This window comes from Streptomyces sp. NPDC101227, from assembly GCF_044767545.1.
In the GTDB taxonomy this organism is placed as follows: domain Bacteria; phylum Actinomycetota; class Actinomycetes; order Streptomycetales; family Streptomycetaceae; genus Streptomyces.
This window is the reverse complement of the sequence record NZ_JBIWOD010000013.1, coordinates 115,343-230,685: the sequence shown is the minus strand read 5'-3', so window position 1 is coordinate 230,685 and position 115,343 is coordinate 115,343. Positions and strand designations below refer to the sequence as shown.

The following is a 115,343-nucleotide window of genomic DNA, read 5'->3' as shown; positions in this document are numbered from 1 at the left end:
GCACATCGTGGTGGTCAGGCCGCTGCGCGCCCTCGCCGGATGTGCGCAGCGGCTCGCCGACGGCGACCGTCGCACGGTGCTGTACCCAGTCCACCACGACGAGTGCGGCTCGGTTACCCGCAGCCTGGAACTGCTCCGGCAGGCGCTCGCGGATCGAGGCCGTGGCGATGGCGCCAACCCGGCCTCTGCCTCTGCCCAGTCGTCACGGTGCGAAAGTGCGCCGGGGTCGCAAAGGATCAACTGACGTGCTCTTCCTCTATGTTGTGCTGCTGCTGAGCTGTACGGCCCTGCTGGTCTCCGGCGTGCTGGAACAGCGACGTCACTACGCCGCCCTGGCACAGATCCCCACTCGGGTGCTGGTCAACGGCATTCGCGGCAAGAGTTCCATCACCCGGCTGTGCGCGGGGGCGCTGCGCGGCGGCGACCTGGTCACCGTTGCCAAGACCACCGGCACCGCGGCCCGGTTCATCCATCCGGACGCCACCGAGGAACCGGTGTACCGCAAGTTCGGCATCGCCAACGTCGTGGAGCAGATAGGCATCGTCCGGCGCGCGGCGGCGTACCGGCCGGACGCGCTGGTGATCGAGTGCATGGCGGTGATGCCCGCACTCCAGGAAGTCAACCAGGAGAAGCTGATCCGCTCCACGATCGGTGTGCTGTGCAATGTCCGCGAGGACCACCTCGAGGAGATGGGTCCCACGCTGGACGATGTGGCCCGCTCGCTCTGCCGGTCGATGCCGGTCGGCGGGATCTGCGTCACCGCCGAGCGGGAGCGGCTGGGCATCCTCAAGGAGGAGGCCGACAAGCGGAGTTGCCGCCTGATCGCGGTCGATCCGGAGTCGGTCACCGACGAGGAACTGCGCGGGTTCAGCTGGTTCACCTTCAAGGAGAACGTTGCCATCGCGCTGGCGGTGGCGGAACTGCTCGGCGTGGACCGGCACACCGCGCTGCGCGGCATGTGGGACGCGCCGCCCGACCCCGGCGTGCTCTCCGTCGACCGCTACCGCACGCCGGACGGCAAGCGGCTGCGCTTCGCCAATGTCTTCGCGGCCAACGACCCCGAGTCGACACTGATGAACATCCGTCAGCTGGAGGAGCTCGGCGCGATCCGCCGCCCGCTCAACGTGGTCATCAACTGCCGCCCGGACCGGGTGGAACGCAACGGGCAGATGGGAGCGATCGTCCCCGATCTGAACCCGGAGACCGTCTTCCTGATCGGGCACCCCACCAAGAGCGCCCGCGACGGCATCCCCCTGGGCTGGTCATCGGGGCGCGTGGTGGACCTGGGCGGCGAACGGCGTGACGCGGGCGAGCTGACCCACGCCCTTCTCGCCGAACTGGGCCCGGACTCCTCGCTGGTGGCCATAGGCAACATCCACGGCCAGGGCGAACTGTTCCTTGAGCACCTCGGCGAGCTGGACGCGGACGACACCGGCGAACCACCCGCCCTCGCGCACCCGCCCGAGCCGGAGCCGTACAGCTGGGTGGCGCCGCTGAACGGCCCGGAGCCCGATCCGCATCTCCCCAACCTCGCCTCCGCCGGCCACCACGCCCCGAACGACCCGACAAGGAACCCCTCATGATCCCCGTCACCGTCACGCCGGAGACAGCCGCACTGGGGATCGCCCTCGGACTGGTCTTCTCACTGGTGTGCTATCTGACCACCAACCTCTCTCCCGGCGGCATGATCACCCCCGGTTGGCTGGCGCTGACCCTCGTCACCGACGCGGGCCGGGCCGCACTGATGATCGGCGTCACGGCGCTCACCTACTTCGCCACCAAGGTCCTGCAGCGCCAGGTGATCCTCTACGGGAAGCGGCTGTTCGCCGCCGTGGTCCTGTGTGCGGTGGTGCTGCAGGCCACGGTGATGCTCGCGCTCCAGCACGAGTTCCCGCTCCTGTACACCACACAGACCCTGGGCTTCATCGTGCCCGGCCTGATCGCCTATCAGCTGATCCGCCAGCCGCTGGCGGCCACCGCGATCTCCACCACCGCGGTGACCCTCGGCACGTATGTGGTGCTCGTCGCCGGACTGCTGCTGGGGGCACTGCCCGCCGGCTGACCAGGCCGGACCGTACGAGTCCGCCACCGCCCGCCCGTCCGCCCGTCCGCCCGTCCGTACGTCGAGGAGGTCACCATGAGCACCGACCCCACCCCGCGCCGCGGCCCCAGCCGTCGTCAGGTCCTGAGCGGTGTCGCCGGCCTGGCCGTCACCGCCGGAGCGATCGGCGCATACGCACGGCACCACTTCCAACAGGAGCGTGCCGGCAAGCCGCACGATGACTTCGCGGTGCCGACCGGCGGCTACCGCTTCGAGCGCCACCGGACGCCCGCCCGTACGGTGGTCCGTGCCGCCGACGGCCGCGTGCTGGCCACCTTCACCGACGGCGCGCGCACCGCACTGCTGACCGGCCCGACCCGCACCTGGAGCGAGCCGCGCACCACCAGCGCGGTGGTGCACAGCAACGCCTGGGTACGGCTGCTGCCCGACGGCTGGCGGCAGGGCCACGAGCACACCCGGTGGTTCCACGAATGGTTCCCCAAGGTCCTCGGCGACCGGCGCCCCGACGTCATCGGCACGGCCTTCCAGTACGGCGACGCGGCACCCGACCGCCGCGACGCATCCGGCCTGCGCTACGCGGGCAATGCCGCCTTCGGGCCACGAGTGGCCGGGCAGTCGCCGTCGTCGTTCCACTACCGCGACGAGAAGTCGGACTTCTACGACTACCTCGGCATCCCCTGGACCTTCCCGGACGGCACCCGCAAGGACCCGGAGAAGGAGCGCTACGGCGACGTCGACTGCTCCGGCTTCATGCGCCTGGTCTGGGGATACCGCATGGGATACCCCCTGCACGCCACCAACACCCGGGGCGCCGGGCTGCCCCGCCGGGCCTACGCCATCGCCGGCCTCGCCCCCGGCGTACTGCTGATCCCCGACACCGGCCGAAGGCCCACCGACATCGGCCTGCTGCAACCCGGGGACCTGGTCTTCTTCGCCATCGACATCGGCAGGCCACACGGCATCGACCACTGCGGCATCTACCTGGGGCCGGACGACAACGGGCATCCGCGCTTCTATTCCAGCCGCTCGAAGGCCAATGGCCCCACCATGGGCGACCTCGCCGGCCGCGCGACCCTCGACGGTGACGGCTTCTACGCCCAGGGACTGCGTATGGCCCGCCGACTGTGAAACCGCCGGCCCGCACCCTCCCGCCCGACGCCCCCCGATCGCCCACAGCCCGACGCTCCTGAGAGGCCCCGTCATGGCCACCGCCCCCGTCACCCGGGACGCCACGGACCGCTCCCACCCCACCGGAGCCGGCCGGCTGGCCGCCGTGCGTCAACAGGCCCTCGGTCACTGGGAGTTGTGGACCCTACTGCTGATCCTGGCCATGGCAACGGTGCTCTACACCTGGGGCATCGACCATGCCGGGGTGCACCCCTATTACAGCGCGGCCGTGCGGTCGATGGCGGCGAACTGGCACGCCTTCGTCTACGGCGCGCTGGACCCCGGCGGCTCGATCACCCTGGACAAGATCCCCGGTGCGCTGTGGCCGCAGGCCCTTTCCGTGAAGCTCTTCGGGCCGTACGACTGGGCGGCGGCACTGCCCCAGGCACTGGAGGGCGTGCTGGCCGTCTGGGCGCTGCACCGGATCGTGCGTGCCTGGGCCGGCGCACCGGCCGGGCTGCTCGCCGCGCTGGTCCTCACCCTCACCCCGATCACCGTCGCGCTGAACCGCCACACCATCCCGGACACCCTGCTCGTCCTGCTGCTGGTCCTCGCGGCCGGATCGCTGCAGAAGGCGATCAGCACCGGGAGGCTGCTGCCGCTCCTCCTCTGCGGGACATGGGTGGGACTCGCCTTCCAGGCGAAGATGCTCCAGGCCTGGCTGGTCCTTCCGGTCTTCGCCGCCGTGTACCAACTGGCCGCTCCCGGCTCGCGGTGGGACCGGGTACGGCGGCTGTTGCTGGCCGGCGGCACCGCACTCGTCGTCTCCTGCTCCTGGCTGCTGCTGGTGTGGGCCACGCCCGCCGCGAACCGCCCCTACGCCGACGGGACCACCAACAACAACCCCTTCACCCTCGTCTTCGGGTACAACGGGCTGAGCCGCTTCGGCCAGGACCCGCATGCGCTGGGTGCCGTCGCCGGCACCGCCGCCAGCCGCACCACCGGCAACACCGGCTGGAGCATGCTGGTCAACCACACCGTGGGCCCACAGATCGCCTGGCTGCTGCCGGTCACCGTACTGGCCCTGGTGCTGGGCCTGTTGTGGCGTACGGGGCAGCCGCGCACGGACGGGCCGCGCGCGGGGTACCTGCTCTGGGGCGGCTGGCTGGCGGTACACGTCGTGGTGTTCAGCACCTCCAACGGCAACCACGGCTACTACACCGCCGTACTCGCCCCGGCCCTGGCCGCGCTGACCGGCGGCGGAGTGGCACTTTTCCGGGCCGAATACCGCGCCGGCGGCCCGCGCAGGCCGGCGCTGCCCGTCGCGATCGGGCTGACGGCACTGTGGGCCGTGGTCATTGACGCGCCGCACGGCAGGTTCGCGCCCTGGCTGCTGCCGGTGGTGCTGATGCTCGGCCTGTGCGGGACCGTCGGCCTGTGGTCCTGCGGGCCGCGCAGCACGCGCCGGGCGGTGCGCAGCGCCCTGGCGGCGGGCTTGGCGTCCGCGCTGCTCGCCCCCGCCGTCTGGGCCACCTCCAGCCTGGACCCGCGGTACGGCGGCTCCCAGATGTCGCCGATGGCCGGACCGGTCGGCCCCGGCTACCTCGACATGCGCCACCACCACCGGCACAGGCCCCGCCCCACCTCCCTGAACACCCCCTCCACACGGGACGCCGCGCTGCTGAACTACCTCACCGCGCACCGGTCCCGCGAGAAGTACCTCCTCGCCACCCAGGCCGCCTACGGCGCCGAGCCCCTGCTGCGCGCCACCTCCCAACCCGTGCTGGTCATGGGCGGCTTCACCGGCCTGACCCCGTATCCGACCGCCCAGCAACTGCCCACCCTGGTCTCGGCCCGCCAACTCCGCTACGCCCTGCTGACCAGTCGCCGCCCGTCCACACCGGCAACGGCCTGGGTGAAGCGGAATTGCACCCGCGTCCCGTCGCGCGCCTACGGCCGAATATCGGACGGCAGCTTCACCCTCTACGACTGCGCCCCGTGAGGGGGCGAAGCCGCGGCATGCCTCAGGCCCGGGTGGGCTCCACCCGGGCCTGAGGACCGACAGCTGCTACGAGCGCTAGCCGGCCTTGTGTACGACCATCGCTGACCCGCCGCCTCGGCGCTTCGGTTCGGCGACCGCCTGGGTGCGCCCGTCGGAGAGGAACTCCAGGGCGGCCACGGCGCCGATCTCCGGGGAGGGCGTGAAGGCCTTCGGGGCCACGACGAAGTGCTGGCCGAGCCCGTCCAGTGCCTTGCGCTCGGGGGACTCGAGGAACGCCGGCTCGGCCTCGGTGTCCGTACGGTTGCGCTGCGAGATCCGTGGTGCGGAGACCGCCTGGGGCAACGTCATGCCCAGGTCCACGCGGTTGACCAGGGTCTGCAGCACGGTCGTGATGATCGTGGCGCCGCCCGGTGAGCCGACGGCGATCAGCGGGTGACCGTTCTTCAGAACGATCGTGGGGGACATGCTGCTGCGCGGACGCTTGCCGGGACCGGGCAGGTTCGGGTCGGGCACGCCCTTGGAGACCGGAGTGAAGCTGAAGTCGGTCAGCTCGTTGTTGAGCAGGAAGCCGCGTCCGGGCACGGTGATGGCGGAACCGCCGGTCTGCTCGATGGTGAGGGTGTAGGAGACCACGTTCCCCCAGCGGTCCGAGGCCACCAGGTGCGTGGTCGAGGGGCCTTCGTACTGCTCCTGGGTGCCGGTGCCCTTCGTGCAACCGTTACCGGGTCGGCGCGGATCCGCGGGGGCGACGGGGCTGGTGAGGGTGGAGGTGGGGCTGATCAGGCAGGCCCGGTCCTTGGCGAACGTCTTCGACAGCAGCTGTTTGGTGGGGACGTCGGAGGACTCCGGGTCACCCACCCACCGGTTGCGGTCGGCGAAGGCGATACGGCTGGCTTCGAGGTAGTGGTGCAGCGCCTGGACCCGGTCGGCCGCGGACAGGTGGAAGTTCTCCAGGATGTTGAGCGCCTCGCCGACGGTGGTGCCACCCGACGAGGAGGGCGCCATCGAGTAGACGTCGAGGCCGCGGTAGGTGGTGTGGGTGGGCTCCCGGCGCAGCGCGGTGTACTTGGCGAGGTCGCCGGCTTCCATGAGGCCGGGGCGTACCTTCGCATCGGAGCCGGGTGCGACGGGCGGGTGCTGCACCGTTTGGACGACATCGCGCCCGATCCCGCCCCGGTAGAGCGAGTCCATCCCCTCGCGAGCGAGCTGCCGGTAGGTACGGGCGAGGTCGGGGTTGCGGAAGCGCGTTCCGACGACCGGGAGTTGACCGTGCGGCAGGAAGAGCTTCGCGGTGGAGGAGATGTTCCGGAAGCGCTTCTCGTTCATTTCGGTCTGGGCGCGGAATTCGTCGTTGACCACGAAGCCGTCGTCGGCGATCCGGGTGGCGGGACGCAAGGCCTTGGCCGGCGAGATCGTTCCCCAGTCGTGCAGCGCCTTCCGCCAGGTCGCCGGAGTGCCCGGTATGCCCACGGACAGGCCGGAGTTGACGGCGTCGTCGAAGGGGAGGGGCTTGCCGGTCGACGGGTCGATGAAGGCATCGGACTGCATACGGTCGGGGGCGGTCTCGCGGCCGTCGATGGTGCTGACCTTGCCGGTGCGGGCGTTGTAGTACGTGAAGTAGCCGCCGCCCCCGATACCCGCCGAGTACGGCTCGACGACTCCCAGGGCCGCGGCGGTGGCGACGGCGGCATCGACGGCGTTACCGCCGCGGCGCAGCACTTCGATGCCGGCCTTGGAGGCGTAGGGATTGACGCTGGAGACCGCGCCGCCGCTGCCGGTGGCGACGGATTCCTTGGCGGGTGGCTTGAGTCCGGATTCCGACGCGGCCGCGGCGGCTGGGGCCGAGGTGCCGGTGCCTGGCTGGGCGCGGGCGTTGAGGGAGAAGACCAGAGGGACGGCGATCGCCACTACGGAAGTGGCGGCGACCACGGTGCGGCGGACAGGCATGAATGCCTCCTGGTAGCACTACAGGAGCTGCGACTGCGGAAACTTTCGCAGGAGGCCATCGCCACGGCAACGGACGGTGGCATTAATTGCGCTACATCTGAGGTTCCCGCTCAGTAGCGTACGGCGCAGACGCAACCTCGTTGAACTCCTGGCCGCCACCTGCGGAGTTACACTCCTCGGCGGTTTCTGGCCGCGGTGCACCGACACCGCCACGGGCCCCGCCGGTCAGCCCGAAGCGGTGGTTGTCGGGGGACACAACGACACCACTCGAGATGGATCCGGAGCCCCAACGTCCGCCTCCATGCTGCGGCTTGTCGCGGCAGCGGCTCTCAGTAGCCGCGGCGCACCCGGGCCGCCTTGCGGGCCTCGGCGAGCTTACGGGCCTCGCCGGCCTTGCGGGATTTGCTGCCGGTGCCACGGGAGGCGTCCTTGCTGGTGCCCAGGCCGCGGAAGGGGGTATTGGTGTTCTTGGCCGGGCGCGCGCCGGGCCCGCCGTCGAGCGGGGTGCCGGAGGGGGCCTTGGCTCCGGTGATCCGGCTCAGCTCCGCCTCACCCGAGCGCACCTTGGTGATCGTCGGCTTGATGCCGGCCCCCGCTATCAGCCGGCTCATCTCGCCGCGCTGGCTCGACAGCACCAGCGTGACGACGCGGCCGGACTCGCCGGCCCGGGCAGTGCGGCCCGCGCGGTGCAAATAGTCCTTGGGATCGGTGGGCGGGTCGACATTGACCACCAGATCGAGGTCGTCGACGTGCAGACCACGGGCCGCGACGTTGGTCGCCACCAGGACGGTGATCTGGCCGTTCTTGAACTGCGCAAGGGTCCGTGTGCGCTGCGGCTGCGATTTGCCGCTGTGCAGGGCCGCGGCGTGCACTCCGCTGGCCCGCAGATGCCGGGTGAGCTGGTCGACCGCGTGCTTGGTGTCCAGGAACAGCAGTACGCGGCCGTCGCGGGCGGCGATCTCCGTCGCGACGGCGTACCGGTCGGGGCCGTGGACGACCAGCACGTGGTGGTCCATCGTCGTGACCGCGCCCGCGGACGGGTCGACCGAGTGGACGACGGGGTCGTGGAGGTAGCGGCGGACCAGCTGATCCACGTCGTGGTCCAGGGTGGCCGAGAACAGCATCCGCTGGCCGTCGCGGTGCACCTGGTCGAGCACCTCGGTGACCTGCGGCAAGAAGCCCATGTCACACATCTGATCGGCCTCGTCGAGGACGGTGATCCGTACCCGTCCCAGATGGCAGGCCCTGCGCTCGATGAGGTCGTGCAGGCGGCCGGGGGTGGCGACGACGACCTCGGCCCCGTCGCGCAGCGCGGCGGCCTGCCGGCCGATCGACATGCCGCCGACGACCGTGGCCACCCGCAGCCGGAGCGCGTCGGCATACGGGGCGAGCGCCTCGGCCACCTGTTGAGCCAGCTCCCGGGTAGGCGCCAGGATCAGGGCGAGGGGGTGCTTCGGCTCCGCGCGCCGCCCGGCCGTCCGCGCGAGCAGCGGCAGGCCGAAGGCGAGCGTCTTGCCCGACCCCGTGCGCCCGCGACCCAGGACGTCGCGCCCCGCGAGAGCGTTGGGCAGCGTGGCTGCCTGGATGGGGAAGGGCTCGCGCACGCCGAGCTCGGTGAGCTTTCGCAGCAGCTCGGCAGGCAGTTCCAGGTCGGCGAACGAGCCGACCGGGGACACCCTCGGGGTGGGGGTCTGTGGCCGGGTGAGATTGCCGTGCGAGGTGCCGAGGCGGTCCGGGGGGTTCATGAAGAGCCTTCCGCAGGGGAACGTACCGAGGAAGGCCCGGCAGGAACGAGCAGCCGACGAACAAGGGGAACCGCACGGACGGAGTCGTCGGCTGTCACGGCCGTCCAAACGTTTGAGGCTAACACGAAGTGACAGTCCGACCCTGCACTGTGGTGCCGATCGCTCGGCCTTGCCGGTGCCGGCACATCATCCGGCCTGGTCACCACCTTGATCGCTGAGATCACTGAGATCGCTGAGATCACTGAGACCGCTGACTCTGACCGTCCCACCGCTCGTTCCGATGTCTTCACCTGCGCGGGGGCGAACGGCATCATGATCCGCCGTGCTCCAGCGCCCGGTCCTCGGCAGGCTGCGCTACCCGAGCGCCGTTTCGGTGCGGGCGGCGAGGTCCAGCACGGTGCGGGAGCTGAGGGACCAGGCGTGGGCGGTGGGACGGTGCAGGGTCTGGACGAGCAGGACCGAACCGTGGGGGAGTGGTTCGATCGTCAGCCGTCGTGCCACCTGCCAGCTGTGGTTCCGGTCGGTACCGGCCGTGGCGGGAGTCAGCGCTTGGGCCATGCTGACCAGCTCGGTGTCCCTGTTCAGGCGGTTTGTGGTCGCGGGGTCTCCTTCGAAGCGGGCGGGGGCGGAGCCACCGGCCGCGTTCAGTTCGATGCGTGAGGGCACCGGTGGCGCCAGGGGCACCGCGTAGAGGAGATGGCTCAGTCCGAGGCTTCGACGGATTCCCGAGCGTCCGCTCAGGACCGAAGCGCGCAGTTCGAAGGGTCTGGGCGCCTGGGCGTCGATGTAGATGAAGCAGTGGGTTGGCGCGGGCATTCCGCTGAACCGCTCGCGCGGCGAAAGCAGACTCCCGGCCGGCACGCCGGTGCTCTCGGCCGGCAAGGTGACGGCCAACGGCCTCTCTGCAAGTCCGAGTTCGTCATGCAGTGCTGCGGCCGTGTCGGCGGCAACCTTCTCCGGATTTGCGTTTCGGCCGGTCCAGATCGCGGCGGGCATTGCGCTCTCCTCGCTTCGTCAGGAAAGTCCGGCGGCTTCCTGGCGGACTTGGGCTGCCTGCTGCTCTTCCCCCACGGCCGTCAGCAGTTCGCTCAGGCGCCCCAGTGCGGCCCTTCGCTCCGCTTGAAAACGCCCCGTTCGGACCCGCGTGAGCTCCCGCCAGAGTTCGGCGGCCTCCCTGGCCTTCGGCAGCGCATCCGCGTGCCGCCCCTGGGCGGCCAGCTCGTCGCGGCTGCTGTCCAACTGCTGGGCCCGACGCAGCAAGGTCTGCGTGCGATCTTCGACCGGTACCGGCGCGGCGGCCTCCTCTCGGGCGACCCTCCGCCTGCGTACGGCCACGCTGAGATATCCCACCAGGGCGATCAGCGCTCCGGTGATGACGGCGGAAACCAGCTTGTGCAAGAGATCATTCACAGGGACACCCGTTCAATCAATGAGCACGCGCACCTACGGATACGCGGGAAGGACGCAGCGGCACGACCGGCTGTTCGGCACCTTGCCTGCCCACTGTCGTGGGAGGCGCTGAAATGGCGATGAAATCTCGTGCACGTTCCGGAGCCGATGGAAGGTTCATCGGCTCCGGAAGGTTCATCGAAGACGGCCGCGCCGATCGGCCGGACCAACAGGCGCGACCCCCGGCTGCGAGACCCCGCAACCGTTCCAGCGCTGCCCGTCGGCGACGCGCCCCCCCGACGCGAGGCCGCTTCACGGGGAGATCAGGCGTCGTACCAGGTGACTCCGTCACCGCCGTCGTGGCCGATGGTCTGCGTCATGACATTGCCGTCCTGCCAGTACTTGGGGTGCTGGTTCAGGAAGCCGGGGACGGACTGGATCGAGGTGGCGTCGCACGCCAGGTCTGTACGGATGCAGAAGCGCTGCACCGGGACGCCGTCGAACTTCGCCGGGCCGGCGCCCGTGGAAGTGAATCCCAAGGCGCTCCAACCCTGCGGAACCCGGGCCCAGATGCCGGTGTCGGGCTGCATGGGGTCGGCGTACAGCATGCCGTTCACCTGCGAGCGGGGTATGTCGGTGCGGCCGGCCGCTATCGTCTGGAGGACCTGGTCGGCCACCTGCGCGCCTTGGGAGTAGCCGACGATCGTGAAGCGGGCGCCCGGATCGCGTTGGTAGGTGGCCTCGGCGGCGGCCAGCAGATTGCGGTACCCCTCGCGCACGCTCGCGTCGTAGCTCGGTGCGTTGACGTCCGGAGCGTTGTGGCCGTTGAGCCACGGTCCGGCGCTCGCCGGATAACAGACCGGCACCGGTATACCACCGTTGAGGTGCTTGTTGGCGAACGTATACGTGGAGGTGCAGTCGGGCGCGTCCGCCGCCGAGCCGGTGCCGCCGACCTCCAGGTAGTAGTGATGCACGGAATCGGCGTGGGCAACGGTGGGTGCCACGGCGCCGGCAGCCACCAGGGCTGCCGCCGCGCCGGCCGCGCCGATCGCCTTCTTCCATCTGCTGGACAAGGTCATGTGCTCTGCTTCTCCTCGAGCTGAGGTGGGACACAACTGCTGTGTGCGGACCTGACGTTAGCCACAGCCGTTGGAATGACGATGAAACGAAGGAATGCGTTGCCGGCGCCGTCACCGAACGGTCAACGGACGGTTCGCCCTTGGCCGACCGCTGCTGACATCTACGGCGGCTGGGGCGGCGGCGGCCATCGGGGATCCTCTCAGGACCGGCTCATCCTCATGAGCACCTGCCGTCCGCTCTCAGGCGCTCAACGAGTGCGCAGAAGACGAAGTGGTTCGGGATTTCGGTCTCCGCTGGTCCCAGCTTGTGCCAATTCCCGTCGATGTTGAGCCTGATGCTCCCGTTCTTCCTCTCGATCTGCTGCACCTGCGGCCACCGCGCGGACAGCTCTCCCGATCCGACCTCCTCCAGGGTCAGCCAGACGTCACCGAAGGTGAGTCGCTCTCCCCGGTCGAGCGCGGCCCATGCCCGGGGGAGCTGGGCTTGGGTGACGGCCCGTCGGATCTCGGCCTCCCATTCCTCCACGTTGCTGTCCTCCGGCCTGCCGCCGTGCAGCACGATCGGCTTCCCCGCGATGTCGGTGAGTGTGTAGGCGCGAGGGCTTCCGGCGCGGGGCGAGCCGTGCGGGTGTCGGGGTGTTTCCTGGAACACAGCGGTGGTGTCATAGCGGACGACATGAATCCGCCCCTTGACGGCAACGGTCATCCCGTGGTCGTACAGGTCCAGTCGCGCGTCCGCGCGCGCCTTCCTCGCGGAAGGCCGGCCGTACCGGGCGAAAGCCAGCAGGCCCCGGACCAGCCGTACCGGGCCGGTCCCTGCGTGAGCCCTGTGCGCGGTTGCCGCGTAGGTGGCACGCCGCTTGCCGATGTGCGCGCGGCCGGCCGCCGCGGAGATCCTCGCCAGCAGCAGTTCCTCACCGCGCGTACGCGGCATCGGCCGGGTCATGGCGCGGTCGGCGTGAGGCCGAGGCCGGCGTCGCATCCGCGCAGGATCATCTGGTGCGTCTGCCTCAGCAGCCGGCCCGGCGGCACCCCCAGGTCGTCGGCCAGATGGCGGCGGGTGCGGTCGAACAGCGCCAACGCGTCGGCCTGTCGGCCGCTGCGGTACAGCGCACGCATCAGCATCGCGGCGACCGGTTCGTTCAGAGGCTGCGCCACGGCCAGGGCTCGCAGCTCGGCGATCGCCTCGGAGTGCCGGCCCAACTGCAGCTGCCAGTCCAGCTTCCGCTGTACGAGGGCGATCCTGCGCTCGGTGAGCCGCAACCGCTCCAGCTCGGCGAACGGCCCGGGCAGGCCTGCCAGAGGCTCCCCGCGGAACAGCTCCAGCGCCTGGGCGCAGACCCGGACCGCCTCGGCCAGTTCGCCGGCCCGCTCGGCCGTCCCGGCGGCGGTGACCAGTTCCTCCATACGCGCCACGTCCACCTCGACCGCGCCGGGAAGCAGCCGGTAGCCGCACCGATCGCGCTGGATCACCGAATCCGCGCTGTTCTCCAAGCGCAGGACCTTCCGCAGTCGGTAGATGTACACCGGCACCACCTTCGTGATCGGCGGCTCCATCCCCCACACTCCGTCGAGCAGTTCCTGCTGGCTGACCGTCCGGTCCGGGCACAGCGCCAGCGCCGCCAGCACCGCCTGCTGGCGGAGATGTCCCAGGTCCACGGGCTGCCCCTCACACCATGCCTGCAGTGGCCCGAGCACGGAGATCCGCACCCGCGGTTCGCCCGCCCGGCGGATGACGGTTCGCGGCACCGGCCTTGCCGCCTCGCGGGGGCCCCGGCCCGGAACGACCAAGCCGCAGTCGAAGGCGTGGACGATGGCGGCGGCTCGGTCGCGCAGCTCGAGTTTGGCGAGGATCCCGGTGAGGTGTCCGTCCACCGCGTCCTCGGGGAGGGCGAGGGCGCAGGCGATCTCGGCGTCCGTCAGGCCACAGCCGACGGCGAAGAGCACCTCGCGCTCCTGTCGCGTGAGCGTGGTGACGGTCGGTTGGCCGATGGTCGCGGTCGTCGACATCGCGGGCTCTCCTGACATCCGGTGGTCGGTCGGGTGGATGCCGTCGACGCTGGCCCCGGTACCGTGCAACGGACAGGCCAGCAGACCGGCCGTATCCGGCCGGTGGCCGCGCTAGAGTCCCTCACCTGGGGAAATCGACGTGCCGGGGGAAGGCCGTGACCTGTGACCAGTGAGTTCAGCGCGTTGTTGAAACGGCTGCGGCGCGAGGCGGAAATGACTCAGGAGGCCTTGGCGGAGCGCGCCGGAGTGGGCGTCCGCACCATCCGCGGGCTGGAGACCGGCGAGCGCGCCGACCCCAGGGTGACCACGGTGCGGCTACTGGCCGACGCGCTCGGGCTGAGCCCCGAGGAGCGCGAGGGGCTGCTGGCGTCCGCCGTCCGCCGGACCGGGGACGACAGCCGACCGGAGGACTCAACCGTCCCGACCGCCCCCGCTGAGCCGGCCGCGGACGCCCCGCCGGGGTCTATGCACGCCACCCTGGCCGACGTGACCGAGCGGCTCGCGCAGGCGGTGGCCGCCCGCTGGCGGCGCGAGGAGGAGCAGCGGCAGGTCCACGATCCCTACCCGCTGCCGGTGCGCTGGCAGCCGGTCGCCGAGGAGCTGACCGATCACTGGGCCAACATCCGCCGACTCCCTGCTGGGGGGACGCACGGCCCACTGGACCTGAGCGGGCAACTGGACGAGATCGTGGGTGTGTACGGGCGGATACCGTCCGGGCGGCTGGTGGTGCTGGGCCGCTCGGGCTCCGGCAAGACGATCCTCGCCGTGCGCTTCGTCCTGGACCACCTGAAGTCGAGGGGCCACAGTGATGCCGTACCGGTGATCTTCAGCATCGGCTCGTGGGACCCGACCGCGATGACGTTCCGGGACTGGCTGGCCTCGCAACTGACGCGCGATCACCCCGGTCTCGCCGTCCCAGGACCCGGCGGGTCGAGTCTGGCCGCCACACTGGTCGAGACCGGCCGGGTACTCCCCGTGCTGGATGGCTTCGACGAAATCGCCGACGGTCTGCGCCGTCCCGCGCTGGAAGCGCTCAACGCCACCACCCTTCCCCTGCTGCTGACGAGCCGTCCGTCCGAGTACGCCAGCGCGGTGGCGGAGACCGACGTACTCACTTCCGCCGCCGCGGTGGAACTTACCGATCTCACCCTGAGCGATCTGACCGACTACCTGCCGCGCACCACGCGCAAGGCCCGCGGCGGGGCGATATCGGCGACCGCCTGGGATCCCGTGCTGAGTGAACTGCACGAGCGGCCGCACAGCCAGGCCGGTGCCAACCTCGCCGCCGTGCTGACCACTCCGCTGATGGTCACGCTCGCCCGCGCCGTCTACAGCGACACCCCCGACAACGACCCGGCCTCGCTCCTGGACACCCGGCGATTCGGCCGACCCCAGGAGCTGGAGGACCACCTTCTCGACAACTTCACTGCCACCGTCTACCGCCCTCGGCCCGAGCACCGCCCCGGCAGCGGGCCGCGCCGCGCCTTCGACCCGGAACGCGCCCAGTACTGGCTCGGCTACCTGGCCCACCACCTGACCCGGCTCGACACCCCCGACCTGGAGTGGTGGCGGCTCGGTCACGGGTTGCGCCGCACCACGCGCACACTGTCGACCGCGCTGGTGATCTGTCTGACCATCGGGCTCGTCGACGGTGTCGTCGGCACCCTCTTCGACTCCTTCGCCTTCCAGCTCGCGGACGGACTGGTGGCGGGGCCCCTCTCCGGGCTCCTGTTCGCGATCGCGTACTGGATCCTGGTCGCGGCCAAGGACGCGGCCGTGGAGCCGTCCGCCGTGCGCATGAAGATCTTCGGCAGGGAAGGGAAGACCAGGCGGAGATCCCTCCGCCGACTGGTGATCGGATTGCTCTGCGGGTTCCTGTTCGGCGCCGGCTACGGCTTCGTACGCGCAGCGCTCAACGGCGTCCTGTTCCACATCAACATCCAGACCGTAGTGGCCGCCGGCTTCGGCGACGGCATCATCTACGGCCTGATGTTCGCGCTGGGAGCCGGACCCGCCCTCGGCCTCCTGACCCTCTTCGAAACCGCTCTCGACGTCCGGTCCGCCGTCAATCCGGTCAGCCTCCTGCGCACGAACTGCCGGACGGTCGTCACCCAACTCCTCGTCTGGGCTCCCACGTTCGGACTCATGGTCGGCTTCGGATCCATGCTGGTGATCCTGCCGATGTCGGCGATCCTGGGCCCGGTCGTCTGGAATCTCACGGCCGCGCTCAAGCTCGGCGTCATCAGCGGGCTCGGCGGCGCCCTCGGCTACGCGTTCAGTCTGACCGCCTGGGGTCAGTGGACGGTCTTCGCGCGCATCTGGCTGCCGCTGACCGGCCGACTGCCGTGGTCCGTCGTCACCTTCCTCGAAGACGCCTACCAGCGCGGCGTGCTCCGCCAAGCCGGCGCGGTCTACCAGTTCCGCCACGCCCGCCTGCAACAGCACCTCGCCGGCGCTTACCGGGCGACGCGGAGTCGATCGGGGTCGCGCGGAACGTGCGCCTCCTAGGCTCTGTCCGATGGGCCAACGTCGGGATAGCCGGCTTGCCGCCCTGCCGTTCCGGCCCGGGCAACCCTCGCGAGCGGCGGGCGGTCTTGCTAGTTGCCGAGGTCGGGGCAGTGCCCTTGCCGATGCGCCGGCGTATGGGTGGAAGCCGACTTGGCGAGTGGCTGAGTGAGGGTGGAGATGACCGAACTGAACACCACGGTGACGTGGGTTGACGTACGCGAGAGGCTGCCTCGGAGCGGGATCCCGGTGGCGGCGGCGATCACGGGCCGGTATCCAGCTGATGGCGCCGCTGAGTCCGATACGGCGTTGGGTGAGGAATTTTGGCTGGTGAGGCCGATGTACTTCACGACCCTGCACTGGAGTGAGGACGGGACGGAGCACAGAGACTGCTTCGTCGACTCCGACGGGGTCGTCCGTCTGTCTTACGGCCTTGCCAGTGAGGAAACCGTGACGCACTGGGCTGCGCTGCCTACCCTGCCGGGCGCGATGGCGTACGTCGTTCTCGGGGAAGATGTGGAGCCGGCGCTCCAGAACGCGTGGGGCGCTGGTCCCACAACCTGACAGCGCTCAGCCCGGTGGCGTAGCGGGCCCGGGCGGCCTCGTCGAGGCGGGGGGGGGCGTCACCGAGCAAGCCCGGTTTGCCTATCCCAGCTGGTTGGCCCAGTCCTTCGGAACTCGTCCCGCGGGCCCGGGGGTGGGCTGATCGGCCGGGTGGCTCTCCGGGGGAGCCAGGGCCGGGCCCGAGGCGTACACCTCCGAGGTGTCGTAGTTGTAGAACCAGGCTTCGCCCGGTTCGAAGCTGCGGATCACCGGGTGCCGGGTGTCCCGGGCGTGGGCCGTCGCGTGCTTGGCGGGTGAGTCGTCGCAACAACCGATGTGGCCGCACTGTGCGCAGCGTCGCAGGTGGAACCACCAGCCGCCACTGGCGTCGCACTCGGCGCAGCCATTTCCGGTGGGTGGGACCGAGGGGTCAATCCCGGGCAGTGAACTCATGACGGCTCCTGTGGGGAAAGGGGGTCGGCGGAGGCCAGCGGAAGGCGCACCTGGAAACGGGTGTCGCCGGGGACGGAATGGAACCGCAGGTCCCCCTTGTGTTTGTTGACGATGATGCGCCACGAGATGTCCAAGCCGAGACCCGTACCCTCACCCATCGGTTTGGTGGTGAAGAAGGGGTCGAAGATGCGGTCGCGGATTTCCGCGGGGACACCGGGGCCGGTGTCGCAGAATTCGACGAGCAGAAGGTCGCCGTCCCGCGCGGTGCGTACGGTCAACGTGCCGCCGGTGTCCGTACTGTTCATCGCCGAGACGGCGTTGTCGATCAGATTCGTCCACACCTGGTTGAGGTCGCTGGGGTAGGCCGGGATCTTCGGCAGGCCGCGGTCGTAGTCCTTGACGACGGTGATGTGGGGGCCGATTTTCGCGGAAAGCATCAGCAGGGTGCTGTCCAGCAGTTCATGGACGTTGGTGACCTGATGGGGCGCTCGATCGAGTTGCGAGTACTGCTTGGCCGCGGTGACGAGCGCCGAGACGCGGGTGGTCGACTCCTCGATCTCGTTCATCAACAGCTCGGTTTCGACGGTGTAGTTGAGCCAGCGCACGGCACCTTCGAGGGTGTCGTCATCCAAGGCCGCGGCGACCCGGGACAGCCAGTCGGTGTCGAGGCCGGCTTGTACGAAGGTCGGCGCGAGCTGCCAGCCGTCCGCGATGCCATGGTCGTCGAGCCAGTCGGAGAGGGCGTCCTCCCGGTCCGAGGCTTCCAGCGGGCTCAGGTCGGTGGCCTTGGCGACGCGCTCGGCGGTCCGTTCTTGGATGTCGATGAGCGTCTTCAGGGTGTCACCCTGGTACGGGCGGGCCGCGATGATGCCGAGCTTGTGGCGCATTCCGGCCACACGTTCGCGGAGTGCGGAGGTGGCGCGCACGGCCGCGGCGGCCGGGTTGTTCAGCTCGTGGGTCAGCCCGGCGGACAGTGACCCGAGAGCCAGGAGCCGTTCTCGCTGGCCGACCGCCTCCTGGGCGCTTTTGACGCCGAAGAAGAGGCCTTCCAGCAGGTGCACGGCCATGGGAAACCACTCACGCATGATCGCGGCGAAGGTCTCCGCGGGCAGCACGAAGAAGCGCGAGGGCTCGATGACACGCAGGGAGCTGTTGTAGACCTGCTCCAGGCGGTCTCCCAGGTAGGCCTGGAAGGCTCCCGCATAGACTCCGCGGCTGGAGCTCCGGTTGGTCTCCACGTCGTAGTCGCCGATCCGGCGCGAGAGAACGAGGGTCCCTTCGAGCAGCACGTAGAAACACGTGGCCGGGTCGCCTTCTCCGTACACGGGGCCGGGTTCGAACTCCTCCACACGGCCTTCGCGGCAGAGGAGGGAGAGCTGGTCGGGGGCAAGCTTCTCGAACAGGAACAGCGTGCCGAGTTCCTGCTGACTGCACGGCATCGGCCGGCCGTTCATGACTGCTCCAGATATCGGTGGACGAGCATGACCGCCATGGCTCCCTCCCCCACCGCGGAAGCGACACGCTTGGCGGACTCGGCGCGCGCGTCTCCGGCCACGAACACGCCCGGGACGTTGGTTTCCAAGTGGTAGGGCGACCGGTCCAACTCCCAGTCGGGCGGCGGGCGCCCGTCCGCGGTCAGATCGGGGCCGGTCAGGATGAACCCGCGGGAGTCCCGGAGCACCATGCCCTCCAGCCAGTCGGTCAGCGGGGCCGCGCCGATGAAGACGAACATCCACTGGGCGTCGACGAGTTCGGTGTGGCCGGTCGCCGTGTCGCGCAGGGTGATCTGTTCCAGGTGGCGCGAGCCGTGGGCGGCGTCCACGACCGTGTGGGCGCGCACGGAAATCGTGGGCGTCTCATCGACCTGCTGGAGAAGGTAGTGCGACATCGAGGTGGACAAGGACCGCTCACGCGCCAGTACGGTGACCGACTTGGCGCTCCGGGCCAGGTATATCGCGGCCTGACCGGCGGAGTTCGCGCCACCGACGATGTACACGTCCTGCCCTTGGCATGCGGCCGCTTCGGTCAGGGCCGAGCCGTAGAACACTCCGCAGCCGGTCAACTCGGACACGCGGGGAGCGTCCAGTTGCCGGTACGACACGCCTGTCGCGAGAATCACGGAGTGCGCGGCGACGGCGGAGCCGTCCGAGAAGCGGACGACGCGCGACGAACCGTTGACCTCCAGCCCGGTGACCTCGCAGGTGGTCAGCAGCTCGGCACCGAACTTCAATGCCTGACGCCGAGCCCGGTCGGTGAGCTGTGCCCCGGACACGCCATCCGGGAAGCCGAGGTAGTTCTCGATGCGCGAGCTCTGGCCCGCCTGGCCCCCGGTTGCGGAGCGTTCCACGAGGACGGTCCGCAGGCCCTCGGAGGCCCCGTATACCGCCGCACCCAAACCGGCTGGTCCGCCGCCGATGATGACCAGGTCGTAGAAGTCGGTCGTCGGCGTCGTCGCGAGGCCGACCCGGGCGGCGAGCTCCCGGTCCTCGGGCTCGATGAGGGCCGTGCCGTCCGGGGCGATCACCAGCGGGAGCCGCAGGCCCTCCTGTCCCGCGGCGCTCAGCAGCCGTAGGCCTTCCGGATCCTCGGACGAGTACCAGCGGTAGGGCACCTGGTTGCGGGCCAGGAACTCCCGTACGGCCGTCGACCGCGCCGACCAGCGGTGTCCGACGACTTTGGTGACGGTCACCGGCCGGTGGTCGCCGGCCCGCCAGGCCAGCAGGAGATCGTCGAGGACGGGGTAGAGCTTCTCCTCCGGCGGTTCCCAGGGCTTGAGGAGGTAGTGGTCCAGGTCGACGATGTTGATCGCGTCGATGGCCGCGTCGGTGTCCGCGTACGCGGTCAGCAGCACCCGCCGGGCGCCGGGGTGGATGTCGAGAGCCCGCTCGAGGAACTCCAGGCCGTTCATCTTCGGCATCCGGTAGTCGGCCACGATCACTGCGACGGGGGCGCCGCGCAGCTTCAGCTCACGCAGGGCGGCAAGGGCGGACTCGCCGGACTCCGCACGTACGATGCGGTACAACTCGCCGTAGCGACGTCGCAGATCGCGGGCGACCGCACGCGACACGCCCGGATCGTCGTCCACGGTCAGGATGACGGTCCGCGCTGGACCGGCGGCCTGATCCATAGGGCATCCCGTTCCCAGTCGATCGCCCTTCCGCACCCGTCTTCACGTGCCTGTCCGGCACATCAGTGCGCCCGTAATGTCCATCCTATGGGCGATTATCCTGGCTTTCCATGTCGGTCGATGAGTCGAGGGCCCCGCCTGCGTCTCGCCGGGTTGGTCATCGTCACTTCGGCGGCCGCCGCTCGGCCGTGCAAAAGTCATCGACGTCCACGATGGCCTGAGCGAAGGCCCCGGGTGCCTCTTGGAGCACATTGTGACCGATGCCCTTCAGCGTGCGGTGCGCATATTGACCACCGAATTTCCCGCGATAGGACGAGCCGCCACCCGCGGGCGTGAAGGGATCGGCGGCGTGTCGACGAATCCGGCAGCGATGAGGTTCACCCGGATCGGCGCCGGCCCGAGCGCCAGATTGGCGGTGAGGGCGGACATCGCGGCCGTGCGGGCGGACACGACGGTCAGCCGACGCCGGGCCGCCGGCCGCCGGTGCCGCTCATGAACAGCAGCGTGCCTCCGGCGCGTACCTTGTCGCGGCAGTCGAGGGCGACGCCGAGAGTCAGGGTGAGCCGCTGCCCGAACTCACGGCGGGCGGCGTCGAGATCCATGAAGCAACACCGCCGGTCAGGGCCGTGCCGTGGTCAGGGACCCGTTCTCTGCCCGTCGTCATCTCTACCTCCGGACTTCGCTCTGTGCTCCCATCGTGGCGCTGCAGGCCACCGATCACCGGACGGCCGCTGAGCAGGGGATGCCCGGGTCCGGCCAAGGCGGGGCAGTTTCACCGCACACCCCTTGACACCCCTCGACCAGCAAGCAGACACAAGACGCCGCATCCCTCCCGCACCTCGATCGAAAACCGTGCCTGACCAGCAAGAACCAACCGATCCCAGTCGATTGAAAGACGGTTCTCAAGCCCCCCGGCCCGTTTGCGAGCCGCTCCGAACGCGCCGATCCTGAAGGAGAGGCATGCCGACCGATCGTGTGAACCGAGCGCAAGGGCTGGGGAGCTTGCGGCCACCGCGGCCTGAGCAGGGAGCGGGTTCCAGATGAGGCTTGTCGTCGATCTCAACCGGTGCCAGGGATACGCGCAGTGTGTCTTTCTCGCTCCGGACGTCTTCTCCCTGCACGGGGACGAAGCGCTGCTGTTCTCGCCTCGCTTCGACGAGGCACAAAGCGACCGGGTGGAAAAGGCCGCCGCCGCCTGCCCGGTACAGGCCATCCTCGTCGACTACTCCGATGAGCCGACGAAGAGGGTGGAGCCCCATGTCGGCTGACACGGACGTCGAGGTCCTGCGGCGGGAGGGCCGCATTGTCGTCGTCGGTTCCTCGTTGGCCGGTCTGCGTGCGGCGGAGACCTTGCGCGACAAGGGCTTCACCGGATCTCTCACCATGATCGGAGACGAGCCGTACGAACCCTACGACCGGCCGCCGCTGTCCAAACAGGCGCTGCTCGGGCGGGCACGGCCCGAGGACACGGCGCTGCCGCGGCGGCGCGACATCGATGCCGAATGGCGGCTGGGGGTCGCCGCCGAGGGCCTGGACCGGAACGCCAAGCGGGTCCGTCTGGTGAACGGCGACACCGTCCCCTACGACCGCCTGCTGATCACCACCGGGACCAGGGCGCGGCCCTGGTTCCACCCGGAAGAGGCCGCGCTCGACGGGGTTTTCGTACTGCGCACCCGCGACGACTCCGCGCGCCTGATCCGGAAGCTGACCGGCCGCCCGTCCCGGGTGCTGGTGATCGGCGCCGGTTTCACGGGCTCCGAGGTCGCCTCCGCCTGCCGGGAGTTGGGCCTCGAGGTCACGGTCGCCGAACGCGCCCCGGCACCGCTGGTGGGCGCCCTTGGCGGAGTGATCGGCGCGGTCGCGGACCGGCTGCAGCGCGGTAAAGGAGTCGACCTGCGCTGCTGCGTCAGCGTCACCGCCCTTGAAGGCGACTATTGCGGACGGCTCAGGCGCGCCCATCTGTCCGACGGTACGGCGATCGACGTGGAGGTCGCGGTCGTCTCGCTCGGCTCCCTCCGCAACACCGAATGGCTCGCCGGCTCGGGGGTGGCCGCGGGTCCCCGGGGGATCGCGTGCGACGCCGGGTGCCGGGTGTTCGACGTCAACGGCATCGTCACCGACGACATCTACGCCGCCGGCGATGTCGCACGCAGCCCCCACCCGCTGTTCGACTACCAGTTCCTGTCACTGGAGCACTGGGGCAACGCGGTCGAACAGGCCGGGATCGCCGCCCACAACATGATTTGCGCAGGTCCCGAGCGCCGTCCGCACCTGTGGATGCCGATGTTCTGGTCCTCCCAGTTCGGTGTGAACATCAAGTCGGTGGGAGTGCCCTCGCTGGGCGACCAACTGGTCGTCGCCCAGGGGACGCTCGCCGAGCAGCGGTTCGTCGCGGTGTACGGGTACCGCGGCCGCGTCATCGCCGCGGCGTCCTTCGACGGAGCCAAGTGGCTGGCGTTCTATCAGCAGCAGATCGAGTCCGGCGCGCCGTTCCCGCCGGAGTACCACTCGGTCGACCGTCGCATCGAAAAGCTGCAGCCGGTCGACCCGGCCTTCCCCGACCCCCACCTGCCCACCCACGGGCCCACCGTCACGCTGACGGGTCACTCACCGAGCGAGCGGCGCGTCGAGTTCGTTCCGTCGCACGCCTGATCACCGGCCCTGTACCGCCCGGAGTCCCGAGGAGACGCCATGACGCCCGGCACTATCTCCGCGCAGATCACCGACTACGCCCATCGAGCCGATCCGTACCCGCTCTACGCGGAACTGCGCAAGACGCCGGTCAGGCGGGAGGACGACGGCACCTATCTGGTCAGCACGTACTACGAGGTGCGGAACCTGGCCAACGACCCGCGGCTGAGCAACGACACGCGCAACCGCCCACCCGGCCAGGCCCGCCCCGGGCAACCGCCCGAAGAGAGCGGCCTGCCGCCCAGCTTCATCTTCACCGACCCGCCGGTGCACGACCGGCTGCGCGACACCATCAACCGCCCGTTCGGTCCCCCGCACAGCCCCAGATTCCTCGACGGCCTGCGCGGAGAGCTGGCCAAGGTCGTCACCGAGCTGCTCGACGCCTTCGAAGGCAAGGACCAGGTCGACATCGTCGAGGACTTCTCCTACCCCCTTCCCGTCACGGCCATCTGCAAAGTCCTCGGCGTGCCGCGCGAGGACGAACCGCGCTTCCACGTCTGGGCCGACGCCCTGGCGTCCGGAGTCGATCCTCAGCCCGGCGGCGACAACGGCGTGGAAAAGGCGCAGCAGGCTCGCCAGGACCTGGGCGCCTACCTGACCGATCTGATCGAGACCAAACGCCGCCACCCCGGACCGGGGATACTCAGTGCGCTCGCCCCCACCATGACACCGATAGACCTGGAGGCCACCGCGGTGCTGCTCCTGGTCGCCGGCCACGAGACCACCGTCAACGCGATCACCAATACGACCCTCACCCTGCTGCGCCACCCCGACGTCCTCGAGCGGTTCCAGAAGGACCCGGAACTGGCCGTCCCGCTCATCGAGGAAGTGCTGCGGTACGAGCCCCCGGTCCAGTTCGTCCCGTGGACCACCGCCCTGGCCGACATCGAGGTCGCCGGCACCATGATCCCCAAGGGCTCGCCGGTCTGGCTCATGCTGGCCGCGGCCAACCGCGACCCCAAACGCTTCGAGGACCCCGACCGATTCGACCCCGACCGCAAGGACAACGAGCACCTGGGTTTCTACACCGGCATCCACTACTGCTTCGGCGCCCCGCTCGCCCGTATAGAACTCCATGTGGCGGTGCCCGAACTGTTCCGCCGGGTCAAGTTCTCCGGCCTGCTCGAGGACCCGCCCCCGTACCGCGCCAACGCGGTGCTGCGCGGCCCCCGTCACCTTCCCGTGGCGATCGAGGGGCTCACAGCCTGAGCGCCACGTCACTGACCTGGGCCCTCCCGGAGAGCCGGGCGGGGCCTTGGTGATGGCGTCGCCTCACCGCTCCCACAGCTGCCGGAGCCACCATCCCCGCATGACACCGTTCTTGGCGTAAGCCCCCACCTGAACCCCAGGATTTGGCCGTAGGCCGCTGTTTCCCACGGGTCGAACGTCTCATCCGGTGGGTAGCCGTCTCGGTGGTGTGAGGGCTTTCGGTCCGAGGACGCGCTGGTCCGCATGCTGCTCGTCGTTGACCCGTATCTCGATGTACCGGTTGCCGGAGAACACGCGGTAGGTGTTGTCGTCCTCCGGCAGCGGCATGACGGCGTCGATCCGGTGGGTGAAGCGCGGTAGGTCGGCGAAGCTGGTCCAGTTGGTGAGTGGCCTTGGGTCCTGGGTGCGTCGGTCGGTGTGTTGTCCGTCGTCGACCTGTATCTCGATGTACTGGTTGCCGGAGAACACCCAGTACCGGTTCCGGGCGTCCGGGACCTGCATGACGGCGTCGATCCGGTGGGTGAAGCGCGGTAGGTCGGCCATGCTCGTCCAGTTGGTGAGTGGCCTTGGGTCCTGGGTGCGTCGGTCGGCGTGTTGTCCGTCGTCCACCTGTATCTCGATGTACTGGTCGCCGGAGAACACCCAGTACCGGTTCCGGACATCCGGCACGGGCATCACCGCGTCGATCCCGTGCGCGAAGCCCGGCAGGTCTGCCATGCTCGTCCAGTTGGCCAGTGGCTTGGGGCCGAGGATCCGCCGTTGCGTGTGTTGTCCGCCGGTGATCCGTTCGAGGATGTAGTTGGAGCCGGAGAACACCCAGTATTGGTTCTTGTCGTCCGGTGCGCGCATGACGGCGTCCGCAGACGCGTGCGGTGCGGTGCGGGCTTCACCAGTCGCCGGACGTGGGGCAGGCGGGCGGGTGACCAGGTAGCCGGCGATGGCGGCCACGGCAAGCAGCGCGGTGGCGGACACGGCTGCCGCCTTCAGCCGGCGGCGGGGCCGGCGTGGGGTGCTGGGGCCGGGGAGGGTGTGCCGGAGGGTTGCGCCGTCCCGGTTGCCGAGCCGGCGCAGGCTGTTGGCCGCGTCGGTGGAGCTGGGCCGGTCCCCGGGGTTCTTGCGCAGGAGGTCTTCGATGAGCGGGGCCAGCGGTCCGGCGGCGTCAGGGATGTGCGGTTCCTCGTGAGCGACGGCCTGCAGGACGGCGGCGGAGGACGGCCGGTCGAACGGGGAGACGCCGGTGGCCAGCAGGCAGAGCGTGGTGCCCAGGGAGAAGAGGTCGCAGGCCGGTCCCGCGGGCTGGTTGAGCAGCCGTTCGGGCGCGATGAAGGCCGCGGAGCCCAGCAGGCTGCCGGTGGAGGTGGAGGTTTCGGCGTCGAGCAGGGCCGCGATTCCGAAGTCGCTGAGCACCGCGCTGCCGTCACCGCGGAGCAGGATGTTGGCCGGTTTGACGTCGCGGTGCAACGCGCCGACGGCGTGGACGGCATCGAGGGCAGCCAGCAGCTGCAGCCCGATCTCCGCTACCCGGGGAACGGGGAGGGGCCCGGCGGTGTCCAAGTGCTGGGCGAGTGAGGGGCCATCGACCAGCTCCATGACGATCCACAGCCGCTGCCCGTGCTCGACGAGGTCGTAGACGTCGACCACATGCGGATGGCTGACCCGCGCGATCGTGCGTGCCTCCCGCAACGCGCGGCTCACGTGTTCCTGCCGTGCCGGCCCGTCGTCGGCCAGGTGCAGCTCTTTCACCGCGACGGTGCGCTGCAACAGCTGATCGGTCGCGCGCCACACCGTTCCCATGCCGCCGCTGCCGAGCCGCTGGTCCAGAAGGTAGCGGCCGGCGATCAGCGGCTGATCGTTACTCGCAATCACCCGGTCAAGGTACGTGAACACTCCATAGGCCTTTGAAACCACCCTGCGTACGGCACAGCAGGGCCGGGTGAAGGTGACATGTTCAGAGCGGTCTCACGCATCCGGTATGACCATGGTGCAGCTTCGCTCGCGAACAGCGGGTGGGAGTCGCGCGTCTGTGGTCCAAGGAAAGACGTCCACCAACCGGTGGGAGATGCAGGTGCAAGGCCTGCCGGGCGCTCCACAAGGTCCCTACCTCAAAAGAGGTAGGGACCTGTTTCGTTGGTGCACGTACGTGAAGCAGTGGGCGCGGCACGGGAGCACGCGGCGGGCAGGTCGAGACCGAATGCGGTCCGGGACTCGTGCCAGGGCAGAGGGGACCACCCTGCCCGAAGTGTGCTTTCGGTGAGCCGCGCGAACGTGGTGCGGCGCCCTTCGCCGCCGCAGCCTGATCACGCATCACACATCACACGCTCCGCAACTCTTGACAATTGATCATGTTCCTGACAGCAGTGGCACTGCACCACTCCCACGAACGGCACCACACCCCAAAGGGGGGATCAGCGCATGACCAAGCCTGAGAGTGCGGGATTCGACTACGACGTCGTCATCAGCGGAGCGAGCCTCGCCGGCAGCGCCGCGGCGATCTTGCTCGCTCGACGCGGTGTCCGCGTCGCACTGCTGGAACGCCGCGCGGACCCCGAGGCGTACAAGGTGCTTTGCACCCACTCCCTCACGGCCAACGCCTACCCGGTGCTGGACGAACTCGGCCTCATCCCCGCTCTCGAGAAGGCGGGAGCCGTCCGCAACAAGGCCCGCTGGTACACCCGCTGGGGATGGATCGAGCCGAGGGCCGCGCCGGCGGGCCCCGAGCTACCGTACGGGTACAACATTCGGCGCAGCACTCTCGACCCGTTGATCAGGTCCCATGCGGCGGAGACCCCCGGCGTCGATCTGCTCCTCAATCACCAGGTGACCGGGCTGGTCAGGGAAGCCGGGCGAACCGTGGGGGTGCGCGCATCGACACCAGAGGGCGAGCGCGAGATCCGGGCCCGCCTGGTGGTCGGCGCCGATGGGAAGGACTCGGCCGTGGCGAAGTTCGCCGGGGTGCCTGCTCGGCTGTACGAGAACGCGCGATTCGGCTATCTAGCGCACTTCCGCAATCTTCCGCTGCCCGGCGGGATCAGTCACGTCTGGTTCCTCGAACCCGACATGGCGTACGCGTTCCCGAACGACGACGGGGTGACGGTCCTCGCCGTGCTCCCGGACAAGAAGCGGCTGCCGGCCTTCCGGGAAGACCTGGAGGGCAGCTTCCTCGAATGCGTCCGCGCCCTGCCCGAGGCACCGCCGATCGACTCCGCCGAGCGCATCACGAAGATCATCGGCACCGTCAACTACCCGCTTCACAGCCGCAAGCCGACCGCACCGGGCGTCGCGTTCATCGGCGACGCCGCCCTGACCAGCGATCCCCTGTGGGGAGTGGGATGCGGGTGGGCGCTGCAGTCCGCGCAATGGCTTGCAGAGGCGGTCGCCTCGGCCGCAACCGGCCGGGGCGACCTCGGCAGGGCGCTCGTGGTGTACGCACGCAGACACCGGCGCCGACTGCGCGGTTACCAGTACCTGGCCGCCGACTTCGCCACGGCCCGTCCGCTCAATCCCTTGGAGCGGCTGATGTATTCGGCGGCAGCGCGCGACGAGTCGGTGGCGCGGCACATGCATCTGTTTGCCTCCCGCCTGATCGGTCCGCTGCGCTTCTTGAACCCCGTGGCGCTGGCGAGGGCTTCGGCCGTCAACATCAAGCATCGCGGGGCGGCCACGTCCCGGAGAACGGACCGCAGCCGCTCACCTCTTCGGGAGGCGTCACAGCACACCAAGGATTCGAACGCTGCTTGAGTCTCACCCGGAGCGGCGGCCGCCGGCGACGTTGCCGACGGCGCGCCGAGGATTGGTAGGCGGTGCGCGGCCGCCTACCAGTCGACCCCAGCGGCGCTCCGGCCCCGCGGCGGACGAAAACACGTTGGCCGGCCGCCGCCGAGCTGCGACGATGCCCCTGTTCCCAGGCGGAGGTCATTTGTTCGTTTTCGTGTGTGCGGGGTGTGGCGCCAGGCTGACCACCCCGCTGTCCCAGGTCGCCCTGCCGGCCCACGCCCATCAGAAGTACGGGAACGGGATTCAGCTCCCGGTGCTCATGGAGTCGGGCACGTTCGCCGTGGACCCGGAGCCCTGGGGGCCGCCGTGGCGGAGGTGGGAGGACATCGATCCGGACGAGGCGGCGGCCCGCGGCATCTACGCGTCGGTATACGCCCTGTCCGACGGCGAGCCCGGCGCGATCGTCATCGCACCCGGAGATACCCGCGGCACCCTGCTGATCCCGGAGAAAGGCGGCGGCTACTGCTGCGGCCTCGACGGGGGCGACGGCCCCAACATGGCGTGCGAGGCATGCGGCCGGCCCGTGGCGAGCCGGATCGACGACTGCTCGCTCTGGCAGGCGGTGTGGCTCGTCCCGGGCGCCGTACGCCGCCTCCCCGTCGGTGGTGCCGACACTGCACCGCTCTCCTGGGCGGAGCTGACGGCGGACGGGAAGCGCACGCCCCCGTTCGAACCGATCGCCACGTGGGGATCGGAGGCGGGGGTGAACCACCGGTGGTCCTGGAGCCCGCGGTGGGAGGCGGCAGCCGGCCGGGCGCTCGCCCACCTGCTGGCGGCCTCGGAAGGCCGGCCGGTAACCGTCCCGGACGGCCTGATCGCGGAAGTGTTCCAACGCGCTCTCGACGCCCTTCTGCCCGCAGGTCCGCCGGCGCGGCGCGCCGTCCTGGCCGGACCGGGGCGGCCCGTGCCCGACGCGGACGCCGAGATCCTCCTCGTGCCGACCCATCCTCAGACGGGGGAGACCTGGATCCCGGCCGGCCCGGCCGCCTCGGCATACCAGGTGCCGCTGCCGTTCGGGGTGTGGCTGTGGCTGGCCTGCCCCGAGCCGTACCTGCCCGTACCCGCGTCGGGCGGCATGCCCGACGGCGTCCTCCGTGACGACCCGCCGGCGCCGCGCCCGAGTCACCTGTTCCGGGCCGACCCGGGAGCGTTCCAGCACACCCTGGTCCGGCTGCCGGCCGTCCGCAGCCCGTGGCTGCGCGAGATCCTCGAGAGCCTCACGCACCACATGCGCGCCCGCCTCTTCTAGCCAGTCGGCGGAAGGCGTCGTCCCTCGACTCCGAACTGTCCGGTGACCGTGCTGCCGCGATCGAACAGTGTCAGACAGTGGTGCCTCCCGGAGCGCGGCAACTGCCCACCTGGCCGACCACCGGCTCGCACGCGCGGGGGCCTCCGGATGGCGACCCGATGGATCGCCACGGACGATGGTGCACGAACCCCGGCGCGGCGGCAGATCTCCTGAATCCGCGCTGCCTACGCGGAGGGCACGACCGGCGGCCTCAGGAGGTGATCGCGTGCGTACTCCCCCCAAGGGTCACTCCGGCTCGCACCCGAAAATGCGACGGCCCTCGCTGAGAACCTGGCAGTCGCGGGTGGCCCTGGCAGTGATCGTGCTGGTCCTGCTCATGACCACGCTGCTGTTGGCTCAGATCGGCCTCGAGGACTTCGTCCATGATCTGACCTTCGCCGGCCGCCTCACCGGTGCCGTCCTTCTCGTGGTCTCGTTCACCACGCTCGTGGGCGCCGCCGCGGTCCTGGACCACTGCACCCGGCAGAGCTTCCCCTACTCCGGCCTGGTCGCGCTGATCGGCACCTTCGCGGCCTTGCTGACCAACGCCCTGCTCCTGGCGCAGACGGTCAAGGACGGCGAGTCCGCGATCTACCAAGCGCTGTTCAGCGCGCTCGCGGCGGGTTCGGCATTCGCCGTCGTCGCGGTGTGGCGGACGTCGGTCGTGATCCCCGCTCCGAAACGGGTGGCTGCCGCGCTGATCGTCTCCTCGGTCATCGCGGTCGGCAATTTCGGCTACCAGAACCTCTTTCAGCCGTACCAGCGACGGACCCAGCCTCTCATCACGGTGTCCATGGGTAAGCCGGTACTGAGCAAGAACCGCACGGCATTCGCCGTACCGGTCGACATCGCTATCCGGAACCACGGCGACGTGGGCTTCTACGTGCTCGGCACCGAGTTCCACGCCATGGGGAAAAGGGTGCCGCTGAGCCCGAAGGACCGGCTCCGCCGGCAGTGGCGAACCGATGCCGAGCAGTGGCCCAACTCCGCGGACTGGGACCCGCTTTCCCGCCGGGAGGTGCACCAGCCCGGCGAGTTGATCGAGGCAAAACCGTGGATGTCCTATGGAAGTTGGATTGAGTCGAACGACACCTACGCCACGCGAATGGTGGTGCAAATTCCCATGAACACGCCGTACGACCAGGTGGAGTTCTATGCCACCGCGAGCCTCGCGCGCAAGGACCAGCTCGTGCTGAAGTCACCGCTCGACTTCGTGGCGTACTCCTGGCGTAGGGGAAACGTCCCTGGATGGGTGAAGGAGCAACAGAAGATCGGTCTTGACTCGCTCATCTACCGGGCCCGGGTGCATGAGAACAATGCGCTTGACGAACGCACGAGGGACCCGCGTTTCGTCACCGTCTACTGGACGTTCGGCACGCACGGCGCGCGCGTGCAGGCAACCATTACGCGAAAAGGCGAGGAAAATCGCGAGCTCGGCGATGAGGAAAACCGCGAGGTGTCAAGCCGGTACGGCCTCGTCAACCTCGTCACCGGCCCGGTCGAGCGGACCCTGTGGGACGTCAAGAGGCAGCGGTAACGGGCACTGTCGTGTCGGGTTCGCCGGAACGCCGGTCCAGTCGCTCCAGCCAGGCCACCAGGGCGAGCGAGCTGTTCAGGCGATCCCAGGAGTGCGCGTCCCCCAGGCCGAGCTGGGCCTCCCGCACGGCCCGGCACAGCGTCTCGACGTCGAACATCTCCGCGATCAGCGGATGCCGGGCGGAGCGGCACAGGGCGATGAGTTCGTCGCCGTGGGTCCGCAGGCCGCGGGCATAGAGGTCGTCGAAGGGCACCTTGACCGTCCTGCCGCGGATCGGGGCCGGGAGCAGATGCGCCATGGCCGCACGGAGAACGGCCTTCGGACGGCCCGGCTGGAACGTGGCTGCGGCGGGCAAGCGGCTCATCGTGGCGACGACCTCGGGGTCGAGGAAGGGGTGCGAGAGGAAGAACCCGTCCCGACGTGCGCGCTGCCAGGACAGCAGGTCGGGAGCGGCGACGTAATTGGCTGCGTCGTAGAGCGACCGTTCCGGCCTGTGCCCGAACACGAACCGGCTCTCCGCGATGCCCGCGTCCCGATAGCCGTGAGCGCGCGCGAATCCGGCTCGCAGCCATCTGGGGCGGTTGAAGGTGCCGAGGCCGCCGAGCACCGTTCCGCCGCGGAGGAGCGCGGTGATCCGTTCGGCTGCCAGCGGAACGGCCGGCTGCACCACGTAGGCGCGGACGATGTCCCACAAGCCCCGCTCGCTTCCCGTGGCCCAGGCGCGCGCCTGCTCGGTCATCTGCCGGAGCGCTCCCGTGCGGGCCAGCCGGTGCAGGTGGAACGGGTTGGCGTCCGCGATCGGATCGGCTCCGCAGCCGGTCAGGAGCGCGTCACAGCCCAGTTCCGCGGCCGCGGCGTGCAGCCTGGCCCAGAACGGGGCGCGGAAGGCGTGCGCATGAGGCTCGTCGGCGTCTCCCGCGTGATGCTGGAAGTCGTCGAAGTCGGCCACGTCGTCGGCATCGACGATCACCGGGCGGGCCGCGGGTGCGTGACGGCGGATCTCCTCCAGCGCGATGTCGAGGTACGGCCGCTCCGCGGCCAGCTCCCCGTGGGAGAAACGCCCGGCGAGCAGGACCAGGTCCCCGGCGCCGCCCAGTTCCGCGGCCAGCAGGCGTGCGGCGAGCAGCGCGACGCTGGTGGAGTCGGTGCCGCCCGAGACATGGCATGCCGTCGTCGTAGCCATGCGGCGGCCGACAGCGTTCTCCAGCGCGCGGCGCAGCTCCTGCGCGGCCTCATCGAGGCAGGAGCCGTCTGCGGTCGGTTCGGGCGGGTCGTTGGCCCGATGGGCGCGGCGCAGCGTACGACTGCGCAGCTGCCCGGTGCGGGACAGCTCGACCACCTCGCCGCCGAGGACGCGGTGCACCCCGGCGAATGGGGTGAGGTCCCAGTGCGGTTGTGCCATGTTCCCGGTGAGGTAGCGGCAGAAGTAGCGGGGTTCCAGCTCCGTGACGCTTCCCGGGCAGCGCACCGAGGTGCTCACGGCACTCACGCGGCCACCGGACTCCTTGAAGAACAGCGGGATGCGTGCCTGCTCGTCGCGCGTGAGGAGGATGCGGTCGCGGTACACCAGAACAGCCGCGTAGTCGCCGGCGGGCACGGGCGCGGCGGCCCCCTGCCTGTCGGAGTCGTCGAGGAGGCCGCGCGCGCCCGCCGCCCGGTCGCGGGCCGAGCCGACCCAGCCGACGACGGCCGCGGTGCCGGCCCGCGTGGAGACCGTCGTCACGAGTCCCTGACGCGCCATGGCCTCGTTGGTCCGGAGCCTCGGTGCGCCCCCGGCCCAGTCGAGGCGGAGCGCATCCATGTCACTGTCCTCCGCAGTCGATCGAGAGCACCGGTGTGAAGGCGCGCCCCCGCGGATCCGCGTCGGGGATGCACAGGCCGCCCGAGGCCGTCCACGCGTGCAGGGCGAACGGGTGTTCATGCACACCGACGTGGAGTGTGGCTTTCAGGCCACACCGCCGCAGCAGCACAAAGGCCGTCACCGCCTCGGACTTGCAGTCGCCGTTGACGAGCCAGCTCCTCCTGCTGTGCGACTGCACTGCTCGTTTCAGCCGTCCGGCCTCCTCCGCGGAGGGGAGGTCCGCACGGGTATAAGCCGGGGCGGCCAAGGAAAGCAGCCGGAGGGCGCGCCCGAATCCAAGGGTCCGGATCAGCAGGTGCACTCCACCCAGCCAGAGCCCGACGTCGGCGTCCGCGTATTTCTTCCGGCGGCCCGTCGCGCACCCGGCACGCATGAGACCGGTGACAAGTTCGGCGTGTTCCTCAGGACTTCCCAAGGCGAATTTCTGGACTTCCGTCGTCGCCAATCCGAGAAAGCGCGTCCGCTTCCAGTCAGCGATCAGCGCTCCGTCGGACATCTGGATGACACGGCAATGCGGTGACAGGATCCTTGCCATGACTGCCAGGGCATCGGTGTCCTCTGCCACCGCGTATCCTCCAGGATTCCACCGTGAACGGTGTCAGTGCTGGTGTCCGTGACCGTCATAGAATCCGCCGCTGAAGCCGCGGATCAGACGGCCGTTACCGAAAAGAATGAGCCGATGCGGCCTATGACGCCGCAACAATCGGAGAAACATCTCCTACCTCCAGAAACGGCAGGACATCAATTCCAGGCTACTCTCACCCGAATGCCGCGCAACCGGACCGCCGACGTCCATCGGCAGTGAGCTGCTCGGCGTGGATGCCGGAGGGCGGCCGTCGGCCTCTCCGGACTGTCGGAGGCAACGGCTAGCGTGCGGGTGACGTCATACCTCGCCGGCAGCTGACGCGGAGGGGACACAGGATGGGTGCTTCGGAGTGGGACTACTACGCGCCGTATCAGGAAGATCTTGGCGCCGCGCTGGAGCAGTTGCGGCACCGAGTGTTCCTCGCCGGTGACTACTACTGGGTGCGCGGCGGCGACTGGCTTCCCGAGGAGGAGCGCCGTCCGCGACCCTCGACCCTGGACGAACTGTGGGCCGACGAGTGGACGCAGCACTCCGGCACCCACTCGATTCTCGACGTCTTCCACGTTCAACGCGAAGACGAGGAGCCCGAGATCTGTGCGGTACAGCCGGTGACCGTCGAAGAGGCCCGGAAGACCACCGGCACCGAACGGCTGACCCGCGAACACCTTCCAGCAATCAAAGACCTCGCTCGCGAGCGCGGGTACGGCCGTTGCGCAGTACTGCACGACGACCACGGAAGGCCACAGGAGATCTACTTCTGGGGTTGGTCCGGAGACTGAGCCGTCTACGTGCCGTGCCGCACCGCGGATGCGCCGGACCTCGCAGTACCTCTGCCGGAGCGGGACGCGACGGTCTACGGCACGGCGCCGCCGGAGAACGGCTCCTCGGTGCTTCATCTGAGACGCGCGCCTGTCAAGAGAATCCGTCGAATTTAGATAAGGCGCCACATTGAGCGGTGTGCCCGAACGCGGCGTCAGCGCGCCTCGTACTACGGGCTACTTGCGCCCGGACAACGAAATGCGGTCCCCGCGACCGTAAGAAGCATCGTTGTGCAGGCCTGCCGGACGAGACCACGGCGATCCCGGACGGGACACCGCCGGAAGGGAACGATCCACCGTGACAACCCAGCGCACCGCTCGCCTCACCGCCCTGCTTGCTCTGCCCGTCGCCCTCGCGCTATCGGGTGCCGCCGCCGCTCCGGCCGCCGCCGAGGACAAGGCGTACCAGATCAATTTGGAGCAGCTGAACGACTCGCAGGGCAAGGGCACGGCGATGCTCAGCCTCAACGGCAACCAGCTGACCGTGAAGATCGAGTCGGAAGGGCTCGTGCCGGGCCAGCCGCACGCACAGCACATCCACGGCTCTACCGACGGTCACGACTTCCAGTGCCCGGACGCGAGCGCCGACACGGACGGCGACGGGATCATCAACAACACCGAAGCCACGGTCCATTACGGCGATATCAACATCTCGCTCACCACCGACGGCGACACCGGCCCGGACAGCGGGCTCGCCGTCGACCGCATGCCCAAGGCGGATGCCCAGGGGAAACTCTCCTACGAGCGCACCATTCCCGTGTCCCAGGACGTGGTCGATCACATCAAGGACCTCCACGTGGTGCAGCACGGCATCGATCCGAACGGCAACAACAAGTACGACTTCGGCGCAGGCAAGAGCGAACTCGATCCCAAACTGCCTCAGGAGGCCACCGCGCCGGCGGTCTGCGGAGTCGTCGAGGGCGCGGCGGTCGGATCCATACCGGTGGGGGGCGTGGAGACGGGTGGCGCAACGGCCGAAAGCAACGAGATTCCCTGGGCGCTGGCGGGCGCCGGCGGGCTTGCCTTCGCGGCGATCGCCGGAGCACTGGTCCTGAACCGCAGAAGGCGCGCGACCGCCTCTGTCGAGCCGTCCGGCCGGAGTGCCGCATGAGGACCTGGGGCAGGCGCGAAGCCGTGTCCTGTGCCGCCGCCGCGGCGCTGGTGCTGCTCGGCGGATGCGGCGGTCAGACGACGGCCGCGCAGTCACCCCCCGTCCAACAGCAGCCCGCGCGGGGCGGCCAGGCCGCCCCGGGAACGGGATCTGAGAGTGGCCAGGGCGGTAAGCAGGACACGGGCGATACGGCACGCAAGGCGGCTCCACAGCGGATCTCCGTCCCTTCGCTCAACGTGTCCTCAAGTCTTGAGCCCTTGGGGCGGAAGAAGGACGGAACGATGGAAACGCCCGCCGACCCCGACAAGGCGGGCTGGTACACGCCTGGCCCGGCCCCCGGCGAAACAGGCCCGGCCGTCATCGCCGGTCATGTCACCTGGAACGGCAAACCGGGGGTGTTCCACCGGCTGTCCTCGTTGAAGACCGGTGACACGATCGAGGTGGCACGGACGGACGGGAAGTCCTCGAAGTTCACCGTCAGCCGCATCGCCCAGTACCCGAAGAACAAGTTCCCCACCATCGAGGTCTACAAGAACATCGACTATGCGGGGCTGCGCCTGATCACGTGCGGTGGTCAGTACGACGCATCGCAGCACTACTACCCGGACAACGTGGTGGTGTTCGCCAAGCTGGCCGAGACGGAATAGACCGCCACCGCTCCGCCGCCACCGATCCGTCGACGTACGGCCCGAAATATGGCGGCGAGGTCGAGAACGCCCGGCGGGCTGGTCGATCCCGGCCGGATGACCAGCGTCGTCCCGCCTGTCGACCGGTGCCCGCCGGACGTGCTCGACCGAGGTCAGGCTTGGACTTCCGCAAGATCCGGTACCGCTCGAGGCCGTCGGCAGCCTGCTGATCGCCCCACCTGGGACGAAGCCGCGGTATTCGATCACCGCATGCTGACAGCCGACGACGGCCGCTGACAACGGCAACTCGCCGCAGCCGTGGTGAAGCAAGCAATCAGCCGCCGCGCCGCTTGTGGTGGGGCCGGTCCGGGCCGACCGGGCCGGCGAGGTCGCCCACGGCCGCCCGTATGTGAGCCTGTTCGCGCCGGACGTTCCCGCCCGCACAACACCAGGAGAGCTGTCCGCCCGCCTCACGCGGATGCATGCCGAGGTCGTGCTCGTCGCACACCGGCCATGCCTGCCACAGACACTCGGCGACAGTCTCCTGTGCGGCGTCGGTGATGGCCGTCAGAGCGAGGACAGGGTGGTCCGCCGAGCCCGGATCCACGACGTTGCCGTGCCACTCACCGTTGGCCAGGGCCACGTAGACGTACTCGGCCACACCCTCGTCATACGAGGGCAGACCCATCAATTGCAGAGGTTCTTGGGCCGGCAAGGTCGCCGCAAGGTCCCGGTTGACAACGGCGAGAGCCTCGTCCCACAGCGGGTACTCGCCCAGCAAGACCCGCCGGGGCTCAGGGAGTTCGAAGAGACCACTCATGGAGACCATCCTGCACGACGGGGCAGACAGCGCTGAGCCCGCACCCTGCCGCAAGTCGCCAACTGGTCAGCCCCGTTGGCCACCCCGCAGGCGTCAGGCCGTGTACTGATAGGCCGGATAGGTGAGGTATCCGGCGTCGCCGCCCTGGTAGTACGTGGTCTCGTCCAGGGGGGCGACGGGGAGGCCGACGCGGAGGCGTTCGACGAGGTCCGGGTTGGCCAGGAAGCCGCGGCCGAAGCTGATCAGGTCGGCGCTCAGCCCCAGCCAGTGGTCGGCTTCCTCGCGGCCGGTCTGCTTGGGGCCCATCGGGAGGACCGGATTGACGATCAAGGTGCCGGGCCAGGCGCGGCGCAGACCCAAGAGCACCTCCTCGTCCGTGGTCGCTTCCAGGTGGACGTAGGCGAGTCCGATACGGGAAAGCTCTGTCAGCAACGCGGTGTTGAGGGCGAGTGCATCGGTCTCCTCGACGCCCCAGAAGACACCGCCCGGGGAGAGGCGGATGCCCGTCCTGGCCGCCCCGATCGCGTCTGCTGTCGCGGCCACGGTCTCCACGGCGAACCGGATCCGGCCCGCGATCGTGCCGCCGTAGCGGTCCGTGCGCAGGTTGGCGTTGGAGGAGAGGAACTGGGAGATCAAGTAGCCGTTGGCACCGTGGAGTTCGACTCCTTCGAAGCCCGCGTCGATCGCACGGCGGGCCGCTTCGGCGTACGCGTGGGCATGCTCGGGTACCTCGGCGGTGTCCAGTGCGCGGGGGAGAGGTGCGGGCTGCGGGCCGGTCGGGGTGAAGACGTCGCCCACCTCGGCGATCGCCGAGGGGCCAACGGGCTGGTGGCCTGTCGTGTCGGGGTGCGAGACCCGGCCGCCGTGCATGAGCTGGGCGAAGACCCGTCCGCCGTCATCGCGTGCCCGGGAACCGGGCATGGCGCTACGCTAAAACCTGACATCCATGTCAGAGGCAAGCGATGTGGCGTGGTTCACAGCGGGAGGCAGCCATGCGGATCGGCGAGCTCGCGGCGCGCACCGAAGCCAGCGTCCGGTCGCTGCGTTACTACGAGGAGCAGGGGCTGCTGACCAGCAGCCGTAGCGCCAGTGGGCAGCGGCATTACACGGAGGCCGAGGTGGAGCGGGTGCGACTCATCCAGCGCCTGTACGCGGCGGGCCTGTCCAGCCGTACGATTTCCGAGCTGCTGCCCTGCGTCGACGCGCCGAGCGAGGGCAATTCGGATGCCGCTCTCGAGCGGATGGCGCAGGAGCGCAACCGGCTGTCCGAGCACATCGACGAACTCATGCGAACCCGAAACGCCTTGGACGGCCTGATGGCCACGGCCCGGGCCCATCGCGAGAGCCTGCACACTCCGGCCGAAGCAACGACGTAGTGGTCGTCACCCGGTGTCGAGCGTGAGGACCGGCCATGCCTGTCCCAGTTATCCTGACCCGTCCTGAACAGGCCACGGAGGTACCCCATCATGAGCAGCACCACGGCGTCCTTGCCCGAGCGGATCGAGCTCTCGGGGGAGGGGCTCGTCCTCCGCGACTGGACGGAGGCGGACCTGACCGCGATGCCGGAGCTGTTCGACCACCCCGACATCGCGTACTGGACACCGATCGTCTCGCCCTTCGACGCAGCGGCTGCCCGTGCACGGCTGGACCGAGACCGGCAGCTGCGGCGAGAGGGCACGACCCTCCTTCTCGCCATAACCGTCGACGGCGGCGCACCGCTCGGCGAGATCATGCTGCGGCGCGCCCCCGAGGGCATGGAGATCGGCTACGCGGTCGGCCCGGCGCACCGCGGCCAGGGGCTGGCAGCGCGGGCGGTACGGGTGATGGCCACGTACGCGTTCGAGCAGCTGGGCGCGGAGCAGGTGATCCTGGAGTTGGAGGCCGAGAACGCCGCCAGCGTCGCCGTGGCCACGAAGGCGGGCTTCGAACTGCTCGACGTGCCGCTGATCACGGGTGAGGAGAAGGGGCGCCCCTACGTGCTACAGACGTGGGGTCTGAACCGCCCTTGATCTCCCCCCACCGTGACCGTGACCAGCAGGGATAAGTCGCCTTCAGGAAGATGCACGGCCGCGACTGCGGGCAGGTCGAGTTCGTCACCTCCGTACAGCCTCAGGCGTGTCCGGCGGATCCGTGGGACACGCCTGAGGGCTGACGAGGGTCAGGAAGTGAAGGCGGAGACCCGTACGTCCTTCCCGCACACGTTGAAGGAGCCCGGCGCTCCGCCGTCCTTGATCACCTTGACGGTGCGACCCACGTCCTTGGGCAGGGCGATCTCGACCTTGGTCGCCTGTACCGCGCAGATCTCCCGGCCCGACGGGCTGCCGTCGAAGTTCAGGTCGGTGTAGGCCACCGATGCCTGCGCCGTGCCGCCGGGCTTGACGTCGACGGCGTCCGTGCCGCCCTCGGTGTTGTCGGTCTCGACGGGGTCGGCCTTGCCCTGGTCGTCCTTGGCCGTCAGGGTGACGGCGCCGACGATCGTGCAGGGGGTCTTCGAGGTGTTGGTGACCGAGAGGGTGGCCTGCGCCGGCTTCTGCTGGCTGGCGTGACCGGGGGACTGGATGAACTGGAGCCGGGTGTTCTTCGTCGTGCACGCCGCAGTGGCACCGTCACCCTGGTCGCCGGCGTTGCCGCCCGTGGAGGCTCCGCCCGAGCCGGACTCCTTCGACGGCGACTCGGACGACGCGGTGGCGGACGACTCGTCGCCGGCCTTCTTGCTGTCATCGCTGTTGCCCCCACACCCCGTCAGAGCCAGAGCGGACAGAGCGAAGACGGCGGCAGTGGTGACGATACGGGCGCGCATGAGCTGGGTTCCTTCCCCCATCAACAGTGTGTTTACACGGGACACTACGGACCCGACCCCGAGAGCGGTTCAACTCAGTTCGGCTCCGTTCCCCGCAAATCACTCACGACCCGTCATCCAAACGTGATCATCTACGGCTGCCGGACCCTCGCGGTTGCCCCGTCACCATGCAAATGGGCCTGGCCCTGCCGCTCTTGGGCAGGGGCCGCCGGACGCGGGTCACCCGGAATACTCGTGCCAGTGGTTCAACGTGTATCCGGCCTGGGTGAGTTGTTCGCTGATCACGGTTCGGTTCGGCGCGGCCGCGGCCGGCCGTGACTTCCCCGATCCAGGCGTGGAATCCGGATCGGCTGCGCGGCCGGATGTCTCTCTGCCCCACCCCACCGAAACGCTGTCGAGGTGGTGGCCTGGCGCGTCACGCGGTTGCGCTGTCACAGCCCTGTAACAGACCCCCTTGCCGGGCGCGGGGGCCGGTTTAGATCTCTGACCTGCGGCAAGAGGCGCCGGACGGGAGTCTTATGGCTGATGCGTGGCAATCGCCCCAACTCCTTCCCCCACACCTGCCGGTTCTTCCGGCGCATGAGAGAAACGAGCGTTACGTGAGCGAGAACGTGAAGCACCCGGACGGCCCGAACAGCGCAAGGAACAAGCGGCGTCTCGCCTTCGGCCTGACCGGCGGATTGGCGGCACTGACCGTGGGAGCGACTGCGATGGCCTCCACGGGTGGGGCCGTTTCGGGCAAGGCCGGTACGGGCGGGGACTCTTCCGCCCGGTCCCTGAAGGTGATGAGCCTGAACACCTGGCATGGTGGCGCGAAGGTCTCGGACGGGGTCAACAAGATCGCCCGGCAGGTCAAGTCGTCCGGCGCCGACGTCGTCGCCCTGCAGGAATCCTCCAGCCCCGTCGCCAAGGAGATCGCGGGCAAACTGGGGTGGAAGTACTACACGGCCAGCGGCACGGACGTCGACGTGGTCAGCAAGACGCCGATCGAGAAGACCGACTCGTTCTCGAAGGAGTCCTCCGGCGCGAAAGCGATCGCCGCGAAGATCCGGGGCGTGTGGGTGTACTCGATCCACCTCGACTACACGAAGTACGGCCCGTACAACGCCTGCTTCGACAAGGACAGTTACCAGCAGATCTACGCGGACGAGGCGAGCCGCAAGGCCCAGGCCCAGGACATAGCGCAGTGGACCGGCTCGGCACCGGCGATCGTCGCGGGAGACTTCAACACGCCCTCTCACCTGGACTGGACCGAGGCGACCAAGGCCAAGCACTGCAACTCGGCGGTCGAATGGCCCGCGACCAAGGCCTTCGCGGACAAGGGGTTCAAGGACTCCTACCGTGAACTGCACCCGAGCCCCGCGAAGGTGCCCGGCAACACCTGGTCCCCCGTGACGAAGAAGAACAGTGACTACGACAACAAGCCGGAGCCGCAGGACCGCATCGACTTCATCCTGCACAAGGGCGGCTCGCTGAAGCCCGCCACGTCCACCACCTTCGGGGGCGGGACGGACTGGCCCTCCGACCACCTGGCCGTCCTCACCACCTTCCGCCTCTGAGCGACCGCGCCCGGTCAGCGACCTGGGCCCTATTTGTTGCGCAGCTGGGGGCCGATGCGGCGTGTGTCGGTCCGCAGCGGGGGAACCGCGATCTCGAAGTCCTGACCGCTACCTTGCGGCTGGTGTCCGGGCTGGGAGCTGGGGCGGGGCCGAGGTACACGGGACCCCGATCCGTAGTCAGCGCTCAAGATCAATCGCGCCGATGACCGTTGTGCCGACGGCCCCCGACGGCCCCCGACGCCCCCGACGGGCGCCGGGATACAACCAACTCGGCCATGGCTCGTTGATCACGACATGAAGAACGTCTTTATGCACCGGCGGTGGCACATCGCGGTCACGGTCGCCGTCCTGACGCTGGGAGCTGCAGGCTCGGGGAACGCGCAGGCGAGCCCGGCGACCTCTGGCTGCCCCACGGTGGAGATTTTCGCCACCGACAACCCCGCGATCATCACCGATCCGGCCGACCCCCGGCTCAAGGCCCGCCTCACGCGCTTCGACCACGAGGTCCGCAGGATCATCCACGCCAACGGCGCGAAGCCCGGCACCTCAACCCTCCTGGACGGTGTCTTCTGGTCCGCCGAGCTGAAGCGGGCGACCTACGAGCGCTCCCGCGAGTTCGACGTCAGCAGGGTCGGCCGAGACGGACTCCGTCACATCGCCGGCGTCATCGCCAAGCGATATCACCAGGAGTCGGTTCTCACCTTCCGCTGTCTGCCGAGGACGTCGCCGGATACCGACGCGGTCGAGATCCAGGCCCCCGGCGTCAGCTCGACCCGCCTGCACGACGCGCTGCTCGCTGACCCGCGGGCCCGCGACGAGCTCGGCGGTGGCTCGACCACCCTCGACGGGCAGCTCATCCTCGTCGCCCCCATCGCAGACCTGCCCCTGGCCCAGAAGTTCACGAAGGAACTCGGCGTCGACTGGAACAAAGCCCAGGTGCGCTATGGCGACGAAGAGTTCGTGAACTGAAGCCCCACGCACCGCTGTTGGCGCGACGCGGGCGGGAGAACGGACGCCCCAAGCCGAGCCGCTTTTCCCTCTCGGCGAACTCCAGCATCAGCGCGAACGATCACCAAGCCGCCGGCTCGCCGCCAGTTCCACTCACGCCGTTCTTGTCGAGCCCTGCTGCCCCGGTGGCGGGGAACGCGGTCACGTCGCACGCGCAGGAAGGGTGCGCAGGAATGCGCGGACGTGTCGTAGCCATGTCGCCCGGTCTGCCTCGTTCAGAACATGTGCGGCGCCGGGCAGTTCGACGAGCTCGGCACCCGTGATGCCGGCCGCCAGCCGGTAGGAGCTCTCGGGGAGGACCAGTCTGTCCCCGGTCGGCGCCACCACCAGTACGGGGACGGACAGGTGCGCGAGGTCTGCCCGGACGTCCACCCGGGACGCCAGGTCGAAGTGGTGCGCCGTCCCCGGCGGCATAACGGCCAGTGTCTGGGTCACGAGAGCGTCGACGTCGGTGGGCGCGATGCCTGCCAGGTCCGTCGCGGACATGCAGGACAGGCAGGCGAGCCGGGCCACGTCCCCCCACTGCTCGGCAGCTGCAAGGGACTTGATGAGCTGGGCCGCCAGCGTCAGGGCCGGGTCCGCGACGGGGAATCCGGCGGTGAGGACGAGTGCCCTGACCCGCGCGGGGTGACGGGTGGCGACCCGGACAGCCACAGCACTGCCCAGCGACTCGCCGAGCACGGTGAATGACTCCTGCCCTGCCGCGACGGCGGACGCGACCAGTTGGTCGGCGAGTTCATCCAGCTCCAGGGGCTTCTCGGCGACAGAGGTACCGCCGGCGCCCGGGTAGTGCGGGCCGACGAGGGTGTGATCACGGGCGAGGTCGTCGAGAACAAGACCGAAGTTGCCGTGAATACCACCTCCGGCGCCGTGGGCGAGCAGCAGCGCAGGGCCGCTGCCCTTCACGACGACATCGAGGCGGGGAGCGGGGAGCGCTTGTTCGGTGGTCATGCCGACGACGCTAAACTCTGACATCAGTGTCAGAGTCAAGTCGTGAAATCCGGAGGCGAACCACGTGCGTATGCAGGAGATGGTCAGACGCACCGGCGTTCATGAGCGTCTGCTGCGCTATTACGAACAGCAGGGGCTGCTGGCACCGGACCGGCTGCCGAGCGGCTACCGGGTCTACAGCGAGACGGATGTGGAAACGGTGCGCCGTATCCGGTGCTTGCTGGCCGCGGGACTCCCGACCTCCCTGATCGCCCAGGTCCTGCCCTGCATCAAGGTCGACGAGGATCGCATCATGCCCACCTGCCCGGACCTGGTCGCCCAGTTGCAGCAGGAACACGAGAGGATCAGCCGAACCATCGAGGAACTGCAGGCATCCCGCGCGATGCTCGGCACCGTCATCGCCGATGCGCCGCTCCGGAGCGGTGAGAAGGCGCGGTGAAGGCCCCGGCCCAGGCCGCGCTGATCCGCCGACAGCCGCAGCGAATCCCACGCGGCCTACCGGCGAATCATCGACGCCGGCCATCCCGCCGTCGCTGAGCAACTACGCGTCAATCTGGACCAGGCCCGCAAGTGCCGCCGCCTCGCGGCGGCGACCCTGGCTCCGCGAAATCCCGGGTCAAGGCAGTGGCGTCGCCGGAAGAGGTCAACAGCGCCCGATGGATGGCTCCGGAGCCAGAATCTCCCGTCACGCCCAGATCACGGCGCATCGCCTCTCTCATGGCATCTATCAGCGACCAAACAGCATGCTGTGCCTCAGCGGCCGAGCGTAGGGTTTCGCCCGGCCGTGGGTTCCCTTGCTCCAAGCGTTTGACCTGCCCGTAGACACTGGTCAGCGTCTCGTTCACCTCGTGAGCGGGACCGATCACAGTGTCGGGCGCGATCATCAGGGACGCGGACCAGCGATCGCGGTAGGTGTCCTTGGTCGCTTCCAGCCCGTGAATGTCCTCGTCGCTGGGCGTGCCATCTCGCATGACGTACAAGTGACGGCTGAGCGCAGTGCCGAACTGCCTTGCATCCCGATGCAGCTCCGAATAGCAGCTCCGCCGCAGCTCGCGACTCTCGCGCGCGTCCTGGAGAGCCTGGGCCATCTCCAACTCGCGCGTCTTGGCCCTGTCGGCACCCCGCTGGGTGAGCAGCGCACCCCCGAGCGTTCCCGCCACACCAGCTACCGCAATCAGCACCGCCCCAACGTCCACCGAATCACCCTAGACCGTGCTTCTGGTGAGCTGCTCCAGGGCGATGGCTTGCCAGGGGCGGCGCAATGGCGACTCCCCCGAAGTCGGGCTGGGCGCCGTACTCCCGCCTCGACGTCCGACACGTACAGGCCGTGCGTGAGCTCGCGGAAAGGTCACTCGCGGGGGATCGCCCGGGCCTGGTGCTGGTCCGCGGCGTCGGTGCGCGGGTGGTGCGGCGATCCGGTCGGGTGTCTGGTGTGGGCGATGACCTCTGCCCGGTAGGCGGCTCTTGCCCGATCGTCGATGCCGAACGCCAGGTCGTTCAGACGCAGCATGCGGTCGACGGCGTCGTGGACGGATCGGGGGAACATGGACGTTGCCGCCAACAGCACGCCGAGTGGTCGGGGAACGACGGTACGGGCGCGGGGGCGACGGATCACGGCGGCGACCGCATCGGCCACCTGCTCCGCTCGGAGCGGGGTCAGCAGCCGGGGGCGGAGACCGGTTCCGGCGGCGGTGTCCGCCAGGTAGGGCAGAACGGTGCTGATGGCAACGCCGCAGGCGCGGACCTCAAGGCGCAGGGCTGCCGATAGGGCTTCCACTGCGGCCTTGGTGGCGCTGTAAAAGGCGAGGCCGGGGAGGGGCTTGAGCGCACACACGCTGGAAATGTTCACGATGTGCCCGTAGCCCTGCGCCCGCATCACGTTCAAAGCCGCGCGGCAGCCATGCAGGGTGCCGGCCACGTTGACCTGCCAGGTGTGCTCCAGGAGTGCGGATTCCTGCGCTTCCAGCAGCCCTTGTGGGAGGACACCCGCTTTGTTGACCCACACATCGATCCGTCCGCACTGAGCTGCGGACCCGGCGAGACGGTCGACGGCGGACCGTGAGCGCACGTCCGCGCATACACCGACCGGCCGGCCGGGCAGCTCGCCGGTGGCCTCGGCGACCCGCTCTCGGTCGATGTCGGCGAGGACGAGACGGTAGCCGTCCGCAGCCAGCCGGACCGCGATTGCCCGGCCGATACCCCGTCCGGCTCCGGTCACCACCGCCACCCGCGTTCCGGTGGGGTGCCGGCCCCGGTTCATCGCGCTCCCTCGGGTGGCCGGTCGCGAGAGGCCCGGGGCGACTTGCCGGTGGCCGCGGGGTGATGCACGTTGGATGCTCGTCGCCGATCGAGCACCACACCCGGATCATGTGGCGCGGCCCCAACCCCATCCCCAGCCCCATCCGTTCCGTTGTCGGTGCCTCGACGGGTGGCTCCGACCACCTCGGGGACGGCGGGGACGCCGTTCGGCGTCATGGGCGAGCCGCGCGTCCGTAACTCCACGGGTGTATGCGCTGACGTGATTCTCTGGATCACCGACGACCCTGACCCCACACCTACCTGAGCGCGTTCTGCATCACCTGCGGTGTCTTGCCTCGGGCCGTGCCCCGTGGATGTACTGGTCGGCCCAGGCGCTGATGATGTGGGCGGCTCGCTGCGCTTGTCCTCGTGCCGTCAGGAAATGATCTGCCCCTTCGAGCGAGACGAAGCTTCGCGGGTGTCGTGCCTCGCGGAAGATCTCCCCGGCGTTGTCGATGTCGACGGTGTTGTCGGTCGGCGAATGCAGGACGAGCAGCGGCCGGTCCAACTCTCGAATCCGGTCGCGCAGGTGAGCACGGCGGACGTCTTCGACGAAGGCGCGCTTGAGGACCAGGGTCCTCCCGCCGACGAACCACTCGTGCGACCCGTCGCTGAGAACGCGATCCACGACCGCGTCGTACTGTCGCTCGACGTGGCTGGGGTCGGAAGGCGCTCCGATGGTGGCGACCGCGCGGACGCCGGTTGCCTCAGCCGCTGCGGCGAGGACGGCGGCGCCTCCCCACGAGTGTCCCACCAGCAGGTCTGCTGGGGTCCCCCGCTCGGCCATCAGGGCTGCCGCACGGACCGTGTCCTGGACCTTGATGGTGAAGGAACCGTCCCCCCAGTCGCCGTCGGAGTCCCCGATCCCGAGGTTGTCGAAGCGCAGCATGCCGATCCCCTCGCGTGCCAGCTGCTTGCTGACGCGCGAGGCGGCCGGCGAGTCCTTGCCGAGCGTGAATCCGTGCACGAAGATCCCCCAGCCTCGGATCTCGCCGTCTGGCAGGTCGATCGTTCCGGCCAGTTCGGGGCCGACGACGCTCCGGAATCTCACTTTTTCGGTCATGTTGCGATCACCTAGGCAGGGACTGTTCGTGGGCAGGGGGACGAGGGCGACACCGGCTGATGCCACGCGTGTGCCCCGAGCAGGAGCGTAGAGCAGTGAGGGCGGTGCTTGCCGCTCCCGGCGCTTCAGTCGGTCGGCTTCTTCACGGAGGTCGGCTCGGCGGTGAGCAGCGCAGTGATCTCATCGGCGAGGTGCGGGCCGAGCTCGCCCCAGCCGTCCTTGTAGCCGTATACGCCGGCCAGCGTACGGGCCTCGTAGTCGCCGTTCATGATCTCGATGTCGGTGGCCGTGATGAGTGCCGGGTGGGCGACGCCGACGGCCGCCGAGATCTTCATCAGTTCCTTGCGGAGGGTGCGCAGGTAGACAGCGGCCCGGGTGGCCTTCGAGGTCGGGTCGAGGCCGCGGGCCAGCCACGGGTTCTGGGTGGCGATGCCGGTGGGGCACTTGTCGGTGTGGCACTTCTGCGCCTGGATGCAGCCGATCGACAGCATCGCCTCACGGGCCACGTTGATCATGTCGGCACCCAGAGCGAAGGCGACCGCGGCGTTCTCGGGCAGGCCGAGCTTGCCGGAGGCGATGAAGGTCAGGTCGTCGGTCAGCCCCAGCTCGGCGAAGGCGCCGTAGACCCGGGAGAATCCCATCCGGAAGGGCAGCGACATCGAGTCGGAGAAGGTCAGCGGCGCCGCCCCGGTGCCACCCTCGCCGCCGTCGATGGTCACGAAGTCGACACCACGGTCACCACGCGCCATCAGCCTGGCCAGCTCCTGCCAGAACTCCATCTCGCCCACCGCGCTCTTGATTCCGACCGGCAGGCCGGTCTCGGTGGCGAGCAGTTCGACGAAGTCGAGCATCGAGTCGACGTCGCTGAACGCGGTGTGCCGCGACGGGGAGGCGCAGTCCTCGCCGAGCGGGATACCGCGGATCTCGGCGATCTCCGGGGTCACCTTGGCGCCCGGCAGCATCCCGCCCAGCCCTGGCTTGGCACCCTGGGAGAGCTTGATCTCGATCGCCTTGACCGGGGCGCCGGCGACCACATCCTTGAGCTTGTCGATGTTGAAGCTGCCGTCCTCGTTGCGGCAGCCGAAATAGGACGTACCGATTTGAAGGACGAGGTCCCCGCCGTTGCGGTGGTACGGCGAGAGACCGCCCTCGCCCGTGTTGTGCAGGGTGCCCGCCAGCGCCGCCCCCTTGTTGAGCGCCGTGATCGCCGCGCCGGAGAGCGATCCGAAGCTCATCGCCGAGACGTTCACCACGCTCGCCGGCCGGAACGCCTTGGCGCGCCCGCGCGGCCCGCCCAGCACCTTGGCTGACGGCAGTGGGGCCTGCGGGTCGTGCGCGTCGGGCAGCGTGCCGGCGAACGTGCGCTGCTTCAGGTATGCGTGCCCCTGCATGTGCTCGACGTCGTTGTCGGTTCCGAACCCGAAGTAGTTGTTCTCCCCCTTCGCCGACGCGTAGATCCAGGTGCGCTGATCACGGCTGAACGGGCGCTCCTCGTCGTTGGAGGTCACTATGTACTGCCGCAGCTCCGGCCCGATCGTCTCCAACAGATACCGGGCGTGCCCGATCACGGGGAAGTTCCGGAGCAATGCGTGCTTCTTCTGGACAAGGTCACGGGCGGCGACCAGCCCCAATGCTGCTGCGGTGGCTGCGGCTATGCTCCGGGCGCGCATGAACGTACCTCTCCTCGATGCTCGACTCCATTGCCGTGCGGCGGAGTCGTCGTGTCGTGTCGGGCGTTGGGCGGCGGGCACGACCCAGCGGGCGTCAGCGTCCGTCGGAGAACGCGAAATGATAGTAGGGGCTTGCCCGGACAGGTGTGGGGTCAGGGTCGTCGGGTGGGGCGGTCGTCCCAGCGGTGGTGGTCCAGGCGCGCCGGAACGGGCTCCCAATTGCCGTGCGATCGCTTGGCAGTTGGCCTCTACGGTGCAAGGGCTGCCGGGGTCGTTGTTGGCCACTTCGTTCACCTTTTGAAGTGATGCCAACAGTCTTGACGCCCATCCTTACGCCGAGTTAACTCAAGCCGTGCATCAGGTCTGGACCAGTCCGAACTGCCCTGGTCCCGATGTCGTTCCCGGTCGGCCGAACCGACTGTGCACCGCTTCTCGGAGGGCAGCCAGCCATGCCTTGAGCGTCCAGGTCTTCAACGCCCCCTCAGCTCTCCCGTGTACACGCACCTCTGACGGCAGCGCAGCCGTCCCCGGGCCGACGCCCGCTCCCCCCACCGCACAGGAGCCCTTATGAGTTCACCAGCACGGCACGGAAGCAGATCTCGGTCACGGCACATACGCGGCGCTCACCGGAGCGCGATCGGCGTGGTCGCCGCCGCGCTCATCGGCGGCACCATGACCGCTGCGGCCGGCGCCGTACCGTCCGACGGGCCCAAGGCGGCCGACGTGCCGCAGGCCGTGGCCCCCTACCTGTACAATGGCTGGGGCAACCCGCCCGATCCAGCCGAGGTGATGGACGCCACCGGCGTCAAGTGGTTCACCCTGGCCTTCGTCCTCAGCAACGGCACGTGCGACCCGCAGTGGGACGGCAGCCGTCCCCTCACCGGCGGCGTCGACGCGCGGACCGTGGACGCGATCCGCGCCAAGGGCGGCGACGTCATCCCCTCCTTCGGCGGGGCCAACGGCAACAAGCTGGAACAGACCTGCCCGGACGCCCCGGCCCTGGCCGGCGCGTACCAGAAGGTGATCGACGCCTACGGCCTGAAGGCGATCGACATCGATATCGAGGGCGATGCCTACGACGACCCCCAGGTGCAGCAGAAGACGATCGACGCGCTGAAGCAGGTGAAGGCCCACAACTCCGGCCTGACGACGTACGTCACGTTCCCCAGCGCCCAGGACGGCCCGGACGACAGCATGATCAAGCGGGCCGCGGGCTCCGGTCTGGAGGTGGACGGCTGGACGATCATGCCGTTCGACTTCGGCGACGCGGGCGGTCAGGACATGGGCGAGCTGACGAAGAAGGCCGCCGAGGGGCTGAAGACCACGGTCAAGGACGCATACGACTACAGCGACGACGCGGCCTACCAGCACAGCGGTATCTCGTCGATGAACGGCATCACCGACGCCAACGAGCGGGTCACACCGCAGAACTTCGAGGCCATCCGCACCTACGCCCAGGAACACCGCCTCGCCCGCCTCACCTACTGGTCGGCCAACCGCGACCGCCCCTGCCCCGGCGCCTATCCCAACGACGACACCTGCTCCGGCGTGGACCAGGAACCCTGGCAGTTCACCAAGATCTTCGCCGGATACACGGGCTGAGCGGGGGAATCGTGAAGCTGCACATGACCCGCGACGAGTCGGGCCGGCCGCGCCATCGCAGGCGCCGCGCCCTGCCCACCGCTGCCGCCGCCCTCGTCCTCGCGGCCGGCACCGTGGCCCTCCTTTCCCCCCACAGCGCCAGCGCAGGCCCCGGACACTTCACACCGCGGAAGCACATCACCGCGGCGGACGCGCCGGACCTCGGCCCCAACGTCGACATCTTCGACCCTTCGATGCCCAAGAACCAGATCCAGTCCCGGCTCGACACCGTCTTCAAGGAGCAGGAGAAGAACCAGTTCGGCGAGGAACGACACGCCCTGCTGTTCAAGCCGGGAAAGTACGACGTGGACGCCAACATCGGCTTCTCCACCCAAATCGCCGGGCTCGGCCTGTCGCCCGACGACACCGACATCAACGGCGATGTGCACGCCGAGGCGGACTGGTTCGGCGACAACGCCACGCAGAACTTCTGGCGCGACGCCGAGAACATGGCCGTGACCCCGGCGAGCGGCACCGACCGGTGGGCCGTCTCGCAAGCCGCGCCGTTCCGCCGGATGCATGTGAAGGGGAATCTGCAGCTGGATCCGCGGAATCACGGCTGGTCAAGCGGCGGCCTGCTCGCCGACACCAAGGTGGATGGCTCGGTCTCCTCCGGCTCGCAGCAGCAGTACCTCTCCCGCAACACCGAGTGGAGCGGCTGGAACGGCTCCAACTGGAACATGGTGTTCGTCGGAGCGACCAACCCGCCGGCCGGCAACTTCCCCCAGCCGCCATACACCACGGTGGACAAGACCCCCAAGTCCCGGGAGAAGCCGTTCCTCTACGTCGACGACTCGGACGCGTACAAGGTCTTCGTCCCCGGCGTCGCCGCGGACACCCGGGGCACCAGCTGGTCCGGCGGCGCCCCCAAAGGCACATCACTGCCGCTGAGTGACTTCTTCATCGCCAAGCCCGGCATGACGGCGTCCCAGATCAACGGAGCGCTGAACCAGGGCAAGCACCTGCTGCTCACGCCCGGCGTCTACCACCTGGACGCCACGATCAAGGTGACGAGGCCGGATACCGTGGTGCTCGGCCTCGGCCTGGCCACCCTCGTCCCCGACGGCGGGGTCACCGCCCTCTCGGTGGCCGACGTCGACGGAGCGAACATCGCGGGTCTGCTGATCGACGCCGGCCGGGAGACCTCGGACACGCTGATGGAGATCGGCCCGAAGGGCGCTTCGGCAGACCACTCCGGCAACCCCTCCTCCCTGCACGACGTCTACTTCCGGGTCGGCGGCGCGGGCGTCGGCAAGGCGACCAAGAGCCTCGTCGTCAACAGCTCGGACGTCATCGGGGACCACACCTGGATCTGGCGGGCAGACCACGGCGACGGGGTCGGCTGGACGCAGAACACCGCGGACAGCGGACTGACCGTCAACGGCGACGACGTCACGATGTACGGCCTGTTCGTCGAGCACTACCAGAAGGACCAGGTGGTCTGGAACGGCAACCACGGCCGGACGTACTTCTTCCAGAACGAGATGCCCTACGACCCGCCGGACCAGGCAGCCTGGATGGACGGCGACACCAAGGGCTACGCCGCGTACAAGGTGGCCGACAACGTCACCGACCACCAGGCGTACGGCCTGGGCAGCTACTGCTACTTCAACGTCAACAAGTCGGTCGCCGCCGACCGCGCCTTCCAGGTACCCCGCGCGGACGGCGTGACGCTCCACCACATGGTGGCGGTCTCGCTCGGCGGTACGGGCACGATCAACCACGTCATCAACGACCGGGGCGGCCCGGCGAACACGGACCACCAGCAGGCCTACGTGGTGGACTACCCCTAGCCCGCGCCCCCACCCACTCCTCCCTCCCGTCCCCACAACGAACGGCCGCCGGCACCAACGGCGGCCGTTCGCGGGTTCCCGGTGGTGGTGCGCTGTCATCACAGGCTCAGCAGCAGGTCCCGGACCGCTGCAGGCTGGGACAGGAACGGGTGGTGGCCGGCGTCGAGCTCAATGACGTTGCCGGCACGGCGGGCGAACTCGCGCTGCAGCCGCGGCGGGGTGCCCCGGTCCTGAGCGCAGACGAGGTACGTCGAGGGCAACTGCTGCCATGCGGCCGCTCCGACGGGCTGCACGGTGACCTGCACGCTCTGCCGGGCGAGGTGGTCCGCCGCCTGTGCCTGGACCTGGGCGTCGCAGTCCTGCAGGAACGTGTCCGCGAGCAGCTCGGGGCGGACCCCGAACGTGCCGGCGTCGGGGTCGACGTCGAGGAACGGGGCGGGGCTGCCGTCCCCGAACTCCGACAGGCTCTGCCCGACCTCGGGCAGGTAGCTGGAGACCAGCAGCAGGTGGCGCACCGACCCGATGCCCGCAGCGGCTTCCGCGGTGACGACACCGCCGTAGCTGTGGGCGACCACCACGGTCGGCTCGTCGCCGGCCTGCAGCACCTGCCGCACCGCGGCAACATCCTCGGGCAGCCCCGGACCGCCGGCGCCGCCGGGCAGGCCCGCCTCGCCGCAGCTCGGTAGCGCCGGGGCCACGCTCGGCACCCCACGCTCCTGCAGCAGCTCGGCGGTGCGGTGCCACCACCACGACCCGTCCCGCACGCACGCCCCGTGTACGAACACGACTCTCATCGCCACCTCCAGGCCGGCCTCGACTGCCCCGCCCCCCGGGCCGGCATTCCTATCGTCATGGCCCGGTCTCGTGTTGTCAGCTTCTCCCTTGATCCGGGGCATCCGCCGCTACGCCGGCAGATCTCCTGCACCCTGCGCGCGCCCCGCGGCTAGCGCACGAGGTCGCGTTGATACCAGGTGCCTGGCTTACCGCTGAGGTGGGCCGGGTCGGCCGGGCCGACGGGGGCGAACCCGGCTTTGGTCAGCACCTTCCGGGACGCGGCATTCTGGCTGGTGGTGGCCGCCCGCAGCGTGCGCAGCCCGTGCTGGGTCGCCGCCAGCCGACACAGCTCCCGGACAGTCGCGGTGGCCACGCCGTGGCCGGCAACATGCTGCGCGACCCGGTAGCCGAGTTCCGCAGTGTGGTCTTCAATGTCGATCAGATTGAACCTGCCGAGTACCGAGCCGTCCTCGGCGACGAGCACGTGGAAGGCGCAGATGCCGGCCTCCTGCTCAGCCAGCAAGGCGTTGTACCGGGCGGTGAACTGGCCGAAGAAGTCGTCGCCGCGGTCAGGGACGGAGGCAGCGAAGTAGGAGCGGTTCGCCAGCTCGAAGGCCAGGACCGCCGGGGCATGACCGGCATGCAGTCGCTTCAGCTCAGGCATTGCCCGACCTTACTCAGGGAGTGCGCCGTGGCCACCTGAATTTCCGCCAGCGGCAGACAGCCCCAACGCCGACTCGCCGGGCCCCAGTCCAGCCCCGGCGGTTGCCGAAGCTGGACGCCGACACCACCTGGTGCCGTCTTGCGGTCCTTGCCAGCTGTCTCCACACGAATTCCGGCACCGCCTCCGAGCCGCCGCGCAACGTCGCGGGCTGCCACGCCTTGAGCAGCGCAGACCTGGCCCTCCACGAGCTGTGGCTCCTCGCCGGGCACCGCCGGGTTCGACGGACGGACCGGACCTTGGCGGTCTTGGGACTCAACATTGGCCCTTGCCGCCGTGCTTTCACGGCTGAGCGGATTTCCTCGCACCAGTCCGGTGGCCTTCTTGCCACTGGCTGTCCTCGCATGGGGGCAGGCATGGTCAGGCATGGCGCCTCAACCGCGGCACATGGACATCCACTCCCTGCCCACACGCGTGGGCCCGGCCCTACGGACGCTGCCTGAGCGGCGACGGGTGGACTGCGGCCCTGGTTCGGGCGGACCTGCCGCAGGCGAACGCGCCGGAGCGGAGGCGTTGTGTTCTTGATCGCGAACCACCTCCGCTCCCGTCGTCTACAGTGCATGAGACCGTCTACTGGCTTGTAGTCGCTCGAGGTGCGGATACCCGGCCGTCCCTGCACGGCCGACTGCGACAAGGGCAACTCGCCCGGGGTCGATCCGTCCCACCTTGTCAGGGATGGAAAGCCGCGAGATCGGCGTCCGCGTCGCGTCCGCCAGGGGCGCTGAGGTCCGGCCGTCGGCCGTTGACGGTCGGCCCGCCCGTCGGGCCGTGGTCGGCGCGTAGCCGGGACGAGCCCCCGAGTCAGCGAGGAGAACATTGTTGCGTCTCACCATCCTGGTCGTCGAAGACGACCACGCCCTGCGGGACGTACTGGTGCGCGGACTGCGCGACGAGGGCTTCGACACGAAGGCCGCACAGGACGGCGCCATCGCGCTGCGCCTGGTCGGCGACGGCGTGCACGCTGTCGTGCTGGACGTCGGACTGCCGGACGCGGACGGACGGGACGTGTGCCAAGCGATGCGGGCGCAGGGGTTCCTCGGCCCGGTCGTCTTCCTGACCGCGCACCACCGGCTCAGCGACCGCCTCAGCGGGTTCTCCGCCGGGGGCGACGACTACCTTCCCAAGCCCTTCCACCTCACCGAGCTCGCCGCCAGATTGCGCGCCGCCCTCAAACGTTCCGGGCCCCCGGCGCCCACGGCTACCGGGGACCTGGTCCTCGATCCGGTGCACCACAGCCTGGGCGTGCGGGGCGTCGATGTGGCGCTGACCCCCACCGAGTTCCGGCTGCTGGCCGCGCTGATGGCCGGCCTCGGAGCGGTGGTGCGCAGACGGGAGCTGGTCAGGGTCGGCTGGCCCGAGGGCGCACACGTCAGCGACAACACCCTCGACCAGTATCTGAGCCGTCTGCGGCGCAAGATCCGGGAGGCGGGCAGCGGGCTGACGATCAGCACCGTCCGCGGAGTCGGGCACCGGCTGTCATGACCGCCCGGACCCGCCTTGTCACGCTGGCCGCCCGCTGCCGTCCGCGCACCTTGCGGGGCCGGTTGTCCCTGGTGGCGCTCACCACCGCCGCGTTGGTGATGGTGATCCTCACTGTCGTGTTCAACACGATCGTCCGCCGGCACCTGCAGCAGCAGGCGGACGACGAGCTGCGCACCCGTGCCGCCGCGGTGGCCGCAACGGTCGACACGCGTCACCACCCGGTACGTGTCCTGGAGACCCCGGACGACGCCGTCCTCGACACCAACGTATGGATCTACGCGGGCAGCCGGCTGCTGGAGCACCCCGCCTCCACGCCACCTGGCGCCACCCTCACCCGCACTGCGGCGGACCTCGCCGCGCGCGGCGGCAGACACTGCGCCGAGGTGACGGCCGGCGACCCGATACGCCTGTGTGCCGAGCCCGTGGGCGCGGTCCGGCCGGGCGCCGGACCCGCCGCCGTCGTCGTCACCGCCATGGACCTCGCGCCCTACCGCTCCTCCGCAGACACGTTGCTCATTGCCTCCCTCGCGCTGGACACCACCGTCCTGGCCGGTACCTACGTCCTGACCCGGCTGGCGGTGGGGCGCGCCCTGCGGCCCGTGCGGGCGATGACCGAGCAGGCCACCCAGTGGAGCGTGGTCGCCTCCGAGCAGCGTTTCGGCGCCGGGGACCGCCCCGCCGAGCTGACGCGGCTCGGGGCCTCACTGGACGAGCTGCTGGACCGTATCCGTGCCGTGCTGCGCCACGAACAGCAGCTCACCCGGGAGCTTTCGCACGAGCTGCGCAACCCCCTGGCTCGGATCACCGCCGAACTCGACTGGTGGCAGGCCCGGCCCCGCTCCACCGTCGAAACCCGTGCCACACATGCATCCATCTCCGATGCCGCCGACTCGATGCGCACCATCTGCGAGACCGTCCTCGACGACGCCCGGGCCGGCGCGCACACCGTTCCTGGCACGACGGATGTCATGGTCGTACTGCGCCGCCTCACCGCACGGCTCAGCGCTCCCGGGAAGGCCGCGATCACAGTCACCGGCCCGGACCCGCTGGTGGCCGGGGTGCCCGACGCACTGCTGGAACGCATCGTCGCCACGCTCGCCGACAACGCACAGCGCTATGCCCGTACCAGGGTCGGCATCGAGGCTTCGCCGGGGCCCGACGGCATTCGTGTGGCCGTCATCGACGACGGTCCCGGCGTCCCGGCCTCGTTCACCGCGGACCTCTTCCAGCCGGGCCGCCGAGCCGACCCCGCGGACGGACACGGCGGCGCGGGCCTCGGGCTGCCGCTCGCGAGGCGCCTGGCCCGTTCCGCCGGTGGTGAGGTGACCTATGACGCCGGGCACGCCCCGGGTGCGTGCTTCGTGGCCTGGCTGCCCGCCGGATGACCCGGCCGCGCTCGGCGATGCCCCCGCCCGGTATCCGGCGGGCGGGGGCGCCGCCGGGCCCTCGTGCCGCCGCTCAGGAGACGCCCGTCAGGGTCGTGTCCTTCGGCGCGGCGGTGCGGCGCTCCTGCACGTGGGCGTAGCCCATGAGGCCGATGAGGACCGCGAGGAGTACGGCCGAAGAACCCGCCGTGCCGAGGTCGAGGCCGCCCTTGGCGAGCGGCTTGGTGAGGAAGTCGCCGGTGGTGGCCCCGAGGGGGCGGGTGAGCACGAAGGCGATCCAGAACAGCACCACGTTCGGCACGGCGGGCACGCGCATCAGACCGACGAGTACGGCGAGCACACCGGTGACGAGCAGGGCGCCGCCCGCGTAGCCGAGTCCGGAGCTGTCGGAGAGGAAGTCGCCCATCGAGGTGCCGAGCGTGTTCGATACGAGGATCGCCGCCCAGAAGAGGGCCTCCGCGCGGAAGGTGACGATGTCGCGGATGGCGAACGTCAGCCCGGTGCACTTCCAGATGACGAAGATGACGAGCAACAGCGAGATCAAGATGGCGGCCCCGGTGGGGTAGCCCAGCCCCAGGCCCTGCGGTCCCCAGCCGAGCGACTTCGCGCCGTCGGTGAGGAACTTGGCGCTGGCGTCCCGGTTCATGAAGTCGGACATCGTGGTGCCCGCCATGCTCGTGGAGAGGATGACGGTCCAGTAGAAGAAGGGGTTGTAGCGCCGGGACCGGAGCTGGACGACCAGGGTGACCACGAAGATCAGGAACAGCGCGAGGGTGGTCAGGAAGTAGCCGAGCTTGAGGGTCTGGGCGAAGAGGTCGCCGGCCGTCTCGCCGAGGGTTGTCGCGGCGGTCTTCATGACCCAGAAGGCCAGCGTGACCTCCGGCAACTTCCGCAGCACGTACCTGTCGGTGCTTGCGACGTCGATGTCGGTCAGGACTTCGGGCTCAGGCAAGGTCGATCCCTCCTGGGGGGCGCCTCCGCCCCTCACGTCGTGACGTGAGGCCTTGCGAAGTGCGCACAATGGCGGCATAGGACGGGTCCGAGACGCACCGCCGACAGCGATGGCTTCGCACCCCGCCCGACGCTCCCAGTCACAACCTGAACGCATCCTGAACGCGGGCGACCGCTCCCGTACATCAGCCCCGGACGGGTGAAGCCGGCCTCCGGAGCCCGGGGCCGGCCGCCATCGTGGGCGAGCCCGCGCTCAGTTCGCCGGCGGCGTGAGCCGTTCCGGGTCGGAAACGTCCCGCCGGGTGACCGCCAAGAACACCACCAGGGCGAGAATGACCGTCAGGAACAGCACGCTGGTGATCACCGTGCCCAGTCCGAGCCCGCCGTCGGCGGCCGGCTGGGACAGGTAGTCGCCGACCGAGGCACCCAGCGGCCTGGTCAGGATGTAGGCGATCCAGAAACTCCACACCGCGTCCAGACCCAGGGCGAGGTGCGCCACGGCGACCGCGGCGATCGCCAGGGCGAACAGGCCGGCGGAGAGCCAGTACCCGAGTTCCATGCGCTCGGCGACCAGGTCGCCGGCGGCGGTGCCCAGGGCAAAGGTGAACAGCACGGCGAGCCAGTAGAACGACTCGCGACGGGTGGTGTCGATGTGATGGATGGACAGCGTCCGCTCACTGCGGTACCAGGCCACGAACACCACGACGAGGGCCACCGCGAACGCGACGGTGCTGGTCTCCAGCGGTACGCCCAGGTTGTCCGTGAGGTTGTCACTGATCAGCGTGCCCACGACGCTGATCAGCGCCACGGCGAGCCAGTAGACACCGGGACGATAGGCGCGGGTGCGGAACTGCGCCACCAGGACCGCGACGAGCACCACGCTCATCAGGAGCGACACACCTGTCAGACCCAGGCCCAGTTTCGCGTTCAGCAGGTCGGCCGCAGTTTCGCCGACCGTGGTGCACAGGATCTTGATGACCCAGAAGTACGCCGTGACTTCGGGAACCTTGTTCCACCGAAGGCGCCGGCCGGTGGGGGCGGAAGCGGGGCGGGACTTGTCGTGCGTCTCGACTGCCCCGGGGATATCAGCTGTCATGGTGCCCGACCGTGCCATCCGCAACCTGAACGCATCCTGAGCACGCCGCGGACTTCCCTGCACCGCGCCGCCTACGGGCCCGAGCATGGAGGCCGGCCCTGCACGCCCCAACGGGTCGTCCGCGACTCCGCCCCCGTTAGCGTGATGACGTGCCAGCGGATTGTGATCATCGAAGACGACGACGCCACGGAGGCCGGCCCGCGGCAACGCTGCGCTCCCAGGGCCGCGAGTGCGACTGGTGCTCCGACGGAGCTTCGGCACCGGCCCGTGCCGAGCGGGGCCCGGTCGCCTGCGGGGCCGGAGTGCGAGGAGCGGCCCCACGTGATCGATGATCCGATCCGCTGTGGACTTCGCGATGCCCAATAGCGGCGCCAACTGGCGCATCGTCAATCGTCAAGTTGTTCCGCCAGTAGACCTTGACCAGTAGCACCCGGTCCTCCAGAGACAGGCTCCACGGCCGCCCTCGCCTGACTCTGTCGGCTCGTTCACGCCGCAGCACGGCCACCGACGTGCGGAACAGCCGCGGGTTCACACCGGCGAAAGGGGCTATCCAGGACGGCTCCGGCGCCGTGACCACACGACCCACACCAAGACGATCTCACCTGCGACCAGCTGTCATAGGGCACCCTTAGGCTGAGTGGATGGTCGAACCTGATGTGCGGAAGATGCAGGCGGTGCTGCCTGCCCATGCGATCGAGATCGGAACCGAGCCGCTGAAGCAGCCGATGCGGAACTCGGTGGGCGGCTGGCCCTTCCTCGACGACGCCCAGGAGTGGCCGGAGTGCTTTTGCGGCATACGAATGGCCTTGTTCTTCCAGCTCGACCTACCGTCGGACCTGGAGCCTTTCGGCGGAGACCACCTCTTGGTCTTCCACTGCAGCATGCACAACGACGCATCCGAACCTGAGACCGCCGACGGCCGGCTCGTCCCACGGTACTGGGACGCTCCGCAGCCGCCCTACCCACGTCCGTTCTGGCGCGTGCTGCTCCAGCGCAACGCGACGCTGCCGGCGGCGGAGCCCGAACCGTCCGTGTGCGCCCTGCCGCTGACCCTGCGCCCCTTCGCCGACACCCCTGATGCGCGAGGACTGGGAGCCCAGACGTTCAAGGTAGGCGGTAGGCCCTCCTGGACTCAGGATCCCGAGTACTACCGGTGCTCGTGCGGCGCCGATTTGTTGTACATCTGCCAGGTGCCTGAGCACATGCAGTTCGCCATCCGGCCCGGCCGGCCGGAGCAGCCCTACAGCATCAGCGCCGATACCTACTGGCTGTTCCTCGGCAACGAGGTCTACCTGCTTGCCTGTCCAGACCACTGCGATCCGGCGGCAGTCTGGCCGGTAAACCAGAACTGATCCCTTGACATCACCGACCTGCCGCCGAGGGCGGCGGCCGGGTTCGTCGTCGGGACGGTTGGTTCCCATGCGTGCGACGGCGGGGCCGCGCGCGAAGCCTGGTGGTCGAAGCTGTCCGGACGGTGAAGCCCAGGGGGAGCGGGGCTCTGCCGACTGCGTGCGCCTCGTAATCCATTTCCGTCGGGCCGGCGACGCAACGACGGAGGGAGCCGCAGCCGGCTCGACCTGGGAGAGGACCGCCAGACGAACGCAGATGATTACTTTCTGCGGTGGGGCAGTCACTTTTAGTTGTCTTCGCTTGGATCCTTATCCGCCTGCTGCGATAAACTGGAACGAAAGTTTCTGTGCCCACGGGCCGTCGCGGCTCAGCTGCTCCGAACGGTGCGGCACGGCGGCCGGCATCTGCTCGGTCAGCGGGAAATCAATACCAACAGTCCCACGGGACAGTCGTCTTCTGTAGGTGCGTTCTCCCGTAGGTCGGTTTCATGGACCTCAACACCATCACTGAAGTCATCCGGCGACCGTCCGAGTGGCCAGGCGCGGACTGGCACGAGGGCGATGCCTGGCTCGCGGGCGGAACATGGCTCTATTCCACGGAGCAGCCGGACCTGCGACGGCTGATCGACCTGACGGCATTGCGTTGGGAGCCCCTTGTTCCGACGGGCGAGGGCTTGGAGATCAGCGCCACCTGCACCATTCGCGACCTGTACGCCTTCCCCTGGCCGGAGGGCCGGGCCGCCGGAATTCTCTTCCGGGAAAGCTGTGAGGCATTCCTGTCCTCGTTCAAGGTCTGGAACGCGGCGACCGTCGGCGGAAACATCTGCATGTCCTTGCCCGCCGGCCCGATGATCACGTTGACGGTTGCGCTGGAGGCGCGGTACGAACTGTGGGCGCCCGATGGCTCCGTACGCGTCGTCGACGCCCTCGATTTCGTTACGGGCGACCACCGCAACGTACTCGCCCCCGGGGAGATCCTTCGGCGCGTCGTCATTCCGGAACACGCGCTGCGCAAACGCACCGCGCACCGCCGTTTCACGCTGACCCGGCTCGGCCGTTCGACGGTGTTCCTCGTCGGCACGCAACGACCGGGAGCGAATGACCTGCTGCTCACCGTCACCGCGGGCACCACGCGGCCGGTCCGCATCGCCTTCGACTCCCTGCCCGATGTCCGAACTTTGAGGCAGAGCATCGACGCCGTGCCGGCCGACGTATGGTTCGCCGACCCCAACGGGACCCCTGACCACCGCCGGCATCTGACACGGCACTTCGCCGAAGAGATCTGCCGCGAACTGGAGGCTGGGGACCGGGCATGAGCTACATCGTGAACGGCAGGGAATTCGACCGGGAGCCGGCCCCCGGTCAGTGTCTGCGCACCTTCCTGCGCGAACTCGGCCACTTCGGCGTCAAGAAGGGCTGCGACGCGGGCGACTGCGGCGCCTGCACGGTGTGGCTGGACGGCACACCGGTACACAGCTGCATCACCCCCGCGTTCCGCGCGGACGGCCGGAAGGTGACCACGATCGAGGGCCTCGGACGGCCCGGCGCCCCGCATCCCATGCAGCGGCAGTTCGAGGACGCCCCGGGGTTCCAGTGCGGATTCTGCACCGCAGGGATGATCATGACGTCGGCGACCTTCACCGAGGATCAGAAGGCGGATCTGCCACGGGCGTTGAAGGGCAACCTCTGCCGCTGCACCGGATACCGGGCGATCGAGGACGCCGTGAGGGGGGTCAGCGCGGTGGAGACGGCGGCACCGGGCAAGGCCGTCGGGACGAGCGTCGGCGCGCCCGCGGGCCACGACGTGGTGACGGGCCACGCCGAGTTCACCATGGATACGCGGATCGACGGCATGCTGCACCTCAAGGTGCTGCACTCACCCCACGCGCACGCCCGGATCCTCTCGATCGACAAGAGCGCCGCCCTCGCGGTGCCCGGCGTGCACCGGGTCTACACCTGGGAAGACGTACCCCGCAAGCGCTTCTCCACGGCGATCCACACCGACCACCTGGTCGACCCGGACGACACCTACATCCTCGACGACACGGTCCGCTTCACCGGCCAGCGCGTCGCCGCGGTCCTGGCCGATACGGTCGGGGCGGCCGAGGAGGGCTGCCGACGTCTCGTGGTCGAGTACGAGGCGCTGCCGGCGGTGTTCGACCCGGAGGCGGCGATGGCCGAAGGTGCACCCCAACTGCACGGCTCCGACGATCCGTTCGTCCGCGACCCCGTCCACAACATCCTTGTCGAACTGCACTCGGAGATCGGCGACGTCGACGCGGGATTCGCCGCTGCCGACGTGATCCACGAAGGAACGTACTTCTCGCCGCGGGTGCAGCATGCACATCTGGAGACCCACGGCTCGATCGCCTGGATGGCGGACGGCCGGCTGAACGTCCGCACCAGTTCGCAGTCGCCGTCCATCGCGAAGGTCAAACTGGAGCACCTGTTCGCGCTGCGCCCGGACCGGTTGAGGGTGTTCTGCAAACGCGTGGGCGGCGGATTCGGCGGCAAGCAGGAGGTGATCACGGAGGACCTGGTCGCGCTTGCCACCCTGGACACCGGTCGGCCCACGTGTCTCGAGTACACCCGTGAGGAGGAGTTCACCACGGCCTCGCCACGGCATCCGATGACCCTGACGGTCAGGCTCGGCGCGAAGGCGGACGGAACGCTCACCGCCTTCCAGATACGGAACGTGTCGAACACGGGCGCCTACGGCAACCACGGCGGTGAAACGCTGCACGCGGGCGGAGCCGCCGTCATGATCTACCGCTGCCCCAACAAGAAGTACGACGCGTACTCCGTCTACACGAACACCGTGCCGAGCGGGGCGCTGCGCGGTTACGGGATGACGCAGCCGGCGTTCGCCGTGGAGTCGGCGATGGACGAACTGGCCCGCGCGCTGGGTATCGGCCCGCTGGAGCTGCGCCGACGCAACATCGTGCGGCCGGGCGAGCCCCTGGTCGCCCTGCACGACGGCCCCGACGACGTGATCTTCACTGAGGACGGACTCGGCCCATGCATCGAGCTCGTGGCGGACGCCTTGGCCCGCACGGCCGACCGGCCGCCTCCCGGCCCCGAGTGGCTCGTCGGAGTCGGCGTGGCGAGTTCCCTGCACGAAACCGCGCCCCCGACGGAACACCTCTCCGAGGCCTGGGTCACGCTGGGCGACGATCTCCTCTACGAACTGGCCGTCGGGACCGTCGAGTTCGGAGAGGGAACCTCCACCGCTCATGTACAGATCGCAGCCAACCAGCTGGGCACGACGCCGTCCCGGATCCGTCTGGTGCAGTCCGACACCGACCGCACGGGATTCGACACCGGTGCCTTCGCGAGTGCGGGGCTCTCCGTGGCGGGCAACGCGGTCCTGCAGGCGGCCAACGCCGTGCGCGATCGCATCCTGGAATTCGCCGCCGCGCACACGGGTGTCCATGCCGTGCTGTGCACGATGGCCGACGACGCTGTCGTCTGCGGGGACCGGCGGGTCTCGCTGGCGGAACTCGTCGCGCTGGCCCGGACGCGCGGAATTCGTTTCACCGCCGCACGCAAGGCATACGGCTCGCCCCGGAGCGTCACCTCCAACACGCAGGGGTTCCGGGTCGCCGTGCACCGCGTGACGGGTGAGATACGGATCCTGTACAGCGTGCAGGCGGCGGACGCCGGGGTGATCATCAACCCGGCGCAGGTCCGGGGGCAGGTGGAGGGCGGCGTCGCCCAGGGAATCGGCTTCGCGCTGACCGAGAACCATCACGTCGACGACAACGGCGTCATGGTCAATCCGAACTTCCGAAACTACCGCATTCCCACCTACGCCGACATCCCCCGCACCGAGGTCCTCCTGGTGGGCTCGGCGGATTCGGTGGGGCCCATGCGGGCGAAGGGGATGGCGGAATGCTGTATCAACCCGGTGGCCCCCGCGCTCGCGAACGCGGTGCATGACGCCACGGGCGTCCGCTACCGTGCGTTGCCGCTGACTCCAGAACGCATCTACGGCCGGCTCCCCGCGGAGCAGTCGGTGTCGACAGGTTGAGCCACATGAACACCGCAAAGAACGTAGCCGCCGCGGCGACGGCGATCATCGGCCAGAAGGTCCTGCCCGGGTCGGAGCGGGAGTTCGAGTCGTGGCAGGAGGACCTCAACGCCGCGGCCGCCTACTATCCCGGCTTCCTCGGCGCCGAGGTCACCCCGCCGACGCCGCTGCAACCCGACTGGGTCGTCGTGTACCGGTTCGACTCGGTGGCGCACCTGCAGGCGTGGATCAACAGCGCTACCAGGCAGACGTATCTCGACGTCGGAGCCAAGTACTTCGACGGTCCGGCTACCCAGCAGGTGGTCAGCAGCGGCACCCAGTCACTGGATCCGCTGGTCACCGTGGTGGTCACCCACCGCGTCCACCCGAACCAGGTCGACGACTTCCTCGCCTGGCAGCACCACATGGTCCGGGAGGAGAGCAAGTTCGAGGGGTTTCGCGGGAGCGAGCTCTTCCGCCCCATCGAGGGGCTTCAGGAAGAGTGGACCACGCTGTACCGCTACGACAGTGCCGAGCACCTCGACGCCTGGCTGACGTCGCCCGAACGCCAGAAGATCCTGGCCGAGGGCGAGAAGTTCAGCGACTTCAAACTGCGGACGATCGACAACTCGTTCGGCAGCTGGTTCGCCTTCGAGGGCAACGGCAAGGAGGCACCGCCGCCGCCCTCCGAGACCAGGACCTCCCTCGCCATCTGGGTCGGCCTGTACCCGACGGTCGTGCTGCTGACGCTCGCGCTGTCGCCGCTGCACATGCCGCTCTGGATCGGCCTGCTCGTGGGCAACCTCCTGTCGAGCCTCATCATGAGCTTCCTGACCATGCCCTACTACGTGAACCCGCTGCTCGGGCGGTGGCTGCGGCCGGCGCCGGACGAACCGGCGGCAAGGAGCAACCTCCGTGGCCTCGCTGTCGTCGCGGTGGTGATGGCCTTCTGGGCTCTCGTTTTCTACCTCGTCACGGTCCAGTTCTGGACGCTGCCCTGACTGGTGACGGCTCGGACAGCCGTCTTCCGAACCGACGCGGACCGACTCCTCCGTTCTCCGGTGCCGGCCCTGGTCGCGTCCACACGCGGAAGCCACCACCTGGGCTTCGTGCCGGGGCGAGCGAGGCTTCGGTTGCGCCGCCCCGATGTCGTCCGGCCCTGTCGCGTCCCCTTCGGCAACCGCGGCTTCCTGACCTGCGCGGGCCTGGTCTATGCCTGGATCGTGCTGGGTTGCTGGTCGGCGCCCTTTCCGGGGTACTGGAAGGACTCTTCGAAATTGACTACCTCTTTCACGACATTTGGGGCGTCTCCCGTGTGTCGCTCGAAGTCTTCACACTCGGCACGGTCGCCTTGCTGCTTCTGGTCGGGGCCGCCTGCGTAACAGTGGCCCGTCGCCAGGGCCATGCGCCAGCCGCTGCCGGCCCGGCTGATTCCTGATCGCGGCCGGCGGCTCCCGCGTCCTTCCGCGCACCGAGCCGCCAGAGTCGTCTTCGAGTAGGACCACCCTGCCCCGTGCCCAGCGGTCCATCCGGATCTGGGCCGCGGCATCGCAGTCAAGGCCGGTCACAGGAGGTGAGGTTCTGGGTGTCACTGCCTCGCGTCTTGACGACGCGGGTGGTGTCAACGCCGCCACCGGTCCCGGGCGAATGAAGGATGCAGAGGGTCGCCGTGCCTCTACGTGGGGCGTTCGGGTGTACGTCGACGCGCGGACATTGCCGGCGGCTGCCGTGCGCGGATGATTGACCTCATGAGGGTTCAGGCCATCGTCGAGTGCGGTGAGCCCGCCCGGATCTCACCGTCATGGAGTGCCCCGCCGAACCCGAGGTGACCAGGAGGACGTCGCCATGCCCCTAGCGAACGTCGAGACGGAGGTACTGATCGTCGGTGGCGGGCCGGTCGGGCTCACCGCCCGAGCGCTCCTGGAACGCTGGGGCGTGCGGGTATTGCTGGTCGAGAAACACCGCCAGTTGTCGCCCTTTCCACGGTCCCGGCTGGTCAACGTGCGCTCGATGGAGATCTTTCGCCAGCTCGGGGTGGCCGAAAGGATCGCGTCTTCCGCGTTCGCGCCGGAGTACGGTCGCATCCGCTTCCGCGACACCCTGTACGACCGCGACTTCGCCACCGCGGCGATGGTGGGGGTCAATGCGCCGGTACCCGAGAGTCCCGCGCTCGGTGTGGTCACCTCGCAGGATCGCTTGGAACCCGCCCTGCTGGCCGCAGCGGAGGCACAGATGCGGTTCGGGGCCGAGCTGATCGACCTGGCCGAGGAGGCCGGCGGCGTCGTGGCCCGGCTCGTCGACCATCACCACGGCGACGAAATCCAGGTCCGTGCCCGTTATGTGCTCGCCGCCGACGGGGCGAACTCCACCGTCCGGCACCTGCTCGGAATCGACACCACGGGCCCCGGAGCGTTGGGGGGCGTCACGACCGTCGTGTTCGACGCCGATCTCCACCGCTGGTGCGCCCGCCGGCCCGCCGGGGTCTACTTCACCGCGCACGGTTCCTTCCTCCCGCTCTACCCGGAAGGAGGCTGGGCCTGGTTCGCCCCCACGCCCGAAGACCCGGCGCGCGCCGACTGGCCCGGTCTCGTCTCGCGCGCCCTCGGCCCCGCTGCCGAGGTACGGGTCGAGGTGCTGCGGGTTCAGCACTGGGTGATGAATGCCTTCGCCGCCGAGCGCTTCCGCCGTGGCCGGATCCTGCTGGCCGGTGATGCCGCGCACGCGATCCCCATCATCGGCGGCATGGGCATGAACGTCGGCATCGCCGATGCACACAACCTGTGCTGGAAGTTGGCGGGTGTTATTCGCGGGTGGGCCGGACCAAGCCTGCTGGAGACCTACGAGACGGAACGACAACCGGTCGCCCACCAGACTCTCCGCCAAGCAGTGGCCAACACTCAGCTTTTGCTCCAGGTGCAGAACCGGCGCCTCAATCAGCTCCAAAGGGGCGAAGCGGCGGCGGACCGGATCGAACTGCCTTGGTCGGAAAGGTACTTCGCCCAACTCGGTCTCGTGCTCGGCGTCGCCTACCGTTCCGACGCCGTCCTCGCCGACGGCGACACCCCACCCGAGCCGCCCGCCGGCGGCACGGACTACGTCCCCACCGCAGAGCCAGGCCATCGCATGCCACACCTGTGGCTCAGGCCCGACAACTCCACGCTGGACACCGTCGGCGAACGGTTCACCCTCCTGACCCCGGACCCCGCCCGATGGGAGCGACAAGCCTTCGCGGCCACACGCTGGCCGCTGGGCATCGAGGCCCTTCCGCGCGAGCACATCGGCTTCTGCGGCCTCCGCCTGCACGGAGCGCTGCTCATCCGACCCGACGGCCACATCGGCGCCCGCTGGCGCGACCATCCACCGAGCGACGCATCCCTCCGCCGTGCCCTCACCACCATCACCGACGCGACGCCTTCCTGATAGCAGTGCTTCCTCGCCGGCACTCGCACTCACCACTCCCCGCCTTGGCTATTTCGGCCCCGGCTGGACGACTGCTGGGGCCGAAGTGGCGAGTTCGGCTCGTCAGGCGTCGACGTGACGGCCCTGGAGGGGGAAGTAGTCGATCAGCAACATGTCGCGGATGCCCTGGCGCACCCCGTCTACCGGGCGGATCGCGGAGACGCCGTGGAAGACCCGGCGGTCGTCGATCACGATGGACTCGAATTCCTCGAGCAGCGTGTTGCGGTAGATCGGCCTGCGGTTCCGGTCGAAGATCTGTGACTCGCCGCCGTCGACGTCGGTGCGGCGCATCAGGGCCTGGGCCACGAAGTGGTGGCCGTCTTCGTGGACTCCCTCAGGCGCCGGGAGACCGTCGGCGTCGTGCGTCGCCGTGATGCGGATCTGGTGCACTCCGACACCGCTGGTGGCGGGGTCGAACTCACCGGGAAGGCGTGCCATGAAGAAGTGGATGAGGCTGTCCAGCACTCCGGATTCCAGCACGCCGTCCGACAACGGGGGGAAGGCCCGCTCGACCCCGCCGTGCAGGGAGTTGACCTCCTTCGTCTGATGGAAGACCCCTGCCGGGTCCGGCACGAGTTCTCCGGCTGCCCAATGGAAGGATCCGTACCGTCGACGACGGTAGTCCGCCCCGTCCTTCATATAGGAGTCGACGGGAAGATCCTCCCAAGACTCCAGAAACAGCTTGAGCTGCTCCTCTGAGTGTGCCGCCAGGTCCTGGTGCAACTCCGCTGCCGGAAAGTAGCGGTATGGGGCGGAGGTGTCATTGTCGGCCCCAGGTGTGTTCTGCGGCCGTATCGCCTTGGTCGTCACTGTGTATTCCCCGTATCGATTGCCATGCGCGTTCAAGACCTCGCTCCCGGCCGGAAGCGGACCGGCCCGTGGGCGTTCATTCCGCTGCGGCTTCGGCCAGGGAGAAGCGAGTCCCTTGCATCGTGGCGTAACAAGATCGTGCTCGTCACTTCAACTCCACGACTTCCGTGTCACTTTGCCCGGAAGCGACCTCGACGGGGAGGCGAGGATCACCGTGTGGGACTCGTGTCATCCAGCCACGCCCGGGTTCATCGGGCCCGTCGGGCCGCGAGCTTCGCCGGTGCCGCAGCCCAGTTCCAGGGCCCGCCCGCCGTCCGGGGCGGGTGCGTACCGGGTGATCAGGTCTCGTTCGCTGTCGCGGAGTGGCCGGAAGCCGCGATCGTCCAGGTAGTGCTGGGACCAGTCGGCTCGGTCGTATGCCACAGGTTCGCTCCTTGTCAGGTGGTGAATGGCGGTTTGCGGGCGATGGAAGGCGCGGGGTGAAGGCGCGGGGGGTGCATCACTCGTCTCAGCGGTCATGACCAGCCCATCTCCGTGTAGCGGCGGCCTGCGCGGATGCCCTCGATGGCGGCCCGGGTGTAGGGCACGGTCCGGGCGGGGAGGCCGTCGGGATGCCACCAGCTCCAGCTCGTGCACTTGTCGGGTTCCCGGACTTGCGGCGTTCCTGTCCAAAGGCGGGCCCGGAAGACCATTGCCATCCGGGGCTGGCCGCCGGGTGTGTCCACGAGGTGGACAACATGGGCGAGTTCGACGTCGCCGGGGTCGATCAGCAGCCCCGCTTCTTCGTGTGCCTCGCGGACGAGGCAGGCGCGGGCGGATTCCTGTTCGCAGTGGCCGGCCAGGAAGTGCCATGTGGAGGCGGCGTAGGCGGAGTCCTGGTGGCGCAGGCCGAGCAGGACCTCGCCGTCGCTGTTCTCCAGGTAGAGATGCGCACCGATGACATTGACGACGGCTCTTCCTCCCCTGACCTGTCCTGACGGGCTGCAGGGGCGGCAGGCTGCACCGGCGGCCATCGGGGGAGTGGTTCCTGGGCTGGTGGTGTCAAGGAGCTCGGCGTGGTGGTGGACCAAATTGCGGGTGGAGGTCGCCATCCGCAGGCGCGGCATGACCTCCGGCCGGAACCAGTGCAGCATGACGCCTTCGGTCAGCTGCAACGTCTCAGGATCCCCGTCCCATTGCGCGGCGAAGATCTGGATGGGGACGGTGGTGCCATCGCTGGCGTGAGCCCGCTCGACGGCGAAGGGGGCGAGGTCGCCGAGGTCCAGACCGGCCTCTTCCCGCAGTTCGCGTCTGACCGTCTCCTCCAAGGTCCGGTCACCTGGTTCGCGGCCGCCGCCGAGCAGGGACCACGCGCCCGGCTCCCAGATGCCGGGTACATCGTCGCGCAGATGCAGCAGGTACTCGCCGGAATCGTTGTAGATCAACGCTGATGCATTCGCCCGTGGGAGCTGGTTCAGCGGGGCCGAGTCGGTCGGTGAGGTCTGCTCGGTCACTGGCTCACCGTCCCGGTTTCGGCGTCGGGCGCCGTGGATGCGGTCTGGTAGCCGGCGGCTTGGAGGGTGAACATCTGGGCGTAGTCGCCTCCCAGGGACATGAGTTGCGGGTGGGACCCCGACTCGGTGATCCGTCCGCCGTCGAAGACGTAGATGCGGTCGCACTCGACGACGCTGGCCAGACGGTGGGAGATCAGCACGGTGATCTGGTCGTCGCGGAGCTTGTCGCGCAGCACGGCACGGTAGACGTCGTGTTCGGCGCGGGGGTCCATGCTCGCGGTCGGCTCGTCCAGCAGCAGCACGGGGGCGTTCTTGTAGAGACCTCGGGCCACGGCGATCTTCGCCCACTGGCCGGCCGAAAGCTCCTGGCCGCCGCGGAACCGTTTGGACAACAGCGCCTGCCAGGTGCCGGGCAGCCCGGCAATGACCTGATCGGCACCCGCGGCCCGCGCCGCATCCAAGGCGCGTTGGGGATCCGCCTCGGTGAGCGTGCCGCTGGAGACCGTGAGGTTCGCCAGCGCGCTGAACGGGAAGTGCACCGGGTCCTGCAGCACGGTGGCCACACGCGTCTGAAGCGACTCGGTGTCCAGGTCCGTCGTCGCCACCCCGTCCCAGAGGACCGCGCCGTCCTGTGGGTCGTAGAGGCCGGCGAGCAGCCGTGAACAGGTGCTCTTGCCGGACCCGTTCAGGCCGACGAAGGCGACGGTCTCCCCGGCACACAGGGTCATGGAGACGTCATCGAGTGCCGGGGTGTCCTTGCCGGGGTAGGTGTAGCTGACGCTCCTGAGGGTGATCGTCTTGACGGTCTCAGGTGCGGTCCGCTCGCGGTGACGGGGCTGGAGCGTGCGGCATCGCTCCTGGAAGGTGAGGAGGTCGGTCACCCACATCGCATGCTCGTAGACGAGGTGGGCGACATCGACGAAGCGAGTCAGGGAGGTCTGGCTCACCTGGATGGCGATGACTGCCCCCGCACCGGCCGCCAGGGGGAGCCATCCCGCGATGAGCATGGCGCCGAGGACGATGTAGGTGACGCCGGCGCCGGTCCCGCCGAGGGCGCGTCCGGCCAGTGTCAGCAGAGCGGCGTGCACCCCGAGGCGGGTGTCCTCTTCGGCGATGCGCGAGGTGAGGCGGTGGTGCTCGTCGAGCAGGGCGCGCTGGGCGGTGTCGGCACGCAGTTCGGCTGCCGAGTCGCGGTCCAGCAGGAGCCAGGAGAAGACCCGCACCCGGCGCTGTAGGGCGTTCCACCGCTTGAAGCTGTGGAAGCGCGCCCGCGCGGTACGCACCGCCGCGGCTCCCACGGGCAGGACCGACAGAGGAAGCAGGGGGAGCAGAAGAGGGTGCAGGACGGTCAGGACGCCGGCCGTGCCGATGAGTCCGAGGAAGGCGGACGCCAGTGAGACGACCTGGCCGACGATCTGCCGCGCGTAGAACAGCCCGCGGTCGTTGGCGCGGAAGGCGTCGTCGTGCCAGTCCGAGTCGTCGACCACCTCCAGGCGCACATGCGCGGTCAAGTGGAGGAAGTCGCTCTCCAAGGCCGTGCGGATCTTGGGGGTCACCCGGGCCTCCGCGACGGCCACCCCGGCCTCAAGAGCGGCCCTGGTGGAAAGGAAGGCCACCACGAGCAGGATCTGTGGCACGGCGGAACGGACCTTGTCCGGCGTCGGCCCCTGGGCGAACAACTGGTGAAGGACGGCCACCGAGGCTGCCAGGCCGAAGGCGGCCATCGCCGCGGAGACCAGTTGGAGCACCACCACGGCCACCGTTGCCGAGCGGTCGGCCTGCCAGGCCAGCCGGCCGATCTGCCGCACGATGCGCGGGAGCCGCCCGAGGATCTGGCCGACCGTCGCCTTGGCCGCGGCGCCGTCGTAGACCGCCCAGTACGCCTCTTCGAGATCGTCGGTGAGGTTCTCGCTCGCCGGGCCCGCCGGCACGTCCGCCGGCGGCAGCGCCAACGCTTCACACCGGGGTGTGGGCACCTTTGCCTGCGGACCCGGGAAGGCTGCCGCCTTGTTGTCCTCGCTCATGCCCCCCACCCCGCGTCCGGTCGTGCCGAGCGGCGAGCGCCACGCGGGGCAGCGTCAACGACGCGCCTCACCAGGGTCAGCGGCAGGGCGGGAGCCGAAGGTCGCCGTTCGAACGCGACGGGACCATTCACGGGCACGACTACGGGATCCACGGTCTCTCCAGGAGGGTGGGCGATGAGTACAGGTGCTCTAAAAACGGCCCGGATTGCGCCCCGTAACGGGGGCGACGGGGGCAAATGGTGAACGCATGTTCCGTTCGGTGGTGAGAGGTGTGGGGCGGCTGGCGTGCGGGGGCTTGGGGGCACTCGAACGACCCGGGTCACCCCTTCGAGGTATTGCGGCGGTCGGCCTCGGGGCGCGGACGTGTGACTCGTCAGGTGGTTGAGCGGCTGGGGCGGGCGGGAGGTCGCGGGGGCGGCGAGACGGCAGCGATGGTCACCCGTGTGGGCTACGCCGAGTTGACTGCCGTCTGAGCTGCGTAGGTGCAGGGCAGCCGGCCTCGTGCCGTACCGCCCGGTGTCCGGAGCGTCGGTGATCAGGCGTGGACGCCATGTCCGGTCGGACGAAGTTGCGGCGTCCGGGGCACGGCGTGACGCTGTGGGAGAGAAGCCGGAGGCCGGGGGACCGGAGGCGAAGCGTAGGGAAGGACGACAAGCCAGTGACCGATCCTGTACAGATCCTGTGGACTCCCGCCGGGATATCTCTGCCGTCGTTGGGTTCGCGCGCCCTGGCCCACGTACACGACGGGGACACGCCGTACGTCGAGATGCCGATCCGCATGCTGTCCGTCGACACTCCGGAAACCACAGCGGTGACCGCTGAGGGGGCCAAGAGGGTCGACGAGGAGTTCAAGCAACTCGCCGCGTGGATACGGGACGGCGTCGCACCCATCTCCCACGACCTCGCGGAGTTCCTGCTGCCGAAGATCGAGACGGGGAATGTGGGCAGCTTGCAGTTCGGTCAGGGCACGGCGGCGGCCACGTTCAACACGGAGAACATCAAGAAAAGGCTGGCCGAGGGCAGGGACCCCGGCAAGGAACGCGGCATCTTCATCCGCACCGCCGATGATTTCTTCGACGACAACAACCGCCTGCTCGCCTATATCGCGCCGAACTACTCAAAGAAGGAACTCGACACCCTTCCGAGAGAGAAGAGGCCGACGTTCAACCTCGATCTCATCACCGATGGATGGGCGGCACCCTTCGTCATTTACCCCTCCATCCCCGGCGAACTCGACCTGCCCCTCTTCCTCAGGGCCGCCGACAAGGCCGTCAAGGGCAAGAAGGGGATCTGGAAGGACCCCGACACGTTGCTCGCCTACGAGTACCGGGCCCTCGAAAAGCTTCATGGCGTGACGAAGAAGAAGACCGAGGGGAAAAAGCTGGAGCCCGGCGAGGAATTCTCCTGGCGGACGCGGTACTGCGCAGATATCCGCAATCGTGAACTACACGGTCCGGAGGACTACTTCCGGGTCCCGCCGATCTACCGGCTGTGGCTCTGGCCGCAGGACGTGAACGAGGCTGTCGGCCATCTCAACCTGACGCCGTCGGAACGGCTCACCGGAAGCGGCAGTCACACGCGCTGAGTTCAACTACCCGAGGGTGGTTTGCCCGAAATCGAATGCGCGCCCGGATTGTTGGTTAGGGTGACAACTTGAGGCTGATCCGATGCACTTGGCCAGGGTGTGAGGGTGGGTCGGACACGACGGGGGGCTCGCGTTGGATCGCCTGGACGGAGCGGACCTGGAAGTCGGCCCAGCGGTGCTGCCCCCATCGCTGCGCGTGTGGCTCGGGCTGAGTGCGGCCCTCGCCACGCTGGTGGTCGTCGTGCTCGGGGTCCTGTACGCCGGCCACGGCAAGCCCGGCACGGTGGACAGGTGGATCATCCCGCCGACGGCGGACAGTGTGCGGGCGCCGTGGCGGCAAGTCGCCCTGGCTCTGGACTTCTTGGGGGAGCCGGTAGGGGCGGCGATGCTGGTCGTGGCCGCCGTGACGGGCTGCCTGCTGCTTCGGTGTACTCGCGCGGCGGTGTTCGTCGTTGCCGGCGTCGGCATCACCGTGGTGACGGCGACGCTGCTCAAGTCCCTGGTGGGGCGCACCATCCACGGCGACGACAACCTGTCCTACCCGAGCGGGCACACCGCCTTCCTCACCGCGCTCGCCCTCGTGGTGGCGCTGCTCGCCACCGGCCGGCTCGGCCTCGGCAGGACGGCCGGCACGTTACTCGTGCTCGCGGCGGCGCTGGTTGCCGGCGCCGCCATGGGCTGGGCACAGGTCGCGCTGGGCGCGCACTACCCGACCGACGTCCTCGGCGGCTGGTGCACCGCGCTGGCGGTGACACCGGCGACCGCGTGGCTGGTCGACCGGATGGCCGACCGTACGTCCGACCGGCCGGCCGACCGGATGGCCGACGCCGGTCGGCGGGAGCATCGCTGACGTCACGTCACGTCACGTCACGTCAGTCGAGTCGAGTCACGTCACGCCAAGCGGCGGAATACGGGCTTCACCGGTCGCCCGGCCAGCCAGGGGTTGGGGTCACCGGCGTCCAGTGCCTTCCGGTACACCGCAGATGCCTGGGCCACCACCTCGACGGTGCGGTCGATGTCGGCGTCGCTGAGCGCGCTGCTCACCACGAACGACGGTGCCAGCACCCCGCCCGCGAGGAGCTGGCGCAGGAACAGGGTGCGGTACTGCTGCGACGGCTGCCGGTTCTCGTCGAGTGTGGCGAAGACCAGGTTGCTGGCCCGGCCCCGGACGACGATGTGGTCGCCGACGCCCATGGTGGCCGCGGCGTCGCGGACACCGGCGGCCAACCGCTCGCCGAGGGCGTGCAGCCGCGCGGTGACGCCCTCCTCGACGTAGGTGGTCTGCACGGCCATCGCGGCCGCTAGGGAGTGCGTTTCCGCACCGTGCGTGGTGGACAGCAGGAACACCCGGTCGTGGGAGTGACGCAGCCCGCCCCGCTCCATCAGCTCGCGGCGCCCGGCCAGCGCGGCGACGGCGAACCCGTTGCCCAGCGCCTTGCCGAACGTGGAGAGATCGGGGACGACGCCGTACAGGCCCTGGGCGCCCGCCTCGGACCAGCGGAAGCCGGTGATCATCTCATCGAAGATCAGTACGCAGCCGTGCCGGTCGGCCAGCTCGCGCAGGCCGGCGAGGTACCCGGGCGGGGGTTCGGTGTGCGCTGCCGGTTCGAGGATCAGGCAGGCGACCTCGTTCTGGTACCGGGCGAGCAGCTCCTGTGTGGCGTCCAGGTCCCCGTAAGGGAACGCCAGGGTGAGGTCGGTGGTTGCCGCCGGAATACCGGCCGACATCGGTGTGGTGCCGATGAACCAGTCGTCGACGGAGAAGAACGGATGGTCGGCGCAGACGGCCACCCGCGGGCGCCCGGTGACGGCGCGGGCGAGGCGCACCGCGGCGGTGGTGGCGTCGGAGCCGTTCTTCGCGAACTTCACCATCTCGGCGGTCGGCACCGTGGCGAGGAAGCGTTCCGCGGCTTCGACCTCCACGACGGACGGCCGGACGAAGTTGCTGCCGCGGTCGAGTTCCCGCCGCACCGCCTCCAGCACGCGCGGGTGGGCGTGGCCGAGGCTGACCGACCGCAGGCCGGAGCCGTACTCGATGTAGCGGTTGCCGTCGATGTCCCACACGTGGGCACCGCGGCCGTGGTCGATGACCGGGGCCAGGTTCTCGGGGTACTGGTCGTCGCCCTTGGCGTAGGTGTGCGCGCCCCCGGGGATCATGGCGTGCAGCCGCTCGTTCGCCGCGCGCGACCGGGGGAGGAAGAACTCTTCGGTGTCCACGCTGACTTCACCCTTCCCTGTGCTTCAGTACCTCGGCGAGGCTCGGCGCCTCCCGGTCCCGCTGGGACATCGATGTGGCCGGCAGCGGCCAGGGAATGGCGAGCTCCGGGTCGTCGAAGGCGATCGTCACGTCCTCGGCCGGATCGTGCGGGCGGTCGATCCGGTACGAGGTGTCGGCGGTTTCGGTCAGCGCCTGGAAGCCGTGCGCGCACCCCGCCGGGATGTACAGAGTCGCCTGCGTCTCGCCGGACAGCTCGAAGGAGGCCCGGTTGCGGTAGGTCGGCGAGTCCGTCCGCAGGTCCACGACGACGTCGAAGACGCTCCCGTACGAGCACCGCACCAGTTTGGCCTCGCCGGCGCCGGAGCGCAGGTGCAGGCCGCGCAGCACGCCTCGTACCGAGCGGGACACGCTGTCCTGGATGAAGGCGTTCGGGTCGAGGCCCACCGAGCGGATCACGTCGGCGTCGAAGGTGCGGCAGAAGAAGCCGCGTTCGTCGGCGCACGGCGTCGGTTCGAAGAGGTACGCGCCGGCGATCTCTGGGACCTCGGTCGCTTTCATTCCGGTCGCCTTCATGGAGCCTCCTGGCGGGCGTGGGATCGGGCGTGGGATCGGGTGTGGGGTCGGGTGTGGTCGGCCGCCGGGAACAGGGCCGCGGTCAAGGCGGTGAACTGGTGCTCAAGTTGCCGGACGGCGGCCAGGTTCCGTTCGGTGAGTGTCCGCCGCAGCTCCGCCGATCGCCGCTCCAGCGCCCGGAACTGCTCGAGCAGCCGATCGGCGTCGACCTCGCGAGCCGGGTGGCGGTACGCGGCAAGGCCCATCCGGTCCATGAGCGCGTCGCTCTTCGCCGCGTAGCAGAGCGCGAGCGTCGGCGTGCCGACCTTCAGCGCGCAGATCAGGTTGTGGTAGCGGATCGCCACCACGGTGTCGGCGGCCGCCGTCTCCTTCATCAGGTCGGCCAGCGAGGCCGCCTCGGCAGCCGTGACCAGCGGTGAGTCCACCGCGTCGAGGATCGCGTCGACCACCGGCGCGTCGACCTGGTCGCCGGTGAGCAGCCGGACCGGTCTGCCGTCCTCGACCAGCGCGCGGACGAACCGGATCGTCCCGTCGAGGTAGCGCCGGTGGATCTCCTCGGCCCGGGCGCGGTCGTCGTTGCCGCCGTGGAAGGCCATCACGCCGACGCAGACCGTGCCCGGTGGGTCCGCGGGCGCGATGGGGGTACCTCCCTGCTCTGGGGGCCCCTCCCGGCCGAAGGCTGGGGGAGAAGCCGAGAGCTCGGAGGCAGTCGGCGTCGGCAGGGCGAACGCGAGGTCCGGATAGACGTCGTCGCGCGCGGTGTCCACACCCATCGCACGCATCGCGTCGCGGGACGGGGCGTCCCGGTACGACCGGTACGCGGCCAGCCGCGCCGACCAGCGCACCAGGGCCCGGGTCGGCCGGTTGCCGATCGCGGCGGCGCCGACGCTGACCAGCGCGACCCGGGTGCCGAACAGCCGGCCACTCGCGCAGAGCAGGAACAGCGCGTACGGAAAGCCCCACGGCCGCAGCGGCAGCGTGGCCTCCAGGACGCCCATGCCCGGCACGATCACCACGTCGTGCCGCCGCACCCAGGCGGCGGTGCGGACGGCGTCGACGAGTTTGCCGAGCCCCTTCCCCGCGATCGCGCCCGCACGGGACGCGGTGCGGTACTCCCCGCGGTACCAGTGCAGCCGCGTCGCGGGGATCCCGTACCGGGTCGCGACGACTTCGGGTCCGCCGCACAGTGCGTCCACGACCGCGTCCGGATGCTCGGCGCGGAGGTACCCGAGCACGGCCTCGAGCGACCCGTCGTTGCCGAGGTTGCCGGAGCCGAGCAGGCCGAACACCCCGACGCGCACCGCCGTTTCCTTGGGGGGCTTCATGCCTGCCTCCGCTCACGGCCGGCGACGAGGGCGTCGACGGAGACGGTGAGCTTGGCCGGGTCGACCGGCGCGCGGTCCTCGACGCGCTCACCGGCGCCCGGCCGGACCCGGCTGGTCATCCATGCGGCCAGGTGGCGGTAGCACGCGCGCCGGTCGGCGGGGGACAACGGCGCCCGCCGGACCGCCGAAACGAAGCCCCAGACGTACTCGGCGAGCAGCCGGGGCGCCGGGTGCAGCGGGCCCGCCCGGCGCGGGTCCAGATTGACGCACCGGGAGCGCTTGCTCGGGTTCGCCCGCTCGGCGCGGGTGGGGTGGTCGCGGCGGAAGTACAGCAGCTCCGGAACCTGGTGGAAGCGCCCGTGCAGCGCGATCTCGGCGACGAACGTGCGGTCCGCGTGGTGGTAGCTGTCCATCGGCTTCACCCGGCGCAGCGCGGCGGCCCGGATCACCCCGTAGAAGTCGTCACCGCCGGGCTCGAACAGCATGCTGCGGAAGCGCTCCGGCGGGTGCGGTGAGTCGGTGGCGAGCGTGTACTCGTAGGGGACCTTCACCTGGCCGTCGCCGTCGATGACCGCCTGGTCGGCGTGCGCGAGGATCACGTCCGGCCGCTCGTCCAGCGCCTGAACGCAGCGCCGCAGCAGGTCCCGGCCGTACAGGTCGTCGTGCGAGGCCCACTTGAACAGCTCGCCGCGGCACTGGGTGAACACGTAGTTGTGGTTCGGCGTGGCGCCGACGTTCCGGAGCAGCCGGAGGTACCGGATGCGCGAGTCCTGCGCGGCGTACTTGCGGCAGATGTCCTCGGTCCCGTCCGTCGAGGCGTTGTCGGAGATGACCAGCTCGAAGTCCTCGTAGGTCTGGCCGAGCAGGGCGTCCAGCGACTCGGCCAGATACTCCTCGCCGTTGTACACGGGCAGGCCGATGCTCAGCCTGGGTCGGTCGGTCATGAGGTCCTCACTTCGGGGATGGGGTGGTGGTGGCGCTCGCGCAGGGCGGACCGCAGGTGCAGCCACCACACGGCCGAGCCGCTGACGGTCGCGGCGGCGACGCCCCAGGCCGAGCCGACCGTGCCGGCCACGGCCGCCCCGCCGAGCCCGCCGCCGACATAGCAAGCGGAGGCGAACAGCTGGGAGCGCAGGCTGCGCGGGGCCGCGCCGAGCGCGCGCAGTCCGGCCGCCGCGCCGGTGCCGAGGCCCGCGCCCGCCACGCCGAGGGCGACCGGCACGATCAGCAGCGCGGCGGAGTGCCAGACGCCGCCGAGCACGAGCTCGCCGAGCCGGTCCGGCATCAGCAGCAGCGCCCCGCCCCAGAGCAGCGCGGCGGCGGCCTGCCCGCCGCCCAGCAGGAGGCAGAACGTGCCAAGGCGGTGCGGGGCCCGCCGCAGCACCCGCGCCGCCTCCGGGACGGTGACCAGCGAAAGACCCATCAGCACGGCGAGGAACGGACCGAGCAGGAGCTCGGCGCCCCGCACCGCACCCACCGCGCCGACCCCGACGATCGCGCCGAGCCCGTACGCCCGCAGCTGGCTCGCGCCGCTGAGGCTGACGTTCTCGACCAGGTACCGGTAGCCGAGGTCGCGGTGCCCGCGAAGCCACTCGCGGGCTCCGGTCAACTGGGGCCTGATCCCGGACTGGAAGTAGCCGTACCCCGCGGCCACCGCGGCGGAGGCTCCCCAGGCGAGCACGAAAGCGGCCACGCTGCCCACGCGAGCCGCCACGACCAGGGCCGGGACGAGCGCGACGCCCCACACGAGGTCGTTGACGAACGCCTTCCGCCCGGTGCCGGCGGCGAAGAACGCGAACCGCCAGGCGTCCTGCAGCAGCAGCCCCGGCAGCATGACGCCAAGGGCGGCGAACGCGGGCCCCACACGGCCGCCCAGGGCCGGCCCGACCACCAGACACACCGCACCGATGGCGGCACCGACGCCGAGCGCGGTACCCGACGACCTGGCCACCGCCCCGCGCCAGGACGCGTCCGGCACGCCGCTGAAGCGCACCACGAGCGGATCGGTGGCCAGCCCGCGGGAGACGTTGAGCACCACGCCGTAGGTCACCCAAGCCAGGCTGAACACGCCGAACGCGGTGACCCCCAGCGAGCGGGCCACGTAGATCCCCACCGCGAAGTTGGTCATGCTGGAGGCCGCCTGGTCGGCCAGTCCCCAGGACAGGCGGCCGACGAGAGCCCGCCGGGCCGATCCGGCCGGTGCCGTCGCCTTCTCCTCCTCGGTGGTCATCCGGGTCATGCCTTGATCAGACCGGCGCCGTGCAAGGCGTCGGCCGCGGCGGCGACGGTGTCGAACGGCAGCCCGGACCGCTCGGTGACGTCCAGCAGGCTGTGCTCGCCGTCGGAGAGGCTGAGCACCCAGAGCATCGCCATCTGGGCCTGCTTGGTGTCGCTGCGGCCGCCGAGCGCGTCGTACAACCCGCGCCGGCCCAGCTGTGGCTCGCCGTAGGGGCTGAGGTTGGTGTACTGCCGGTTGCGGTCGAGGACGGAGAACGCCTCACGGCAGACGGCGAGTGTGTCCGCCATCGCCTCCGGGGAGACGAAGTCCGGGTTGTCCGCCGAGGTGTGGTACTCGGGGTAGCCGGCGTACGGGGTCCGGCTGAGCGAGCCCACGCCGAGGTCGAACCCCGGCGAGCAGAACTGCCGCTCGTCGTAGCCGTACGGAGTGAACTCATTGACGCGGTGCGGGCGTTCGGAGGCGGCCAGCACATGCCCCATCACCCGGTCGATCTCCGCATCGCCGCGTCTGCTCTGTTTGTACGTCAGTTGGCCCGAGTCGCCGGCACAGGCCAGCACGAGTCCGTGCTTGACCCTTCCCCGAGCTCTCGGCTCCTCCCCCAGCCTTCGGCCGGGAGGGGCCCCCAGAGCAGGGGATACCCCAATGACCCGCTCGGTGTTGCGGGCCAGCCAGGTGATCGCCCCGATGGTGCCGGGCGCGAAGATGAACCGGTAGGTGTAGTACGGCGTTTCCTCGGCCAGCGCCCGGGCCAGGAACGTCGCCACCGCGATGCCGGCGAGGTTGTCGTTGGCCAGCGACGGGTGGCAGACGTGGCAGGAGACGATCACCTCGTCGGGGACCTGGCCGGGGACCACATGCTCGGCGTAGGTGAGGTGGCCGTCCGCGAGTGTGGAGTCGATGCGCACCTCGTACTCGCCGTCCGGCAGCGCGTCCAGGGTCTCCTGGGCCAGGCAGAACCCCCATTCCGGTTTGTAGTAGCTGGTGCGGTACGGAACCCAGGACGGGTGGTCCGGCAGGGTGTGCAGGTGTTCACGCAGCTCGGCCAGCGGCATGGTCGCCGACACCGGCACGCTGTAGCCGAGCACATGCAGGCTGGACGCGGCGAAGTCGACGACCCGGTTGCCGGCGCTGTCGGCGATGTACGCGTCCCGGATGTTCCACTCCTGCGGCACCGTCCAGTCGAGCACCTGCGTCCCGGTCGGCACCTCGTGCACCTGCAGCGGAACGTACTCGCCGACGATTTCCAGGGTGGCGCGCACACCGTCGCCGGTGATGCTCCGGCACAGCGGATACAGCCGCTCCACCAGCGCGTGCATCTCGTCGCCGACCGAGGCCATCGGCTGCTCGCCGACCGCGGTCATCCGCGCCACCGCAGGGTGTCGTCGACGGCGCCGGCGTCGGACGCCGCGCGCAGCACGGCAAGGCGGGTGAAGCGTCGCTCGAAGTCGTCCTTGGTCAGGCTGAACTTCCGGTAGGCGTCGGCGAGTTCGAGCGCACCGTGCTTCACGGTCCACTCGCAGTCGAAGCCGGGGAGCGCGGCGCGGAACCGGGAGAAGTCCACCCGGTACGACCGCGGGTCGGCACCGGTCTCCCCGGTGATCACCACCTTCGCGCCGGACACCGCCTCGGCGACCTGCTCGGCGATCTCGGCGACCGTGACGTTGTTGACCTCGCTGCCGATGTTGAACGCCCGGTCGTGCACCGATTCCCGCGGCGCGACCAGCGCGGCCGCGAAGGCCCGTGCGATGTCGGCGGCGTGCACCAGCGGGCGCCAGGGGGTGCCGTCGGAGAGCACCAGCACCTCGCCGGACAGGAGCGCGTGGCCCACCAGGTTGTTCAGCACGATGTCGGCGCGCAGCCGGGGCGAGTAGCCGAAGGCGGTGGCGTTGCGCATGTACACCGGGCTGAAGTCGCCGTCGGCCAGAGCGTGCAGGTCGTCCTCGACCCGCACCTTGGACTCCGCGTACGGCGTTACCGGGCGCAGCGGGGCGTCCTCGGTCACCAGCCCGCCGCCGCCGGCGGCGCCGTAGACCGAGCAGGTCGACGCGTACAGGAAGCGCCGCACTCCGGCGTCGCGGGCCAGCCGGGCCAGCCGCACGGACGCGTGGTGGTTGATGTCGTAGGTGAGCTCGGGCGCCAGCGATCCCAGTGGGTCGTTGGACAGCGCGGCCAGGTGGATCACGGCGTCCACCCCGGCCACGTGTTCGGCCGTGACGTCGCGCAGGTCCACCTGGTGCCCCACCGGGTCCGCGGGCGTGGGGCCCAGCACACAGTCGGCGAACAGGCCGGCGTCGAGGCCGACGACCTCGTGCCCGGCGGCGGCAAGGACCGGGGCCATGACGGTTCCCAGGTATCCCTGGTGTCCGGTCAGAAGTACGCGCATGGTTCAACCCCCCAGGTTGAGCGTGAGTTTGGTGACGGCGAACGCTTCGGCGTATCGCTCGTGGCATTCGATGCCGCGGATCCGCGCGAGGCCGAGGAAGGCCTCCCGGTCGTACCAGGGCCGGTGCCGCTGCGAGGGGTAGTGCTCCTGCAGCAGCCGTACCTTCTGTTCGGCGATCTCCGGCGAGAGCGGCTGGTACGCCGCCATTCGGCCGAGGTCGCCGTCCCATTTGACGATCTCGTAGCCGAGCACGAGGTGGTCGCGGAACGCGGTGGGTATCAGCTGCGCCAGGCCGCGGTGATCCTGGTGCGCGTCATCGGTGCGCGGGGCCAGGATCAGATCCGGCTCGGTCTCCCCGCGCAGTTCCTCGACCGCCGCCTTGGCCTCGTCCCAGTGCACGGGCATCCGGCCGTCCGGCAGCTTGAGCACGGTCAACCGCAGGTCGGCGCCCGGGCAGAAGGCGGCCAGCGCGGCCTGCTCCTCCTGCTCGCGCTCGCTGCCGCCGCCGGAGAGCACCAGCGCGTCGACACGGAGGCCCGGCCGCGCGAGGCACAGCGTCAGCAGCGTGCCGCCGGCGCCGATGGCGATGTCGTCGCAGTGCGCGCCCACCGCGACGATCCGGTCCGGGCGCCCGGCCCCGAGCCGGATCACGCGCTGACCCCGGCGCTGTCCCGCTCCCACACGGCCCACGGGCGGTCGCCCCGCGCGTAGGCGTCGTCGAGCGCGGCCCGCTCCTTCACGGTGTCGGTCGGCTTCCAGAAGCCGCGGTGCTGGTGTGCTACAAGGCGGCCCTGCTTGGCCAGTTGGGCACATCCGTCGGCGACCAGGTCCCCGTTCTCCGGGATGTGGTCGAAGACCTCCTGGCGGAGCACGAAGTAGCCGCCGTTCTCCCAGAGCGGCAGTTCACTCACCGAGGTGATGCCCCCCACCAGGCCGTCCTCGCCCAGGTCCACGCAGTGGAACGAGGACTGCGGCGGCACCACCATCATCGAAGCACCGGCGTCGCGCCGGGCGAACCGGTCGATCATCTCCGGCAGCGGGGCGTCGGTGAGCACGTCGGCGTAGTTGGCGAGGAACATCTCGTCGCCGTCCAGGTGGTGCCGCACCCGGCGCAGCCGCTCCCCGATCGGCGACTCGATGCCGGTCTGCGCGAACGTGATCGTCCAGTCGGCGATGTCGGTGGAGAGCAGCTCGGTCCGCCCGCCCCGCAGCACGAAGTCGTTGGACGTCGTCTCCTCGTAGTTGAGGAAGAAGTTCTTGATGTGGTGCGCCCCGTACCCGAGGCACAGGATGAACTCCGTGTGCCCGAAGTGCGCGTAGTAGCGCATGACGTGCCAGATCAGCGGCCGCGGGCCGACCATCGCCATTGGCTTGGGCATGTCGTCGGAGGCTCCGCTGCGCATACGCAGCCCATAGCCGCCGCAGAACAGTACGACCTTCATGCTGCTACCTCTTTCACGACGTGACCTCGACAATGCTCAGTTCCGGGATGGGAAAGACAAGGCGGCCGCCCCAGTCGTGCACGAAGGACAGCTGCTCGACCAGCTCGGCCCGCAGGTTCCACGGGAGGACGAGGACGTAGTCCGGCCGGTCGGCGGCGATCTGCTCGGGCGGCAGGATCGGGATCCGGGTGCCCGGGGTGAACCGGCCGTGCTTGTAGGGGTTGCGGTCCACCGTGTAGGCGAGCAGGTCGGACCGGATGCCGCAGTGGTTGAGCAGGGTGTTGCCCTTGCCCGGCGCGCCGTAGCCGACGACCGTCTCGCCGCGCTCGGCCGCCTCGATGAGGAACTTGAGGAGGTCCCGGCGTACCTTGGCCACCCGCGCGGAGAACTCGGTGTACCCGGACAGCTCCTGCAGCCCGGCGGCCTTCTCCCGGGCGAGCACGTCGGCCACTCGGGAGGTCGGCTCGCCGGCCACCTCGGCCGGCCGGGCCCACAGCCGGATGGAGCCGCCGTGCGTGGGAAGCAACTCGACGTCCACGAGCGCGAGTCCGCCGCTGGCAAGCGCCCGGATCGCGGAAGCGACCGTGTAGTACTGGAAGTGCTCGTGGTAGATCGTGTCGTACTGGTTCTCCTCGATCAGGGTCAGCAGGTGCTGCACCTCGATGGAGACCCAGCCGTCGTCGGCGACCAGGGCGCGCAGCCCCTGGGTGAAGCCGACCACGTCGGGGATGTGCGCGTACACGTTGTTGGCCACGACCAGGTCCGCCGGGCCGTGCTCGGCGCGGACGGCCGAGCCGGTGTCGGGGCTCAGGAACTCCGTGAGCGTGGGCACACCGGCGTCCCGTGCAGCGGCGCCGACGTTCACCGACGGCTCGATGCCGAGGCAGCGGATCCCCCGGTCCACCACGTGCTTCAGCAGGTACCCGTCGTTGCTAGCGACCTCGACCACGAAGGCTTCCTTCTCCTCGGAGACGAGCCCCACCCGCTGGACGGCGTCGGCGACGAACGTGCGCGCGTGCTCCACCCAGGACGTCGAGAAGGAGGAGAAGTACGCGTACTCGCTGAACGTCTCCTCCGGCGTGATCAACGGAGGTATCTGCGCGAGCCAGCAGTCGGTGCAGACCCGCAGGTGCAGCGGGTACGCCGGCTCCGGCTTGTCCAGTTGGTCCGCGGCGAGAAAGCTCTCACATGGTGGCGTCGCCCCGAGATCGACGACGCTCGCCATCGCTTCCGAGCCGCAGAGTCGACATCGTGTCATTTACTGTCCCCATCCCCCCTGTTCGCGCGGGTGTCCCCGACGCGAGCATGTGCTGACCGACCCGCGATCGCGGTGCGGTACCCCTCCACCAGGCGCTCCAGCCCGACGGCCGGGCTGAAACCCTGCTCGTAACGGCGCCGGGCCGCCTGGCCCATCTCCCGGTTGCGGGCCGGCTCGGCCGCGATCCGGCGAATGCAGGACGCGAGCGAGGCGGCCTCGCCCGGCCGGTGCAGCAGACCGGTCACCCCGTCCTCGACGAGTTCGACGAAGGCGCCGTGACCGGCGGCGACGGCCGGGACCCCCGCCGCCATCGCCTCCACGACCACCAGGCCGAACGCCTCCAGCCACGTCGAGGGAGCCACCACGGCGACCGACCGCGCGACGGCCTGCCGGCACTCCGCCGGGTCGTACAGGCCGACGTAGCGCACGTCGTCCCGGCCCGCCGCCCAGGCCGCCACCTCCGGCTCCAGCGGCCCCGCGCCGGCGATCACGAGCGGCACGCCCACACCGCCGTCAGCGGCGAGCTCGTCCCACGCCGCCATGAGCAGCCGTACGCCCTTGGCCTCCGCGAGCCTGCCGAGATAGAGCAGATGCTCGCCGTCGCCCGTTCGGCACGCGCCCGGGTCGGGCACGAAGTTGTGCTTCACCGCCAGCCGCTCGGCCGGCATGCCGGACCGGACCAGGACGTCGCGCTGCGCCGCGGAGATGCAGAAGAACCGCTCCACGCCGGACCACCACCGCCGCCGGTTGACCGACAGGCTGACCGCGAGCGGCACCGTCGCCAGCCGGGAGCTCCGGTAGCAGCCGTGCCGGACGGCGGGCAGCGGCGCAGAGCCGACGCACTCAGTGCAGGGCCGGCCGTCCCGTTGCAACGTGCCGGGCGGGCAGACCTGGGTGTAGTTGTGCAGCGTGGCAACGGCGGGCACACCGGCGTCGGCGCAGGCGGCCAGCACCGCGGGCGACAGGAGCGGGAAGACGTTGTGGACGTGCACCACGTCCGGCCGCTCGGCGCGCAGCCGGGCGGCGAGCTCCGCGCGGACCGCCGGATTCCACGGCACCAGCAGCGGCACCTTGGCCTTGCGCAGCAGGGACATCGCGGCGATGTCGTCGCTGCGCCGCTCGAACACCTCGACCCGGTGGCCGGCCGCGCGCAGCAGCCCCACCTCCTGGTCGACGACGTTGTTCTCCCCGCTCGGCTGCGCCGAGGCGTAGCGGTTGTGCACCACGAGGACGTGCATGCTCAGGTCACCTCCCGGTCCCGGGCCCAGCGCGGGATGTGTCGTCGAGTGGCTGCGGGCGTCGGCAGCCGTGTGGCCGCGGCAGGCGCCGCCAGCAGCGAGGCGGCCAGGGCCAGATGCAGCAGATACGGCGAGGCGTCGCCAAGGCCTGCCTCGGTGTACGACGCGATCGCGCAGTAGCTGATCAGGAAGATTGCGCAGGCCCTCTGCAGCGACGGTGGCCGCAGCAACGCGACGCCGCCCAGCACGATGATGACCGCCGCGACCAGGGCGACGCCGGTCAGACCCTGTTCGTTGTAGACGGCCAGCCAGCTGTTGTCGATCGGCAGCCCGCCGAACGACTTGTCGCCCAGGCCCATGCCGAAAAGCTGCTCCGACGTCGTTCGGGGCGCCGCCAGCAGGGCGTCCCAGACCTTGGCCCGACCGGTGAGGTTGGAGAAGTTCTCCTGGCTCTGCCCGCGCAGGAACCACGCCTGCAGCGCGGAGCCCAACCCCACCACGGCCACGACGGCGCACAGCACCGCCCAGGTGAAGAACCGGCGGGCGGCGGCGCTGGTCAGGATGAGCGAGCCGATCGCCAACGCCAGCCCGATGAGCAGGCCGAGCGTGGCCGTCCGGGTATGGGTCAAGGCGAGCAGGACGACCGACGGGACGATGACCACCGCCGCGCCGGCCCGGTCGGTCCGGCGGCCCAGTACGAGCAGCACGGTGAGCCCGATGATCACCGCGGCGTACTGTCCGATCTGCGGCGGGGTGAGCGGCCACAACGCGCCGACCAGCCGCCCGCCGTAGAGCTCGGGCAGCGCCGCGCCCGGTGAGATGACCAGGCCGGCGGCCACCGACCCGAGCACCGCGAAGTACATCCGGATGTGGTGCCGGACGAACGTCAGGCCGCCGTCCCACCAGAGGCTGAGCAGCCACAGCGTGCCGACGAAGAGAGCCAGCCGGGCGCAGCGGAACAGCGCGCCGAACCCGGACTCCAGGTTCGCGCTGGAGATCACGCTCGTCACCAGCAGCAAGCTGAGCAGGAACACGTACGCACTGGCTCGGATGCGCAGCCGGAGATTGACCGCGAGCGCCAGCGCGAACGCGGCGACCAGCGCGCCCATGGTGACCATCTGGATCAGGGAGCGGGGCAGCGGGACGATGGTCTTCGCCCCGGCGGAGCCGAGCGTGTTGAGGATCAGCAGCCCCCAGGCGATCCCGACGATCTTCGGTGTGCCGGCCGGGCGCGGTGCGGCGCCGGGCCGCATGCCCGCCGTGTCCGGTCCGCCCGGCACCCCACTCCGCCGCAGGTCTGAGCCCATCTCAACCACCGGCCCGCAGGTCGAGCGTGCTGCCCGCGTCCTGCTGGTACGGCGCGACCTGCCACTGCGCGAAGTCGAGCACCTGACTCGGGTCGTGGGCGACGAACTTCCACGGTCCGACGTAGACGTTGTCGTGCCAGCGGTTGTGCTGCTTGCGGGTGATCGCCTCGGCCACCCGCTCGCCCTGGTACGGCGACCAGTCCGGATAGGTGCCGTAGTTGGCCAGCACCGCCATGCGGTCGCACTTCGCCGTGCAGTTGACGACGGACTTGTCCAGCACGAAGCGGTTGCCGTGGATGTCCACCCGCTGGGTCTTCCACCGGCAGCCGGCGTACAGCGGCGCTCTGGCGATCGCCGGCTTCGCGCAGCGGCGGGTGTCCCGCACCAGCAAGGTGCAGTCGCCGGACGAGGTGTTGGCCGGGCTGTTGCAGAACCGGTCGGCGTTCTCCCACAGGGTGATCCCGGACCAGTTGTTCTCCAGCACGTTCCGGTAGATCTCGATCTTGTCGGTGCGGGCTTCGACCCGTGGTTCGCCGCCTGACTCGGACACGTAGACGGTCGCGAACGGGAAGGTGTCACCGCGGTCGGCCGCCCTGCGGCCCTCGACCCAGTTGTTCCGCCGGATCGTGTTGTTACGGATGACCGCGTTGTAGCTGGTCTCGTAGATCAGCGCGGCGCCGTCGTTGGCCTCGAGCACGTTGTTCTCGATGCGGAAGTCGTTGTTGTTGGTGTCCGCCCACAATCCGGTGCCGCGGTTGTCGTGCACCCAATTGCCGCGTACGTCGGCGCCGTTGACGGCCCAGAACTTGATGCCGCCGGTGCAGCCGCAGCCCTCCCGGCGCCGCTCCCAGTCGCCGGTGTTGTTGCCCACGATCTCGTTGCCCTCGACCACCAGGCCGCTGATTCGTCCTTTGGGCTTGTACGCGTTCATGCCGTACTGGCCGTTGTCGCGCAGGCAGCTGGCGCGGACCTGCTGGCGGGCACCGGCCATCAGCCCGGCGCCGGAGTTGTCCTGGATCGTCGCGTGCTCGATCACCCACCCGTCGGCCGAGTCATGGTTGACCACGCCCTCGTCGGGCGGCGCGACGAAACCCTGCACGGTCAGGTAGCGGACGGTGACGTCGCGCGCGGCGCCGCCGAACGCGTACTGGTTCTTCATCCCGCCGTCGAGCACCGCGCCCGGCGCGCCGAGGTAGCGGTCCCCCTCTTTGGGGACGACCTGCGCGTAGCGGTCCGGGTCGAGCCTGTGCTTGCCCGGTCGAAGCCAGAACGTGGTGTGCGGCGGGCTGCTCTTGGTCTTCGCCGCCAGGTCACCGACCACCGCCGGGTCGACCGTCACCGCACCCGCCGGCGCCTTCGCCGGCCCGGCCGCGGGCTTGGCGCACACCCGGGCCACGGACCGGGCCACGGACATGGCGGACGTGGATGGCGCGGCCTTCGGCTCCGCTCTGGCTCCCGGCGTGCTCTCACAGCCGGTCGCCGCCAGCAGGGCCAGCGCCAGCGGTGCCGCCGCCAACGCCCAGTGCCGCCTCTCGTTCCCCACTCGCCCCCCTAGCCGCGGAACCTGAGCACGGTGGTGAACTCCCCCGACAGGGCAGTGCCATCGGCGAAGCCGCTGCCGACCAGCGTCGTGGTGGGTTCCTTGCGCCCGAAGCCGGGGGAGTACCAGCCCAGCGGCGGGTTGCTCTCGCCGCGATGCGCCCGCCACGACAGCTGGTCGGGCAGGTCGAGCGCCGCGGAGCGGTCCTCGCCGTCCCGGGTCCAGGTGAGCACCGCCCGGTTCCCCACCAGGTCCGCGGCGATCGCCGGGCCGAGGTGGAACGCCAGCTTCACGGCCCGGCGCGGGCCGCGCACCTCGTCGACCACCTTCAGCTCCTGGCTCGCGGCGGTCAGCTCCACCCGGCGGCGGTGCACGGAGCCCTGATAACCGTCGTGCTCGGCACACCAGCGGTCCGTCCCCCCGTCGCGGGCGTCGGAGGTGTCCGTGGCCACGACGCGGCTGCGGGCATGCCGGGTCCACAGGAACGGGCCGCCGGAGACGGACTGGTCACCGCCGTCCAATTGCAAGGTGTTGTGGCCGAGGGTCGACCGGAAGTACTGCCGCCACTCCGGCTGCCCGTGGTAGCAGAACGTCCCCGGGTCGGCGAGCACGTCGACCCCGTCGTGCCGGACCTCCACGGACAGCGCGTCCGCGTGGGCATGGGCGGCGATGGACAGGAACCCGTGCGGACCACCGTCGCAGCGGCACCAGATCTCGCCCGGACCGCGCAGGATGGTCATGCCCGCGTCGGCGAAGTGGCCCGGTCGGGTCGCCGGGCGGGTCACGGCCGGTGCGGTTCCGTTCTTCGAGTACGGCCGGATGAGCGCGGCCAGCAGCGGGGTGCGTACATCGGTGCCGGTCACTTCCGGCCACCAGGAGAGCCGGCCGAACACGGCGTCCCCGGTGGCCAGCAGCGAGGCCCAGCGGTCGGTGCCCGCGCCGTCCACGACCAGACCGTGACCGTCGTCCGCGTCCCCCTGGCGCGGCGGCCGCAGCCGGCTGTCCACGACGGCCGCGAGCGCGTCGGTCATCCGCAGCAGCACCAGCCGGACGGACGCGGGGACCGGCACGCCGGCGGCATCCGCCTCGGCCACCGCGGTCAGGCCGAGCTCCAGCACCAGTCCGTGGTACTCGGTGGCCAGCTCGCGGTTGAGGCCGGAGGCGAAGGTGTTGCCGCGCAGGTGCCGCTCCAGCGACCGCAGCGCGCCGGCCCGCCAACGCGCCGAGGACGGGAACCACCCGAACGCACAGGCCGCGGCGAGCTGCCCGGCGGCCTCGGCGATGACGTGGTTGTTCGCCGACGACCCCCGGCTGGGGAAGGCGGCCAGCCAGCGCTGGTGGTGCCAGATCTGGTTCAGCGCCACCGGGTTGTCCTCGAACAGCCCGGCCACGCCCGGGTAGCCGTCGAGCAACCGGCGGATCCACACCCAGGACAGCAGCCGTATCCCCAGCTCGATGCCGCTGATCCAGTGCACTCCGTGCAACGGCGCGTTGGCCGCCCACCACAACCGCAGGTGCTCGGCCACGCGCTCGGCGTACCGCTCGTCCCCGCTGACCGCGTAGGCGGCGGCGAGCACGGTGAGGTACTGATGCCGCGACGGCTCCCAGATCTGCTTGATGTCCCCGACCGCGTCCTCGTTCCGGTACGGCACGTCGAAGGCGTACCCCCACGGAGCCCGGCGCCCGGTCTTCGGGTCGTACCACCAGTCCGGGTCGGCCAGGTCGTCGCGGACCACCCCGAAGTACTCGGCGTGCCCGGCCATCAGCCGGTCCGCCTCGGCGAGGAGACGTTTCGCGGCGTCCGGTGGCACCGCGGCGATCGTCCCGGCGGGCAGTACCGCGGTGAACCGGGCGCCGGTCACGCTCGGGCACTCCGGCGGCGCCGACCGCCACCGTCGCCTGCGCACCGCGTCGCCCGCCCGGCCGCCGATCTCCCGCGGTCCCATCCGGGACAGGCGCCGCAGGTACCAGCCCGGACTCCCCGAGCTCACAGTCATCGCGTCCTCGCCAACGTCACCGGCGCACCGCCGGCCAGGCCGGCCTGCACGGCGAGGGTGGCCGCCGTGGTGGCGACCAGCGACTCCAGCGGCACCGGCATCGGCCCGCCGGTCCGAACTGCCCTGATGAACGCGGCCAGTTCGGTGTTCTGACCCTTGTCCCGGGCCTTGGGCAGCCGCGAACTGACCCACCGCTTGCGGCCGGCTGTGCTCTTTTCGAAATACAGCGAGGCGCGGACGAAGTCGTCGAGCCGCAGCACCTTGCCGTCCGCGACCAGGTCCAGCGTCTCCTTGGGGAACCCGGGCGCGCCGGTGGTGACGTAGCTGATGGTGGCGGTGGAACCGTCCGGGTAGCGCAGTACGACCTGGAGGTCCTCGTTGCCGGACGTGGCGACCGCGTACACCGATACCGGGTCGGCCTCGAGCAGCCAGCTCGCCGTGTCGATGAAGTGGCCCCCCTCGCCGGCGAACCGCGAGCCCTCGGTGCCCTGTTGGAGGTACCAGCTGCCGTGCGCGAGACGGCCCGCGTTGACCAGGTAGCGCAGGCTCGCCGGACCGGTCCGGGCGCCGAAACGCTTCCTGGCCTCCTGGAGCAGCGGCGCGAACCGGCGGTTGAAGCCCACCTGCAGCCGGTCGTTGCCGGACTCCTCCACCGCCGCGAGCACGCCGGTCAGCTCGTCCTCGGTGAGCGCCAACGGCTTCTCCACGAACACCGTCTTGCCGGCCAGCAGCGCCTGCCGGGTCAGTTCGGCGTGCGAGCTGTGGCGGGTGACCACGAACACCGCGTCGATGGACTTGTCGCCGAGCACGGCGTCGAGATCGGTGGTCGCCTCGGCGAAGCCGAACTTCCGCTTCGCGTTGGCCGCGGACAGCGCCGTCGTGGTGACGACCGTCGACAACTCGACGCCGTCGCGCTGCGCCAGGTGCGGCAGCAGCATCGACGTCGCGTAGTTTCCCGCGCCGACGAACGCGAGGCGCACCGGCGACTTGGCGGCCCGGGCCGGACTCCGCTTCATGCTTTTGGTGGACACAGCCACCGCGGGCACGGTCACCGCCGGGGCCTGCGCCTCGGCCGCGTCTCCCGTGTGTTCGGGGTACCGGAACAGCACGGCCACGGCCTTCAGGTCACCGTCCTTCAGGCGCTGGTACGTCTCGACGGCGTCATCGAAGTCGGCGATGTGGGAGACCAGGGGCTCCACGTCGACGCGGCCGCGGGCGACGAGGTCGAGGAAACACGCCAGGTTGCGGCGCTCGGTCCAGCGCACATAGCCGATGGGGTAGTCCCGCCCTTCGAGCTCGTACGAAGGGTCGTAGCGCCCGGGTCCGTACGAGCGGGAGAACCGGACGTCGAGCTCCTTCTCGTAGTACGCGTTCCACGGCAGGTCCAGACGGCACTTGCCGATGTCGACGACCCGGCCGCGGTCCCGGCAGAGCCGGGCCGCCAGCTCGACGGGCTGGTTGCTGCTGCCGCCGGCGGCCAGGTACACCTGGTCCACGCCGTGACCGCCGGTGAGCTCGGCGACGGCCGCTTCCACGGCAGCGGACGCGGGATCGCCGCAGGCCGCAGCGCCCAGCCGCTCGGCGAGCTCGCAGCGCACCGGGTCGGGGTCGGCCCCGACGACGCGGACTCCCGAGGCGGCCAGCAGCTGCACCACCAGCTGCCCGATCAGGCCGAGGCCGATGACGAGGGCCACTTCGCCGAGCTGCGGCTCGCCTTGGCGGACGCCCTGCATCGCGATCGACCCGACGGTGCCGAAGGCCGCGTGCCGCGGCGCGAGGCCGTCCGGCACCGGGGCGTAGAGGTTCTTCGGCACCCAGTTCAGCTCGGCGTGCAGCGCGTGCTCATTGCCGGCGCAGGCCACGAGGTCGCCGACCTTCACCTCGTCGATCCCGGCGCCGACCTGCTCGACCACCCCGCACAGCGAGTAGCCCAGCGGCGTGTAGGAGTCCAGCTTGCCCATCACCTTGCGGTAGGTGGCGGGCACCCCGTTGGTGGCCACGCTCTGCATGACCTTGGCCACCTGGTCCGGCCGGGAGCGGGCCTTGCCCACCATCGACATGCCGGCCTCGGACACCTTCATGAGCTCGGTCCCGGTCGATATCAGCGAGTAGGCGCTGCGGACCAGCACACCGCCCGGCTTGCACCCCGGCACCGGCACGTCGAGCACCGTCAGCTCGCCGCTCTTGTAGTTCTGCACAACCTGCTTCACCCGAACTCCTCTTGTTCCTACGCCGTCAGGGGAGCGTTCTGGCCGGAGCCAGAGGTCGCGCCGCGATACCAGTACTCGAGAGTCAGCACATGCCACAGATGCTTGGAGAAGTCCCGCTGCCCGGCGGCGTCCTCGGCGACCATCCGCGCCAGCGCGTCACGCCGCAGCAGCCCGGAACTGACGAGCACGCCGTCGTGCACCACCTCGCGCACCAGCGGTGCCAGATCCCGGCTCATCCAGGCGCGCAGCGGGGCGCTGAACAGGCCCTTGGGCCGGTACACGATCTCCCGTGGCAGCACCGAGGTGGCCGCCTCCTTGAGGACGGCCTTGCCCTGCCGTCCGACGATCTTGCGATCGCCGGGCACGGAGAACGCCGCCCTGACCACCTCGACATCCACGTACGGCACCCGCACCTCGGTCGAGGCGGCCATGCTCGATCGGTCCGTGTACGTGAGGTTCAGGCCCGGCAGGAACATCCGGGCGTCGCCCAGGCACATGCGGTTGACGAAGTCGTCGAGGTCGTTGTCCTGATAGATGTCCGCGTGCTCGGTCAGCACGTCCTCGACCGTCCCGGCCAGGTCCGGATCGACCAGGGCGAGCAGCTCGTCCTGGTCGTACATGGTGTAGCTGCGCCGGAACGCGGTCTCCTCCGGCAGATCGGCGAAGGAGAGGAACCGCTTCGCGAAGCGCACCGACCGGTACCCCCGGCGGGCCGTGGCGACCGGCAGCCGGTCCACGGCCGCGGACACCCCGCGTCGCAGGGGCCGCGGGACGCGCTGGTAGCGCAGCGCGAGCAGGTTGGCCAGGTGCTTGCGGTACCCGGCGAACAGCTCGTCGGCGCCCATCCCCGAGAGCATCACCTTGACCCCGGCCTCCCTGGCGGCCGAGCAGATCAGGAAGGTGTTGATCGCGGCGGGGTCGCCGATCGGCTCGTCCAGGTGGTACGTCATCTGCGGCAGCAGGTCGAGCACGTTCGGAGCGATCTCGATCTCGTGCAGATCGACGCCGAACCGCTCGGCCACCTGCCGGGCATAGCGCAGGTCGTCCGGCATCGCCTCGAACTTGGCGTCCTCGGCGCGGAACCCGATCGTGTAAGCGGAGATCCCGGGCTGGTGACGGGCCGCCAGCGCGGTCAGGTAGCTGGAGTCGAGACCGCCGGAGAGGAAGGTCGCCACGGGTACGTCGGAGAGCAGGTGCTGCCGGGTCGACTCCTCGACGATGGCGGCGAGGTCCGGCCGCTCGCCGGCCCGGGCCCGCTCCCGGCCCTCGGCGGCGACGTCCTTCAGGTTCCAGAACCGGCCGCGCTCCACCCGGCCGTCGGGCCGGCACCGCAGCCAGCTCCCGGGCGGCAGCTTCTCCGCTTCGCGGAACGCGCAGCGCGAGTCCGGCACCCAGTAGTACAGCAGCGAGGCCACCAGCGCCGCATGGTCCACCTCCAGCGACCCGCCGGTGGCGGCGGCGAGCGCCTTGAGCTCGGAGGCGAACACCAGGCCCGCGCCGCGCCGGAGCAGGAACAGCGGTTTGATTCCCAACTGGTCACGGGCCAGCACCAGTTCACCGGTTCGCTCGTCGAAGATCCCGAACGCGAACATGCCGCGCAGCCGGGGCAGGCAGTCCGTGCCCCAGCGCCGCCACGCCTCGAGGAGCACCTCGGTGTCGGAGGTGCCGCGGAAGCGCACCCCGGCGGCCGCCAACTCGGCGCGCAGCTCGGGCGCGTTGTACAGCTCGCCGTTGTAGGTGAGGGAGAGGCCGCCCGAGGCCATCGGCTGCGCGCCGGTCTCGGACAGGTCGATGATGGCCAGCCGGCGGTGCCCCAGGTGCACTTCGCCGTCACCGACGGGGTGGCTGTACCGGCCCGCCCCGTCCGGACCGCGGTGCGCGAGGGTGTCGGTGAGCCGGTCGGTCACGACCTTCCCGCCCGGCCACCGGTAAGTGCCTGCGATGCCACACATGTCCTACCGCGCCTCCTGGTCGTTGTCCGGGACCCGTCCCCGAGCGCTCAACTCCGTTCGGGCAGGGGAGGCCCCACTGGCCCACATCGGCTGCCGCTCCGTCCGCTGCCGGCCGTCCCCCACTGCCTTGACGGCGTGGGAGGTACCCCCACCGTTCTGCCGGGCCAACCGCTCGCTCTGGCCCCGCAGCGCGATGTGCAGCCCGTCCCACAGCGTGCCGTCGGTCCGGTCACGCGGATCGGGGTCGATCAGCACCACACCGATCACCGGAATGCGCTGGTCCGCGAGTTGCCTCGCCACGGTGTGCAGCCAAGCGGCGCTGCCGTGCCCGGCCCGCACGACGAGCACGGTCTGGGTGCCGAGGTACTGGAGGTCGGTCCACGCCGTGCCGGGCGCCACCGAGCCGATGCCGAGCCGGCGCTCCTGATCCGACACGGCCGCGGCACGCTCGCCACTGACCACGGTGGGGTCTCCTGGCTTCGGGCGGCGGCCTGCGAGCTGCGGGCCGGGCAGACCGTCGATGATCACCACTGGCCCTTCCGCCGCCAGCGCCCTGGCGACGTCCAGGGCGATCACGCTCGTGCTGCGCGCGCAGCCCAGTTCCAGCAGCGACACCGGTTCCGCGGAGCCGCGCACGATGCGGGCCAGGGACGCGGTGAGCCGTGTCCGTGCCGCCCGGGTCCGTCGGCGCTGCCACAACTTGCCCGACCGGCGGGGCAGCTCCGCGATGACCGAGGCGCCCAGGTTCGCCGCGATCTCCCGGCGCAGCACGGGGCGGTCCGCCACCACGCTGCCGACCGCGGCCACCGCGAGCCCGAGGACGAGCCCGAGGACGAGCCCGATCCCGGCGTTGGTGACCGCGGCCTTGGGCAGGGACTGTCGCACCGCGCGCGGGGCGTCCACGATCTGCGTGCCGGCGATGACCTGTGGCGTGCCGGTGCGCGCATCCGCGGCGCGTTGGTCGAAATCGGCGATCCGGGAGTTGAGCTCGGCCCGGCGGGCGAAGAGCGACTCGACGCCCGCCGACGCTTTCGGGTCGCTCGCCGGCGATCGGTCTCCGATCGCGCTGTTGACCTTGGCGAGTTCGTCCCGCATGCGGTCACGCTGGTCGACCAGGGCCTGGGCCTCGGCCTTCGCGGCTTCCCGCATCCGCCTCACATGGTCCGCGACGAACGCGTCGGCCAGCGCCTTGGCACGGGCCACCGCTTCCGCGTCGCTGTCACCTGTCACATCGATCTGCAGCAGGTTGTTGCTCAAGCCGGTACCCCGGTAATCCCGCATGAAGTCCTCCGGGTTTTCCGGTGACTTGAGGGACTGGAGGGCCTTGCCGGCGATCCGCGTGGTCCCCAGCAGCTCGACGTCGGTACGGATGAGCGTTCCGGTGTCGTTCGGCTGGTCCTCCTGATGCGCGACCAGCACCTTGGTCACCGCGGTCGGCGCCGGCGGCAGCAGGACCGCCACCGCCGCGCCGATCAGCAGCCCCAGCAGCGCCATGGAGCTCCAGAGGCGGCGGCGCCTGCGCACCGCCACCACCAGCGCCTGCAGGTCAAGGAGCGGAGCGGCGGGCGACGGCTCCGCAGTCTTGCTCGTCGTCACGCTGAACCCCCCGTCGCGTGGCCATGAGCCGCGAGCGCCGGAGCGGCCTCAAGCGGAGGATGGCCGGCAGTCCGCATCGGACGGGCCCGGACCGTGCCGGCGACGACGATGCCGACGACCTCATGCCCCGCTTCCGCACACGCCTCGGCGATGCCGGCGAGCTCCCCTGCGGTCCAGCTGCCCGCGCTGAGCACGACCAGGGCACCGGACTCGGTGCCGCGGTCCGGCACCATCGGCCGGTCCACCGAAACCCGAACCACCCGCAACATGGGGTATCCCCCGATCGAAGAGCCTGGGGAAGGATCGCTCTCGGCCTCGGCGACGAGCTGCCCGGCGGCCCGGCGGGCGATCTCGTCGCCGTCCGGGACTACGACCAACAGCCGCCGGGGGGACGGCAGTTGGTTCCGCAGGCGAGCGCACACCCGCCGGTAGCGGATCCGCCTGCCGGCCTCGCCGCCGGACGGCTGCGGGCTCGGCATGTCCCACGGGGTGTCGACGCCCAGCAGCCGGCGGATCCAGGCCCGCGGGCCACGCCCTTCCGGCCGGTGCACGGGCCGTACACCAGGCACGTCGACGGTACCCAGCAGCGCGGAGCCCAGCGCCGCGGCGATCTCCGGTTCGGTGCGCAGTCGGCGGTTCACCCGTGCGGCGGCGAGATGGCCGATGACCGCGAGCAGGAAGAACAGCAGCGCCCCGGCGACGATGAGCTGCATCCTCGTCGGTGGTGCCTCACCGGTCGGCCGGGCCGCCGGCCCCATGACGACCATGCTGGCCTTGTTGGCGGTCGCCGGGTCGGCCTCGTCCAGCTTCTTCATGGCCTCCTGCAGCGCGGTGCGCAGCTTCTCGAGCTCGGTGCGGGCCTGCACGCCCTCCACCGTCCGCCCCGGATCGGCCGCGTTGGCCAGCTCGGTGATGCGGCGGTTGGTCTGCACCACCTTCTCCCGCAGTGCCTCCGGCCCCGCCGCCGCGTCGGGGTCGGTGCCCTCGCCCGCGATCCGCGCGGCGAAGGTGACGAATTGCTGGGCCACCTGGTCGGAGAGCCGCTGTGCGCCCTCCGGGGTGTCGGCCGTACCCGAGATCGTGATGATGTTCCCGTCGGCGGCCTTGGCGTTCACTCGGTCCCGCAGCTCGTCGCCGGCGGGCCGGCCGAGCGTCGCAGCCGCGCGGTCAACCACCGCCGAACTGGCCGCGATCTGCGCCTGGGTCAGCAGCTCGCGCTCCTCCCACTGCCCCGCCAGCAGTACCGACGTCGACGACGTGTAGCTCGGCGGGAACAGCACAGAGGCGCCGTAGCCGACGACCGCGCCCAGCGCGGCGACGATGACGAGAAGCCGCCAGCGCCGACGGAAAATCCGCCCGATCGTGACCAGGCGTATGTCCTCGCTCAACGGCGCGGCCTCTTCCCTGTCCGGACCGGGCCGCCCGCCGACACCGGAGCGTGGTCACGGCACGCAGCGGCGTAGGCCGCGAGCAACGATCGCTGGGAGTTCCGCCAGGAAAGCTCCCCGCTGATCCGTTCTTGGCCGAGCTTTCCCATCCGGGCCCGCTGCTCCGGATCGTCCAGCAGCAGCGCGATGAGCCCGGCGAACTCGGCCTCGTCGTTGGCGGGCGCGTAGACGGCGGCGTCACCGGCGGAGACTCTCGCCTCCCGGAGGTCGAACGAGACGATAGGCCGGCCCATCACCATGTACTCCAGGACCTTGTTCATGGTCGACACGTCGTTGAGCGGATTGCGCGGGTCGGGGGAGAGGCACACGTCCGCGGTGGACAGGTAGCGCACCAGGTCGGCGTCCGGAATGCGCCCGGTGAACTGCACCTGCTCCGAGAGCCCGAGCCGCCGGGAAAGCTCCACCATCGCGTCGAAGGCGTCGCCGGCGCCGACGAACACCGCATGCCAGTCGGTCCGCCCGAGCTCGTCGCGCAGCTTCGCGAGGGCCCGCAAGGCGTAGTCGACGCCGTCCTGCGGCCCCATGACGCCGAGGTAGCACAGCAGATGAGGCTTGCCGCGCTTCAGCTCCGGCTCGGGCGGTACGGGGTGGAACCGGTCGATGTCGGGCGCGCTGCGCACCACGAAGACGTCCGCCGGCCGCTTACGGCCGCGGCGCACCGCGACGTCCCGGTAGCTCTCGTTCGTGGCGAGCACGATGTCCGCGGCCCGGTAGGTCCGCCGCTCCAGCGCGCACACGGCGCGGTAGAGCAGATCCTTGCCGCGGTCGAACCGGGAGAGGTACAGCTCGGGTACCAGGTCGTGCTGGTCGAAGACGAACCGCGCGCCGCGCCGCTTCAGCCACAGTGCCGGCAGGAACAGCAGGTCGGGCGGGTTGCAGGCGTGGACCACGTCGACCGGGCCGACCTTGCGGGCCAGCCGGAGCGTATGCCACAACGCCGATCCGTACTCCCGCAGGTAGCCGGCCGGCCCTCCGGTGGCCGCGCGCAACGGGTAGCGGTGGATCCGCACCCCGTCGATCTCCGCCTCCGGCTCCGTGTCCCGCTTGCTCCCCCGGGGACAGATGACGTGCACCTCCCAGCCCGCGTCGCGCAGCGTCGTGCACTCCTGCCACACCCGCCGATCGAACGGCACCGACAGGTTCTCCACCAGGATCAGCGCGCGCCGGTTCGGCCGGTCGCCGCTCATTGCATTACCAAGCAAGGCCCACGTACCCCGGTTCGGCCCGACGCGCCTCGGCGTCGGGAAGGTGGATGAGGTCGACAATCACGGGGCTCTCGCCATGGGGCAGCGCCGACAACACGGCCGGATCCCTGGTCCCGACCAGGCACACCTCGGCGTGTTCGAGCACCTCGTCGACGGAGTCCGCGAGCAGCTGCGCGAGGTGCGGCAGCCGGGTCTCGATGTACTCGCGGTTCGCGCCGATCAGCCGGGAGAGGCTCACGTTGGCGTCGTAGATCTTGAGTTCGTACCCCTTGCCGAAGAGCCGCTCCGCCAGCTCGACGAGCGGGCTCTCGCGGAGGTCGTCGGTGCCGGGTTTGAAGGACAGCCCGAACAGACCCACCCGGCGCTTGCCGGTGCGCTCGACCAGCTCCACCGCGCGCTGCAGATGGTCGGAGTTGGAGGGCAGCACGTGGGCGAGGATGGGCACCGAGACATCGGCCCGCCGCGCCGCGTGGACCAGGCTGCGCAGGTCCTTGGGCAGGCAGGAGCCACCGAAGGCGAAGCCGGGCCGCAGGTAGGCGGGGCTGATGTTCAGCTTGCGGTCGGCCAGGAACACGTCCATCACCTGGTGTGAGTCCACCCCGAGCGCCTGGCACACCGCGCCCAGCTCGTTCGCGAAGCCGATCTTGAGGCCGTGGAACGCGTTGTCCGCGTACTTGATCGCCTCGGCCGTCGGGACCGGCACCCGGAACACCTCGCCGGGCAGGCCGTCGTACAGCGCCATCACCGCATCGCCGCTCGCCGGGTCGAGCTCGCCGATGACGGTCTTGGGCGGGTCGAAGAAGTCCCGCACGCTCGTGCCCTCGCGCAGGAACTCCGGGTTGACCGCGACCCCGATGTCCACCCCGGCCGTGCCGCCGACGTACTTCTCCAGGATCGGTACCAGCAGGTTCAGGCAGGTGCCCGGCAGCATGGTGCTGCGGAACACGACGGTGTGCCGCCCGCCCCGCTCGGCGAGCGCCGCGCCGATCTGCTCGGTGACCCGCTCCAAGTACGTCGTGCACAAACTGCCGTTGGGCTCCGACGGCGTGCCCACGCAGACCAGCGACACCTCGCTGCCCATGATCGCCTCGCGGACGTCGGCGGTGGCGCGTAAGGCTCCGGTGCGCACGACCTCGGCGATGAGCTCGCCGATCCGCTCCTCGACCACCGGGGCCTTGCCGTCGTTGACCAGGTCGACCTTCACCTGGTTCACGTCCACCCCGATGACCTCGTGACCCATGCTGGCCAGACACGCGGCCGACACGCAGCCCACGTAGCCGAGCCCGAAAACGCTGACTCTCATGTCCCGTTCCTCCCCCCAGGCAGGCCCTGACGGCCTGCGGTCCCCGCACTGACCGGACGACTGTCCCCGCGCATCAGTAGGCCCCCTGGCCGTAGAGCACCGCACGCAGCGTCTTCCACAAGATCACCGTGTCCAGGGCGAGCGACCAGTCCTCCACGTACCGAAGGTCCAGCCGGACCGCCTCCTCCCAGGGCAGGTCGCTGCGTCCGCTGATCTGCCACAGGCCGGTGAGTCCGGGCTTGACCAGCAGCCGCCGCCGGATGTCCGGGCCGTACGCGGCGGACTCCTCCGGCAACGGAGGCCGCGGACCGACGAGCGACATCGATCCGGTGAGCACGTTGAAAAGCTGCGGGAGCTCGTCGATCGAGTACCGGCGCAGCACCGCTCCCACCCGGGTCACCCGCGGATCCCGGCGGAGCTTGAACAGCAGGCCGGCTCCCTCGTTGCGGTCGGCCAGCTCGGCACGTGCCCCGTGCGCCCCGGTGACCATGGTGCGGAACTTGAGGATGGTGAACTCGCGGCCGTCCTTGCCGACCCTGCGCTGGCGGTAGAACGCCCCACCCCGGCTGTCCACCAGCACGAGCAGCCCGACGAACACCATCAACGGCGCGAACAGCATCAGCAGGACCGCCGCGCCCATCCGGTCGACGACCTCTTTGACCGCCCGGCGGCCCCCGGTGAAGATCGGCATGCTGACCCGCAGCAGCGGGATCCCGAGCACCGCGTCGACGTGCAGCCGCGGGCCGGCCACCTCCATCAGCACGGGGGCCACGACCATCTCGGCGTCGCTGCCTTCGAGGTTCCAGGCCAGCCGCTGCAGCCGGTCCGGTGACCAGTGCGGGTCCGGGGTGACCGCGACGACACGGTAGCCGTCGCGGCGGACGTGGCCCGCGACGTCCGCCAGTTGGCCGACGACCGGCACTCCGTCCAGTTGGTCACCGTCGAGCCCGAGACCGTCCGTCGTGCACACCGCCTCCACTCGCCAGCCGAGATGCGGGAACTTGCGGGTTCGGGTGATCAGGTCGCGCACGGTGGCCAGGCTCCCGGCAGCGAGTACCGGTCTCAGACATCGCCCCTCCTTCCGCTGTTTGTGCAGCCAGAGGCGCAGCAGATACCGCGCGGTCATGGTGATGAGCGCGATCGCGGGGATCGCGACGAAGATCCAGAGCTTGATGTTGCGCGAGGTGAGGGCGATCCCGCCGAGCGCCAGCAGGACGGTCGCCGCGAACAGTGAGCGTCCGAGCCGGCGGAATTCCTCGGCGCCCTGGCCGAGCACGGCCGGAGCCCACGACCGGCTCACCGCAAGCGCCCCCAGCACCAGCAGCTCGGTGCCGAATGCGAGAATTCCCCACTTCTCATGCCAGTTGGCCGCGTCCCGGGCCCCGAAGAAGTTACCGATCGCCGCCACCACGAAGGCGGTGGCCACGGTATCGCTGGTGATCACGGTACGGCGGTACCGCTGCTCCCAGTCGGTCGCGCTCTGGCTGAATGCCCCCGTCGCCAGACGCCCGCGCTCCGATGGGAAAGGGCCGACTAATCCTCCCTGCCGCACAGAACCCCCCCGGGTCCCCAGTGGTTCGACGTGTTCGCCCAACACCGTTCCTCCCCCCACGAGAGGCCCCCGCCCCTCGCCCGCGTCATCCCCCCGGGAGGCCGCCGGCCCCCGCGTCGCACCGTTCTTCCCCTCGGGAGGCCCCTGCCTCCCGCATGACATCCCGGTTACTAGAGCGCTACTTGAACAAATCGCCGTGGTGGCAGCGGAGTTGCATGTCCTGCCAGCCGCTCGAGGTGCGCGGAAACCCGTCGGGACCTCGGGTGCTCCCCGCACCCAAGCCCCCTCTCGGACTCCAAGAATTGATCACCCTCACGTCTGGCGCTGGGGACGCGATTGCTGGCTGTCCATAGCGTCGGACCTATAGATCACTATTTGTCGCCTCGTGTCCCACCATGTGAGGCAGAGCCAATCTAGAGCATCGGGACCCCTCTGAAGATAGGGATGTGTGTAATTTGTGCTCAAGATTTGAAGCTGGACCCGCGGACGGGTGACCGCCCGCAGATGCTTGACGGTGAAGACCTGCCTTGTGACCTGCGATGACGGCAGTTCTCTGGGCTGCCGACACCGGCGTCGAGGGCTTGGTGGAGGGGTAGGCCAGCGTGTGGGGGCTTTGGGTAGAACTTGTGAACGGTGAGGTTGGCGTGTGCGGCAGTGACGGGAGTGACGTGGCGGCGCCAGCCGCGCCAGCTGCGGCCCTCGAAGTGGTCCAGTCCCAGGCCGAGTTTCACCAGCAGGGTGCCGGGGGGCGGGAGGGCGGCACGCCACCCCAGCGGTTGCGGCCGCCGGCCTCCTGCGCGGCCCGGGCGGCAGGCTTGCCCGCCGGACGGATCTCCAGGGCGGGGCGAAGCGCGACGTCGGGCCCGCCTTGGTGCCCTCGCGCCAGGGAATCTAGGCGAACTCCGCTTTCAGAGTGGAGAGTTCGGGCAGCCCGGTGCCGGCCGGATAGTGCGGCAGGGCCGTCGGCTGACCACGACCGATGGCGCTCGTACACGGTTTTCCAGGGGCCGAATCGTCCGGCAGTCCCGCCACGGCGCCCCGGTCGCCCCCGGTGCAGTACCCCGCTGACCACCTGATGGTGATCCGGGACAACGAGCCTCCTGCCGGACCGACATGAAGGCAGCACATGATGCACAGCTTCGTACCGTCATCCTTTGCCAATCGGTCGACCAAGCATCAGCGCAGGTCAGATAGCGTCCACGTATCCACTGTTGAAGGCGGCCCGGGGCTTTGCGCCGGGCCGGTAGGAGAGGTGCGTCGTGAGCCTGATCAACTTGATGGACACCGCAGCAGACCTCCCGGCAGGGTGGCGTTCCCTGGCGCTGGGGCACGTGGGTACTGCTTGTGTGAAGGTGCTGAGGATGGACGACCTGCCCGTCGAGGCGGAGTGCCACGAAGCCGCCGAGGCTCTTCTGGTTCTCGACGGGCAGCTCCAGCTCGAAATCAGCGGTGAGCCTGTCCCGGTCCGTGCGGGCGAGCTCTACATGATTCCGGCAGGCACACCCCACGCGGTTCGTCCCTGCAGCCGGGGCACACTCGTGATCGTGGAACTCCGGGAAGATCCCCCTTCGAACTGAACGCTCATGATTGCCCGGAGAGGCTCCAGCGGACTCCGGTGACGCCCCGGTAGCCCACCCACGCCTGTGTGCAGGGCTGTGGTGATGTTGGTGGTGCCGCTCAATTTCAGGGCGCCGATGGCGAGGTTGCGCCAGGTGGCCAACGCGGAGCCGGTCGAAGTCCGGAGCGGGGTGTCGTCGCCGCGGCCGCCGCCACCGTCGTCGGACTTGAAGGAGCAGCCAACAGTCGCCTGAACTCGGCCAAAGGCCATAGCACATGCTGGACGGACACGTACGGCTGACGATCTACTCTCCGCCATGGGTATACAACGGCATGCGGTGACCCCGGGCGAAGACTTCTATCGCCTCTACTCGGCTGCCCAGGTGGATGCAGTCGCCGATTCACTCAGCCTCCGGGCCGAGTTCCCCTACCAACTCACCTACCTCGGCGAGGGAAGCGAAATGTGGCGGGCGGGCGAAGTACCGTCCAACCCCGACCTCGTGCCGATGCTGCGTGACATCAACAGCCTCCTCACCCGGCACGCCGAGCAGCTCCTCGCCCTTGCCCCGCCATCGTCCCCCGTACAGATCGTCGATCTCGGGCCGGGCACCACGCGTCCGGTACGCGGTCTGATCCGCCACCTGCTGGAGCGCACCCGCCTGGCCGGCTATCGCGCCGTCGACATCAGCGCCGAGATCCTCGAACTGGCCAGGGAGAACCTGCAATCCGAATTCCCGGACCACGCGGGGGACTTCGAGCTGTGGCACGGCGACTTCACCGGGCCGGATCTCAAACGGGTCCTGACACCCGAGCGCACCTCCGGGCACTCCGGTGCGGATCCGTTCCGCTTCGTCATCCTGGCCGGCGGGACGCTGTACAACTTCGCCGAACCGAACCAGGTCCTACGCCACGTGCGCAGCGCCATGAGTGACCACGACGTGCTGCTGCTGACGCTGCGCATCGACATCGGCGCCGACAGGCCCGCGTTCATGAAGCAGGTCAGTGTCGGCGGCCCACACAAACCGCAGCAGCTGGCGGGACTGGACCTGCTTGCCATCGACCGCTCCTGGTACGTTACCGAAACCGGGTTCGACCGGATGCGCAGCGAAATCTTCGTCCGCGCACGGTTCCTGGAGCCGGTCACCGTGACCTTCGGCGCCGGAGGAGGCAGCCGAACGGTGTCGTTCGAGCCGGACGACACCGTGATTGTCTGGCGCTACCTCTACCAGGACAGTGCGGCGGTGGCCGACCAGCTGACCGACTGTGGGCTCAAGGTGCGCCTGCTCGAACACGGCCAGGACAGCCACGTAGTCCTCGTCGCAGCGACTCCGACACCCTGAACGCCGCTTTCCATGACCGAACTTGAGGCACGAACTCGATCCCGATGAGATCCTCCGACGTGAACGCCCCCACCACCGTCGGAGACGCCGGGATCGGGGATGACGCGTCGGCAGGCAACGGTCTTCACTCGGATCACGGGGCATCGAGAACTCCATGAACTTCGAAGCCCGTGCGCGGGCCGGCCCCAACTCCGGTGACGCGCGGCGCGCACCTGCGCCAGCTGCCTGGCCTCCCTCGACGAGCAGCGCTGTGGGCAGGTCGAACAACGCCTGGATCCGCACCTAAACGCCTGGATCCGCACCTAACCGAGGGCCGGCGGGTGCTCGGCTGGACGGCGTCCCCAGGCCGAGATCAGCGGCGCGAGCGTCAGGTCGAGTTCGCCCGCGTGGATGGCGGCCAGGTGCGCGTCGATCTCGGCGTCGTCGGCCAGGCCGGCCGCGAGCAGCTCGCCGCGCACGTGCCGGATGGTCGCCGCCTCCAGCCGGTCGCAGGCCAGCCCGCCGACCGGGAAAGAGCCCCCCGCGGCGACATCTACCAAGCCGGCCTCACGCAATGCCCGCGGCAGTGTCCGGCCGTAGCGCAGGTCCGCGCCGCGGCGCGTCAGCAGCTCCCGGACCGCGTCGCGCAGCCGGTTGGCCCGCCGCTGCGCAGGGCCGCTGTCGTCCAGGCATGCCAGTGGCTGCAGAGCGGTATCGGCGTCCTCGACCAGCAGCCAGCCGCCGGGCCGTAGCGCTGCCGCCATCGTGGCCAACGCCCGAGCCCGTTCGGGTACATGGACCAGCACGAGCCGGGCGTGCACCAGATCGAACGTCCCCGGCTCCGGGGGCGGATCAGCGGCGACGTCGTGCCGGCGCACCTCGTACCCGTCGCCTGCCTTCAGCCACGACGGGTCGATGTCCGTGGTCAGCACGTGCCCGGTCGGACCGACGGCCGCCGCGAGCGCCTCCGGGATACTGGGGCCGCCGGCCCCCACTTCCCAGCAGCGCGAGCCGGCCCTGACCCCCAGTCGATCGAAGTGCCCGCGCGTCACACCGTCGAACAGCTCGGCCAGCCAAACGAACCGCTCGCCCGCCTCGGCGCGCGCGTTGTCCAGCAGGTACCCGCGGGCGGGAGCGGACTCTCCGCCGAGCGCGGTAGTCCCGTCTATCGGATCCGGTCGGCCACCGGCGTGCGGCGGGCGGGGCGAGGAGGTCATGACTACATGGTCAACCTTCCCGGGCCACCAGCGCCACGACGACGCGAGAGGGATGTCTCACACAGCCAGTGAACCCCGCACGTCCTACAGCACGGTTCTGCACCGTGACGCGCCGGAAGGGGGCTCCAGTCCGGGATCCGGGGCTGAACCCACACACCGGCACCGCCGCGACGACGAGTGGCCCCGGGACGCTGTCAAAGACGGCCTGACCTGCCGCCCTCACGGAGTGCGGAATCCGCGGAAGACGACGTGCTTACGGGTCACGAAGCCGAGTCGCTCGTAGAGCGCGATCGCGACGGTGTTCGCCCCGGCCACGTGTAGGAAGGGACGCTCGCCCCGAGAGACGATGCGTGCCACGAGCGCGCTGACGAGGCGAGCGGCGTAGCCTCGCCCGCGGGCTTCAGGGGCGGTGCAGACAGCGCTGATCTCGGTCCAGCCCGGAGGCCGAAGCCGTTCGCCCACCATTGCCACCAGCGCCCCGTTGTCACGAATGCCGAGATAGGTGCCGAGTTCGTGGGTGCGGGGCCAGAACGGACCCGGCTGAGCCCGCGCGACGAGATCGAGCATCTCGGGCACGCAAGCCGCGTCCAGTTCCACCACACGGGTACCGGGCTCGGCATGAGGCTGATCGGCTCGGCTGCCGCCGGGCCAGATCATCTGCCGGCCTTCGAGGACGAAGACCGGCTCCCAGTCCGACGGCGGTGTTGCCGGACAGCTGAACATGTCCGCGAACTCGCCTCGGCCGAGCAGCCGGGCGAGGTCGGCCCAGTCCTCCGCACCCGCGTCGACAGGTACCGCTGAGAAGGTCGCGACTCCCGGCAGGTAGGTGACGGCCCGACCGAGCCGGCGGGCGAGATGCGCATGGGGGCCGCGGAGTGAGGCGCCCACCGGGTCGTCGAGTGCGTCGAAGTCGCGGTCCACCATCTTGCTGTGCCTCTCATGCCATGCGCGGGCAGTTGACCGGGACGATGACGTCCCACACCAACGACCCATGGGGGACACGGCGGCTTGGCCACGGCCGACTTGCAGCGGCAGTCTAAAGCGTGTTGCGGAAGGGCGGGCAGGGTCAGGGTCAGAGTCGGAGTGCTGTCCGACCTGAAGGCCGGGGTGACCTTCAGTTCACGTAGCGGATCCCATCTCTCCAAGGAGCGCGCGGGGCGCGGCATCCTCCCGTTCGGGGTCCTCCGGCCCGGTGGCGCCCACTGCTGAGTGCAGCCGGGCGTAGGTCCCCTTGGCGGCGAGGAGCTGGTCGTGGGTGCCGCGCTCGACGATGCGGCCGTCTTCCATGACGAGGATGAGGTCCGCGTCGCGGATGGTGGAAAGCCGGTGGGCGATGACGAAGCTGGTGCGGCCCGCGCGCAGCGAATGCATCGCGCGCTGGATGAGGGCCTCCGTGCGGGTGTCGACGGAGCTGGTCGCCTCGTCGAGGAGCAGGATCGAGGGCCGGGTCAGGAAGGCGCGGGCAATGGTGAGGAGTTGCTTCTCGCCCGCGCTGACGTTGGCCGACTCCTCGTCCAGGACCGTGTCGTAGCCGTCGGGCAGGGTGCGGATGAAGTGGTCGGCACAGGTGGCGCGCGCGGCGGCAACGATGTCCTCTCGGGTGGCGTCGGGGCGTCCGTAGGCGATGTTCTCGGCGATGGTGCCGGAGAAGAGCCAGGCGTCCTGGAGCACCAGGCCGATGTGGGAGCGCAGCTCTTCGCGGGTCAGGTGGGTGATATCGGTGCCGTCCAGGAGGATGCGGCCCTCGTCGGTTTCGTAGAACCGCATGAGGAGGTTGCCCAGAGTGGTCTTTCCCGCGCCGGTCGGACCGACGACGGCCACGGTCTGGCCGGGTTCGACGGTGAGGGAGAGGTCCTCGATGAGGGGTGTGCCGGGGGAGTAGCGGAAGCAGACTCTCTCGAACTGGACGTGCCCGCGGCCCGTTCGGAGCCGCACGGGGCGGCCGGGGTCGGGGGACTGTTCGTCGGCGTCCAGGAGTTCGTGGATCCGCGTCGCCGAGGCGAGGGCGGACAGCAGGCGGCCGGCGATGCCGGCGACCTCGACGATCGGCTGACTGAACTGTCGGGAGTAGAGGATGAACGCCTGGACGTCGCCGATGGACAGGGCTCCGCCGACCACGCGCAGCGCGCCGGCGACGGCCACGGCGATGTAGCCGAGGTGGGAGACGAACATCATCGACGGCTCGATGGCGCCGGAGACGAACTGGGCCCGCGCTCCGGCGCGGTACAGGGCTTCGTTGTGCTCGTCGAAGGCCCGCTCGGCCTGTTCGCGCCGCCCGAAGCCCTTGACCAGCGCGTGCCCGGTGTAGACCTCCTCGACATGGGCGCTGAGCGCTCCGGTGGCGGACCACTGCTGGGTGAACCGCGGCTGCGCGCGCCTGCTGATCCGGGCGGCGAGCACGGCCGACACCGGAACGCAGGTCAGCATGATCAGCGCCAGCAGCGGCGAGATGACGAACATCGACACCAGCATGGTCAGCACGGAGAACACCGCCGTGATCAGCTGGCTGAGGGTCTGCTGGAGGGTCTGCTGGAGATTGTCGACGTCATTGGTCACCCGGCTGAGCACGTCGCCCGCCGGATGGCGGTCGAAGTACCGCATCGGCAGGCGGGCGAGCTTGGCCTCCACGGACCGGCGCAGGTTGAAGACCACACGCTGGACGACGGACGCGACCAGCCACCCCTGGAGGAGGGTGAGGAGGGAGGCGGCACCGAAGAGCGCCAGCGCGACCAGCAGTATCCGGGCGATCCCGTTGAAGTCGACTCCCGCGGATCCGGGCGAGTGCCGGACGCCGTCGAAGACGAGGTCCGTGGCCCTGCCCAGGAGCATCGGGCCCGCCGCGTTGAGCGCGACGCCGCCGATGCCGAGGACGACCGCCACGGTCACCTGGGCACGGTGCGGGCGCAGCAGTCCCAGCGTACGGCGGACGGTTGCGCGCCGTACGCGGCTAGCGCTGTGCGCCGCGACCATGGACGGCCTCCTGACGAGTCGGTGCGGCTGCGGCGTCCGGGCCGGAGCCGCCGTAGTGGCCGGTGGTCACGGTGAGTTGGGAATGGGCGATTTCCCGATACGTGGTACTGGTATCGAGCAGCTCCGCATGCGTTCCGGTGGCGACCACCCGACCCGCGTCCAGGACGACGATGCGCCGTGCGTGTTGGACGGTGCTGACGCGTTGGGCGACGGTGAGCACCGTCGCCCGGGAGAGCTGCGGCTCCAGGGCGGCCCGCAGCGCGGCGTCCGTGGCGTAGTCCAGCGCGGAGAAGCAGTCGTCGAAGAGATAGATGTCCGGTCTGCGCAGCAGGGTGCGGGCGATCGCCAGGCGCTGCCGCTGTCCGCCGGACACATTGGTGCCGCCCTGGGCGATCGGCGAGTTCAGCCCCTCGGGCATGCGCTGGACGAAATCCCTGGCCTGCGCGATGTCCAGCACGCGCCAGAGCTCGTCGTCACCGGCGTCCGGGTCGCCGAAGCGCAGATTGTCGGCGACGGTGCCGGAGAAGAGGTACGGCCGCTGCGGTACGAAGCCGACGGTGCGGCGCAGCACCGCCGGGTCCAGGGTGCGCACGTCGACGCCGCCCACGTGGACGGAGCCGCCGGTGGCGTCGAAGTGCCGCAGCACGAGATTGAGCAGGGTGGTCTTGCCGCTGCCGGTGCTGCCGAGGATCGCCACCGTCTCGCCGGGGCCGACGCGCAGATCGATCCCGCTCAGCACCGGCTCCTTCGCTCCCGGATAGCGGAACCCGGCGCCGCACAAGGTCAGCTCACCGGCCGCGGGCACGGCGCGTACGGGATCGGGCGGCGCCGTCACGCTCGGCTCGGTCGCCAGCACCTGCTGGATGCGCTCGGCGGAGACCCTCGCCCGCGGCATCGCCAGACACACGAGGGTGACCATCACCACCGACATCAGGACCAATGACAGGTAGCTCAGAAACGCGCTGAGCGCGCCGAACGGCATCGACCCGGCCTCGATACGGTGGGCTCCGAGCCACAGCACGGCCACCATGAAGGCATTGAGGGCGAAGAGCACGACGGGAACGACGGTGGCCAACAGCCGGCCGACACGCAGCGAGATGTCGCGCAATTCAGAATTGATGCGGCCGAATCTCGTGCCTTCATGGGTATCGCGCACAAAAGCCCGTACGACGCGGACCCCGGTAATGCGTTCGCGCAGCAGCCCGTTGATTCGGTCCAGGTATTTCTGCATACGGGCATAGAACGGATCGGTGCGGCTCAGAATGAGTCCGAAGGACATTCCGAGGACCACCACCAGTGCCACCAGGAGCAGGGAGAGCTCAATGTCCTGCTGGAGTGCGAGCGCGACGCTGCCCACGCACATCAGGGGCGCGGATACGACGACGCCGAACGCGGAGAGCGCCAGCATCTGTACCTGCTGCACATCGTTGACGGTCCGCGTCATCAGCGACGGAGTGCCGAACTGCCCTACCTCGCGGGCCGAGAAGTCCAGCACCCGGCGGAAGACGGCCGAGCGCATGTCGCGGCCCATCGCCATGGCCGTGCGGGCGCCCAGTGACACCGCGCCCACGGACGCCGCGACCTGGACAAGCGCGAGGGCCAGCATGGCCAGACCGGTCCGGGTAATGTAGCCGCTGTCGGCCTTGACCACGCCGTTGTCGATGATCGCGGCGCCCAGGGTGGGCAATGCCAACGTGGCCAGGATTTGCACCAGTTGCAGCAGTCCCAGCAGCGCGACGGAGCGCCGGCGGGGCCGCAGGTGGACTTGCAGAAGTCTGAGCAGCACCGGACGACGCTCCAGGAGATCGGCAGGCCCGGTCGGCAGCGGGGGAAGGGAACGCCGGCGGGCCTGGAGGGGCTCACCCGGACAGTGCAGCGCACCGCACACCGGAAAATCCCTAGAGTCCCGCCGGCTGTGGCGCCGTATCGGATCCCCCGGTGGATTGTTCTTCAACAAAACAGGAAAGGTGAGTTGGCGGGGACTCGGGAATTCCCTAGTGTGCCCGGAATTCCTTGACGCCGCGACCGGCCGCTTGGGAGCGTGCGATCACCCAGCGTCCGGTCCGCGGCGTTTTCGATGCCCCTCGATGCCGAGCGGCCAAATAGCCAAGAGGTCAAGTAGCCAATACGGCTGTGCGTTTGGGCGGTCTGTTCTATGCGAAGGAGAGGACTGAGATGTCCAAGCGTGCGCTGATCACCGGAATTACCGGGCAGGACGGCTCCTATCTGGCCGAGCACCTGCTCTCGCAGGGGTACCAGGTATGGGGCCTGATGCGGGGTCAGGCGAACCCCCGCAAGTCGCGGGTCAGCCGACTCGTATCCGAACTGTCTTTCGTCGACGGCGACTTGATGGACCAGGCCAGCTTGGTCTCCGCGGTCGACAAGGTGCAGCCCGATGAGATCTACAACCTCGGTGCGATCTCCTTCGTGCCGATGTCCTGGCAGCAGGCCGAGCTCGTCACCGAGATCAACGGCATGGGCGTCCTGCGGATGCTGGAGGCGATCCGCATGGTCAGCGGCCTGAACGGCTCGCGCAGCGGTGGCAGCGGCCAGATGCGCTTCTACCAGGCGTCCTCGTCGGAGATGTTCGGCAAGGTCGCCGAGACGCCGCAGTGCGAGACCACCATCTTCCGGCCGCGCAGCCCCTACGGCGTGGCGAAGACCTACGGGCACTTCATCACCCGCAACTACCGCGAGTCCTTCGGCATGTACGCGGTCTCCGGCATGCTGTTCAACCATGAATCACCGCGGCGTGGCGTGGAGTTCGTGACCCGGAAGATCTCCCTCGCGGTGGCCCGCATCAAGCTCGGCCACCAGGACAAGCTGTCCCTGGGCAACCTCGACGCGGTACGTGACTGGGGCTTTGCCGGCGACTACGTCCGTGCCATGAACCTGATGCTCCAGCAGGAGGAACCGGGCGACTATGTGATCGGAACCGGCCAAATGCACTCGGTCCGCGACGCCGTCCGCATCGCCTTCGAGCACGTGGGCCTGAACTGGGAGGACTACGTCAGCATCGATCCCTCGCTGGTACGCCCGGCCGAGGTGGAGATCCTGTGCGCGGACGCCGAGCGCGCCCGCGCCCAGCTGGGCTGGAAACCCAGCGTCGGCTTCCCCGAGCTGATGCGCATGATGGTCGACTCCGACCTGCGTCAGGTGTCCCGCGAGCGGGAGTACGGGGACCTGCTGCTGGACGCCAGCTGGTAGCCGGGCAACACGGGATACCCCGGCGCGCGGATCCGGGCGTATCCCGTACGGCTCCGGCACGGCGGGTGCGCTGTCACACGGAGCACGAACACTAAGTGATTTCCCGCATTCCACCTTGTGGAATGGGTGGGTGGACCAACAGGGGCCCGGTGATCGGCCGCCGCATTCCGGCGGACCGGTCCGGTGCCATCGCGAGGAGGAGGAACGGGCACCATGACGACGAACACGGTGGAAGGGCTCTGGGCCCGGTGCTACCACCCGGCGCCGGACGGCCCGCGCCAGCTCGTCTGCTTTCCGCACGCGGGCGGTTCCGCCTCCTTCTTCCATCCCGTGTCGGCGCAGCTGTCGCCCGTGGCGGAGGTGCTGTCGGTGCAGTACCCCGGCCGCCAGGACCGGCGCACCGAGACCAGTCCCGGCGACATCGGGACCATGGCCGATCAGGTGTACGCGGCGCTGAGGGGCCGGCTCAGGTCGCGACCGACGGCGTTCTTCGGGCACAGCATGGGCGCGATGGTCGCGTTCGAGGTGGCCCGTCGGCTGGAGGCCGATGGCGGCGAGCTGACGCACCTCTTCGCCTCGGCGCGGCGCGCGCCCTCGCGTTACCGCACGGAGAGCGTGCACCGGCGCGACGACGACGGGATCGTCGCCGAGCTGCAGCTGCTCTCCGGTACGGACGCCTCACTGCTGGGCGACGAGGAGCTGCTGCGCATGATCCTCCCGGCGCTCCGCAGCGACTACACCGCGGTGGAGACCTACCGTTGCGACCCCGGGGCGGCGATCAAAGCGCCGATCACCGCGTTGACCGGTGACAGCGACCCCAAAACCACGCTGGAGGAGGCCGGAGACTGGCGGGCGCACACCACGGGAGCGTTCGATCTCCGGGTCTACCCTGGCGGTCATTTCTTCGTCAGCTCCCAGGCCCCCGCCGTCCTTGCGCTGTTGCGCGGACACCTCACCTCCGGCCAGGAGTTGACGCGCTGAGGTGCAGCTTTCGATCACGTAGCTTGTTCGATCGTGTACTGTAAGGCACGTCGGTCATCACCCTTTAGGGTGATATATGAACACGATACGGTGACGCCCCGTCACCTCTGTTGTGTGTGTCCGAGGTGCGAGGAGCTCGATGGTGCGAGATCGGAGCGTCACTTCCTTCTCGAACAGCACCTTGGCCGGCCGAGCCGACGACGTGGAGACGCTCAACCGCCTCGCGCGCGCGGCGCGTTGGGGCCATTCGGGCTCGGCGGTGGTGACCGGTCCGACCGGAATCGGCAAGTCCGCCCTCCTGAGTGCCTTCCTCGGCGGCGGCGCCTGCCGGCACGCGACGGTTCTGCACGGCCTCTGCGAGGAGGACGCCTCGGGCGACCCCTTGAGCGGTGTGCGCGGCCTGCTGGGCCCCATCGTGCAGGACGTTCCCCCTGAAGGCGGCGCCCTCCTCGCCCTCACCCCCGGTGCGCTGGCCGGCGAGCCGCCGCACGCCCTCGCCGTCCAGCGCGCGTTCCACGGCCTGTACCGCCTCGTGGCGAACGAGCTGAACCGCCGCCCGCTCGTCCTGGCCCTGGACGACGTCCACCACTGCGACGAACTCTCCCTGCGCTGGCTGGACTTCCTGCTGCGCCGGTCCGACGGCCTCCCCCTGCTCATCGTCCTCACCCAGCAGGCCGAGGCCACCGCCCTCGCCCGCGGTGCCCCGGCCCACCGGGCCCTGGCGGACCTCACCGCCGGCCGCCGCACCACGATGCTTCGCCTGCGGCCGTTGGCCGAGACGGATGTCGCCGAGGTCGTACGGCAGTACTTCCCGGCGCCCGCCGCCCCCGCCTTCGTCACCCGCGCCTGGGCCGTGACCGGCGGCAACCCCCGCCTCCTGGGCCGCCTGCTGCGCGCGCTGCGGGCCGAGGGCACCGGTTCGGGCGTGGGCGGCGCCGACCGGATCGCCGAGGCCGGCGGTCACGTCCTGGCCGGCTGGGCGCGCGAACTCCTGGACCGCCGGCCGCCCTGGGTCGGCGAGGTCGCGCGTGCGGTGGCGGTCCTCGGCGAGCGGGACACCGACCACCTCGGCCCCCTGGCCGCCGTCCCCGCCGATGTCGTCGAGGACGCACTGACGGTGCTGCGCGAGGCCGGACTGCTGACGTCCGGCGGCAGGCACCTGGCGGACGGCGCGGTGCGCGCCGCGGTACTGGCACAACTGGACGGCCAGGCGCTGTCCGGCCTGCGCACGCGGGCGGCCCTGCTCCTGAGCGACGCGGGCCGGCCCGCCGAAGAGGTCGCCGACCACCTCCTGCCGCTGCCCTCCATATCCGAACCATGGATGCCCGGCGTCCTGCTGGAGGCCGCCGTCCGGGCCGAGGCGCGCGGCGCCCCGGAGACCGCGGCCCGCTACCTGTACCGGTTACTGGAAGTGGACCCCGACAGCGTGGAGGTCCGCGTCCGGCTGGCCGGAGCGCTGGTCGAGACCGACCCGTCCGAGGCCGTCGGCCTGCTCCGCGGAGCGCTGACGCCCGGCGTCGACATCCGCACCCGGGCGAGGATCGCCGCGCAGTTCGGCATGACCTGCCTGGCCGCGCGCGAAGGCTCCGCCGCCCTGGGCATCCTCGAAGGCGTCCTGGACACCCTCGACGCCGAACTCGGCTCCGACCCCCTGCCCGCCGACCGGGAACTGCGCACGCTCGTCGAGTCGGTGCTGATGATCGTCGGCTCACACGGCCGCAACACGATCGCCGCGATGAGCAAGCGGGCCGCGGCGATGACCGTGCCCGAGGGCGACACCCCCGCCCAGTGCCAGAAACTGGCGGCGATGGCCGTACTGACGGCACTCGACGGTCAGGCCCCCAAACCGGCGGTGAAGTACGCCCTGCGCGCGGCCCGCTCCCCCCAACTTCCCCTGAAGAGCTGGTCCCTGATCAACTCCGCCTTCGTCCTGGACCTGGCCGACCGCACCGAGGACGCGGGGGCCGTGCTGGACCGTCTCCTGCGCCACGGCCGGGAGAACTCCGCCGTATCCACCTACGCCCTGGCCCTGTCCATCCGCGCCCTGCACCTGCACGGCCGGGGCGCACTCCCGGATGCGCTCGCGGACGCCAGGACGGCGGTGCAGATCTGCGGCGCGGAACGATGGGGCGAGATGGTGGTCCTGCCGCGCCTGGCCCTGGCGGGCGTACTGGTGGACCGGGGTGAGGCCGCGCATGCCGAGGAGCTGCTGACCGGCACCGCACCCGTCTGGCGCGATCATTTCGTGTGGACCTACCACCGTTACCTCCTTGTCCACGGCCGTACCCGCCACGCCTTGGGAGACGCGGAGGGCGCACTGGCGCTGTTCCGCGAGTGCGGCAGGTCACTGGAGGAGGCCGGAGTGCGCCATGCGGCATACCTGCCCTGGTGGGCGGAGGCGGCCTGCGTGCTCGCGGAACTGGGCCGCGCCGAGGAGGCCCAGGAGCCCGCGGCGCACGGCACGCGGCTCGCGCGGCGCTGGGGCACCCCACGTGTCCTGGGCCTGGCCGCCCTGGCCCGCGGCGTGGCAACCCCCGGCGAGAAGGGCGTGGAACTGCTGGGCGAGGCGGTACGGGAACTGTCCGCCTCACCGGCCCGCATCGCACACGCCCGCGCAGAGCTCGTCCTGGGACAGGCCCTGCTGGCGGCCGGCGACCTGCGCGCAGCGCGCGAGCACCTGCGCGCAGCGGCCGACCTCGCCCAGCGCTGCGGTGCCCTCGCGCTGAACCAGAACGCCCGCGGCGCCCTGCTGGCGGCGGGCGGCCGCATGCGGAAGATGACCGCCTCGCCCCTGGGCCTGCTCACCGGCATGGAACGCAAGGTCGCCGCCCTCGCCGCAGGCGGCGCCAAGAACCGCTCGATCGCACAGTCGCTGTACATCACCGTACGCACGGTCGAGACGCATCTGACAAGCGTGTACCGCAAGTTGGACATTTCCGATCGCGCCCAACTCGCCGTGGTACTCCGCTCCCCGGGCGTCCGCGCAGAACGGGTGCCACGGGAGGCGTCGCCGCGTCGCGAACAGCGCTGAAGGCAGCCGGGAGATCTCTGTGACAGGGCCGACGGACGAACAGCCATACGCTGGACTCATACGG

At 69.9% G+C, this 115,343-nt stretch carries 95 protein-coding genes and 3 pseudogenes (2 of these 98 running past the window's edge); 40 read left to right on the top strand and 58 right to left on the bottom strand.

Features of this window, described 5'->3' with window-relative positions; translation table 11 throughout:
• From ACIRPT_RS28130 to ACIRPT_RS28110, 5 genes are all read left to right on the top strand, one after another.
• Positions 1-244, top strand: the end of a protein-coding gene (locus ACIRPT_RS28130) for a HAMP domain-containing protein (protein WP_403831978.1). The gene continues 2,093 nt to the left of window position 1, outside the view; 244 of the gene's 2,337 nt are visible here — the last part of the coding sequence; its start codon lies beyond the left edge, outside the window; its stop codon occupies positions 242-244.
• 1 nt (position 245) lies between these two features.
• Positions 246-1,583 carry a poly-gamma-glutamate synthase PgsB gene (gene pgsB / locus ACIRPT_RS28125; RefSeq protein WP_403831976.1) on the top strand — a complete coding sequence of 446 codons (1,338 nt, stop codon included), beginning with the start codon at positions 246-248 and terminating at the stop codon, positions 1,581-1,583.
• A complete protein-coding gene (locus ACIRPT_RS28120) occupies positions 1,580-2,062 on the top strand; it encodes a poly-gamma-glutamate biosynthesis protein PgsC/CapC (RefSeq protein WP_403502392.1) in 483 nt (160 codons plus the stop codon). The genes pgsB and ACIRPT_RS28120 overlap by 4 nt, the downstream gene beginning before the upstream one ends.
• Before the next feature lie 75 nt (positions 2,063-2,137).
• A complete protein-coding gene (locus ACIRPT_RS28115; protein ID WP_403831974.1) occupies positions 2,138-3,190 on the top strand; it encodes an NlpC/P60 family protein in 1,053 nt (350 codons plus the stop codon).
• Positions 3,191-3,263: 73 nt separating this feature from the next.
• Positions 3,264-5,171, top strand: coding sequence for an ArnT family glycosyltransferase (locus tag ACIRPT_RS28110; RefSeq protein ID WP_403831972.1), 1,908 nt, complete (start codon positions 3,264-3,266; stop codon positions 5,169-5,171).
• 75 nt (positions 5,172-5,246) lie between these two features.
• On the opposite strand, the gene ggt is transcribed toward ACIRPT_RS28110, so the two are convergent.
• The 7 genes from ggt to ACIRPT_RS28075 form a co-directional block, all read right to left on the bottom strand.
• Positions 5,247-7,118, bottom strand: a complete 1,872-nt coding sequence (ggt, locus tag ACIRPT_RS28105) for a gamma-glutamyltransferase (RefSeq protein WP_403831970.1) — start codon at positions 7,116-7,118, stop codon at positions 5,247-5,249.
• 329 nt (positions 7,119-7,447) lie between these two features.
• On the bottom strand, positions 7,448-8,863 hold the full coding sequence (locus ACIRPT_RS28100; protein ID WP_403831968.1) for a DEAD/DEAH box helicase: 1,416 nt from the start codon (positions 8,861-8,863) through the stop codon (positions 7,448-7,450).
• Positions 8,864-9,217: 354 nt separating this feature from the next.
• The gene (locus ACIRPT_RS28095) at positions 9,218-9,859 is read right to left on the bottom strand and encodes a hypothetical protein (RefSeq protein ID WP_403831965.1); all 642 of its coding nucleotides are present in this window, start codon (positions 9,857-9,859) and stop codon (positions 9,218-9,220) included.
• Positions 9,860-9,877: 18 nt separating this feature from the next.
• Positions 9,878-10,273, bottom strand: coding sequence for a hypothetical protein (locus tag ACIRPT_RS28090; RefSeq protein WP_403831963.1), 396 nt, complete (start codon positions 10,271-10,273; stop codon positions 9,878-9,880).
• Positions 10,274-10,575: 302 nt separating this feature from the next.
• Positions 10,576-11,331, bottom strand: a complete 756-nt coding sequence (locus ACIRPT_RS28085; RefSeq protein ID WP_403831961.1) for a PE-PPE domain-containing protein — start codon at positions 11,329-11,331, stop codon at positions 10,576-10,578.
• A 217-nt stretch (positions 11,332-11,548) separates the two neighbouring features.
• Positions 11,549-12,265 (bottom strand): DUF6585 family protein, encoded by a 717-nt coding sequence (locus ACIRPT_RS28080; RefSeq protein ID WP_403831959.1) that lies wholly within the window; start codon positions 12,263-12,265, stop codon positions 11,549-11,551.
• Between the two features lie 8 nt (positions 12,266-12,273).
• On the bottom strand, positions 12,274-13,341 hold the full coding sequence (locus ACIRPT_RS28075) for a BTAD domain-containing putative transcriptional regulator (protein WP_403831956.1): 1,068 nt from the start codon (positions 13,339-13,341) through the stop codon (positions 12,274-12,276).
• 162 nt (positions 13,342-13,503) lie between these two features.
• On the opposite strand from ACIRPT_RS28075, the gene ACIRPT_RS28070 reads away from it, so the two are divergent.
• Both ACIRPT_RS28070 and ACIRPT_RS28065 read left to right on the top strand, forming a co-directional pair.
• On the top strand, positions 13,504-15,849 hold the full coding sequence (locus ACIRPT_RS28070; RefSeq protein ID WP_403831953.1) for a helix-turn-helix domain-containing protein: 2,346 nt from the start codon (positions 13,504-13,506) through the stop codon (positions 15,847-15,849).
• 177 nt (positions 15,850-16,026) lie between these two features.
• Positions 16,027-16,410 (top strand): AQJ64_40280 family protein, encoded by a 384-nt coding sequence (locus tag ACIRPT_RS28065; RefSeq protein ID WP_403831950.1) that lies wholly within the window; start codon positions 16,027-16,029, stop codon positions 16,408-16,410.
• Positions 16,411-16,491: 81 nt separating this feature from the next.
• Here ACIRPT_RS28065 and ACIRPT_RS28060 read toward each other — a convergent pair whose 3' ends face one another.
• The 5 genes from ACIRPT_RS28060 to ACIRPT_RS28040 all read right to left on the bottom strand — a co-directional run bounded on the left by ACIRPT_RS28060 (position 16,492) and on the right by ACIRPT_RS28040 (position 20,571).
• A complete protein-coding gene (locus tag ACIRPT_RS28060) occupies positions 16,492-16,842 on the bottom strand; it encodes a UBP-type zinc finger domain-containing protein (protein ID WP_403502359.1) in 351 nt (116 codons plus the stop codon).
• Complete coding sequence (locus ACIRPT_RS28055; protein ID WP_403831947.1) at positions 16,839-18,296, bottom strand: ATP-binding protein; 1,458 nt, start codon at positions 18,294-18,296, stop codon at positions 16,839-16,841. The genes ACIRPT_RS28060 and ACIRPT_RS28055 overlap by 4 nt, the downstream gene beginning before the upstream one ends.
• The gene (locus ACIRPT_RS28050) at positions 18,293-19,969 is read right to left on the bottom strand and encodes an FAD-dependent oxidoreductase (RefSeq protein ID WP_403831945.1); all 1,677 of its coding nucleotides are present in this window, start codon (positions 19,967-19,969) and stop codon (positions 18,293-18,295) included. The genes ACIRPT_RS28055 and ACIRPT_RS28050 overlap by 4 nt, the downstream gene beginning before the upstream one ends.
• A 267-nt stretch (positions 19,970-20,236) precedes the next feature.
• Positions 20,237-20,419 (bottom strand): hypothetical protein, encoded by a 183-nt coding sequence (locus ACIRPT_RS28045; protein WP_403831943.1) that lies wholly within the window; start codon positions 20,417-20,419, stop codon positions 20,237-20,239.
• 5 nt (positions 20,420-20,424) lie between these two features.
• A complete protein-coding gene (locus ACIRPT_RS28040) occupies positions 20,425-20,571 on the bottom strand; it encodes a hypothetical protein (protein WP_403502351.1) in 147 nt (48 codons plus the stop codon).
• A gap of 438 nt (positions 20,572-21,009) precedes the next feature.
• On the opposite strand from ACIRPT_RS28040, the gene ACIRPT_RS28035 reads away from it, so the two are divergent.
• The 3 genes from ACIRPT_RS28035 to ACIRPT_RS28025 are packed head-to-tail and all read left to right on the top strand — an operon-like array spanning position 21,010 to position 23,869.
• Positions 21,010-21,237, top strand: a complete 228-nt coding sequence (locus ACIRPT_RS28035) for a ferredoxin (protein ID WP_403502348.1) — start codon at positions 21,010-21,012, stop codon at positions 21,235-21,237.
• Positions 21,227-22,621: an NAD(P)/FAD-dependent oxidoreductase gene (locus ACIRPT_RS28030; protein ID WP_403831939.1), complete on the top strand. Its 1,395-nt coding sequence runs from the start codon at positions 21,227-21,229 to the stop codon at positions 22,619-22,621. Before ACIRPT_RS28035 ends, ACIRPT_RS28030 begins: the two co-directional genes overlap by 11 nt.
• 39 nt (positions 22,622-22,660) lie before the next feature.
• Complete coding sequence (locus ACIRPT_RS28025) at positions 22,661-23,869, top strand: cytochrome P450 (protein ID WP_403831936.1); 1,209 nt, start codon at positions 22,661-22,663, stop codon at positions 23,867-23,869.
• A 180-nt stretch (positions 23,870-24,049) separates the two neighbouring features.
• Here ACIRPT_RS28025 and ACIRPT_RS28020 read toward each other — a convergent pair whose 3' ends face one another.
• A complete protein-coding gene (locus tag ACIRPT_RS28020; protein ID WP_403831934.1) occupies positions 24,050-25,735 on the bottom strand; it encodes a protein kinase in 1,686 nt (561 codons plus the stop codon).
• A 151-nt stretch (positions 25,736-25,886) separates the two neighbouring features.
• Between ACIRPT_RS28020 and ACIRPT_RS28015 the strand changes: the two are divergent.
• The 4 genes and pseudogenes from ACIRPT_RS28015 (at position 25,887) to ACIRPT_RS28000 (ending at position 30,468) form a co-directional block, all read left to right on the top strand.
• Positions 25,887-25,958 (top strand): annotated as a pseudogene (locus tag ACIRPT_RS28015).
• 323 nt (positions 25,959-26,281) lie between these two features.
• On the top strand, positions 26,282-27,607 hold the full coding sequence (locus ACIRPT_RS28010; RefSeq protein ID WP_403831932.1) for an NAD(P)/FAD-dependent oxidoreductase: 1,326 nt from the start codon (positions 26,282-26,284) through the stop codon (positions 27,605-27,607).
• A 178-nt stretch (positions 27,608-27,785) separates the two neighbouring features.
• The gene (locus ACIRPT_RS28005; protein ID WP_403831930.1) at positions 27,786-28,892 is read left to right on the top strand and encodes a hypothetical protein; all 1,107 of its coding nucleotides are present in this window, start codon (positions 27,786-27,788) and stop codon (positions 28,890-28,892) included.
• A 355-nt stretch (positions 28,893-29,247) separates the two neighbouring features.
• Complete coding sequence (locus tag ACIRPT_RS28000) at positions 29,248-30,468, top strand: hypothetical protein (protein ID WP_403831927.1); 1,221 nt, start codon at positions 29,248-29,250, stop codon at positions 30,466-30,468.
• Here the strand turns inward: ACIRPT_RS28000 and ACIRPT_RS27995 are convergent.
• Both ACIRPT_RS27995 and ACIRPT_RS27990 read right to left on the bottom strand, forming a co-directional pair.
• Entirely contained in the window at positions 30,452-32,269 is a 1,818-nt protein-coding gene (locus tag ACIRPT_RS27995; protein ID WP_403831925.1) for an asparagine synthase-related protein, read from the bottom strand. The genes ACIRPT_RS28000 and ACIRPT_RS27995 overlap by 17 nt on opposite strands.
• Position 32,270: 1 nt before the next feature.
• Complete coding sequence (locus ACIRPT_RS27990; protein ID WP_403831923.1) at positions 32,271-32,894, bottom strand: lasso peptide biosynthesis B2 protein; 624 nt, start codon at positions 32,892-32,894, stop codon at positions 32,271-32,273.
• A 356-nt stretch (positions 32,895-33,250) separates the two neighbouring features.
• Here ACIRPT_RS27990 and ACIRPT_RS27985 point away from each other — a divergent pair, with 356 nt between their 5' ends.
• The 3 genes from ACIRPT_RS27985 to ACIRPT_RS27975 all read left to right on the top strand — a co-directional run bounded on the left by ACIRPT_RS27985 (position 33,251) and on the right by ACIRPT_RS27975 (position 35,491).
• The gene (locus ACIRPT_RS27985; protein ID WP_403831921.1) at positions 33,251-33,694 is read left to right on the top strand and encodes a hypothetical protein; all 444 of its coding nucleotides are present in this window, start codon (positions 33,251-33,253) and stop codon (positions 33,692-33,694) included.
• 337 nt (positions 33,695-34,031) lie between these two features.
• Positions 34,032-34,844, top strand: coding sequence for a hypothetical protein (locus tag ACIRPT_RS27980; protein ID WP_403831918.1), 813 nt, complete (start codon positions 34,032-34,034; stop codon positions 34,842-34,844).
• Complete coding sequence (locus ACIRPT_RS27975) at positions 34,841-35,491, top strand: class F sortase (RefSeq protein WP_403831915.1); 651 nt, start codon at positions 34,841-34,843, stop codon at positions 35,489-35,491. Before ACIRPT_RS27980 ends, ACIRPT_RS27975 begins: the two co-directional genes overlap by 4 nt.
• 313 nt (positions 35,492-35,804) lie before the next feature.
• Here ACIRPT_RS27975 and ACIRPT_RS27970 read toward each other — a convergent pair whose 3' ends face one another.
• Complete coding sequence (locus tag ACIRPT_RS27970) at positions 35,805-36,290, bottom strand: hypothetical protein (protein ID WP_403831913.1); 486 nt, start codon at positions 36,288-36,290, stop codon at positions 35,805-35,807.
• A 93-nt stretch (positions 36,291-36,383) separates the two neighbouring features.
• Positions 36,384-37,211, bottom strand: a complete 828-nt coding sequence (locus tag ACIRPT_RS27965; protein WP_403831910.1) for an alkene reductase — start codon at positions 37,209-37,211, stop codon at positions 36,384-36,386.
• Between the two features lie 71 nt (positions 37,212-37,282).
• Between ACIRPT_RS27965 and ACIRPT_RS27960 the strand changes: the two genes are divergently transcribed.
• Positions 37,283-37,666, top strand: coding sequence for a MerR family transcriptional regulator (locus ACIRPT_RS27960; protein ID WP_403831908.1), 384 nt, complete (start codon positions 37,283-37,285; stop codon positions 37,664-37,666).
• An 87-nt stretch (positions 37,667-37,753) separates the two neighbouring features.
• The gene (locus tag ACIRPT_RS27955) at positions 37,754-38,299 is read left to right on the top strand and encodes a GNAT family N-acetyltransferase (RefSeq protein WP_403509962.1); all 546 of its coding nucleotides are present in this window, start codon (positions 37,754-37,756) and stop codon (positions 38,297-38,299) included.
• A 149-nt stretch (positions 38,300-38,448) separates the two neighbouring features.
• Here the strand turns inward: ACIRPT_RS27955 and ACIRPT_RS27950 are convergent, their stop codons facing one another.
• Positions 38,449-39,090, bottom strand: a complete 642-nt coding sequence (locus ACIRPT_RS27950) for a DUF4232 domain-containing protein (protein WP_403831905.1) — start codon at positions 39,088-39,090, stop codon at positions 38,449-38,451.
• Positions 39,091-39,689: 599 nt separating this feature from the next.
• Between ACIRPT_RS27950 and ACIRPT_RS27945 the strand changes: the two genes are divergently transcribed.
• The gene (locus ACIRPT_RS27945; RefSeq protein WP_403831903.1) at positions 39,690-40,649 is read left to right on the top strand and encodes an endonuclease/exonuclease/phosphatase family protein; all 960 of its coding nucleotides are present in this window, start codon (positions 39,690-39,692) and stop codon (positions 40,647-40,649) included.
• A 294-nt stretch (positions 40,650-40,943) separates the two neighbouring features.
• Positions 40,944-41,618 (top strand): hypothetical protein, encoded by a 675-nt coding sequence (locus ACIRPT_RS27940; RefSeq protein WP_403831900.1) that lies wholly within the window; start codon positions 40,944-40,946, stop codon positions 41,616-41,618.
• 180 nt (positions 41,619-41,798) lie between these two features.
• Here ACIRPT_RS27940 and ACIRPT_RS27935 read toward each other — a convergent pair whose 3' ends face one another.
• On the bottom strand, positions 41,799-42,608 hold the full coding sequence (locus tag ACIRPT_RS27935) for an alpha/beta fold hydrolase (RefSeq protein WP_403831897.1): 810 nt from the start codon (positions 42,606-42,608) through the stop codon (positions 41,799-41,801).
• Positions 42,609-42,672: 64 nt separating this feature from the next.
• Here ACIRPT_RS27935 and ACIRPT_RS27930 point away from each other — a divergent pair, with 64 nt between their 5' ends.
• Entirely contained in the window at positions 42,673-43,047 is a 375-nt protein-coding gene (locus tag ACIRPT_RS27930) for a MerR family transcriptional regulator (RefSeq protein WP_403831895.1), read from the top strand.
• A 109-nt stretch (positions 43,048-43,156) separates the two neighbouring features.
• Here ACIRPT_RS27930 and ACIRPT_RS27925 read toward each other — a convergent pair whose 3' ends face one another.
• The 4 genes from ACIRPT_RS27925 to ACIRPT_RS27910 all read right to left on the bottom strand — a co-directional run bounded on the left by ACIRPT_RS27925 (position 43,157) and on the right by ACIRPT_RS27910 (position 47,639).
• Complete coding sequence (locus ACIRPT_RS27925; RefSeq protein WP_403831892.1) at positions 43,157-43,804, bottom strand: hypothetical protein; 648 nt, start codon at positions 43,802-43,804, stop codon at positions 43,157-43,159.
• Positions 43,805-43,956: 152 nt separating this feature from the next.
• Entirely contained in the window at positions 43,957-44,868 is a 912-nt protein-coding gene (locus ACIRPT_RS27920) for an SDR family NAD(P)-dependent oxidoreductase (RefSeq protein WP_403831889.1), read from the bottom strand.
• Positions 44,869-45,183: 315 nt separating this feature from the next.
• Complete coding sequence (locus ACIRPT_RS27915; protein WP_403831887.1) at positions 45,184-45,969, bottom strand: alpha/beta hydrolase family protein; 786 nt, start codon at positions 45,967-45,969, stop codon at positions 45,184-45,186.
• A 125-nt stretch (positions 45,970-46,094) separates the two neighbouring features.
• The gene (locus ACIRPT_RS27910) at positions 46,095-47,639 is read right to left on the bottom strand and encodes an FMN-binding glutamate synthase family protein (protein ID WP_403831884.1); all 1,545 of its coding nucleotides are present in this window, start codon (positions 47,637-47,639) and stop codon (positions 46,095-46,097) included.
• 567 nt (positions 47,640-48,206) lie between these two features.
• Here ACIRPT_RS27910 and ACIRPT_RS27905 point away from each other — a divergent pair.
• A complete protein-coding gene (locus ACIRPT_RS27905; protein WP_403831882.1) occupies positions 48,207-49,241 on the top strand; it encodes a chitinase in 1,035 nt (344 codons plus the stop codon).
• A 23-nt stretch (positions 49,242-49,264) separates the two neighbouring features.
• Positions 49,265-51,073, top strand: coding sequence for a coagulation factor 5/8 type domain-containing protein (locus tag ACIRPT_RS27900; protein WP_403832026.1), 1,809 nt, complete (start codon positions 49,265-49,267; stop codon positions 51,071-51,073).
• 98 nt (positions 51,074-51,171) lie between these two features.
• Here ACIRPT_RS27900 and ACIRPT_RS27895 read toward each other — a convergent pair whose 3' ends face one another.
• Both ACIRPT_RS27895 and ACIRPT_RS27890 read right to left on the bottom strand, forming a co-directional pair.
• A complete protein-coding gene (locus ACIRPT_RS27895) occupies positions 51,172-51,867 on the bottom strand; it encodes an alpha/beta fold hydrolase (protein ID WP_403831879.1) in 696 nt (231 codons plus the stop codon).
• A gap of 149 nt (positions 51,868-52,016) precedes the next feature.
• Positions 52,017-52,511, bottom strand: coding sequence for a GNAT family N-acetyltransferase (locus ACIRPT_RS27890; protein ID WP_403831876.1), 495 nt, complete (start codon positions 52,509-52,511; stop codon positions 52,017-52,019).
• Between the two features lie 876 nt (positions 52,512-53,387).
• On the opposite strand from ACIRPT_RS27890, the gene ACIRPT_RS27885 reads away from it, so the two are divergent.
• A complete protein-coding gene (locus ACIRPT_RS27885; RefSeq protein ID WP_403509728.1) occupies positions 53,388-54,050 on the top strand; it encodes a response regulator transcription factor in 663 nt (220 codons plus the stop codon).
• Entirely contained in the window at positions 54,047-55,435 is a 1,389-nt protein-coding gene (locus ACIRPT_RS27880) for a sensor histidine kinase (protein ID WP_403831873.1), read from the top strand. The genes ACIRPT_RS27885 and ACIRPT_RS27880 overlap by 4 nt, the downstream gene beginning before the upstream one ends.
• 73 nt (positions 55,436-55,508) lie before the next feature.
• Here the strand turns inward: ACIRPT_RS27880 and ACIRPT_RS27875 are convergent, their stop codons facing one another.
• From ACIRPT_RS27875 to ACIRPT_RS27865, 3 genes and pseudogenes are all read right to left on the bottom strand, one after another.
• Positions 55,509-56,387 carry a hypothetical protein gene (locus ACIRPT_RS27875; RefSeq protein ID WP_403831870.1) on the bottom strand — a complete coding sequence of 293 codons (879 nt, stop codon included), beginning with the start codon at positions 56,385-56,387 and terminating at the stop codon, positions 55,509-55,511.
• Positions 56,388-56,639: 252 nt separating this feature from the next.
• Entirely contained in the window at positions 56,640-57,482 is an 843-nt protein-coding gene (locus ACIRPT_RS27870; protein ID WP_403832023.1) for a hypothetical protein, read from the bottom strand.
• 285 nt (positions 57,483-57,767) lie between these two features.
• A pseudogene (locus ACIRPT_RS27865) lies at positions 57,768-58,068 on the bottom strand (transposase family protein); the annotation flags it as partial.
• A gap of 55 nt (positions 58,069-58,123) precedes the next feature.
• Between ACIRPT_RS27865 and ACIRPT_RS27860 the strand changes: the two are divergent.
• From ACIRPT_RS27860 to ACIRPT_RS27835, 6 genes are all read left to right on the top strand, one after another.
• A complete protein-coding gene (locus ACIRPT_RS27860; protein WP_403831868.1) occupies positions 58,124-58,834 on the top strand; it encodes a hypothetical protein in 711 nt (236 codons plus the stop codon).
• Positions 58,835-59,319: 485 nt separating this feature from the next.
• Positions 59,320-60,147: an FAD binding domain-containing protein gene (locus ACIRPT_RS27855; protein ID WP_403831865.1), complete on the top strand. Its 828-nt coding sequence runs from the start codon at positions 59,320-59,322 to the stop codon at positions 60,145-60,147.
• The gene (locus ACIRPT_RS27850) at positions 60,144-62,861 is read left to right on the top strand and encodes a molybdopterin-dependent oxidoreductase (RefSeq protein ID WP_403831862.1); all 2,718 of its coding nucleotides are present in this window, start codon (positions 60,144-60,146) and stop codon (positions 62,859-62,861) included. The genes ACIRPT_RS27855 and ACIRPT_RS27850 overlap by 4 nt, the downstream gene beginning before the upstream one ends.
• Positions 62,862-62,866: 5 nt before the next feature.
• Complete coding sequence (locus ACIRPT_RS27845; RefSeq protein ID WP_403831860.1) at positions 62,867-63,841, top strand: antibiotic biosynthesis monooxygenase; 975 nt, start codon at positions 62,867-62,869, stop codon at positions 63,839-63,841.
• Between the two features lie 230 nt (positions 63,842-64,071).
• Positions 64,072-64,278: a hypothetical protein gene (locus ACIRPT_RS27840; RefSeq protein WP_403831857.1), complete on the top strand. Its 207-nt coding sequence runs from the start codon at positions 64,072-64,074 to the stop codon at positions 64,276-64,278.
• A 407-nt stretch (positions 64,279-64,685) separates the two neighbouring features.
• Positions 64,686-66,260, top strand: a complete 1,575-nt coding sequence (locus ACIRPT_RS27835) for an FAD-dependent monooxygenase (RefSeq protein WP_403831855.1) — start codon at positions 64,686-64,688, stop codon at positions 66,258-66,260.
• Positions 66,261-66,362: 102 nt separating this feature from the next.
• Here ACIRPT_RS27835 and ACIRPT_RS27830 read toward each other — a convergent pair whose 3' ends face one another.
• The 4 genes from ACIRPT_RS27830 to ACIRPT_RS27815 all read right to left on the bottom strand — a co-directional run bounded on the left by ACIRPT_RS27830 (position 66,363) and on the right by ACIRPT_RS27815 (position 70,626).
• A complete protein-coding gene (locus ACIRPT_RS27830) occupies positions 66,363-67,109 on the bottom strand; it encodes a 2OG-Fe dioxygenase family protein (RefSeq protein WP_403831853.1) in 747 nt (248 codons plus the stop codon).
• 228 nt (positions 67,110-67,337) lie between these two features.
• Positions 67,338-67,532 (bottom strand): hypothetical protein, encoded by a 195-nt coding sequence (locus tag ACIRPT_RS27825; protein ID WP_403831851.1) that lies wholly within the window; start codon positions 67,530-67,532, stop codon positions 67,338-67,340.
• A gap of 92 nt (positions 67,533-67,624) precedes the next feature.
• Positions 67,625-68,602: an NUDIX domain-containing protein gene (locus tag ACIRPT_RS27820; RefSeq protein ID WP_403831849.1), complete on the bottom strand. Its 978-nt coding sequence runs from the start codon at positions 68,600-68,602 to the stop codon at positions 67,625-67,627.
• On the bottom strand, positions 68,599-70,626 hold the full coding sequence (locus ACIRPT_RS27815; RefSeq protein ID WP_403831846.1) for an ATP-binding cassette domain-containing protein: 2,028 nt from the start codon (positions 70,624-70,626) through the stop codon (positions 68,599-68,601). The genes ACIRPT_RS27820 and ACIRPT_RS27815 overlap by 4 nt, the downstream gene beginning before the upstream one ends.
• Before the next feature lie 658 nt (positions 70,627-71,284).
• Between ACIRPT_RS27815 and ACIRPT_RS27810 the strand changes: the two genes are divergently transcribed.
• Together ACIRPT_RS27810 and ACIRPT_RS27805 are read left to right on the top strand one after the other, a co-directional pair.
• Positions 71,285-72,211 carry a thermonuclease family protein gene (locus ACIRPT_RS27810; RefSeq protein ID WP_403831844.1) on the top strand — a complete coding sequence of 309 codons (927 nt, stop codon included), beginning with the start codon at positions 71,285-71,287 and terminating at the stop codon, positions 72,209-72,211.
• Positions 72,212-72,344: 133 nt separating this feature from the next.
• Complete coding sequence (locus ACIRPT_RS27805) at positions 72,345-73,061, top strand: phosphatase PAP2 family protein (RefSeq protein WP_403831841.1); 717 nt, start codon at positions 72,345-72,347, stop codon at positions 73,059-73,061.
• A gap of 41 nt (positions 73,062-73,102) precedes the next feature.
• Here the strand turns inward: ACIRPT_RS27805 and ACIRPT_RS27800 are convergent, their stop codons facing one another.
• The 22 genes and pseudogenes from ACIRPT_RS27800 to ACIRPT_RS27695 all read right to left on the bottom strand — a co-directional run.
• The gene (locus tag ACIRPT_RS27800) at positions 73,103-74,428 is read right to left on the bottom strand and encodes a glutamate-1-semialdehyde 2,1-aminomutase (protein ID WP_403831839.1); all 1,326 of its coding nucleotides are present in this window, start codon (positions 74,426-74,428) and stop codon (positions 73,103-73,105) included.
• A 7-nt stretch (positions 74,429-74,435) separates the two neighbouring features.
• Positions 74,436-74,987: a dTDP-4-dehydrorhamnose 3,5-epimerase gene (rfbC, locus tag ACIRPT_RS27795; RefSeq protein WP_403832020.1), complete on the bottom strand. Its 552-nt coding sequence runs from the start codon at positions 74,985-74,987 to the stop codon at positions 74,436-74,438.
• A gap of 11 nt (positions 74,988-74,998) precedes the next feature.
• Positions 74,999-76,327, bottom strand: a complete 1,329-nt coding sequence (locus tag ACIRPT_RS27790; RefSeq protein WP_403831837.1) for a polysaccharide pyruvyl transferase family protein — start codon at positions 76,325-76,327, stop codon at positions 74,999-75,001.
• Positions 76,324-77,271 carry a glycosyltransferase family 2 protein gene (locus ACIRPT_RS27785; RefSeq protein ID WP_403831834.1) on the bottom strand — a complete coding sequence of 316 codons (948 nt, stop codon included), beginning with the start codon at positions 77,269-77,271 and terminating at the stop codon, positions 76,324-76,326. Before ACIRPT_RS27785 ends, ACIRPT_RS27790 begins: the two co-directional genes overlap by 4 nt.
• Complete coding sequence (locus ACIRPT_RS27780) at positions 77,268-78,557, bottom strand: hypothetical protein (protein WP_403832018.1); 1,290 nt, start codon at positions 78,555-78,557, stop codon at positions 77,268-77,270. The genes ACIRPT_RS27785 and ACIRPT_RS27780 overlap by 4 nt, the downstream gene beginning before the upstream one ends.
• Before the next feature lie 5 nt (positions 78,558-78,562).
• Positions 78,563-79,927, bottom strand: coding sequence for a DUF4910 domain-containing protein (locus ACIRPT_RS27775; protein WP_403831832.1), 1,365 nt, complete (start codon positions 79,925-79,927; stop codon positions 78,563-78,565).
• The gene (locus ACIRPT_RS27770; RefSeq protein WP_403831829.1) at positions 79,924-80,949 is read right to left on the bottom strand and encodes an NAD-dependent epimerase/dehydratase family protein; all 1,026 of its coding nucleotides are present in this window, start codon (positions 80,947-80,949) and stop codon (positions 79,924-79,926) included. Before ACIRPT_RS27770 ends, ACIRPT_RS27775 begins: the two co-directional genes overlap by 4 nt.
• Before the next feature lie 3 nt (positions 80,950-80,952).
• The gene (locus tag ACIRPT_RS27765; protein WP_403831826.1) at positions 80,953-81,600 is read right to left on the bottom strand and encodes a PIG-L deacetylase family protein; all 648 of its coding nucleotides are present in this window, start codon (positions 81,598-81,600) and stop codon (positions 80,953-80,955) included.
• Positions 81,597-82,391 (bottom strand): glucose-1-phosphate cytidylyltransferase, encoded by a 795-nt coding sequence (locus ACIRPT_RS27760; RefSeq protein WP_403831823.1) that lies wholly within the window; start codon positions 82,389-82,391, stop codon positions 81,597-81,599. The genes ACIRPT_RS27765 and ACIRPT_RS27760 overlap by 4 nt, the downstream gene beginning before the upstream one ends.
• A 13-nt stretch (positions 82,392-82,404) precedes the next feature.
• Entirely contained in the window at positions 82,405-83,649 is a 1,245-nt protein-coding gene (locus tag ACIRPT_RS27755; protein ID WP_403831821.1) for a class I SAM-dependent methyltransferase, read from the bottom strand.
• Positions 83,646-84,887, bottom strand: coding sequence for a glycosyltransferase (locus ACIRPT_RS27750; protein ID WP_403831818.1), 1,242 nt, complete (start codon positions 84,885-84,887; stop codon positions 83,646-83,648). Before ACIRPT_RS27750 ends, ACIRPT_RS27755 begins: the two co-directional genes overlap by 4 nt.
• A 2-nt stretch (positions 84,888-84,889) precedes the next feature.
• Complete coding sequence (locus tag ACIRPT_RS27745; protein WP_403831815.1) at positions 84,890-86,194, bottom strand: O-antigen ligase domain-containing protein; 1,305 nt, start codon at positions 86,192-86,194, stop codon at positions 84,890-84,892.
• Position 86,195: 1 nt separating this feature from the next.
• Positions 86,196-87,737 (bottom strand): right-handed parallel beta-helix repeat-containing protein, encoded by a 1,542-nt coding sequence (locus ACIRPT_RS27740; RefSeq protein WP_403831813.1) that lies wholly within the window; start codon positions 87,735-87,737, stop codon positions 86,196-86,198.
• Positions 87,738-87,745: 8 nt separating this feature from the next.
• On the bottom strand, positions 87,746-89,731 hold the full coding sequence (locus tag ACIRPT_RS27735) for an alginate lyase family protein (protein WP_403831811.1): 1,986 nt from the start codon (positions 89,729-89,731) through the stop codon (positions 87,746-87,748).
• Positions 89,728-91,941: a bi-domain-containing oxidoreductase gene (locus tag ACIRPT_RS27730; RefSeq protein WP_403831809.1), complete on the bottom strand. Its 2,214-nt coding sequence runs from the start codon at positions 91,939-91,941 to the stop codon at positions 89,728-89,730. Before ACIRPT_RS27730 ends, ACIRPT_RS27735 begins: the two co-directional genes overlap by 4 nt.
• A 17-nt stretch (positions 91,942-91,958) precedes the next feature.
• On the bottom strand, positions 91,959-93,893 hold the full coding sequence (asnB, locus tag ACIRPT_RS27725) for an asparagine synthase (glutamine-hydrolyzing) (RefSeq protein ID WP_403831807.1): 1,935 nt from the start codon (positions 93,891-93,893) through the stop codon (positions 91,959-91,961).
• Between the two features lie 3 nt (positions 93,894-93,896).
• Positions 93,897-95,489: a Wzz/FepE/Etk N-terminal domain-containing protein gene (locus tag ACIRPT_RS27720; RefSeq protein ID WP_403831805.1), complete on the bottom strand. Its 1,593-nt coding sequence runs from the start codon at positions 95,487-95,489 to the stop codon at positions 93,897-93,899.
• Entirely contained in the window at positions 95,486-96,877 is a 1,392-nt protein-coding gene (locus ACIRPT_RS27715) for a Wzz/FepE/Etk N-terminal domain-containing protein (RefSeq protein ID WP_403831803.1), read from the bottom strand. The genes ACIRPT_RS27720 and ACIRPT_RS27715 overlap by 4 nt, the downstream gene beginning before the upstream one ends.
• Positions 96,874-98,124 (bottom strand): glycosyltransferase family 4 protein, encoded by a 1,251-nt coding sequence (locus ACIRPT_RS27710; protein WP_403831800.1) that lies wholly within the window; start codon positions 98,122-98,124, stop codon positions 96,874-96,876. Before ACIRPT_RS27710 ends, ACIRPT_RS27715 begins: the two co-directional genes overlap by 4 nt.
• Before the next feature lie 4 nt (positions 98,125-98,128).
• Positions 98,129-99,445, bottom strand: a complete 1,317-nt coding sequence (locus ACIRPT_RS27705; protein ID WP_403831797.1) for a nucleotide sugar dehydrogenase — start codon at positions 99,443-99,445, stop codon at positions 98,129-98,131.
• Positions 99,446-99,518: 73 nt separating this feature from the next.
• Positions 99,519-100,997, bottom strand: a complete 1,479-nt coding sequence (locus tag ACIRPT_RS27700) for a sugar transferase (protein WP_403509971.1) — start codon at positions 100,995-100,997, stop codon at positions 99,519-99,521.
• Positions 100,998-101,955: 958 nt separating this feature from the next.
• Positions 101,956-102,081 (bottom strand): annotated as a pseudogene (locus ACIRPT_RS27695) (transposase); the annotation flags it as partial.
• Between the two features lie 175 nt (positions 102,082-102,256).
• Here ACIRPT_RS27695 and ACIRPT_RS27690 point away from each other — a divergent pair.
• Together ACIRPT_RS27690 and ACIRPT_RS27685 are read left to right on the top strand one after the other, a co-directional pair.
• Positions 102,257-102,574, top strand: coding sequence for a cupin domain-containing protein (locus tag ACIRPT_RS27690; protein ID WP_403831795.1), 318 nt, complete (start codon positions 102,257-102,259; stop codon positions 102,572-102,574).
• A 297-nt stretch (positions 102,575-102,871) separates the two neighbouring features.
• A complete protein-coding gene (locus ACIRPT_RS27685; RefSeq protein WP_403831792.1) occupies positions 102,872-103,894 on the top strand; it encodes an L-histidine N(alpha)-methyltransferase in 1,023 nt (340 codons plus the stop codon).
• 302 nt (positions 103,895-104,196) lie between these two features.
• On the opposite strand, the gene ACIRPT_RS27680 is transcribed toward ACIRPT_RS27685, so the two are convergent.
• The 4 genes from ACIRPT_RS27680 to ACIRPT_RS27665 all read right to left on the bottom strand — a co-directional run bounded on the left by ACIRPT_RS27680 (position 104,197) and on the right by ACIRPT_RS27665 (position 109,846).
• Positions 104,197-105,090, bottom strand: a complete 894-nt coding sequence (locus ACIRPT_RS27680; protein ID WP_403831790.1) for a methyltransferase domain-containing protein — start codon at positions 105,088-105,090, stop codon at positions 104,197-104,199.
• 219 nt (positions 105,091-105,309) lie between these two features.
• Complete coding sequence (locus tag ACIRPT_RS27675; RefSeq protein ID WP_403831787.1) at positions 105,310-106,014, bottom strand: GNAT family N-acetyltransferase; 705 nt, start codon at positions 106,012-106,014, stop codon at positions 105,310-105,312.
• Positions 106,015-106,209: 195 nt separating this feature from the next.
• Positions 106,210-108,060, bottom strand: coding sequence for an ABC transporter ATP-binding protein (locus ACIRPT_RS27670; protein WP_403831785.1), 1,851 nt, complete (start codon positions 108,058-108,060; stop codon positions 106,210-106,212).
• Positions 108,038-109,846, bottom strand: a complete 1,809-nt coding sequence (locus ACIRPT_RS27665; RefSeq protein WP_403831783.1) for an ABC transporter ATP-binding protein — start codon at positions 109,844-109,846, stop codon at positions 108,038-108,040. The genes ACIRPT_RS27670 and ACIRPT_RS27665 overlap by 23 nt, the downstream gene beginning before the upstream one ends.
• A gap of 389 nt (positions 109,847-110,235) precedes the next feature.
• Here ACIRPT_RS27665 and ACIRPT_RS27660 point away from each other — a divergent pair, with 389 nt between their 5' ends.
• The 4 genes from ACIRPT_RS27660 to ACIRPT_RS27645 form a co-directional block, all read left to right on the top strand.
• Positions 110,236-111,267 carry a GDP-mannose 4,6-dehydratase gene (locus tag ACIRPT_RS27660; RefSeq protein ID WP_403509848.1) on the top strand — a complete coding sequence of 344 codons (1,032 nt, stop codon included), beginning with the start codon at positions 110,236-110,238 and terminating at the stop codon, positions 111,265-111,267.
• Between the two features lie 213 nt (positions 111,268-111,480).
• Positions 111,481-112,248: a thioesterase II family protein gene (locus ACIRPT_RS27655; protein WP_403509851.1), complete on the top strand. Its 768-nt coding sequence runs from the start codon at positions 111,481-111,483 to the stop codon at positions 112,246-112,248.
• Between the two features lie 139 nt (positions 112,249-112,387).
• The gene (locus tag ACIRPT_RS27650) at positions 112,388-115,279 is read left to right on the top strand and encodes an AAA family ATPase (protein ID WP_403831780.1); all 2,892 of its coding nucleotides are present in this window, start codon (positions 112,388-112,390) and stop codon (positions 115,277-115,279) included.
• A gap of 19 nt (positions 115,280-115,298) precedes the next feature.
• A protein-coding gene (locus ACIRPT_RS27645; protein ID WP_403831777.1) for a LuxR C-terminal-related transcriptional regulator crosses the window boundary here: on the top strand, positions 115,299-115,343 show its 5' end (the start). 2,772 nt of this gene lie beyond the right edge of the window; only the first 45 of its 2,817 coding nucleotides appear in the window; the start codon lies at positions 115,299-115,301; the stop codon falls past the right edge of the window.

Excerpts from the sequence above, each read along its gene's own strand:
- ACIRPT_RS27880 (WP_403831873.1), top strand. The coding sequence starts at position 54,047 with ATGACCGCCCGGACCCGCCTTGTCACGCTGGCCGCCCGCTGCCGTCCG.
- ACIRPT_RS27845 (WP_403831860.1), top strand. The coding sequence starts at position 62,867 with ATGAACACCGCAAAGAACGTAGCCGCCGCGGCGACGGCGATCATCGGC.
- ACIRPT_RS27975 (WP_403831915.1), top strand. The coding sequence starts at position 34,841 with ATGAGGACCTGGGGCAGGCGCGAAGCCGTGTCCTGTGCCGCCGCCGCG.
- ACIRPT_RS27920 (WP_403831889.1), bottom strand. The coding sequence starts at position 44,868 with ATGAACCGGGGCCGGCACCCCACCGGAACGCGGGTGGCGGTGGTGACC.
- ACIRPT_RS27900 (WP_403832026.1), top strand. The coding sequence starts at position 49,265 with ATGACCCGCGACGAGTCGGGCCGGCCGCGCCATCGCAGGCGCCGCGCC.
- ACIRPT_RS27890 (WP_403831876.1), bottom strand. The coding sequence starts at position 52,511 with ATGCCTGAGCTGAAGCGACTGCATGCCGGTCATGCCCCGGCGGTCCTG.
- rfbC (WP_403832020.1), bottom strand. The coding sequence starts at position 74,987 with ATGAAAGCGACCGAGGTCCCAGAGATCGCCGGCGCGTACCTCTTCGAA.
- ACIRPT_RS28060 (WP_403502359.1), bottom strand. The coding sequence starts at position 16,842 with ATGAGTTCACTGCCCGGGATTGACCCCTCGGTCCCACCCACCGGAAAT.
- ACIRPT_RS27835 (WP_403831855.1), top strand. The coding sequence starts at position 64,686 with ATGCCCCTAGCGAACGTCGAGACGGAGGTACTGATCGTCGGTGGCGGG.
- ACIRPT_RS28050 (WP_403831945.1), bottom strand. The coding sequence starts at position 19,969 with ATGGATCAGGCCGCCGGTCCAGCGCGGACCGTCATCCTGACCGTGGAC.
- ACIRPT_RS28065 (WP_403831950.1), top strand. The coding sequence starts at position 16,027 with ATGACCGAACTGAACACCACGGTGACGTGGGTTGACGTACGCGAGAGG.
- ACIRPT_RS27985 (WP_403831921.1), top strand. The coding sequence starts at position 33,251 with ATGGGTGCTTCGGAGTGGGACTACTACGCGCCGTATCAGGAAGATCTT.
- ACIRPT_RS27960 (WP_403831908.1), top strand. The coding sequence starts at position 37,283 with ATGCGGATCGGCGAGCTCGCGGCGCGCACCGAAGCCAGCGTCCGGTCG.
- ACIRPT_RS27950 (WP_403831905.1), bottom strand. The coding sequence starts at position 39,090 with ATGCGCGCCCGTATCGTCACCACTGCCGCCGTCTTCGCTCTGTCCGCT.
- ACIRPT_RS27685 (WP_403831792.1), top strand. The coding sequence starts at position 102,872 with ATGGGTATACAACGGCATGCGGTGACCCCGGGCGAAGACTTCTATCGC.
- ACIRPT_RS27915 (WP_403831887.1), bottom strand. The coding sequence starts at position 45,969 with ATGACCGAAAAAGTGAGATTCCGGAGCGTCGTCGGCCCCGAACTGGCC.
- ACIRPT_RS27910 (WP_403831884.1), bottom strand. The coding sequence starts at position 47,639 with ATGCGCGCCCGGAGCATAGCCGCAGCCACCGCAGCAGCATTGGGGCTG.
- ACIRPT_RS28055 (WP_403831947.1), bottom strand. The coding sequence starts at position 18,296 with ATGAACGGCCGGCCGATGCCGTGCAGTCAGCAGGAACTCGGCACGCTG.
- ACIRPT_RS27775 (WP_403831832.1), bottom strand. The coding sequence starts at position 79,927 with ATGACCGCGGTCGGCGAGCAGCCGATGGCCTCGGTCGGCGACGAGATG.
- ACIRPT_RS28080 (WP_403831959.1), bottom strand. The coding sequence starts at position 12,265 with ATGCCGCGTACGCGCGGTGAGGAACTGCTGCTGGCGAGGATCTCCGCG.
- ACIRPT_RS28115 (WP_403831974.1), top strand. The coding sequence starts at position 2,138 with ATGAGCACCGACCCCACCCCGCGCCGCGGCCCCAGCCGTCGTCAGGTC.
- ACIRPT_RS27760 (WP_403831823.1), bottom strand. The coding sequence starts at position 82,391 with ATGAAGGTCGTACTGTTCTGCGGCGGCTATGGGCTGCGTATGCGCAGC.
- ACIRPT_RS27780 (WP_403832018.1), bottom strand. The coding sequence starts at position 78,557 with ATGACCACCGAGGAGGAGAAGGCGACGGCACCGGCCGGATCGGCCCGG.
- ACIRPT_RS27670 (WP_403831785.1), bottom strand. The coding sequence starts at position 108,060 with ATGGTCGCGGCGCACAGCGCTAGCCGCGTACGGCGCGCAACCGTCCGC.
- ACIRPT_RS27935 (WP_403831897.1), bottom strand. The coding sequence starts at position 42,608 with ATGACCACCGAACAAGCGCTCCCCGCTCCCCGCCTCGATGTCGTCGTG.
- ACIRPT_RS27675 (WP_403831787.1), bottom strand. The coding sequence starts at position 106,014 with ATGGTGGACCGCGACTTCGACGCACTCGACGACCCGGTGGGCGCCTCA.
- ACIRPT_RS28075 (WP_403831956.1), bottom strand. The coding sequence starts at position 13,341 with ATGTCGACGACCGCGACCATCGGCCAACCGACCGTCACCACGCTCACG.
- ACIRPT_RS28095 (WP_403831965.1), bottom strand. The coding sequence starts at position 9,859 with ATGCCCGCCGCGATCTGGACCGGCCGAAACGCAAATCCGGAGAAGGTT.
- ACIRPT_RS28120 (WP_403502392.1), top strand. The coding sequence starts at position 1,580 with ATGATCCCCGTCACCGTCACGCCGGAGACAGCCGCACTGGGGATCGCC.
- ACIRPT_RS27790 (WP_403831837.1), bottom strand. The coding sequence starts at position 76,327 with ATGAAGCCCCCCAAGGAAACGGCGGTGCGCGTCGGGGTGTTCGGCCTG.
- ACIRPT_RS27680 (WP_403831790.1), bottom strand. The coding sequence starts at position 105,090 with ATGACCTCCTCGCCCCGCCCGCCGCACGCCGGTGGCCGACCGGATCCG.
- ACIRPT_RS27710 (WP_403831800.1), bottom strand. The coding sequence starts at position 98,124 with ATGAGCGGCGACCGGCCGAACCGGCGCGCGCTGATCCTGGTGGAGAAC.
- ACIRPT_RS27905 (WP_403831882.1), top strand. The coding sequence starts at position 48,207 with ATGAGTTCACCAGCACGGCACGGAAGCAGATCTCGGTCACGGCACATA.
- ACIRPT_RS27785 (WP_403831834.1), bottom strand. The coding sequence starts at position 77,271 with ATGACCGACCGACCCAGGCTGAGCATCGGCCTGCCCGTGTACAACGGC.
- ACIRPT_RS27965 (WP_403831910.1), bottom strand. The coding sequence starts at position 37,211 with ATGCCCGGTTCCCGGGCACGCGATGACGGCGGACGGGTCTTCGCCCAG.
- ACIRPT_RS27870 (WP_403832023.1), bottom strand. The coding sequence starts at position 57,482 with ATGACAGCTGATATCCCCGGGGCAGTCGAGACGCACGACAAGTCCCGC.
- ACIRPT_RS27660 (WP_403509848.1), top strand. The coding sequence starts at position 110,236 with ATGTCCAAGCGTGCGCTGATCACCGGAATTACCGGGCAGGACGGCTCC.
- ACIRPT_RS27745 (WP_403831815.1), bottom strand. The coding sequence starts at position 86,194 with ATGGGCTCAGACCTGCGGCGGAGTGGGGTGCCGGGCGGACCGGACACG.
- ACIRPT_RS28085 (WP_403831961.1), bottom strand. The coding sequence starts at position 11,331 with ATGACCTTGTCCAGCAGATGGAAGAAGGCGATCGGCGCGGCCGGCGCG.
- ACIRPT_RS28040 (WP_403502351.1), bottom strand. The coding sequence starts at position 20,571 with ATGGATCTCGACGCCGCCCGCCGTGAGTTCGGGCAGCGGCTCACCCTG.
- ACIRPT_RS27855 (WP_403831865.1), top strand. The coding sequence starts at position 59,320 with ATGGACCTCAACACCATCACTGAAGTCATCCGGCGACCGTCCGAGTGG.
- ACIRPT_RS27755 (WP_403831821.1), bottom strand. The coding sequence starts at position 83,649 with ATGACACGATGTCGACTCTGCGGCTCGGAAGCGATGGCGAGCGTCGTC.
- ACIRPT_RS27850 (WP_403831862.1), top strand. The coding sequence starts at position 60,144 with ATGAGCTACATCGTGAACGGCAGGGAATTCGACCGGGAGCCGGCCCCC.
- ACIRPT_RS28035 (WP_403502348.1), top strand. The coding sequence starts at position 21,010 with ATGAGGCTTGTCGTCGATCTCAACCGGTGCCAGGGATACGCGCAGTGT.
- asnB (WP_403831807.1), bottom strand. The coding sequence starts at position 93,893 with ATGTGTGGCATCGCAGGCACTTACCGGTGGCCGGGCGGGAAGGTCGTG.
- ACIRPT_RS28010 (WP_403831932.1), top strand. The coding sequence starts at position 26,282 with ATGACCAAGCCTGAGAGTGCGGGATTCGACTACGACGTCGTCATCAGC.
- ACIRPT_RS28025 (WP_403831936.1), top strand. The coding sequence starts at position 22,661 with ATGACGCCCGGCACTATCTCCGCGCAGATCACCGACTACGCCCATCGA.
- ACIRPT_RS27655 (WP_403509851.1), top strand. The coding sequence starts at position 111,481 with ATGACGACGAACACGGTGGAAGGGCTCTGGGCCCGGTGCTACCACCCG.
- ACIRPT_RS27705 (WP_403831797.1), bottom strand. The coding sequence starts at position 99,445 with ATGAGAGTCAGCGTTTTCGGGCTCGGCTACGTGGGCTGCGTGTCGGCC.
- ACIRPT_RS27895 (WP_403831879.1), bottom strand. The coding sequence starts at position 51,867 with ATGAGAGTCGTGTTCGTACACGGGGCGTGCGTGCGGGACGGGTCGTGG.
- ACIRPT_RS28100 (WP_403831968.1), bottom strand. The coding sequence starts at position 8,863 with ATGAACCCCCCGGACCGCCTCGGCACCTCGCACGGCAATCTCACCCGG.
- ACIRPT_RS27750 (WP_403831818.1), bottom strand. The coding sequence starts at position 84,887 with ATGCACGTCCTCGTGGTGCACAACCGCTACGCCTCGGCGCAGCCGAGC.
- ACIRPT_RS27735 (WP_403831811.1), bottom strand. The coding sequence starts at position 89,731 with ATGACTGTGAGCTCGGGGAGTCCGGGCTGGTACCTGCGGCGCCTGTCC.
- ACIRPT_RS28110 (WP_403831972.1), top strand. The coding sequence starts at position 3,264 with ATGGCCACCGCCCCCGTCACCCGGGACGCCACGGACCGCTCCCACCCC.
- ACIRPT_RS27940 (WP_403831900.1), top strand. The coding sequence starts at position 40,944 with ATGAAGAACGTCTTTATGCACCGGCGGTGGCACATCGCGGTCACGGTC.
- ACIRPT_RS27770 (WP_403831829.1), bottom strand. The coding sequence starts at position 80,949 with ATGCGCGTACTTCTGACCGGACACCAGGGATACCTGGGAACCGTCATG.
- ACIRPT_RS27860 (WP_403831868.1), top strand. The coding sequence starts at position 58,124 with ATGGTCGAACCTGATGTGCGGAAGATGCAGGCGGTGCTGCCTGCCCAT.
- ggt (WP_403831970.1), bottom strand. The coding sequence starts at position 7,118 with ATGCCTGTCCGCCGCACCGTGGTCGCCGCCACTTCCGTAGTGGCGATC.
- ACIRPT_RS27650 (WP_403831780.1), top strand. The coding sequence starts at position 112,388 with ATGGTGCGAGATCGGAGCGTCACTTCCTTCTCGAACAGCACCTTGGCC.
- ACIRPT_RS27995 (WP_403831925.1), bottom strand. The coding sequence starts at position 32,269 with ATGGATGCGCTCCGCCTCGACTGGGCCGGGGGCGCACCGAGGCTCCGG.
- ACIRPT_RS27970 (WP_403831913.1), bottom strand. The coding sequence starts at position 36,290 with ATGAGTGGTCTCTTCGAACTCCCTGAGCCCCGGCGGGTCTTGCTGGGC.
- ACIRPT_RS27815 (WP_403831846.1), bottom strand. The coding sequence starts at position 70,626 with ATGAGCGAGGACAACAAGGCGGCAGCCTTCCCGGGTCCGCAGGCAAAG.
- ACIRPT_RS28030 (WP_403831939.1), top strand. The coding sequence starts at position 21,227 with ATGTCGGCTGACACGGACGTCGAGGTCCTGCGGCGGGAGGGCCGCATT.